Annotated in this window: 114 protein-coding genes and 2 tRNA genes (2 of these 116 only partly in view); 61 read left to right on the forward strand and 55 right to left on the reverse strand. The window is 58.7% G+C overall.

Going from position 1 to position 112,197, the window contains the following annotated elements:
• The 3 genes from GLP52_RS03945 to GLP52_RS03955 all read left to right on the forward strand — a co-directional run.
• Positions 1–452, forward strand: the 3' portion of a protein-coding gene (locus tag GLP52_RS03945) for an alanyl-tRNA editing protein (protein ID WP_237271606.1). The gene continues 268 nt to the left of window position 1, outside the view; only the last 452 of its 720 coding nucleotides appear in the window; its start codon lies beyond the left edge, outside the window; the stop codon is at positions 450–452.
• A gap of 82 nt (positions 453–534) precedes the next feature.
• A tRNA-Ser gene (locus GLP52_RS03950) sits at positions 535–624 on the forward strand.
• Positions 625–713: 89 nt separating this feature from the next.
• Positions 714–1,145, forward strand: coding sequence for a YqaA family protein (locus GLP52_RS03955; protein WP_237271607.1), 432 nt, complete (start codon positions 714–716; stop codon positions 1,143–1,145).
• An 86-nt stretch (positions 1,146–1,231) separates the two neighbouring features.
• Here the strand turns inward: GLP52_RS03955 and GLP52_RS03960 are convergent, their stop codons facing one another.
• Complete coding sequence (locus tag GLP52_RS03960) at positions 1,232–1,801, reverse strand: YcbK family protein (RefSeq protein ID WP_093732309.1); 570 nt, start codon at positions 1,799–1,801, stop codon at positions 1,232–1,234.
• 313 nt (positions 1,802–2,114) lie between these two features.
• Here GLP52_RS03960 and GLP52_RS03965 point away from each other — a divergent pair, with 313 nt between their 5' ends.
• From GLP52_RS03965 to GLP52_RS03980, 4 genes are read left to right on the forward strand one after another with little or no spacing between them, the layout of a single operon-like run.
• Positions 2,115–3,743 (forward strand): L,D-transpeptidase family protein, encoded by a 1,629-nt coding sequence (locus GLP52_RS03965; protein WP_237271608.1) that lies wholly within the window; start codon positions 2,115–2,117, stop codon positions 3,741–3,743.
• 27 nt (positions 3,744–3,770) lie between these two features.
• Entirely contained in the window at positions 3,771–4,868 is a 1,098-nt protein-coding gene (lpxD, locus tag GLP52_RS03970) for a UDP-3-O-(3-hydroxymyristoyl)glucosamine N-acyltransferase (protein WP_093732307.1), read from the forward strand.
• Between the two features lie 34 nt (positions 4,869–4,902).
• Positions 4,903–5,160 carry an acyl carrier protein gene (locus GLP52_RS03975; protein ID WP_093732306.1) on the forward strand — a complete coding sequence of 86 codons (258 nt, stop codon included), beginning with the start codon at positions 4,903–4,905 and terminating at the stop codon, positions 5,158–5,160.
• 3 nt (positions 5,161–5,163) lie between these two features.
• Complete coding sequence (locus GLP52_RS03980) at positions 5,164–6,372, forward strand: beta-ketoacyl-[acyl-carrier-protein] synthase family protein (protein WP_237271609.1); 1,209 nt, start codon at positions 5,164–5,166, stop codon at positions 6,370–6,372.
• Between the two features lie 96 nt (positions 6,373–6,468).
• On the opposite strand, the gene GLP52_RS03985 is transcribed toward GLP52_RS03980, so the two are convergent.
• Complete coding sequence (locus GLP52_RS03985) at positions 6,469–7,158, reverse strand: invasion associated locus B family protein (RefSeq protein ID WP_167354510.1); 690 nt, start codon at positions 7,156–7,158, stop codon at positions 6,469–6,471.
• A 469-nt stretch (positions 7,159–7,627) separates the two neighbouring features.
• Between GLP52_RS03985 and GLP52_RS03990 the strand changes: the two genes are divergently transcribed.
• Positions 7,628–9,178, forward strand: a complete 1,551-nt coding sequence (locus tag GLP52_RS03990) for a helicase HerA-like domain-containing protein (RefSeq protein WP_093732303.1) — start codon at positions 7,628–7,630, stop codon at positions 9,176–9,178.
• A 71-nt stretch (positions 9,179–9,249) separates the two neighbouring features.
• Here the strand turns inward: GLP52_RS03990 and GLP52_RS03995 are convergent, their stop codons facing one another.
• From GLP52_RS03995 to GLP52_RS04020, 6 genes are all read right to left on the reverse strand, one after another.
• Positions 9,250–10,554, reverse strand: a complete 1,305-nt coding sequence (locus tag GLP52_RS03995) for a branched-chain amino acid ABC transporter permease (RefSeq protein ID WP_237271610.1) — start codon at positions 10,552–10,554, stop codon at positions 9,250–9,252.
• Complete coding sequence (locus GLP52_RS04000; protein ID WP_093732301.1) at positions 10,551–11,561, reverse strand: branched-chain amino acid ABC transporter permease; 1,011 nt, start codon at positions 11,559–11,561, stop codon at positions 10,551–10,553. Before GLP52_RS04000 ends, GLP52_RS03995 begins: the two co-directional genes overlap by 4 nt.
• Entirely contained in the window at positions 11,561–12,007 is a 447-nt protein-coding gene (locus tag GLP52_RS04005) for a hypothetical protein (RefSeq protein WP_237271611.1), read from the reverse strand. Before GLP52_RS04005 ends, GLP52_RS04000 begins: the two co-directional genes overlap by 1 nt.
• Before the next feature lie 3 nt (positions 12,008–12,010).
• The gene (locus GLP52_RS04010) at positions 12,011–12,832 is read right to left on the reverse strand and encodes an ABC transporter ATP-binding protein (protein WP_093732300.1); all 822 of its coding nucleotides are present in this window, start codon (positions 12,830–12,832) and stop codon (positions 12,011–12,013) included.
• 133 nt (positions 12,833–12,965) lie between these two features.
• Positions 12,966–13,745 carry an ABC transporter ATP-binding protein gene (locus GLP52_RS04015; protein WP_237271612.1) on the reverse strand — a complete coding sequence of 260 codons (780 nt, stop codon included), beginning with the start codon at positions 13,743–13,745 and terminating at the stop codon, positions 12,966–12,968.
• A 90-nt stretch (positions 13,746–13,835) separates the two neighbouring features.
• The gene (locus GLP52_RS04020) at positions 13,836–15,026 is read right to left on the reverse strand and encodes an ABC transporter substrate-binding protein (protein WP_093732298.1); all 1,191 of its coding nucleotides are present in this window, start codon (positions 15,024–15,026) and stop codon (positions 13,836–13,838) included.
• Positions 15,027–15,183: 157 nt separating this feature from the next.
• On the opposite strand from GLP52_RS04020, the gene GLP52_RS04025 reads away from it, so the two are divergent.
• Positions 15,184–16,278, forward strand: a complete 1,095-nt coding sequence (locus GLP52_RS04025; protein ID WP_237271613.1) for a PQQ-dependent sugar dehydrogenase — start codon at positions 15,184–15,186, stop codon at positions 16,276–16,278.
• Here GLP52_RS04025 and GLP52_RS04030 read toward each other — a convergent pair.
• Positions 16,275–17,279 (reverse strand): GlxA family transcriptional regulator, encoded by a 1,005-nt coding sequence (locus GLP52_RS04030; protein ID WP_093732296.1) that lies wholly within the window; start codon positions 17,277–17,279, stop codon positions 16,275–16,277. The genes GLP52_RS04025 and GLP52_RS04030 overlap by 4 nt on opposite strands.
• A gap of 203 nt (positions 17,280–17,482) precedes the next feature.
• On the opposite strand from GLP52_RS04030, the gene GLP52_RS04035 reads away from it, so the two are divergent.
• Positions 17,483–18,853: a class II 3-deoxy-7-phosphoheptulonate synthase gene (locus GLP52_RS04035; RefSeq protein ID WP_237271614.1), complete on the forward strand. Its 1,371-nt coding sequence runs from the start codon at positions 17,483–17,485 to the stop codon at positions 18,851–18,853.
• 90 nt (positions 18,854–18,943) lie between these two features.
• Here the strand turns inward: GLP52_RS04035 and GLP52_RS04040 are convergent, their stop codons facing one another.
• Entirely contained in the window at positions 18,944–19,612 is a 669-nt protein-coding gene (locus GLP52_RS04040; RefSeq protein ID WP_237271615.1) for a PAS domain-containing protein, read from the reverse strand.
• Positions 19,613–19,874: 262 nt separating this feature from the next.
• Here GLP52_RS04040 and GLP52_RS04045 point away from each other — a divergent pair, with 262 nt between their 5' ends.
• The 10 genes from GLP52_RS04045 (at position 19,875) to phoB (ending at position 29,334) form a co-directional block, all read left to right on the forward strand.
• Positions 19,875–20,765 carry a YicC/YloC family endoribonuclease gene (locus GLP52_RS04045; RefSeq protein ID WP_093732365.1) on the forward strand — a complete coding sequence of 297 codons (891 nt, stop codon included), beginning with the start codon at positions 19,875–19,877 and terminating at the stop codon, positions 20,763–20,765.
• Positions 20,766–20,768: 3 nt separating this feature from the next.
• On the forward strand, positions 20,769–21,410 hold the full coding sequence (gene gmk, locus GLP52_RS04050) for a guanylate kinase (protein WP_237271616.1): 642 nt from the start codon (positions 20,769–20,771) through the stop codon (positions 21,408–21,410).
• Positions 21,407–21,928, forward strand: coding sequence for a gamma carbonic anhydrase family protein (locus tag GLP52_RS04055; RefSeq protein WP_093732293.1), 522 nt, complete (start codon positions 21,407–21,409; stop codon positions 21,926–21,928). The genes gmk and GLP52_RS04055 overlap by 4 nt, the downstream gene beginning before the upstream one ends.
• A 2-nt stretch (positions 21,929–21,930) precedes the next feature.
• On the forward strand, positions 21,931–22,974 hold the full coding sequence (locus GLP52_RS04060; RefSeq protein WP_093732292.1) for a sensor histidine kinase: 1,044 nt from the start codon (positions 21,931–21,933) through the stop codon (positions 22,972–22,974).
• 152 nt (positions 22,975–23,126) lie between these two features.
• Complete coding sequence (locus tag GLP52_RS04065; protein WP_237271617.1) at positions 23,127–24,167, forward strand: substrate-binding domain-containing protein; 1,041 nt, start codon at positions 23,127–23,129, stop codon at positions 24,165–24,167.
• A gap of 108 nt (positions 24,168–24,275) precedes the next feature.
• Positions 24,276–25,775 (forward strand): phosphate ABC transporter permease subunit PstC, encoded by a 1,500-nt coding sequence (gene pstC / locus GLP52_RS04070; protein ID WP_237271618.1) that lies wholly within the window; start codon positions 24,276–24,278, stop codon positions 25,773–25,775.
• Positions 25,772–27,112, forward strand: a complete 1,341-nt coding sequence (gene pstA / locus GLP52_RS04075) for a phosphate ABC transporter permease PstA (protein WP_237271619.1) — start codon at positions 25,772–25,774, stop codon at positions 27,110–27,112. The genes pstC and pstA overlap by 4 nt, the downstream gene beginning before the upstream one ends.
• Before the next feature lie 17 nt (positions 27,113–27,129).
• Positions 27,130–27,927, forward strand: a complete 798-nt coding sequence (gene pstB / locus GLP52_RS04080; protein ID WP_237271620.1) for a phosphate ABC transporter ATP-binding protein PstB — start codon at positions 27,130–27,132, stop codon at positions 27,925–27,927.
• A 5-nt stretch (positions 27,928–27,932) separates the two neighbouring features.
• Positions 27,933–28,640, forward strand: a complete 708-nt coding sequence (phoU, locus tag GLP52_RS04085) for a phosphate signaling complex protein PhoU (protein WP_093732287.1) — start codon at positions 27,933–27,935, stop codon at positions 28,638–28,640.
• A 4-nt stretch (positions 28,641–28,644) separates the two neighbouring features.
• A complete protein-coding gene (phoB, locus tag GLP52_RS04090; protein WP_093732286.1) occupies positions 28,645–29,334 on the forward strand; it encodes a phosphate regulon transcriptional regulator PhoB in 690 nt (229 codons plus the stop codon).
• A 5-nt stretch (positions 29,335–29,339) separates the two neighbouring features.
• Here phoB and GLP52_RS04095 read toward each other — a convergent pair whose 3' ends face one another.
• Positions 29,340–30,179, reverse strand: a complete 840-nt coding sequence (locus GLP52_RS04095) for a fumarylacetoacetate hydrolase family protein (protein WP_237271621.1) — start codon at positions 30,177–30,179, stop codon at positions 29,340–29,342.
• Between the two features lie 306 nt (positions 30,180–30,485).
• Here GLP52_RS04095 and GLP52_RS04100 point away from each other — a divergent pair, with 306 nt between their 5' ends.
• Together GLP52_RS04100 and aroQ are read left to right on the forward strand one after the other, a co-directional pair.
• Complete coding sequence (locus GLP52_RS04100) at positions 30,486–30,884, forward strand: rhodanese-like domain-containing protein (RefSeq protein ID WP_093732284.1); 399 nt, start codon at positions 30,486–30,488, stop codon at positions 30,882–30,884.
• 60 nt (positions 30,885–30,944) lie between these two features.
• Positions 30,945–31,382, forward strand: a complete 438-nt coding sequence (aroQ, locus tag GLP52_RS04105) for a type II 3-dehydroquinate dehydratase (protein WP_237271622.1) — start codon at positions 30,945–30,947, stop codon at positions 31,380–31,382.
• Positions 31,383–31,470: 88 nt separating this feature from the next.
• Here aroQ and tsf read toward each other — a convergent pair whose 3' ends face one another.
• The 5 genes from tsf to GLP52_RS04130 all read right to left on the reverse strand — a co-directional run bounded on the left by tsf (position 31,471) and on the right by GLP52_RS04130 (position 35,449).
• Positions 31,471–32,346: a translation elongation factor Ts gene (gene tsf / locus GLP52_RS04110; protein ID WP_093732282.1), complete on the reverse strand. Its 876-nt coding sequence runs from the start codon at positions 32,344–32,346 to the stop codon at positions 31,471–31,473.
• Positions 32,347–32,472: 126 nt separating this feature from the next.
• The gene (gene rpsB, locus GLP52_RS04115; RefSeq protein ID WP_093732281.1) at positions 32,473–33,342 is read right to left on the reverse strand and encodes a 30S ribosomal protein S2; all 870 of its coding nucleotides are present in this window, start codon (positions 33,340–33,342) and stop codon (positions 32,473–32,475) included.
• A gap of 188 nt (positions 33,343–33,530) precedes the next feature.
• Entirely contained in the window at positions 33,531–34,385 is an 855-nt protein-coding gene (locus GLP52_RS04120; protein WP_237271623.1) for a lysophospholipid acyltransferase family protein, read from the reverse strand.
• Positions 34,382–35,146, reverse strand: coding sequence for a GNAT family N-acetyltransferase (locus GLP52_RS04125; protein WP_237271624.1), 765 nt, complete (start codon positions 35,144–35,146; stop codon positions 34,382–34,384). The genes GLP52_RS04120 and GLP52_RS04125 overlap by 4 nt, the downstream gene beginning before the upstream one ends.
• 99 nt (positions 35,147–35,245) lie before the next feature.
• On the reverse strand, positions 35,246–35,449 hold the full coding sequence (locus GLP52_RS04130; protein WP_138923280.1) for a DUF3553 domain-containing protein: 204 nt from the start codon (positions 35,447–35,449) through the stop codon (positions 35,246–35,248).
• Positions 35,450–35,517: 68 nt separating this feature from the next.
• Between GLP52_RS04130 and GLP52_RS04135 the strand changes: the two genes are divergently transcribed.
• Complete coding sequence (locus GLP52_RS04135; RefSeq protein ID WP_237271625.1) at positions 35,518–36,120, forward strand: histidine phosphotransferase family protein; 603 nt, start codon at positions 35,518–35,520, stop codon at positions 36,118–36,120.
• On the opposite strand, the gene GLP52_RS04140 is transcribed toward GLP52_RS04135, so the two are convergent.
• The 8 genes from GLP52_RS04140 to GLP52_RS04175 form a co-directional block, all read right to left on the reverse strand.
• The gene (locus tag GLP52_RS04140) at positions 36,117–37,394 is read right to left on the reverse strand and encodes a glutamate-5-semialdehyde dehydrogenase (protein ID WP_237271626.1); all 1,278 of its coding nucleotides are present in this window, start codon (positions 37,392–37,394) and stop codon (positions 36,117–36,119) included. The genes GLP52_RS04135 and GLP52_RS04140 overlap by 4 nt on opposite strands.
• A 78-nt stretch (positions 37,395–37,472) precedes the next feature.
• Positions 37,473–38,582 (reverse strand): glutamate 5-kinase, encoded by a 1,110-nt coding sequence (gene proB, locus GLP52_RS04145; protein ID WP_237271627.1) that lies wholly within the window; start codon positions 38,580–38,582, stop codon positions 37,473–37,475.
• On the reverse strand, positions 38,570–39,607 hold the full coding sequence (gene obgE, locus GLP52_RS04150) for a GTPase ObgE (protein ID WP_093732274.1): 1,038 nt from the start codon (positions 39,605–39,607) through the stop codon (positions 38,570–38,572). Before obgE ends, proB begins: the two co-directional genes overlap by 13 nt.
• 27 nt (positions 39,608–39,634) lie before the next feature.
• The gene (locus GLP52_RS04155) at positions 39,635–40,171 is read right to left on the reverse strand and encodes a GNAT family N-acetyltransferase (RefSeq protein ID WP_093732273.1); all 537 of its coding nucleotides are present in this window, start codon (positions 40,169–40,171) and stop codon (positions 39,635–39,637) included.
• Positions 40,172–40,401: 230 nt separating this feature from the next.
• On the reverse strand, positions 40,402–40,671 hold the full coding sequence (rpmA, locus tag GLP52_RS04160) for a 50S ribosomal protein L27 (RefSeq protein WP_093732272.1): 270 nt from the start codon (positions 40,669–40,671) through the stop codon (positions 40,402–40,404).
• Between the two features lie 12 nt (positions 40,672–40,683).
• Positions 40,684–41,397, reverse strand: coding sequence for a 50S ribosomal protein L21 (locus tag GLP52_RS04165; protein WP_093732271.1), 714 nt, complete (start codon positions 41,395–41,397; stop codon positions 40,684–40,686).
• Between the two features lie 223 nt (positions 41,398–41,620).
• Positions 41,621–42,430: a hypothetical protein gene (locus GLP52_RS04170; RefSeq protein WP_237271628.1), complete on the reverse strand. Its 810-nt coding sequence runs from the start codon at positions 42,428–42,430 to the stop codon at positions 41,621–41,623.
• 2 nt (positions 42,431–42,432) lie between these two features.
• Positions 42,433–43,275, reverse strand: a complete 843-nt coding sequence (locus GLP52_RS04175; protein ID WP_093732269.1) for a DUF2059 domain-containing protein — start codon at positions 43,273–43,275, stop codon at positions 42,433–42,435.
• A 145-nt stretch (positions 43,276–43,420) separates the two neighbouring features.
• Between GLP52_RS04175 and GLP52_RS04180 the strand changes: the two genes are divergently transcribed.
• A tRNA-Ser gene (locus tag GLP52_RS04180) sits at positions 43,421–43,510 on the forward strand.
• A gap of 172 nt (positions 43,511–43,682) precedes the next feature.
• On the opposite strand, the gene GLP52_RS04185 is transcribed toward GLP52_RS04180, so the two are convergent.
• The 5 genes from GLP52_RS04185 to GLP52_RS04205 form a co-directional block, all read right to left on the reverse strand.
• Positions 43,683–44,462: an amino acid ABC transporter ATP-binding protein gene (locus GLP52_RS04185; protein WP_237271629.1), complete on the reverse strand. Its 780-nt coding sequence runs from the start codon at positions 44,460–44,462 to the stop codon at positions 43,683–43,685.
• Positions 44,459–45,133 (reverse strand): amino acid ABC transporter permease, encoded by a 675-nt coding sequence (locus tag GLP52_RS04190; RefSeq protein ID WP_093732267.1) that lies wholly within the window; start codon positions 45,131–45,133, stop codon positions 44,459–44,461. The genes GLP52_RS04185 and GLP52_RS04190 overlap by 4 nt, the downstream gene beginning before the upstream one ends.
• Positions 45,134–45,139: 6 nt before the next feature.
• Positions 45,140–45,892 (reverse strand): amino acid ABC transporter substrate-binding protein, encoded by a 753-nt coding sequence (locus tag GLP52_RS04195; protein ID WP_093732266.1) that lies wholly within the window; start codon positions 45,890–45,892, stop codon positions 45,140–45,142.
• A gap of 319 nt (positions 45,893–46,211) precedes the next feature.
• Positions 46,212–46,430 (reverse strand): DUF1127 domain-containing protein, encoded by a 219-nt coding sequence (locus GLP52_RS04200; RefSeq protein WP_093732265.1) that lies wholly within the window; start codon positions 46,428–46,430, stop codon positions 46,212–46,214.
• Positions 46,431–46,513: 83 nt separating this feature from the next.
• On the reverse strand, positions 46,514–46,681 hold the full coding sequence (locus tag GLP52_RS04205; protein ID WP_237271630.1) for an RSP_7527 family protein: 168 nt from the start codon (positions 46,679–46,681) through the stop codon (positions 46,514–46,516).
• Positions 46,682–47,058: 377 nt separating this feature from the next.
• Between GLP52_RS04205 and GLP52_RS04210 the strand changes: the two genes are divergently transcribed.
• Positions 47,059–47,385, forward strand: a complete 327-nt coding sequence (locus GLP52_RS04210) for a TfoX/Sxy family protein (protein ID WP_093732263.1) — start codon at positions 47,059–47,061, stop codon at positions 47,383–47,385.
• A 78-nt stretch (positions 47,386–47,463) separates the two neighbouring features.
• Positions 47,464–47,880, forward strand: a complete 417-nt coding sequence (locus GLP52_RS04215) for a DUF4112 domain-containing protein (RefSeq protein WP_093732262.1) — start codon at positions 47,464–47,466, stop codon at positions 47,878–47,880.
• Between the two features lie 74 nt (positions 47,881–47,954).
• On the opposite strand, the gene ndk is transcribed toward GLP52_RS04215, so the two are convergent.
• The gene (gene ndk, locus GLP52_RS04220; RefSeq protein WP_093732261.1) at positions 47,955–48,377 is read right to left on the reverse strand and encodes a nucleoside-diphosphate kinase; all 423 of its coding nucleotides are present in this window, start codon (positions 48,375–48,377) and stop codon (positions 47,955–47,957) included.
• 104 nt (positions 48,378–48,481) lie between these two features.
• Here ndk and GLP52_RS04225 point away from each other — a divergent pair, with 104 nt between their 5' ends.
• The 3 genes from GLP52_RS04225 to GLP52_RS04235 are packed head-to-tail and all read left to right on the forward strand — an operon-like array spanning position 48,482 to position 51,674.
• The gene (locus GLP52_RS04225; protein ID WP_237272641.1) at positions 48,482–50,344 is read left to right on the forward strand and encodes an ABC-F family ATP-binding cassette domain-containing protein; all 1,863 of its coding nucleotides are present in this window, start codon (positions 48,482–48,484) and stop codon (positions 50,342–50,344) included.
• A 58-nt stretch (positions 50,345–50,402) separates the two neighbouring features.
• Positions 50,403–51,038, forward strand: a complete 636-nt coding sequence (locus GLP52_RS04230; protein WP_237272642.1) for a MarC family protein — start codon at positions 50,403–50,405, stop codon at positions 51,036–51,038.
• Between the two features lie 51 nt (positions 51,039–51,089).
• Positions 51,090–51,674 (forward strand): retropepsin-like aspartic protease family protein, encoded by a 585-nt coding sequence (locus tag GLP52_RS04235; RefSeq protein WP_237271631.1) that lies wholly within the window; start codon positions 51,090–51,092, stop codon positions 51,672–51,674.
• 17 nt (positions 51,675–51,691) lie between these two features.
• Here GLP52_RS04235 and GLP52_RS04240 read toward each other — a convergent pair whose 3' ends face one another.
• Together GLP52_RS04240 and GLP52_RS04245 are read right to left on the reverse strand one after the other, a co-directional pair.
• A complete protein-coding gene (locus GLP52_RS04240; RefSeq protein ID WP_237271632.1) occupies positions 51,692–52,150 on the reverse strand; it encodes a DNA polymerase III subunit chi in 459 nt (152 codons plus the stop codon).
• A gap of 5 nt (positions 52,151–52,155) precedes the next feature.
• Positions 52,156–53,628, reverse strand: a complete 1,473-nt coding sequence (locus GLP52_RS04245; RefSeq protein WP_093732256.1) for a leucyl aminopeptidase — start codon at positions 53,626–53,628, stop codon at positions 52,156–52,158.
• Between the two features lie 137 nt (positions 53,629–53,765).
• Here GLP52_RS04245 and lptF point away from each other — a divergent pair, with 137 nt between their 5' ends.
• Genes lptF through rsmA form a run of 6 tightly spaced genes read left to right on the forward strand, consistent with a single transcriptional unit; the run spans position 53,766 to position 61,219 of the window.
• Positions 53,766–54,896, forward strand: a complete 1,131-nt coding sequence (lptF, locus tag GLP52_RS04250) for an LPS export ABC transporter permease LptF (RefSeq protein ID WP_093732255.1) — start codon at positions 53,766–53,768, stop codon at positions 54,894–54,896.
• Positions 54,893–55,990, forward strand: a complete 1,098-nt coding sequence (gene lptG, locus GLP52_RS04255) for an LPS export ABC transporter permease LptG (RefSeq protein ID WP_093732254.1) — start codon at positions 54,893–54,895, stop codon at positions 55,988–55,990. The genes lptF and lptG overlap by 4 nt, the downstream gene beginning before the upstream one ends.
• 1 nt (position 55,991) lies before the next feature.
• Complete coding sequence (locus GLP52_RS04260) at positions 55,992–58,130, forward strand: LPS-assembly protein LptD (RefSeq protein WP_237271634.1); 2,139 nt, start codon at positions 55,992–55,994, stop codon at positions 58,128–58,130.
• A gap of 5 nt (positions 58,131–58,135) precedes the next feature.
• On the forward strand, positions 58,136–59,353 hold the full coding sequence (locus GLP52_RS04265) for a peptidylprolyl isomerase (RefSeq protein ID WP_093732252.1): 1,218 nt from the start codon (positions 58,136–58,138) through the stop codon (positions 59,351–59,353).
• Positions 59,350–60,336: a 4-hydroxythreonine-4-phosphate dehydrogenase PdxA gene (gene pdxA, locus GLP52_RS04270; RefSeq protein WP_237271635.1), complete on the forward strand. Its 987-nt coding sequence runs from the start codon at positions 59,350–59,352 to the stop codon at positions 60,334–60,336. Before GLP52_RS04265 ends, pdxA begins: the two co-directional genes overlap by 4 nt.
• 40 nt (positions 60,337–60,376) lie before the next feature.
• Positions 60,377–61,219, forward strand: a complete 843-nt coding sequence (gene rsmA / locus GLP52_RS04275; RefSeq protein WP_093732250.1) for a 16S rRNA (adenine(1518)-N(6)/adenine(1519)-N(6))-dimethyltransferase RsmA — start codon at positions 60,377–60,379, stop codon at positions 61,217–61,219.
• A gap of 77 nt (positions 61,220–61,296) precedes the next feature.
• On the opposite strand, the gene GLP52_RS04280 is transcribed toward rsmA, so the two are convergent.
• The 3 genes from GLP52_RS04280 to prfA form a co-directional block, all read right to left on the reverse strand.
• Positions 61,297–61,962 carry a DUF4167 domain-containing protein gene (locus GLP52_RS04280; protein WP_237271636.1) on the reverse strand — a complete coding sequence of 222 codons (666 nt, stop codon included), beginning with the start codon at positions 61,960–61,962 and terminating at the stop codon, positions 61,297–61,299.
• Positions 61,963–62,178: 216 nt separating this feature from the next.
• Complete coding sequence (gene prmC / locus GLP52_RS04285; protein WP_093732248.1) at positions 62,179–63,021, reverse strand: peptide chain release factor N(5)-glutamine methyltransferase; 843 nt, start codon at positions 63,019–63,021, stop codon at positions 62,179–62,181.
• Positions 63,018–64,073 (reverse strand): peptide chain release factor 1, encoded by a 1,056-nt coding sequence (gene prfA / locus GLP52_RS04290; protein WP_237272643.1) that lies wholly within the window; start codon positions 64,071–64,073, stop codon positions 63,018–63,020. The genes prmC and prfA overlap by 4 nt, the downstream gene beginning before the upstream one ends.
• Before the next feature lie 62 nt (positions 64,074–64,135).
• On the opposite strand from prfA, the gene GLP52_RS04295 reads away from it, so the two are divergent.
• Positions 64,136–64,441, forward strand: a complete 306-nt coding sequence (locus GLP52_RS04295) for a hypothetical protein (RefSeq protein ID WP_237271637.1) — start codon at positions 64,136–64,138, stop codon at positions 64,439–64,441.
• Here the strand turns inward: GLP52_RS04295 and GLP52_RS04300 are convergent.
• The 3 genes from GLP52_RS04300 to GLP52_RS04310 all read right to left on the reverse strand — a co-directional run bounded on the left by GLP52_RS04300 (position 64,382) and on the right by GLP52_RS04310 (position 67,034).
• The gene (locus tag GLP52_RS04300; RefSeq protein ID WP_237271638.1) at positions 64,382–64,813 is read right to left on the reverse strand and encodes a DUF1499 domain-containing protein; all 432 of its coding nucleotides are present in this window, start codon (positions 64,811–64,813) and stop codon (positions 64,382–64,384) included. The two genes, GLP52_RS04295 and GLP52_RS04300, sit on opposite strands and share 60 nt — an antisense overlap.
• A 72-nt stretch (positions 64,814–64,885) precedes the next feature.
• Positions 64,886–65,863: an agmatinase gene (gene speB / locus GLP52_RS04305; RefSeq protein ID WP_237271639.1), complete on the reverse strand. Its 978-nt coding sequence runs from the start codon at positions 65,861–65,863 to the stop codon at positions 64,886–64,888.
• A gap of 1 nt (position 65,864) precedes the next feature.
• On the reverse strand, positions 65,865–67,034 hold the full coding sequence (locus GLP52_RS04310) for a M20 aminoacylase family protein (RefSeq protein ID WP_237271640.1): 1,170 nt from the start codon (positions 67,032–67,034) through the stop codon (positions 65,865–65,867).
• A gap of 62 nt (positions 67,035–67,096) precedes the next feature.
• Here GLP52_RS04310 and mazG point away from each other — a divergent pair, with 62 nt between their 5' ends.
• From mazG to GLP52_RS04335, 5 genes are all read left to right on the forward strand, one after another.
• Positions 67,097–67,921: a nucleoside triphosphate pyrophosphohydrolase gene (gene mazG / locus GLP52_RS04315; RefSeq protein ID WP_237273420.1), complete on the forward strand. Its 825-nt coding sequence runs from the start codon at positions 67,097–67,099 to the stop codon at positions 67,919–67,921.
• 72 nt (positions 67,922–67,993) lie between these two features.
• Positions 67,994–68,935, forward strand: coding sequence for a nucleoside hydrolase (locus GLP52_RS04320; RefSeq protein ID WP_237271642.1), 942 nt, complete (start codon positions 67,994–67,996; stop codon positions 68,933–68,935).
• The gene (locus tag GLP52_RS04325) at positions 68,932–69,381 is read left to right on the forward strand and encodes a GNAT family N-acetyltransferase (RefSeq protein ID WP_237271643.1); all 450 of its coding nucleotides are present in this window, start codon (positions 68,932–68,934) and stop codon (positions 69,379–69,381) included. Before GLP52_RS04320 ends, GLP52_RS04325 begins: the two co-directional genes overlap by 4 nt.
• Positions 69,382–69,423: 42 nt before the next feature.
• A complete protein-coding gene (locus tag GLP52_RS04330) occupies positions 69,424–70,836 on the forward strand; it encodes a protein adenylyltransferase SelO (RefSeq protein ID WP_093732240.1) in 1,413 nt (470 codons plus the stop codon).
• A 142-nt stretch (positions 70,837–70,978) separates the two neighbouring features.
• On the forward strand, positions 70,979–71,797 hold the full coding sequence (locus tag GLP52_RS04335; RefSeq protein WP_237271644.1) for a DUF533 domain-containing protein: 819 nt from the start codon (positions 70,979–70,981) through the stop codon (positions 71,795–71,797).
• Positions 71,798–71,846: 49 nt separating this feature from the next.
• On the opposite strand, the gene mfd is transcribed toward GLP52_RS04335, so the two are convergent.
• Together mfd and GLP52_RS04345 are read right to left on the reverse strand one after the other, a co-directional pair.
• On the reverse strand, positions 71,847–75,335 hold the full coding sequence (mfd, locus tag GLP52_RS04340) for a transcription-repair coupling factor (RefSeq protein WP_237273421.1): 3,489 nt from the start codon (positions 75,333–75,335) through the stop codon (positions 71,847–71,849).
• 31 nt (positions 75,336–75,366) lie between these two features.
• Entirely contained in the window at positions 75,367–75,894 is a 528-nt protein-coding gene (locus GLP52_RS04345) for a component of SufBCD complex (protein ID WP_093732237.1), read from the reverse strand.
• 152 nt (positions 75,895–76,046) lie between these two features.
• Here GLP52_RS04345 and hemB point away from each other — a divergent pair, with 152 nt between their 5' ends.
• Both hemB and GLP52_RS04355 read left to right on the forward strand, forming a co-directional pair.
• A complete protein-coding gene (gene hemB / locus GLP52_RS04350; protein ID WP_237271646.1) occupies positions 76,047–77,045 on the forward strand; it encodes a porphobilinogen synthase in 999 nt (332 codons plus the stop codon).
• Between the two features lie 143 nt (positions 77,046–77,188).
• A complete protein-coding gene (locus GLP52_RS04355; RefSeq protein WP_005853509.1) occupies positions 77,189–77,755 on the forward strand; it encodes a YSC84-related protein in 567 nt (188 codons plus the stop codon).
• A gap of 45 nt (positions 77,756–77,800) precedes the next feature.
• Here the strand turns inward: GLP52_RS04355 and GLP52_RS04360 are convergent, their stop codons facing one another.
• A complete protein-coding gene (locus GLP52_RS04360; RefSeq protein WP_272903345.1) occupies positions 77,801–78,724 on the reverse strand; it encodes an NAD(P)-dependent oxidoreductase in 924 nt (307 codons plus the stop codon).
• Between the two features lie 48 nt (positions 78,725–78,772).
• Between GLP52_RS04360 and GLP52_RS04365 the strand changes: the two genes are divergently transcribed.
• Positions 78,773–81,241, forward strand: coding sequence for a penicillin acylase family protein (locus GLP52_RS04365; protein ID WP_237271648.1), 2,469 nt, complete (start codon positions 78,773–78,775; stop codon positions 81,239–81,241).
• Positions 81,238–81,801: a pseudouridine synthase gene (locus tag GLP52_RS04370; protein WP_237271649.1), complete on the forward strand. Its 564-nt coding sequence runs from the start codon at positions 81,238–81,240 to the stop codon at positions 81,799–81,801. Before GLP52_RS04365 ends, GLP52_RS04370 begins: the two co-directional genes overlap by 4 nt.
• Positions 81,802–81,877: 76 nt before the next feature.
• On the opposite strand, the gene GLP52_RS04375 is transcribed toward GLP52_RS04370, so the two are convergent.
• From GLP52_RS04375 to trkA, 5 genes are all read right to left on the reverse strand, one after another.
• Complete coding sequence (locus GLP52_RS04375) at positions 81,878–82,279, reverse strand: DUF2177 family protein (RefSeq protein WP_093732231.1); 402 nt, start codon at positions 82,277–82,279, stop codon at positions 81,878–81,880.
• Positions 82,280–82,392: 113 nt separating this feature from the next.
• Positions 82,393–83,631 (reverse strand): GTPase HflX, encoded by a 1,239-nt coding sequence (hflX, locus tag GLP52_RS04380; protein WP_237273422.1) that lies wholly within the window; start codon positions 83,629–83,631, stop codon positions 82,393–82,395.
• Positions 83,632–83,687: 56 nt separating this feature from the next.
• Positions 83,688–83,927 carry an RNA chaperone Hfq gene (gene hfq / locus GLP52_RS04385; protein ID WP_005853497.1) on the reverse strand — a complete coding sequence of 80 codons (240 nt, stop codon included), beginning with the start codon at positions 83,925–83,927 and terminating at the stop codon, positions 83,688–83,690.
• A 140-nt stretch (positions 83,928–84,067) separates the two neighbouring features.
• The gene (locus tag GLP52_RS04390; protein ID WP_237273423.1) at positions 84,068–85,603 is read right to left on the reverse strand and encodes a TrkH family potassium uptake protein; all 1,536 of its coding nucleotides are present in this window, start codon (positions 85,601–85,603) and stop codon (positions 84,068–84,070) included.
• A 34-nt stretch (positions 85,604–85,637) separates the two neighbouring features.
• Positions 85,638–87,014, reverse strand: a complete 1,377-nt coding sequence (gene trkA, locus GLP52_RS04395) for a Trk system potassium transporter TrkA (RefSeq protein WP_237271652.1) — start codon at positions 87,012–87,014, stop codon at positions 85,638–85,640.
• Between the two features lie 152 nt (positions 87,015–87,166).
• Here trkA and GLP52_RS04400 point away from each other — a divergent pair, with 152 nt between their 5' ends.
• The gene (locus tag GLP52_RS04400; RefSeq protein WP_237271653.1) at positions 87,167–87,637 is read left to right on the forward strand and encodes a hypothetical protein; all 471 of its coding nucleotides are present in this window, start codon (positions 87,167–87,169) and stop codon (positions 87,635–87,637) included.
• Between the two features lie 10 nt (positions 87,638–87,647).
• On the opposite strand, the gene ntrX is transcribed toward GLP52_RS04400, so the two are convergent.
• From ntrX to dusB, 5 genes are all read right to left on the reverse strand, one after another.
• Positions 87,648–89,060 carry a nitrogen assimilation response regulator NtrX gene (gene ntrX / locus GLP52_RS04405; RefSeq protein ID WP_237271654.1) on the reverse strand — a complete coding sequence of 471 codons (1,413 nt, stop codon included), beginning with the start codon at positions 89,058–89,060 and terminating at the stop codon, positions 87,648–87,650.
• A complete protein-coding gene (locus tag GLP52_RS04410) occupies positions 89,053–91,275 on the reverse strand; it encodes a sensor histidine kinase NtrY-like (RefSeq protein ID WP_237272644.1) in 2,223 nt (740 codons plus the stop codon). Before GLP52_RS04410 ends, ntrX begins: the two co-directional genes overlap by 8 nt.
• A gap of 132 nt (positions 91,276–91,407) precedes the next feature.
• Positions 91,408–92,781, reverse strand: a complete 1,374-nt coding sequence (locus GLP52_RS04415) for a response regulator (protein WP_093732225.1) — start codon at positions 92,779–92,781, stop codon at positions 91,408–91,410.
• A gap of 3 nt (positions 92,782–92,784) precedes the next feature.
• Positions 92,785–93,876: a two-component system sensor histidine kinase NtrB gene (locus tag GLP52_RS04420; RefSeq protein ID WP_237271655.1), complete on the reverse strand. Its 1,092-nt coding sequence runs from the start codon at positions 93,874–93,876 to the stop codon at positions 92,785–92,787.
• Positions 93,876–94,862, reverse strand: coding sequence for a tRNA dihydrouridine synthase DusB (gene dusB / locus GLP52_RS04425; RefSeq protein WP_237271656.1), 987 nt, complete (start codon positions 94,860–94,862; stop codon positions 93,876–93,878). Before dusB ends, GLP52_RS04420 begins: the two co-directional genes overlap by 1 nt.
• Before the next feature lie 182 nt (positions 94,863–95,044).
• On the opposite strand from dusB, the gene GLP52_RS04430 reads away from it, so the two are divergent.
• The 4 genes from GLP52_RS04430 (at position 95,045) to GLP52_RS04445 (ending at position 98,483) form a co-directional block, all read left to right on the forward strand.
• A complete protein-coding gene (locus GLP52_RS04430; protein ID WP_237271657.1) occupies positions 95,045–96,187 on the forward strand; it encodes a bifunctional 2-C-methyl-D-erythritol 4-phosphate cytidylyltransferase/2-C-methyl-D-erythritol 2,4-cyclodiphosphate synthase in 1,143 nt (380 codons plus the stop codon).
• Positions 96,184–96,681, forward strand: coding sequence for a phosphatidylglycerophosphatase A family protein (locus GLP52_RS04435; protein ID WP_093732221.1), 498 nt, complete (start codon positions 96,184–96,186; stop codon positions 96,679–96,681). Before GLP52_RS04430 ends, GLP52_RS04435 begins: the two co-directional genes overlap by 4 nt.
• Positions 96,674–97,141 carry a CinA family protein gene (locus GLP52_RS04440; protein WP_272903346.1) on the forward strand — a complete coding sequence of 156 codons (468 nt, stop codon included), beginning with the start codon at positions 96,674–96,676 and terminating at the stop codon, positions 97,139–97,141. Before GLP52_RS04435 ends, GLP52_RS04440 begins: the two co-directional genes overlap by 8 nt.
• Before the next feature lie 160 nt (positions 97,142–97,301).
• Entirely contained in the window at positions 97,302–98,483 is a 1,182-nt protein-coding gene (locus tag GLP52_RS04445) for an ammonium transporter (RefSeq protein ID WP_237271658.1), read from the forward strand.
• 67 nt (positions 98,484–98,550) lie between these two features.
• Here GLP52_RS04445 and GLP52_RS04450 read toward each other — a convergent pair whose 3' ends face one another.
• A complete protein-coding gene (locus GLP52_RS04450) occupies positions 98,551–99,000 on the reverse strand; it encodes a type II toxin-antitoxin system RatA family toxin (RefSeq protein WP_237271659.1) in 450 nt (149 codons plus the stop codon).
• Between the two features lie 67 nt (positions 99,001–99,067).
• Here GLP52_RS04450 and hpt point away from each other — a divergent pair, with 67 nt between their 5' ends.
• Together hpt and GLP52_RS04460 are read left to right on the forward strand one after the other, a co-directional pair.
• The gene (hpt, locus tag GLP52_RS04455) at positions 99,068–99,604 is read left to right on the forward strand and encodes a hypoxanthine phosphoribosyltransferase (protein ID WP_237271660.1); all 537 of its coding nucleotides are present in this window, start codon (positions 99,068–99,070) and stop codon (positions 99,602–99,604) included.
• On the forward strand, positions 99,601–99,774 hold the full coding sequence (locus GLP52_RS04460) for a hypothetical protein (RefSeq protein ID WP_167354508.1): 174 nt from the start codon (positions 99,601–99,603) through the stop codon (positions 99,772–99,774). The genes hpt and GLP52_RS04460 overlap by 4 nt, the downstream gene beginning before the upstream one ends.
• 159 nt (positions 99,775–99,933) lie before the next feature.
• Here GLP52_RS04460 and lipA read toward each other — a convergent pair whose 3' ends face one another.
• Complete coding sequence (gene lipA / locus GLP52_RS04465) at positions 99,934–100,881, reverse strand: lipoyl synthase (RefSeq protein ID WP_093732216.1); 948 nt, start codon at positions 100,879–100,881, stop codon at positions 99,934–99,936.
• A gap of 115 nt (positions 100,882–100,996) precedes the next feature.
• On the reverse strand, positions 100,997–102,100 hold the full coding sequence (locus GLP52_RS04470) for a DUF6456 domain-containing protein (protein ID WP_237273424.1): 1,104 nt from the start codon (positions 102,098–102,100) through the stop codon (positions 100,997–100,999).
• Between the two features lie 243 nt (positions 102,101–102,343).
• Here GLP52_RS04470 and GLP52_RS04475 point away from each other — a divergent pair, with 243 nt between their 5' ends.
• A complete protein-coding gene (locus GLP52_RS04475) occupies positions 102,344–102,643 on the forward strand; it encodes a DUF6477 family protein (protein ID WP_093732214.1) in 300 nt (99 codons plus the stop codon).
• Between the two features lie 4 nt (positions 102,644–102,647).
• Here GLP52_RS04475 and GLP52_RS04480 read toward each other — a convergent pair whose 3' ends face one another.
• Positions 102,648–104,186, reverse strand: coding sequence for a trimethylamine methyltransferase family protein (locus tag GLP52_RS04480; protein ID WP_093732213.1), 1,539 nt, complete (start codon positions 104,184–104,186; stop codon positions 102,648–102,650).
• A gap of 198 nt (positions 104,187–104,384) precedes the next feature.
• On the opposite strand from GLP52_RS04480, the gene guaA reads away from it, so the two are divergent.
• From guaA to GLP52_RS04520, 8 genes are all read left to right on the forward strand, one after another.
• A complete protein-coding gene (gene guaA, locus GLP52_RS04485) occupies positions 104,385–105,947 on the forward strand; it encodes a glutamine-hydrolyzing GMP synthase (RefSeq protein WP_093732212.1) in 1,563 nt (520 codons plus the stop codon).
• Between the two features lie 103 nt (positions 105,948–106,050).
• The gene (locus GLP52_RS04490; RefSeq protein ID WP_237272646.1) at positions 106,051–106,884 is read left to right on the forward strand and encodes a DMT family transporter; all 834 of its coding nucleotides are present in this window, start codon (positions 106,051–106,053) and stop codon (positions 106,882–106,884) included.
• 144 nt (positions 106,885–107,028) lie between these two features.
• Positions 107,029–108,150 carry an OmpP1/FadL family transporter gene (locus tag GLP52_RS04495; protein WP_237271665.1) on the forward strand — a complete coding sequence of 374 codons (1,122 nt, stop codon included), beginning with the start codon at positions 107,029–107,031 and terminating at the stop codon, positions 108,148–108,150.
• Positions 108,151–108,284: 134 nt separating this feature from the next.
• Entirely contained in the window at positions 108,285–109,139 is an 855-nt protein-coding gene (locus tag GLP52_RS04500) for an ATPase (protein ID WP_237271666.1), read from the forward strand.
• Between the two features lie 81 nt (positions 109,140–109,220).
• Positions 109,221–110,153, forward strand: a complete 933-nt coding sequence (gene metA, locus GLP52_RS04505) for a homoserine O-acetyltransferase MetA (protein ID WP_237271667.1) — start codon at positions 109,221–109,223, stop codon at positions 110,151–110,153.
• Position 110,154: 1 nt separating this feature from the next.
• Entirely contained in the window at positions 110,155–111,123 is a 969-nt protein-coding gene (locus GLP52_RS04510; protein ID WP_237271668.1) for an alpha/beta fold hydrolase, read from the forward strand.
• Positions 111,124–111,175: 52 nt separating this feature from the next.
• Entirely contained in the window at positions 111,176–112,045 is an 870-nt protein-coding gene (ppk2, locus tag GLP52_RS04515; RefSeq protein ID WP_237271669.1) for a polyphosphate kinase 2, read from the forward strand.
• On the forward strand, positions 112,038–112,197 hold the 5' end (the start) of the coding sequence (locus tag GLP52_RS04520) for a TetR/AcrR family transcriptional regulator (RefSeq protein ID WP_237272647.1). Its footprint extends 458 nt past the window's final position; 160 of the gene's 618 nt are visible here — the first part of the coding sequence; it begins with the start codon at positions 112,038–112,040; the stop codon falls past the right edge of the window. The genes ppk2 and GLP52_RS04520 overlap by 8 nt, the downstream gene beginning before the upstream one ends.

Genomic DNA, 112,197 nt, shown 5'->3' on the forward strand with positions numbered 1-112,197 from the left:
TGGATTGGGACCGCCGTCACCGGCATATGCGCGTGCACAGCCTGTTGCATTTACTGTCTGTGGTGGTGCCGTTTCCCGTGGTCGGCGGGCAGATTTCGGCGACACACGGACGGATCGACTTTGATCTAGCCGATGCGCCAGAGGATCGCGACGCGATAGAAGACGCGCTGCTGTCTTATATTGGGCAAGATTTACCAATTACCGATCATTGGATTACCCAAGAAGAACTGCAAGCCGCTCCTGATCTGGTCAAGACATTGTCTGTCGCCCCACCGGCGACAGCGGCCGAGGTGCGGTTGGTGCAGATCGGCGAGGATGACGCCTGGATCGACCTTCAGCCCTGTGGCGGTACCCATGTCGCCAGAACCGGAGAGATTGGCGCGATACGCCTTGGTAAGATTGAGAAAAAGGGGCGCGACACCCGTCGAATATACGTCCATCTCGACAGCTGAGCGGCGCATTGAAATCTTGTTGAAATTCGCGCGTTTTACCCCTTGCACCCTGACAGCAGGTCACGCTAAACACCCCCTCAATGGACAGGTGGCCGAGTGGTCGAAGGCGCACGCCTGGAAAGTGTGTAGGCGGGAGACCGTCTCCAGGGTTCGAATCCCTGTCTGTCCGCCATACCCCTCTTACGATAAAATTCACCGCGATGACTTGCGGTTGCGGCCGCCCGATAGCGGCGTGGCATGCCGTTCGGGGCGGTGGTTCGGATGACCGGATACCTCAGCCTATTCACCGTCGCCTTTCTGGCTGCTACGATTCTTCCGATGCAATCCGAAGCGCTGCTTGTCGGTCTGATGCTACATGGTCAGCACGGGGTTCTTGTGTTGCTGGCTGTGGCAACGGTCGGCAATGTGCTGGGGGCGGTGGTAAATTGGGGGCTGGGCCATGCGGTGTTGCGGTTTCAGGGCAAACGCTGGTTCCCCGCATCGCCGTCGCAGATGGCACGCGCCGAGACATGGTACGCGCGCTATGGGCGCTGGTCGCTGCTGGTCAGCTGGTTCCCTGTTGTAGGGGATGCGCTGACCGTCACGGCAGGCGTGTTGAAAGAACCGCTTTGGTCCTTTGTGGCGATCGTCGGGATCGGCAAGGCGCTGCGCTATGGCGTGTTGGCCGGGGTCACGCTGGCGTGGATCGGCTGACCATCTGACGGTGTTCTATGGCGGGGTTTAAAAACGAAAAAAGCGCCCGAGGGCGCTTTGTTTCCGTGGTAAACTCAGAGGCGCGATTAACCGCCCCAGTTACGCACCTGACCGCAATCCATATGGACGAAGTTCGAGCCCGAGTAGCGACCGACACCGCCGCCGTTGCAGGCGATTGCCGCGCGGGCCATCTGGTTCACCGAACGGGATGCCAGGCGCAAATCAGCGGCCTGACCCCGCATGTGCAAGGAGTTCTTGGCTACACCGCCCGATCTGGAGCGCAGCATCGCGTTTGTTTGCGGGCTGCGATAGCCCGACAAAAGCATGTAAGGTTCGGATACGTCGAGAAGGTTGTGCGAGGCGGCCATGATATCAACGGTACGCAGGTCCATCGATTTGACACCATCGGTACGCCAGTCGCGCATAAAATAGTTCAATTCGGATACGGCATCTTTGATGTAGTTGCCTTCGATCCAGTAGATCATGTCGATGCGTTCGCCGGTACGACCGGAATACATCTTGATGCGACGAATATCGCCGGCCCCACGTAAAAATCCTGCTGCGTTTGCAAAGCTCGGTGCTGCTGCTACGGCTGTCGCTGCGAATGCGCCCAATACGGAGCGCCGGGTCATGCCCGAAGTGCTCTTACCAGTCATTGATTATGTGTCCCGTTTTCTGCCTTTGGTTCCATGATGTTACACGGAAATTTCCATCGTTCCCCAGATGCAACAATTTATGGCATAGCGCGATTCTTGAACCAAGTGCTGAATCGAAAAGGTTCCATCTCACAACAAATTTAGGCGAATTTTTGCGCAACGCTTAGGGAGGTGTTCATTTTTGCAACAGGGGCGATGCGGATAAGCATCAATTTACCCTTAGATTCCAGTTCACGGGCTTTGTTATTGGACAATATGCCGGGGTTCCATGCGTATCTAGGGAAACCAAAGCTCACCGATTTCGGGGGAATCAATGACTCGTATTTTAGCTATTCAATCGCGGAAATTTCGCCGCCTTACTGGTTTTCTCGGGGCGGCAGCGACAGCTTTGACGCTTCTTACCGCACCGCAACCCGTTTTTGCGCAGGTAACTGCGTTCAAACAAGCCGTCGCGGAAGCCGCAGCGCGGGACGAAGACATCGCTGCGTATTACCGGACCCACGGTTACGCGCCGATCTGGACCGAAGCAAACGACACACAGCGTGCACGTCGCGCTGCGTTGATGTCTGCCATCCGCGCCGCAGATCTGCATGGGTTGCCTGTCGCGCGCTACGACCCCCAAGGGTTGATGGAAACGCTAAAGGCTGCGCAAACTCCGCGTGATCGCGGTCTCGCCGAGGTAGAGATGACGCGCGTGTTCTTACAATACGCCCGCGACCTTCAAACCGGTGTACTGGTGCCGTCGCGTATCGACCCGTCCATCGTGCGCGAGGTGCCGTACCGCGACCGTCAAACCACTCTGACCGATTTCATTGCCGCAGATCCCACGCCGTTTCTGCGCAATCTGCGTCCGAACACGATGGAATATAACGCTCTGATGCGTGAAAAGCTACGGATGGAACAGCTGCTGAGCCAGGGCGGTTGGGGCCCTGCGGTGCCCGCGTCGTCATTGAAACCGGGCGCGCAAGGGGCGCAGGTGGTCGCGCTGCGTAACCGCTTGATGTCGATGGGGTACCTCAAGCGGTCGAACGTGATGACGTATGACGCAACCCTGCAAGACGCCGTTCTGAGCTTTCAGAAAGACCACGGTTTGAACGAAGACGGCGTGGCCGGTCCTAGCACCATGGCCGAGATCAACAAAACCGTCGAAACCCGTCTGCAGTCGGTCATCGTCGCGATGGAGCGCGAGCGCTGGCTGAACAAGGAACGCGGTGCACGTCACATTCTGGTTAACATTCCTGCGTTTACCGCCTCTGTGGTCGATAACGGATTGGTAACCTTCGAAACCCGTACCGTCGTCGGTGCAAATGAGTCCGACCGTCTGACTCCGGAATTTTCGGATGTGATGGAATATATCGTCATCAACCCCACATGGACGGTGCCACGGTCAATTGTGACCAAGGAATACCTGCCTTCGATGAAGCGGAATCCGAATGCTGCGGGCCATATTGATCTGATCGATGGCCGGGGCCGGATCGTCAGCCGAGGCTCGGTGAACTTTAGCCGCTATACCGAACGCACGTTCCCCTATGGCATGCGTCAAAAGCCCGGTCGGTCCAATGCACTTGGTCTGGTAAAGTTCATCTTCCCCAACAAATACAACATTTACCTGCACGACACGCCGTCCAAGAGCCTCTTCAGCCGCGATGTGCGCGCCTTTAGCCACGGCTGCGTGCGGCTCGCGGATCCGTTCGATTTTGCCTATACACTTCTGGCGGCGCAAACTGCTGATCCGGTCGGGTATTTCAAACGCCAGTTGGCCACAGGACGTGAAACCTTTGTGCATCTGGACAAAGAACTGCCCGTCCACCTCATCTATCGGACCGCCTTTACCACGCCACGGGGTCACACGCAGTATCGTGCCGACATCTATGGCCGCGACGGTCGCATTTGGGATGCGCTGAGCAAGGCGGGGGTGGCATTGGGCGCGGTTCAGGGTTAACTCGTCCCTGATAAGGGGAGACCGCATATGACTTATACCATCCAACAGATCGCCGACGCGCTTGGCTTGCCAGCGGTCGGCGATACGTCCATCTCGATTGCCAAATTGGCAGAGCCAGCCGACGCGGGTCCCGACGATCTGGCGCTCGCCATGAGCCCCAAATACGCGCAATCCCTGTCAGACGGCGCGGCGCGTGCTGCTATGCTCTGGCCCGATGCCGACTGGCAAGAGATGGGATTGAAGGCGGCGATCCTGCCTGACCGTCCGCGTTTTGCCATGTCGGGACTGACCCGCATGATGGACCCGGGGCAGGGCTTTGGGACGGGTATCCACCCCTCTGCCGTCATTGACCCGACAGCACAGCTGGCAGACGATGTATCTGTAGGGCCGCTGGCCATTGTGGCGGCAGGTGCGCAGATTGGCGCTGGCTCTGTCATCGGGCCGCAATGCTATATCGGAACAGACGCGGTTCTGGGCAAGAGCGCCTATCTGCGGGATCATGTCAGCATCGGTGCTCGGGTCCGCATCGGCGACGATTTCATCGCACAACCAGGCGCGCGCATTGGCGGCGACGGATTTTCCTTTGTGACAGCCGAACCCAGCACAGTTGAGCAGACCCGCAAGACACTTGGCGATCGCGGCGACACAAAAGCGCAACAATGGAACCGTATTCACACGCTTGGAAGTGTGACCATCGGGAATGACGTGGAATGTGGGATGAACTGCACGGTGGATAGCGGCACCATTCGCAACACCACGATTGGCGACGGCACCAAGCTCGATAACCTCGTGCATCTGGGCCACAACGTTGTGGTGGGCAAGAACTGTCTGCTTTGTGGTCAGGTTGGCATCGCGGGCTCGGTGACGATTGGCGATAATGTCGTGCTTGGCGGTCAGGTGGGTGTCAGCGACAACATCACCATCGGCGACGGTGTGATCGCGGGTGGCGGCACCAAGATCCTGTCGAACGCGCCAGCAGGCCGGTCCTTGCTGGGCTATCCCGCGACGGAAATGGGCAAGCAGATCGAAGGCTACAAGGCGCTGCGTCGCTTGCCGCGCTTGCTTCGCGATGTGGCCGCGTTAAAATCCCAGATGGGCAGCTCCAAAGACAGTGAAACAAGCTAGGGTCGTCCGCGGCCCGCTCTGATGGAGACTTAGGATGAACATCAAAGATCAGGTCATCAGCATCATCGCCGATCAAGCGTTTCTGACGCCCTCGGACGTGAGCATGAGCAGCACACTGGACAGTCTGGGCATCGACAGCATGGGCATCGTCGAAAGCATCTTTGCGATCGAAGAAACCTTTGATGTATCGGTCCCGTTCAACGCGAACCAGCCCGACGCCACGGGGTTTGATATCTCTAGCGTTGCGAGCATCGTCGCAGGGGTTGAACGGCTGCGCGCCGAGCAGGCCTGACGCGTGAAACGGGTCGTCATCACGGGCGCGGGCACGGTCAATCCGCTGGGGTTGAACGTGCCCGATACGCTTGCGGCCATGCGCAACGGGGTTTGTGGTATTGGGCCGCTTGCGTTTCGCGACGTGGAACGGCTGTCGATCCAGATCGGCGGGCAGGTGCACGGATTTGACGGTGAAAGCCAGCACAACCGCCAAAAAATTGCGCTCTATGACCGGTTCACCCAATTCACGCTGGCCGCGGCCTCCGAGGCGATTATCCAGTCGGGGCTTGTTTTCGAAGGCGAGCTTGCCGCAAAATCCGGCGTGGTGCTTGGTACGGCAGGCGGCGGGGTGAGCACGTGGGACGATAACTACCGCGCGGTTTATGCCGAGGGAAAGAACCGCGTGCATCCCTTTGTCGTGCCACGTCTGATGAACAACGCCGCAGCCAGCCACGTCAGCATGGAGCATCGCCTCAAGGGGCCGTCGTTCACCGTCTCTACCGCCTGCGCATCATCAAATCACGCAATGGCGCAGGCCTTTTCAATGATCCGCAGCGGTATGGCACCGGTCATGGTCACGGGGGGATCGGAATCCATGCTGTGTTTCGGCGGCGTCAAAGCGTGGGAAGGCCTGCGCGTGATGTCACGCGACGCCTGCCGCCCGTTTTCGGCCAATCGGAACGGGATGGTGCAGGGCGAAGGGGCCGGTATCTTTGTATTCGAGGACTACGACCACGCGCGTGCCCGAGGGGCAGAAATCCTGTGTGAGGTGTCAGGGTTTGCAATGACATCGGACGCGTCAGATATTGTGATGCCCTCCAAGGCAGGGGCCGCACGCGCCATCAAAGGCGCTCTGCAGGACGCGCGGATCAACCCTGACGAGGTAGGCTATATCAACGCGCACGGCACCGGTACGATGGCCAATGACAAGACTGAATGCGCAGCGGTAGCGGATGTCTTTGGGACCCACGCGGACAGGCTGATGATCAGCTCAACCAAGTCGATGCACGGCCATTTGATCGGTGGCACCGGCGCGGTAGAGCTTTTGGCCTGCATTATGGCGCTACGTGATGGGGTGATCGCCCCGACCATCGGCTACGAAGAACCCGACCCCGACTGTGCGCTGGACGTTGTGCCGAATATCGCACGGGATTCGCGTGTCACTGTCGCGCTGTCCAATGCTTTTGCCTTTGGCGGCATGAACGCGGTGTTGGCCCTGCGCGCAATCTGAACACGCGAGAATACCCAAACGTCGACGTATAAAAAAAGCCGCCTCGGTCAGAGGCGGCTGTTGTAACTCAGGGGGGCCAGATGACCACCCAAAGACTTACTTGTTTTCAACAATCGAGGATTTGTCGAAGCTGGCTGTGAACCCGTCAAGCGACAATGCCAGTTCAACCTTCTGGTCGGGGGCCAGCGCGGGCACAATCGTGATCACCGCTTCCTTGCCGCGCTTGAATGCAGCAACGTCGGCATCGGTCAGCCCCATGCGCACATAGCAGCCAACGGGGTTACAGAACGCGAAAGGATAACGGCGGGCTTTGCCCCCATCGACGGTCAGTGTCATTTGCGAGGGCAGGGCCGTTTCCAACGGTACAACAACCGTTGCACCTGCCGTTGCCTTGCCGCCGCTTGGCAGACGGAACAGCGAGAATTCGGCAACAGGTGCGCCCTGGCCATCATCCATCAGCTGGTACATCTGGCAGGGGTCGATCTCTTCTTCGGTCTTGATGCAGCGCATTTCCCACGCACCGATCACTTCTTTGGTGTAGGGCTTTCCAAGGGTCGGCTCACCGTCAGAGTCTTCACCAAGGCTGAGCTGCGATTGCACATCCGTGCTGCTGCCGGTGGTGGTGTTCTCTTCGGTCGCAGGGGCCGCTTCAGCAGTCGGTGCCGTTGTTTCCGGGGCGTCTGTTGCTGCGGGTGTTTCCGTGGCTGCAGTTTGTGCGTAACCGGAAACGGGCATAGTCAGAGCCATCGCCGCGCAAAGAGGGAGAAGTGTGATATACTTTTTCATGCTCGTTCCAAATCAGTTAAATTCGACGCCATCTACCATGCGCCAACGCTAATGTCAGGATGATAGCGGTGAAACGATCGTGATTTAAGGCAAAATTTCGCCTATTTCATCGGGGGTTAAGGCGGCAGGCGGCCCATTGGGGGGCGCAATAGAAAAAAGGGCGCAAAGCGCCCCTTTCCCTGTTCTTCGTTCTCCCCGTCGGACTTGGCCGACCTATTAAGGGCAGGTTACGAAAGCATTGATGAACCGTCAACATAAAATTTCACAATCGTTTCAGACCGGTAAACTTGGCCACAATGAAAAAAGGGCCGTACCCGAAGGCACGGCCAAGTCTGACAGGGAGGAAGTGTCGCCGATACGAAAAGGACATCACGATCGGCGACAAAATCACTATGGTGTGAAAAGGTTAAGTTTGTATGCTCACCCTGCACTTTGACTGAAGGCTATTGGCCTAAAAGGACTTAAATACGTGACAAATGATATTTTCATCGGCGGGGGTGGCGAAGCCTACGCGACCAAACAATTTCTCAACATCGGCTATGCCAACCGTCACGGTCTGATCGCGGGGGCGACGGGCACGGGCAAAACGGTCACGTTGCAAATTCTGGCCGAAGGCTTCTCTGCGGCTGGGGTGCCGGTCTTCTTGTCTGACGTAAAGGGCGATCTATCTGGCCTCGCGCAGGCCGGATCCGCCAGCCATAAGTTGCACACCCCCTTTACCGAGCGCGCGCAAACCATCGGCTTTGACGATTTCGACTACAGCGCTTTCCCTGTGACCTTCTGGGATATGTACGGCAAACAGGGCCATCCCGTCCGGACGACGATTTCGGAGATGGGCCCGTTGCTGCTGGCGCAGCTGTTGGACCTGACCGAGGCGCAAGAGGGCATTTTGAACATCGCCTTTCGTGTCGCCGACGAAGACGGATTGCCGCTTCTGGACCTGAAAGATTTGCAATCCCTGCTAGTCTGGATCGGCAAGAACGCGTCTACGCTGGCTCTGCGCTATGGCAATGTGTCTGCGGCGTCCGTGGGCGCGATCCAGCGGCGGCTCCTGGTCCTTGAAAACCAAGGGGCGGCTGACCTTTTTGGTGAACCTGCGCTAGCGCTAAGCGATCTGATGCGGACCGACACGGACGGGCGCGGCTTTATCAACATCCTCGCCGCTGACAAGCTGATGCAAGCCCCAAAACTTTATGCGACCTTTCTGCTGTGGCTGCTGTCCGAACTTTTCGAGGAACTGCCCGAGGTCGGCGATCCGGAGAAACCCAAACTTGTTTTCTTTTTTGACGAAGCACATTTGCTGTTTGATGACGCCCCCAAAGCGCTGGTAGATAAGGTGGAACAGGTGGCGCGTCTGATCCGCTCCAAAGGGGTGGGGGTGTATTTCATCACGCAAAACCCCGCCGATGTACCCGAAGATATCCTTGGCCAGTTGGGCAACCGTATCCAGCATGCCCTGCGCGCCTTTACCGCCCGAGACCGCAAAGACCTGCGTCTCGCCGCCCAAACCTACCGCGACAATCCGCGTTTCGAGACCGAAGAAGCGATCCGCGAGGTCGGCGTGGGCGAAGCCGTCACGTCGATGCTGCAGAAAAAGGGGATACCCGGTGTGGTCGAGCGGACCTTGATCCGTCCGCCGTCCTCGCAGCTAGGCCCCCTTGATCCTGCCACCCGCGCTGCCCTGATGGCGCAAAGCCCGATGGCTGGGAAATACGACACCCGCCTCGACCGCGCCTCGGCTTTCGAAATGTTGGCCAAACGGGCAGAGGATGCCGCGAAAGAAGCGGCACAGGCCGAAGAACAAGCGGAAGCCGAAGACACATCGCCAGCCCTGCGTGAATTCAACGCAGCGCGGCGTTATGCTGGCAAACGGGTGACACGATCCACGGCGAAACGCACGACCAAAAGCGATGACAGCTTCGGCGGTGCCATCGCGAGCGTGGTGATCAAAGAGCTTAAGGGCACAACCGGCCGCCGCATTGTGCGTGGTATTCTGGGCGGGTTGTTCAAAGGGCGCTGATGCCCCTTCCAAATGGACCTAAATCCTCGCCGAAGGCAGGCCTTATCCCACAGGGGACAAGGCCTATTCTTTTACTTCTCGGGGATCAATCCGCGCGGGCTGAACCTAAGGACCAGCAGCAGCACTGCGCCCATTGTCATCAACCGCATATGGGCGGCGGAGTCGATCAGATGGTCTTTTAGCCAATAGCCATCGGACATGCCCGCGGTCACCATCTGCATCAGCCACAGCCCCATGGGTTCTACCATCACCCAAAGATACCACATCAAAAAGCCCCCCAACACGGCCCCCAGATTATTGCCAGACCCGCCGACGATCACCATCACCCAGATCAGGAAGGTAAAGCGCAGCGGCTGATAGGATCCGGGCGTCAGCTGGCCATCCAGCGTGGTCATCATCGCCCCGGCGATGCCGCAGATGGCAGAGCCGAGGATGAACACCTGCAAATGCCGCGCGGTAACGTCCTTGCCCATGGCTTCGGCGGCAACTTCATTATCGCGGATCGCGCGCAGCATCCGTCCCCAAGGCGAATTCAGTGCCCGCTGGCTCAGCCACATGAGCACCAGCAGCACCACGGCGAACAGGCAGACGTACAAGAACTTGACCCAAAGCGTCGACGCTTCCACAGGGTTGAACCCGAAGCCAGCCGCTTGTGCCACAAAACCCGCGTCGTTTTGCAGGTCGATCTCATAGGGCACAGGGCGCGGGATGCCGATAACATTCTTGACGCCGCGCGACAGCCAGTCCTCGTTCTTGAGCACAGCGATGATGATTTCCGCGATGCCCAAGGTGGCAATCGCAAGGTAATCCGACCGCAGCCCAAGCGCGGTTTTTCCGATCAGCCAGGCAGCACCGGCGGCCAACAGCCCGCCAACCGGCCAGGCAAAGATCACCGGTAGGCCAAGCCCGCCAAGATAACCTGTGGTGGCGGGGCTCACGGCCTCTACCGCACTGACCGAAGGGTCGAGCAGAGCGCGAAAGATGAAAAAGCCGCCGACCAGAACCGCCAGCACGAGAAGCGTGCGGAGCCAGCCCTTGGCCATGCGCTTCATCACTTGAACCGCCAGCAGGATCGTCGCAGCCCCCGTCAGCAAGGCGGCGACAATGCCCCAGCCGCCCGCGGACCAAGCCCCTTCGGAGGGGGGCATACCAATCAGCACAGCGGCGAGACCACCCAGTGCCACAAACCCCATGATGCCCACGTTGAAAAGTCCTGCAAAGCCCCATTGCAGGTTTACCCCAAGCGCCATGATGCTTGAAATCAGCCCCATCGCAATGATCAGCAGCGCGGCGTTCCAGCTTTGGGTCACGCCGGTCAGTACGATCAGAACCGCGACGATGGCGAAAAGGCCGGTGTTTTTGACTGTCTCGTTCATACCGATTGCCCCTTGAATAGACCTGTGGGTTTGAACAGCAACACGATCAACAAGATCACGAAGCTGACGGCGAATTTATAGTCGGTGGACAGAAGCTGGACCAATCCGTCGGGGGCAAGCCCCTCGGGCGCGAGGTAGCCGAACACTTTCTTCCACGCATAGGTGATTGTTACCTCGGAAAACGCGATGACAAAACCGCCTGCGATTGCTCCGATGGGGCTGCCAAGCCCGCCCACGATGGCGGCGGCGAAAATCGGCAGCAACAGTTGGAAATAGGTGAAGGGTTTGAAGGACTTGTCCAACCCGTAAAGCACGCCCGCGGTGGTCGCGAGGCAGGCGACGATGATCCATGTGATCATGACCACCCGTTCAGGGTTGATGCCCGACAGCAGCGCCAGATCTTCGTTGTCGGAATAGGCGCGCATGGATTTGCCCGACCGCGTCTTGTTCAAGAACCAAAAAAGCGCGGCAACGACGATGACAGCCGTAACAACCGTCAGCCCTTGGGTGGTTTTGATCGCCAGCCCTTCTTCGAGACCGGTCATCTCTTTGAAGTCCCGCGCCGAGATGATGAAACGTTCCCCATCCAAAAAGCGTTGATCCTCTGCGCCGATGATGAAGCGGGTGATGCCATTGTAGACGAAAGTCACCCCCAGCGAGACGATGACGAAAATCACCGGCTTGGCCTTCTTTTCGCGGTAGAAGCTATAGACCAGCTTGTCGGTGCCAAGCAGCAGTCCGATGGTGATGATGATCGCGAATGGCAGGGCCAGCAGTGCGGTCGGTAAGACCCCCAGGCTCAGCCCCAGCGACTGGAAGCCCCACGTGATCAGTACCGCCGACATGGCCCCAAGCGCCATGGTGTCGCCATGGGCAAAGTTCGAGAACCGCAAGATGCCGTAAACCAGTGTCACCCCAAGCGCGCCAAGCGCCAGTTGCGACCCGTAAGCAATGCCCGGGACCAGCACATAGTTGGCCAAGGCGACAAAAGCGTTAAGTAAGTCCATTATTTGCATGTCCCTAGATAGCTGATGGCGATAGGCCCATCAGCGTAATGCACGGTGTAACGGGATGCCCCGTCGGCGGCGATGCTAAGCAGGTGGCGGGCGTCAAACCCACCGCCCGTCAGGGACAGCGCCTTATCCTGTTTCGTGCCAGTCAGCGTGACGGTTTCGGCGTCGCTGACCATTTGTGATTGAACCGCCAGCGCATCAGCAGATGCGCCGCCTGCGGTGCCGGTGACGTCGGGGGAGAACTCTGTCTCTGTACAGGGTTCGTTTTCGACGCACTCCCAGACAAAGCGGCAGCCGATGGCGATGGTTTGCTGAAACGGCTCTGGCGGTGTTGTTGAAACAGTGCCGGCCGCTGGGGCAGGCGGTGCCGCGTCGGTGCTTTCCTGTGCTAAGGCGGGTTCTGCAAAGGCTACAAGAGCCAGAGGAAGGGTCCATCGCATCGCTTAACCCCCCAGAAAAGATTTGCGAACTTCGGGATCTTCCAAAAGCTCTTTGCCTGTACCAGTAAAGGCGTTCGCCCCTTGCACCAGAACATATCCCTTATCCGCGATCTCGAGCGCCTGACGGGCGTTCTGTTCAACCATCAGGATCGGAATGCCGGTGCGGGCAACCTCGATGATACGGTCAAACAACTCGTCCATCACGATCGGCGAGACACCGGCGGTAGGTTCGTCCAGCATCAGAACTTTGGGCTGGGTCATCAGCGCGCGACCCACGGCCACCTGCTGACGTTGGCCGCCCGACAGCTCACCCGCTGGCTGATAGCGTTTTTCCTTGAGGATCGGGAACAGGTCATAGACTTGAGCCATCGTATCGCGGAAATCATCGCGGCGGATGAAGGCCCCCATCTCGAGGTTTTCTTCGACGGTCATCGAGGTGAAAATATTCGAGGTTTGCGGCACAAAGCCCATGCCCTTGGCCACACGGTCCTGCGGTGACAGCGCGGTGATGTCTTCGCCGTCCAGACGCACATGACCCTGTCGGACATCCAGCATGCCGAACACGGCTTTCATCGCGGTGGACTTGCCCGCGCCATTGGGACCGACGATAACCGCGATCTCGCCTTTTTCGACAGCGATTGTACAGCCGTGCAGAATATCTGGGCCCTTGCCATAGCCACCCGTCATCGTGTCACCGATCAAGAACGGCCCGCCCGGCGCGGGGTGGCTCTTGCCGCCGGTTTTGACAGGTTGCGCGGTGCCTTGGCCTTTGGGGTTCGCGATCGATAGGTCCTTGTTGCCCCGATCGCCATATGGGTTGCTCATGTCAGTTTCTTTCTTTCGGTATCAAGGCCGCCACAGGGGACCGTCGCGTCACAGGAATTTTTGCCTGTCCAAACCGCTGCTGTCTGCGGCAGGGCCAGTCCCGCGCAGAGGGGCGATGCAGCCCGCGGGCGTCTCATGCAGACACAGCCTTGTTCTTGAGCCCGGTGCCCAGATAGGCCTCGATCACTTGCTCGTTTGCTTTGATTTCGGGCAGGGTGCCTTGGGCCAGAACTTTGCCCTCGGCCATACAGATCACCGGATCACACAAGCGGCCAATAAAATCCATGTCGTGTTCGATGACGACGAAGGTATAGCCGCGTTCTTGGTTCAGGCGGATGATCGCGTCGCCGATGGTGTTCAGCAGCGTGCGGTTCACGCCGGCACCGACTTCGTCCAGAAACACGATTTTCGCGTCGACCATCATGGTCCGCCCCAGCTCTAGCAGCTTTTTCTGACCGCCCGAGATCTGCCCCGCCTTTTGCTCGGCCAGATGTTCGACCGTCAAAAACTCGAGCACCTCGTCCGCCTTGGCGCGCAGGGCGCGTTCCTGATCTGCGATGCGCTTGCGTCCGAACCATGTGTTCCACAGCGTTTCGCCGACCTGATCACCGGGTACCATCATCAGGTTCTCGCGGCAGCTCATGGATGAAAATTCATGGGCGATCTGGAAGGTCCGCAGCAACCCCTTGTGAAACAGCGTATGCGGGGGCAGGCCGGTGATATCCTCGCCGTCCATGGTTACACGGCCCGACGTGGGCTTAAGCACGCCGGCGATGACGTTGAACAGCGTGGTTTTTCCCGCACCGTTCGGGCCGATCAAGCCGGTGATCGTGCCTTTGCCAATGGTCAGATTGGCACCGTCCACGGCGTGAAACCCGCCGAAATGTTTATGGATGTCGTCTACGACGATCATTACTATGTCTCCCCGTGCAGAGCCCAAGCCCCGTTGCAAAAACAGCCCGGCTGCAGTGCAGCGGGCTGTTTTCTGTCATGTTATGCGATGTTAGCGGTATTGAACCGTCGTGATTTTGCCGCCTTCGATCTTGATCTGACGGTAGCTGCCAGCAGATTCGCCGGGTCCGATCAGCTCCACCGCAGTTGCGCCGTCATAATCGACTTCGCCACCGTCCTTGAGGATCTGAAGCGCTTTGCCCAGTTCGCCGGGATAGATCTTTTCGCCGGGGGCATTGGCCACAGACATGATCTGATCCTTATAGACTTGCGGATCTGTGGAGCCCGCGGCCTGCATCGCCAACATCAACAGCGCGGTTGCATCATAGCTTTCAGGAGCGAAAGGCGATGTCGTATCAAACGCACCGTCGACAAGCGCGGTGAATTTGTCAGCGCCGGGGCTGTCGGTGCCGGGGTGTTGGCCGGTCGAGCCGTCCAGCTCGGTGCCGAAGTTATTTTCAAGGTTCGCCGCGATCATCCCGTCGGGGAAGTGGAATGTGTCGAACGCACCGGAATCGATAGCTGCACGCACGAGGCCAGAGCCGCCCTGATCGACATAACCCGCCACAACAAGACGGTCGCCACCGGCAGAGGCCAGCGCGCCAACTTCAGCAGAGTAATCGGCCTTGCCATCTTCGTGGGCCGCCGAAATGGTGATCGTACCGCCAGCGGCTTCATAGGCCTGCTGGAATGCGTCCGCCAATCCCTTGCCGTAGTCATTGTTGGTATAGGTGACTGCGACCTGCTTGATGCCTTCTTCCATCAGCACGTCGGCCATGACTTCACCCTGACGGGCGTCCGAAGGCGCGGTGCGGAAGAACAGACCGTCGTCGTCCATCGATGTCAGGCCGGGGGACGTGGCGGAGGGCGAGATCATCACCATCCCGTTTGGCAAGGCCGCGTTTTGCAAGACCGCACCAGTCACGCCAGAGCAAGCCGCGCCCACAATGCCGTTGATCCCTTCGGAGATCAGACGTTCAGCGCTGGACACCGCAAGCGCGTTGTCCACGCAGCCCGTGTCAGCGCGCGAGGCCGAAACCGTGGCCCCATCCATCAGCATGCCGCTGTCGGTGACTTCTTTCATGGCAAGCTCGGCGCTTTCCGCCATGATACCGGTCAGCGATTCAATCGGGCCGGTGAAACCAAAGATCACGCCGAGCTTCACATCTTTGCTGTGTGCATCGGCATAGGCATTGGTGGCCAGCAATGCTGCAGCCGTTGTGGCCATAAGCATCTTTTTCATATTATTCTCCCTGTTGAACATCGTGTTCTGCAAAAAAACCTATGCGCCGATTTGAGAAAAGAAAAGCGTTATCCATAGGTAAACTGGCGCAAGACGATGTGGATCATAGCGCTGCATGCTCTAGCTTTACATCAACGGGGTGTATCAGGAGAAAGCCATGATCCGCAGGGTTGTGAAACGGGTGTTGGCGTTGTCGTTGGGCGCGGTGGTCTTTGGGGCGCCATACGTCTTTGCGCAAGAAATGACGATCGAACAGCGGGTATCAGGGCTGGATACGCCATGGGCGTTGGCGGTGCTCCCCCAAGGTGACGTGCTTATCACTGAACGCGATGGTCGATTGCTGCGCGCCCGTGAGGGTACCATCTATGAGGTCGCGGGCACGCCGCAGGTTGTGGATTCAGGGCAGGGTGGTTTGCTTGATATCACCCTCGCGCGCGACTTCGACACGACCCGGACCGTTTTCCTTACCTATGCCAAGGCGCTTGACGGCGGGGCCGGTACCGCGCTCGCCGCCGCTGAGCTCTCGCCAGATGGCAGTCGGTTGGAAAATTTGCGTGATCTGTTCAGCATGTCGCGGGGATCGTCCAAGGGGCAGCACTTTGGCAGCCGCGTCGTAGAAGCGCGTGACGGGACACTGTTTGTCACCATCGGCGAGCGCGGCGACCGACCGGCGGCGCAGGATCTGGGCCAGCACAACGGATCAGTCGTTCGCGTGAACCGCGACGGGAGCGTGCCGCAGGACAATCCCTTTATCGGGCGCGACGGCGTGCTGCCGGAAATCTGGTCCTACGGGCATCGCAACCCGCAAGGGGCGGGGCTTGACCCGAGCGGGAAGCTTTGGGTGTCAGAGCACGGTGCGCGCGGCGGAGACGAGGTTAACGCCGTGCGCAGGGGCGCGAATTATGGCTGGCCTGTGATTTCGTACGGGCGGCACTACTCCGGTGCGAAAATAGGCGAAGGCACTACGAAAGAAGGGATGGAACAGCCCGCATACTACTGGGACCCGTCCATCGCCCCTTCGGGGTTGCTGGTCTATTCTGGCAAGATGTTTCCGGACTGGCGCGGTGATATCTTGGTGGGGTCGCTCAAGTTCAACTACATCGCGCGCCTTAAGGGGGATCCGCTGCGTGAGGTCGCCCAGATCAAAACCCCCGAAACCGCCCGCGTGCGCGACATTGTCGAAGCACCGGACGGCGCGATTTGGTTCATCTCGGTCGGGAACGGCGCAGTCTACCGGATCGGCACAGATTAGGCGACCGGCCTGGCCGCATGTGATCCGCGTTCACGATAGGGTGTCGTATCATAATGTGCACGGTAGCACTTTGAGAAATGCGACGGGGATGCAAAGCCACAAGCCAGTGCGACATTGATCACGCTCATATCGGTTTGCATCAGCAGGTTGCGGGATTTTTGCAGACGTAGCTCCATGTAATAACGCTTGGGGCTGCGGCTTAGATACCGACGGAAGAGGCGCTCCAGCTGCCGCGTGGACATGCCTACATCACGCGCGAGCGACGAAGGGCTGATCGGCTCTTCGATATTGGCCTCCATCATCTGGATGACCTGCCCGAGTTTGGGGTGGCGCACGCCAATGCGCGTCGGCACGGACAGACGCTGCGTGTCTTGGTCGGTCCGAATGGAGCTATAGATCAATTGGTCAGCAACCGCATTCGCCAGATCCTCGCCCAGATCATCGGCAATCAGCTTGAGCATCAGATCGATCGACGACGTCCCACCGGCAGTTGTCATTCGGTTCCCGTCTACCACAAAGACGGACTTAGTCAGGATCACGTCCTCGAAATCCTCACTAAAGCTGTCCTGGTTTTCCCAGTGGATCGTGGCCTTTTTACCGTCCAGCAAACCGGCTTTGGCCAGCGTAAATGCGGCGGTACACAGACCACCGACCATCATGCCCTTGCGGGCTTCGCGGCGTAGCCAGCCCAATAGCTTCTTAGTGGTCGCTGCCTGCACGTTGATACCACTGCACACAACCAACGTATCTTCGCGGCGCAGTTCATCCAGACTGCCGTCCAGCGTGTATTCCGCCCCCGCCGAACAGCGCACGCGTCCGCCGTCTTCGCCGATTAGGCGCCAGTCATAGGCCGTGCGCCCGGACATACGGTTAGCGATCCGCAAGCATTCGACCGCCGAAGCAAAGCTCAGCAGTGTAAAATCTTCCAACAACACAAAGACAAACCGGCGTGTCTTTTCTGCGTCAGTGGGAAAGCGGTTGGCCAGACGGGTGTCAGTCATCACGCAGCCTTTCAGGTTTGGGCTATTTATGAGGGCAAAGTGGGCGATGCCCTCAAAAACCTGCCGAAAACTTGGCCATGACCGGCGGCGAAGGTCAATAGGTTGAATTTCGGTTCTGGTCACTTGAGCCTGATCTTTATATACCACACATTCACCTTCTTTGCGCCCGTCACTCTGGGCGCTGCGGACTTCGGAGAAAAATGATGACCGATTGGACAAAATCAAGCTGGCGCGACAAACCGCGGATCCAGATGCCCGACTATCCTGATCAGGACGCGCTGCGCGCGGTCGAGGCTGAATTGTCCCGTTATCCATTGTTGGTTTTCGCCGGCGAAGCGCGGCGGCTTAAAAAGCATCTGGCGGCTGCCGGTCGCGGCGAGGCGTTCTTGCTGCAGGGGGGCGATTGTGCCGAAAGCTTTGAGCAATTCAGCAGCGACATGATCCGCGACACCTTCAAGGTGATGTTGCAGATGGCGATTGTGCTGACGCATGGTGCGAAAGTGCCAGTGATCAAACTTGGCCGGATGGCAGGCCAATTTGCCAAGCCGCGTTCCGCAGCGACAGAGACCGTTGATGGCCTAGAGCTGCCAAGCTACCGTGGTGACATCATCAACGAGCTCGCCTTTACCCCAGAGGCGCGTATTCCGGACCCCAAAAAGATGCTGCGCGCCTACACGCAGGCTGCAGCGACATTGAACCTGATCCGTGCGTTCTCGACCGGTGGGTATGCGGACGTGCATCAGGTGCACGGCTGGACCCTGGGCTTTACCGAAAGCGAAAAAGCAGAGAAATACCGCGAGATTGCGAACCGCATTTCAGACACGCTTGATTTCATGGCGGCGGCTGGTGTCACGTCCGAGACGGCGCATACGCTGCAATCGGTGGAATATTATACCAGCCATGAATCGCTGCTGTTGGAATACGAAGAGGCGCTGTGCCGTCAGGACAGCCAGACCGGCAAATGGCTGGCGGGTTCCGGTCACATGATCTGGATCGGCGACCGCACCCGTCAACCCGACGGCGCGCATGTGGAATTTGCCCGCGGCGTGCAGAACCCCATCGGCCTGAAGTGCGGCCCGACCATGACCAGCGACGACCTCAAGCTGTTGATGCACAAGCTGAACCCTGAAAACGAAGAGGGCCGTCTGACCCTGATCGCGCGTTTCGGGGCCGGCAATGTCGGCGAACACCTGCCGCGTTTGATCAAAACCGTGCAGGAAGAGGGCGCGAATGTCGTCTGGACCTGCGACGCGATGCACGGCAACACGATTAAATCCTCGAGTGGCTATAAAACCCGTCCGTTTGATTCCGTGCTGCGTGAAGTGCGCGAGTTCTTTGCGGTTCATGCGGCCGAAGGCACAGTACCCGGTGGCGTGCATTTCGAGATGACGGGACAGGATGTGACCGAATGCACCGGCGGTGTACGCGCCGTGCAGGACGAAGACCTGTCAGATCGCTACCACACCGCCTGCGACCCGCGTTTGAATGCCAGTCAGTCGCTTGAACTTGCGTTCCTCGTTGCGGAGGAGCTTTCGGCACGCCGGTCCAGCCAGCAGGTTAAAGCGGTCGGTTAAGCACTGCAGACATTGAAAAAATTAAAGGCCGTGCAGAGCAGATGCGCGGCCTTTTTCATTGATCAGAAGGCTTGGCGGTCCTGATTGTTCCTAAACGTCAGACTTGACCAGCCTCAGATAAGACGGACGGGCGCGCGGGCCCTGCGTGGTGTAACCGACACCGGCGTTGGCAAACCCATCGGTGGCAGTCGCGCAGGTATCGCGGGTCAGATAGGCCCGTGGGGGGCGTGGGATCGCGGTGGTGGCCAGATCACCAATTTTATAGAAGCCCGGGTATGCGCTGGCATTTGACGTAGACTCCAGGCAACCAAGAATCCGGTCGATTTGACCCATGTCGCTGCGCAACGGCAGCACCAGCATCCGGGCATGAACAGTGGCGTCCTGACCGATGAGCGTCATTTCCCCGATTGCGGGCTGTGCGAGGATCTGATCAAGCCAATCACTGCACCGGCGTCTCTCGGACGGGGCGAACAGCGAAATCATTGGCATCCCGCGCAGGTCCATCGCCATAGCATCGCATAGATAGGATCCCGCAATGCGAAAGCGGGCGACCTCGGATCGTTTTCGCTCAAGCACAAAGGCACGATCCAGCAGGCTGGCAATTTCGGAGGGGTCGACCTGGGACCGGAACGGAACCGGCTGACCACGGCATAGCCCCTGCCAATAGGCCTGCACCTCGGACATTGCAGGGGAAAACGGCGGCATCCTGCGACGTGGTACGACTTGGGGGTGGTCGCCCAAAGGGGGAAGATGTGTCATGAAATAGCCTTTTTGCAATCGTCGCGGTCGAAGTGTCGGCAGTGCGGTGCCAGGAGAATTCCAAAGGGTTTAGTCAAATTAGCGGTGGTTTGTAGATAAAACAGTAAACTTGGTTAATAGACCATTAAGCTTCGCGCAGAATTAAAGCGTGCACATCAGCCTACCAAAACCCACCAGCGGACGGGGAATGGCTTTTTACTTGCCCCATTTGGTTCTTTCGCTTTTAAGGCGCGCAAAGATCGCAATCGACAAGGACCATGCCATGATACGTTCGATGACGGGTTTTGCTTCGGCAAGTGGGGCGTCCGGCCCGCATAGCTGGGGCTGGGAACTCCGGTCGGTCAACGGCAAGGGGCTTGATCTGCGACTGCGTGTGCCGGACTGGGTCGACGGGCTCGAGGCAGGTCTGCGCAAACAACTGACCACTGCCATCGCCCGTGGCAATGTCACCTGCAATCTGCGGATAACGCGCGAGGATGGCGGCGGCGCATTGACGGTGAACGCAGATCAGCTTGAAACCGTTTTAGACGCCCTGCACCAGATCGAAGCACGCGCGATGGACGCGGGTATCTCGCTGGCGCCGTCCAAAGCGACGGACATCGTAACCATGCGCGGCGTGCTGGAACAGGCGACGACGGTGGATGACGCGGCGGCCCTTTGTGCGACGCTGCTGGCCGAGTTCCCTGCGGTGGTTGAAGACTTCAACGCCATGCGCGCGCGTGAAGGGGCGGCCTTGGCGCGGGTGCTAGAGGCACAGTTGTCAGAGGTCGCGGATTTGACAGCACAAGCGGCAACACAGGCACAGACACGCAAGAAAGAGGTGTCACTGACGCTCCAGCGCAATCTTGCACGGGTGCTGGACAATGCTGAAGGCGTGGATGCCGACCGGCTGGCGCAGGAACTGGCGCTGATCGCGGTCAAATCCGATATCACCGAAGAGATCGACCGCCTGCACGCCCATGTGGATGCCGCCCGCGCCTTGCTTGCGCAGGACGGGGCCGTGGGGCGCAAGCTGGATTTCCTGATGCAGGAGTTCAACCGCGAGGCTAACACGCTGTGCGCCAAGGCACAAAACACCGCGCTGACCCAGATCGGGCTGGCATTGAAGGCGGTGATAGACCAGATGCGCGAACAAGTGCAGAATGTGGAGTAAGACATGAGCGACCGACGCGGCCTATTGATCATCCTCAGCTCGCCCTCGGGGGCGGGTAAATCGACGCTGGCACGCAAGCTGCGCGATTGGGATACCTCGCTTGAGTTTTCTGTTTCGGCTACAACCCGCGCCCCGCGTGTCGGCGAAGTAGATGGTAAGGATTACTTTTTTACTGCCGAGGATGATTTTCGCGCCATGGTGAACGACGGCGACATGCTGGAGCACGCGCGGGTCTTTAACAACTATTACGGTTCGCCCAAGGGACCGGTGCAAAAGGCGATCGATAGCGGTCGCGACGTTCTGTTTGACGTGGATTGGCAGGGCGCGCAGCAGATCAGCAACTCGGCGCTCAAACAGCATGTGCTGTCGATCTTTATCCTGCCGCCGTCGATCAAGGAGTTGCGCCGCCGTCTGGAAACCCGTGGTCAGGACGCCCCCGATACCATCGCCCTGCGGATGGAAAAAAGCTGGGACGAGATCAGCCATTGGGACGGCTATGACTATGTGCTGGTCAACGACGATCTGACGGTGACAGAGGCCAAGCTGAAGTCGATCATCACCGCCGAAAGATTGCGCCTTTCGCAGCAGCCGAAACTGGTCGATCATGTGCGCGCATTGCAATCAGAATTCGAGGACACGAAATGACGCTTTACGCTTTGGCCGACATCACCCCGCAGGTACACGCAGATGCATGGGTCGCCCCGGATGCGAATGTCATCGGGAATGTGACGCTTGAAGCAGGGGCCTCTGTCTGGTTCGGCTGCACGCTGCGCGGTGATAACGAGCTGATCCTCGTCGGCAAAGGCAGTAACGTGCAGGAGAACTGCGTCTTTCACACGGACCCGGGCTGCCCGCTGACCGTGGGGGAGAACTGCACGATCGGCCACAAGGTCATGCTGCACGGCTGTACCATCGGTGACAATTCGCTGGTCGGCATGGGGGCGACGATCCTGAACGGGGCCAAGATCGGCAGGAACTGCCTGATCGGGGCAGGGGCGTTGATCACCGAAAACAAGGTGATCCCCGACGGGTCGCTGGTGATGGGCGCGCCGGGCAAGGTCGTGCGCGATCTGGACGCGGCGGCGATTGCAGGGCTGACCGCCAGCGCGAAACACTACCAAGACAACGCGCGGCGCTTTGCCAACCAGCTTAAACCCGTCTGAGCATGGTGCTGCGCCCGCATCTGCCGGACTTGCTGGCGGCGCTGCCTTTACCAACGCTGGCCGTTGACCGTGCCGAACGTATCGTTGCGATGAACGCGCCCGCCGAGGCGCTGCTGGGACGGGGCGCGTTGGACCGTCACTTTATCAACGTCCTGCGTCAACCGGCAGTGGTGGACGCGGTCGAGCAATGCCAGCAGGACGACACCCCGCGCGAGGCGCAGTATCTGGCAAGCGACAATGGCAATGACACGACCTTTCGGGTGCATGTGCGCAAGGTGACGGGCATGAATTATGTCTTGCTCAGCTTTCAGGATATCACCCAAGTCACTAACGCCAGCCAGATGCGCCGCGATTTTGTCGCCAATGTCAGCCACGAGCTGCGTACACCGCTGACCGCGATGATGGGGTTTATCGAAACGCTGCGCGGCCCTGCACGAGACGATGCGCCCGCACGGGACAGGTTTTTGACCATCATGACCGGAGAAGCCGAGCGCATGAACCGGCTGGTGGGGGATCTGCTGTCGTTGTCACGGGTGGAATCAAACGAACGAGTGCGTCCGACAGACAAGGTTGATCTGCGCTATGTGCTGCAATCGACCATGCGCAATCTTAACCCCTTGGCCGTAGAGGCAGATGTGACGCTGGTGGCCACGATGGGGGACGATCCTCTGCCGCTGATGGGCGACACGGACCAGCTGTTGCAAGTGTTCACGAACCTTATTGAAAACGGCATTAAATACGGTGGGGTGGGGAAAGAGGTCGAAATCTTGGTAGAGACCACATTGCGTGACCCGTCGTTGCGAGGCCCCGCTGTAAGGATCACGGTCCGCGATCACGGGCCGGGGATCGACCCTGTCCACCTGCCGCGCCTGACCGAACGGTTCTACCGCGCCGACAGCCACCGCAGTCGCGCGCTTGGCGGGACGGGGCTGGGGCTGGCGATTGTAAAACATATCCTGAACCGGCACCGCGGACGGCTGAAAATTACCTCTGATCTGGGAGATGGGGCACGGTTTACGGTGATTCTACCCTTGGATGCGGCGTGAAATGTCACGTTTCGATCCAAAATAATTTACAATTTCCGCCAGCGTCATAAAACTGTAACATGGCTGTCACAAATGCTCAGTGTCGCTTGCCTATTGCTGCGGCAAGATCACCATGGGGGTGGTCAGACAATTCTAAGCTGACAGGAGACATCATGTCGCTCGTTAAACTCACCACTTCCGCGCTGGCCATTGCCGCCGTATCCGCAACCGCCGCTGCCGCGCGTGATCAGGTACAGGTTGCCGGTTCCTCCACTGTTCTGCCCTATGCATCCATCGTTGCCGAAGCCTTTGGCGAAAACTTCGATTTCCCGACACCTGTTGTTGAATCCGGTGGCTCCTCGGCGGGTCTGAAGCGTTTTTGTGAAGGTGTTGGCGAGAACACAATCGACGTGGCAAACGCCTCGCGCCAGATCAAAAGCTCCGAAGTTGAAGCCTGCGCCGCGAACGGTGTGACGGACATCATCGAAGTTCAGATCGGCTATGACGGCATCGTCTTTGCATCCGACATCAATGGCAACACATTCGAATTCACCCCCGAAGACTGGTACAAAGCCCTGTCCGCCGAAGTCGTTGTCGACGGCGAGATCGTGGCGAACCCCAACAAAATGTGGTCCGACGTGAACGCCAGCTTCCCCGAGCAGCCGATCCAGGCCTACATCCCCGGCACCAAGCACGGCACGCGCGAAGTTTTCGAAGACAAAGTGATCCTGGCAGGTTGTGAAGAAACCGGCGACTTCGAAGCGTTTAAGGCCGCGAATGGCGACGATAAGAAAGCCGCTGAAAAAGCATGTATCGCACTGCGCACCGATGGTGTGTCCGTGGACATCGACGGTGACTACACCGAAACGCTGGCGCGCATCGAAAGCAACAAAGACGGCATCGGCGTCTTCGGTCTGGCCTTCTACGAGAACAACACCGACAAGCTGACCGTCGCCAACATGGGCGGCATTGAGCCCACCGTTGAAACCATCTCGAGCGGCGACTACCCCGTATCCCGCCCGCTGTTCTTCTACGTCAAGAAAGCGCATATCGGCGTGATCCCAGGCCTTAAGGAATACGCTGAATTCTTCGTGGCGGACGAGATTGCCGGCCCCGACGGTCCTTTGGCTGAATACGGTCTGGTCTCCGACCCAGAACTGGCGAAAACACAGTCGGTTGTTGCTGAAGAAACTGTAATGGGCAGCGGTTCCTAAACCCTGCCTTGCGATCCGGAGGCGCTGCAAGGTGCCTCCGGATTTTTGCTGCCGACTGATACTTTCCAAACAATGATAGCCTGACACAGGCTGCGACCGGGGGCCACCATGCGCGATATTTTCAATGTGGGATCTACCACGCTCTTAGTTGCCGTTGTTTTGATATTAACAGTCCTTGCCTATGGTCTGGTGCGCAGCCGGGCCATGTCGTCCGTCTCGGGCGATGCGCGCAAGCTGCACTCCCTTCCGAATTACTACGGCTATAACGCCGCCATGCTCACCGCCATTCCAGCGCTGTTTGTGCTGGCGATCTGGATGCTGGTACAGCCGATGCTGATCCAGAATGCAGTGATCGACATGATTCCGCAAAGCGCCGTGAACGAAGGGTCTTCGGTCAACCTGGTCATGAGCGACGTGCGCCGCGTGGCCAACGGGCTGGACGCGGCCGTGCAATCGGGCGCGCTGGATGCGCAAAGCGCCCGTGATCTGGACGTGACCGGCACTGATGTGCGCGCGCTGCTGGCGGGCACGGGCGTGGCGCTTGGGTCTGACGTGACGCCAGAGGTGCTGGCCGCCGCGCAGCGCTACCGGTCAATGGAATACACCGGCCGCTGGCTGATGATCGCGGTGATCTGCGTGCTGGCGCTGGCCGGTCTGTTCATCGCGATGCGCACCGCACGGGCCGATTTTCGCGCGCGCAATACGGTGGAACGCTTTCTGCTGGGGTTGCTGGTCCTCGCTGCGTCGTTGGCGATCCTGACCACCGTGGGTATCGTTCTGTCGATGCTGTTCGAGACGCTGAACTTCTTCCGCCTACACCCGTGGCAGGATTTCTTTCTGGGCACCACATGGGCCCCGAACTTCCGCGGGGACAGTGACCTGTCGATCCTGCCGCTGCTCTGGGGGACGCTCTATATCTCGATCATCGCGCTGCTGGTGGCCGTGCCTATCGGCCTCTTCGCTGCGATCTACCTGTCGGAATACGCTAACAACAAAGTACGCGCCTTTGCCAAACCTTTGCTGGAAATCCTCGCGGGTATCCCGACAATCGTTTACGGTCTGTTTGCCCTGCTGACGGTAGGTCCGTTTCTGGTCAAAGTCTTTGGGCGTGGCGAGGACGGACTGCTGGGGGTCGACTGGATGAGCGGGGCCACATCTGTTCTGACGGCAGGGCTGGTCATGGGCATCATGCTGATCCCCTTCGTTTCTTCGCTGAGCGATGATATCATCAACGCTGTACCGCAATCCATGCGTGACGGCTCGTTTGGTCTGGGCGCGACCCATTCCGAGACGATCCGCCAGGTCGTGCTGCCTGCCGCACTGCCGGGGATCGTGGGGGCCGTGTTGCTCGCCGCAAGCCGTGCCATCGGCGAGACGATGATCGTTGTGCTGGGGGCAGGGGCTATCGCCCGCATCTCGGGCAATCCGCTGGAAGCGATGACCACCATCACCACCCGTATCGTCAGCCAGCTGACCGGGGATACCGACTTTGCCAGCCCTGAAACGCTGGTCGCCTTTGCCCTTGGTCTGACGCTGTTTGTGTTGACCTTGGGGCTGAACGTTCTAGCGCTTTTGATCGTGCGCAAATACCGGGAGCAGTACGAATGACCGATATGCCCAACCCCGCAAAGCCGCGCCAATCGCTGCTGAAACCAGATGCACGTACTGTAAAACGCAACCGCGCCGAAGCCCGGTTCAAAGCCTATGGCATCGCCGCCATTGCTGTTGGCCTGCTGATGCTAGCAATCTTGCTGACCACGATCATCGGCCGCGGTGCAGGTGCGTTTCAACAGACGTTCCTGACGCTGAATGTGCAACTGCTTGAGGCAAAGCTGGACAAGAACGGTAATCGCGACATCGAAGAGATCAAAAAGGTTTCGACCTTTGGCTATGCGCCACTGATGGCTGCCGCACTGGAGGCCAAGGTGGCCGAAGCCAGGATCACCACAGATTTGAAGCCTAAGGAGATGGGTGCGATCATCTCCAAGGATGCGGCGGCACAGCTGCGTGACTTTGTACTGGATAACCCCGAACTGATCGGGACTGCGGTGGAATTCGAATTCCTGACCAACAGCCGCGTCGATGGATACCTGAAGGGCCGTGTCACCCGCGAGAGCATCGCCAACGATAAAAGCATCAACACAGAGCAGCTTGATCTGGTGGACGCGCTGATTGCGGACGGGGCGCTGCACAAACGGTTTAACGTCGACTTTATCACTGGTTCTGACGCGTCGGACGCACGGCCAGAAGCCGCCGGCATGGGCGTTTCGATGATCGGATCGCTGTTCATGATGCTGGTCGTGCTGGCGCTGGCTCTGCCCATCGGGGTCGCCGCGTCGATCTACCTAGAGGAATTCGCGCCCAAGAACCTGCTGACAGACATCATCGAGGTGAATATCTCTAACCTTGCCGCGGTGCCGTCGATTGTCTTTGGTATTCTGGGTCTGGCGGTTTTCATCAACTATATGCACCTGCCGAATTCTGCCCCGCTGGTGGGCGGGCTGGTGCTAACGCTGATGACACTGCCGACGATCATCATCTCGACCCGCGCTTCGCTGAAATCTGTCCCGCCCAGCATCCGTGATGCGGCACTGGGGGTAGGGGCGTCGAAGATGCAATCGGTGTTCCACCACGTCCTGCCGCTTGCTGCTCCCGGCATCCTGACCGGCACGATCATCGGTTTGGCCCAGGCCCTTGGTGAAACGGCCCCATTGCTGTTGATCGGGATGGTGGGCTTCATCGCGTCGAACCCGCCTGACGGCATTGCATCGGGCCTGATGGACCCCAATTCTGCCATGCCGGCGCAAATCTACGAATGGGCGAAACGCGCTGATCCGGCTTTCTATGAACGTGCTTGGGGCGGTATCATCATCCTGCTGGTCTTTTTGATCACCATGAACGCCATCGCTGTCATGTTGCGGCGCAGGTTCGAGCGGCGCTGGTAGGAATGAGAGGCAAGGCAATGAAAGACAACGTAATTTCGGAGACGGACGTGACAACTCACAAAACAAAAATCGCCGCCCGCAACGTGCAGGTTTACTATGGTGACACCCACGCGATCAAAGACGTGTCGGTTGATATCCAAGACAAAACGGTCACTGCCTTTATCGGTCCGTCAGGCTGTGGCAAGTCGACTTTTCTGCGCTGTATCAATCGGATGAACGACACGATTGATATCTGCACTGTCAAAGGCGATATCTTGATTGATGGCGAAGATATCTATGACAGCGCGGTTGATCCGGTACAGTTGCGCGCCAAGGTCGGTATGGTCTTCCAAAAGCCTAACCCGTTCCCGAAATCGATCTATGACAACGTTGCTTATGGGCCCCGCATCCACGGTCTTGCCCGCAATAAGTCAGAACTGGACGATATCGTTGAGCGTGCGTTGAAACGCGGTGCCATCTGGAATGAGGTCAAAGACCGCCTTCATGCCCCGGGCACCGGCCTGTCGGGCGGTCAGCAACAACGTCTGTGTATCGCACGCGCCGTCGCGACCGAACCCGAAGTGCTGCTGATGGATGAACCCTGTTCCGCGTTGGATCCGATTGCGACCGCGCAAGTTGAAGAGTTGATCGACGAACTGCGTCAGGATTATTCGGTGGTGATCGTCACACACTCCATGCAGCAGGCCGCACGGGTGAGCCAGAAGACGGCGTTCTTCCACCTCGGCAATCTGGTTGAGTTCGGTGAGACCGACAAGATTTTCACATCGCCCGAGGACCCTCGGACGGAAAGCTATATCACTGGCCGGATTGGATAAGTATCATGCAAGAACAACACATTGCCTCTGCTTTTGACCGTGACCTGGAAAGCGTTCAAGCGCAGATCATGAAAATGGGCGGGATGGTTGAAGATGCCATTCGCCTTGCCGCACAATCGCTGGAAACCCGTGACGAAGAGCTGGCAGAACAGGTGCGCGGCGGGGACAAGGCCATTGACGCACTCGAAGAGCTGATCAATGAACGCGCCGCCCGTATTATCGCACTGCGTGCCCCGACGGCTGTTGATTTGCGTTTGATCCTCAGCGTCATCAAGATTAGCGCCAGCTTAGAACGTATTGGCGACTATGCGAAAAATATGGCCAAGCGAAATAGCGTGTTGGCGCAGCTTCCTGCTGTTGCCGACAGTACTGGTGCCATTCGTCGCATGTGTAAGACGGTTGAATCCATGCTCAAGGACGCGCTTGATTGCTATGTTCAGCGCGACGCAGAACTGGCTATGGATGTGATCGCGCGGGATGAAGATGTCGACCAGATGTATAATGCGCTGTTCCGCGAATTCCTGACCTTCATGATGGAAGACCCGCGCAATATCACATCATGCATGCATTTGCATTTCATTGCCAAGAACGTTGAACGGATGGGCGATCTTGTCACATCCATCGCGGAACAGGTTGTTTATCTGGTAACCGGTACCCATCCGGACGAGGATCGCCCCAAGGCGGACAATACCTCCACCAAGCTGAAGGGGTAGGGCCATGTCTGCCGCTCAACCTCAGATCTTGTTGGTAGAAGACGAACCCGCACAGCGCGAAATTCTGGCGTATAACCTTGAATCAGAAGGATTTGACGTACGGCGTGCCGAGAATGGCGAGGAAGCGATCTTGCTGGTTGCAGAGGCGCTGCCCGACCTGGTTATCCTTGATTGGATGATGCCGCTTCTAAGTGGGATAGAGGTCTGTCGTCAGCTTAAGACCCGCGAAGATACGCGCAATATCCCCGTGATCATGCTGTCGGCACGATCCGAAGAGGTGGACACCGTGCGCGGGCTTGAGACGGGCGCCGATGATTACGTGGTCAAACCCTATTCGATGCGCGAGCTGATGGCCCGCGTGCGCACACAGCTGCGCCGCGTGCGACCTGCGTCCTCCGGTGCGGCGCTCAGCTATGCCGACATTACGCTTGATCCAGAACGTCACCGTGTAAACCGTGCTGCGAACGAGCTAAAGCTGGGGCCAACAGAATACCGTTTGCTTGTGACGTTGCTTGAGCGGCCCGGCCGTGTCTTCAGCCGTGACCAGTTGCTAGATCACGTTTGGGGGCGCGATATCTATGTCGACACGCGCACCGTTGATGTTCACATCGCCCGTCTGCGCAAGGCGCTGACGTCCCACGGCGGCGATGATCCAATCCGCACGGTGCGCGGTGCAGGCTATGCGTTAGGGTAGGGCGCTTACCCATTGTATTTAATGACTTCTTGACGTTGATCGCCCAATCCTTCGATGCCAAGCTCGACCACATCGCCGGGTTTTAGGTAGACCGGCGGTTTGAACCCCATACCCACACCGGGCGGTGTGCCAGTGGCGATCACATCTCCGGGCCGTAAGGTCATGAAACGGCTGAGAAAAGAGATAATTTCGGCCACAGAAAACACCATTGTGCTGGTGTTGCCGGTTTGGCGGCGGGTACCGTTCACATCTAGCCACAGATCAAGGTTCTGAGGATCTGGAAGGTCGTCAGCGGTCACCAGATACGGGCCGATGGGGGCAAAACTGTCGCAGGACTTGCCCTTGACCCATTGGCCGCCGAATTCAGTCTGAAAGGCACGTTCCGACACGTCATTGAAGGTCGCGTAGCCCGCCACATAAGACAACGCATCCGCTTCTGATACATGCTGCGCCTTGGTGCCGATAATGACCGCAAGCTCGACTTCCCAATCGGTTTTTTCTGAATCCTTGGGAATGATGATCGGTTCATTGGCACCTGTCGCAGCACAGAGCTTGCTGAACAGGATGGGATGATCGGGTACAGCCATGCCAGCTTCGGCCGCGTGGTCTGAATAATTCAGACCGATACACAAAATGCGACGTATGTCATTGATAACCGGCGCAAAACGACCCGAGATCAGGGGCAGCGTCGCGATATCCAGGCTGCGCAGTTTATCGAGCGCTGCGGGTGCCACGCTTGAAAGTTCGATGTCAGGAAGGTGTTGCGATAAGTCACGCGCAGCACCATCTGCGTCGACGATCGCCGGTTTGATGCCATCGGCGGTTTCGATACGGCAAAGTTTCATTGTTTTATCCTTATTTATAAGGGCGTGAGAGGCAGGCGACGCTGGATTATCTGAATCCTATAATCAATATTATGTAAAATACTGGTGTTCTATGGTTGATGTAGTTTTGTAAGAATGGCTGTTTACCCGTTGAAACTAATATAAATTACCGGATCTTCATCCATTTTGTTCTCCGCAGTATCGGTTCAGTGTCCGCGCCGCTTCTCCCTTTACCCTGTTGTTCTGCGTGACATAATCCACATCAACAACGCTGATGCAACAGGACGCGATGCGGACTGGCGACAGCCCTAGAATGAAAGGATGAATATGACGCTCAAGATGTCTTCGGCGGATATGGTTGCTGCCGCCCGCGCGCGGATCCGCGAGATCGAAACGCCTGATCTGATCGGGATGCTGAATGACCCGGACGTCGTGGTCGTTGATCTGCGCGATATCCGTGAACGCCAGCGCAGCGGCTATATTCCCGGCAGCTTTCACGCGCCCCGTGGCATGATCGAATTCTGGGTCGATCCCGATAGTCCGTATTTCAAAGAGGTCTTCGGCGAGGATAAAACATTTGTGTTTCACTGTGCTTCTGGCTGGCGCTCGGCGATCACCACGGCGACGCTGCAAGACATGGGCTTTGACGCGGCGCATCTGCGTGAAGGTTTCTCAACGTGGGAAAAGCACGGTGGTCCGGTCGAATTCGCTGAAAAGAAAGACTAACTCCGCTAAAGCGCCTATGCTACGCCTCAGCGATCATACTGTAATAACAAGGTCACGACTATGACATCCATTCTGATCCTTAACGGTCCGAACCTGAACTTGCTTGGCACGCGCCAACCCGATGTTTATGGCAAAACCACCTTGGCGGACATCGAAACTATGTGCCGCGATAAAGCGAAATCGCTGGGGTTTGGTATCGCATTTGATCAGTCCAATCATGAAGGCGCGCTGATCGATCTGATCCACGCCGCCAAGGGTGAGCATGCTGCGATTATTTTAAATGCTGGTGCCTATACCCATACGTCGATTGCGCTGATGGACGCGATCGCTTCGGTAGAGCTTCCCGTGGTCGAGGTTCACCTGAGCAATATCCATGCGCGCGAGGAATTCCGTCATCGGTCTTACATCGCACCAGTGGCACTGGGGCAAATCTGCGGCTTCGGTGCCACAGGCTATCTGATGGCGCTCGACGCGCTGAGAGATCATTTGAAAGCTTAGTTGTCGCCCCTTAGTAACTGATTTTAAATGAAAAAGGGCGAAGATGCTGGTGCACCCTCGCCCTTTTTCGTGTTTGCTGTAAAGCTGTTTAGCCTTTGGCGGCTTTCGCGACTTCTGCTGCGAAATCTTCTTTGACGACTTCGATGCCTTCGCCAACTTCCAAACGGACGAAACCGGTGATGGTCGCGCCGGCTTCTTCTGCGGCCTTACCTACGGACAGGTCAGGGTTCACAACGAATGCTTGGTTCAGCAGTGTCACTTCAGACATGTATTTCTGCATACGACCGGTGATCATTTTTTCGATCACAGCTTCAGGCTTGCCGGACTCGCGTGCGATATCCATTTGAACCTGCTTTTCTTTTTCAACAACAGCTGGGTCCAGATCCGCTTCGGACAAGGACGCAGGGTTTACAGCAGCGATGTGCATCGCGATCTGTTTGCCCAGCTCTTCGTTGCCGCCGGTCATTGCGACCAGAACACCAATTTTGCCCATGCCAGGTGCCACTGCGTTGTGCACATAAGACACGACCTGTTCGCCTTCGATGGACTGCATGCGGCGTACCGACATGTTTTCGCCGATTTTCGCGATGGCGTCGGTGATGACGGTGGAAACAGGCTTGCCGCCCATATCAGCCGCGTTTAATGCGTCAATGTCGGAAACGCCGGTTGCGACGTCTGCGATACCGGAAACCATTTTCTGGAAGTCAGCATTTTTGCCAACGAAGTCGGTTTCGGAGTTTACTTCGACAGCAACGCCGCGACCGCCGTCAACCTTCACGGCAACGAGGCCTTCGGCTGCGGTACGACCGGATTTCTTGGCCGCTTTCGCCAGACCCTTGGTGCGCAGCCAGTCAACGGCGGCTTCCATGTCGCCGTTTGTTTCAGTCAACGCTTTTTTGGCGTCCATCATGCCGGCACCAGTTGTGTCGCGCAGTTCTTTGACCATGGATGCTGTAATTGCCATCGCTTTGGTTCTCCTTGAATTGGGATAAATTGAGGGGCAGGACGTCCTGCACCACTGTCTCAATCATGTCATGTTGGTATGACAGGCAGAGGGAAACATGCCCCCTGCCCGTCTATTTCGCGTCGCTTACGACTTGGCGTCGGCCAGCGTTTCCTTCTTGGATTCGATATCCAGAGGTGCGTCTTTGGCCATTGCGTCGTTCGATACGGTTTCTTCCGAAGCGTTACCAACTTCGACGCCACCGTCGATCAGGGCTTCTTCTTCGGGCGCTTCTTCCATCGCACCGATATCAACGCCTGCAGCACCCAGCTGAGCGGACATACCGTCCAGCGCGGCACGAGCGGCCAGATCGCAATACAGGTGGATCGCGCGTGCAGCATCGTCGTTGCCTGGGATGATATAGTCGATCCCGTCGGGCGAACAGTTGGTGTCGACAACAGCGATAACGGGGATGCCCAGTTTGTTCGCTTCGGCCACGGCCAGTGCTTCTTTTTTGACGTCGATGACGAAGATCAGGTCAGGACGACCGCCCATTTCACGGATACCACCAAGCGATGCTTCCAGTTTGAACTGGTCACGCTCCATGCCAAGACGCTCTTTCTTGGTCAGACCGCCAAAGCCACGCTCGGACTGTTCGTCGATGGACTTCAGGCGCTGGATGGATTTGGAAACAGTTTGCCAGTTTGTCAGCGTGCCGCCCAACCAACGGTGGTTCATGTAGTATTGTGCGCATTTCTCTGCGGCGTCGGCGATCGGCTGAGCAGCCTGACGCTTGGTACCAACGAAAAGAATGCTGCCGCCTTTGGCGACGGTATCACGGATAACTTGCAGAGCTTGATCCAGCATTGGAACAGTCTGTGTAAGGTCCATGATGTGGATGCCGTTACGCGCGCCGTAAATGAACGGACCCATACGTGGGTTCCAGCGCTGTGTTTGGTGACCAAAGTGTACGCCTGCTTCAAGCAGTTGGCGCATGGAGAACTCAGGAAGAGCCATGTCTTTATACCTTTCCGGTTTTGCCTCATCGGGGGTCTCGATCCCAGAATGGGACCAACCGGCGGACGTTTGAGGATTTCTCCCCCAAAGGCCCAACCCCGACTGCGGGTTTAAGTGACGCGCGTATAGTCCGGTTTTAACCGCTTCGCAAGGCTCAAGCCGCATATTCCGCGGATTAAACGTCTATCTCAGCGCAGTTCCGCGGTGTTTGGGGCTGCTATTTGATCCGAGGGATGCGCACTACGGACCTGTGTTTCGCACGCTTGGGCCAGCGTTTTGCGGTTGTCGAAATCGGCGACGGCCAGTGGCGTGTGGTAGATCGTGGTCACTTTCCCCTGCCGCGCGGACGCAAGCGTGCGCACCAGATGCCCGCCAAAGCTCATATCGCCCCACCAGCCATAGAACCGCGGATCGGCCCCAACTGGCGCAGTATAAAGCACGGTAACAGGCTGAACCCAGATCGCATCGCGCAGCTCTGGCGTAAAAAAGGATTGAAACAGCGTGGTTTTGAACGGCAAGACTTGTTTGCCATCAGTGCTGGTACCTTCGGGAAAGAACAGCAGCCGATGGTTATCAAGCAGCCGTCGCTGAAAAATCTCGGTCTGTTTGCGGGCATGTTTGGGGCTGCGTTCAATGAACAGCGTGCCGGTCGCCTTGGCCAGCCACCCGATGCCGGGCCAGCTGGCGACCTCAGACTTTGATACGAAATAAATCCGCTGTGCGGCGTTCAGGCTGAAGATATCGAGCCAGCTTGTGTGATTGGCGACAACCGCACCACGGTGGCGCATGGGCGTGCCCACGACTTCGCGGCGCAATCCCATGATCCAGAACGCAATGTAACAGACCGTTTGCGTGATATACGGTGTGACGGGGCGGCCTTGCCCGCACAAGGGTCGCTCAATCAGGCGGATGGCTAGCAGGACCAGCAGCCCTGTAAAGACCACGGTCGCCAGGACAAGGCCGCGGATCAACGCCAGCGCCCACCCCAGTGGCCCGATGTCGTCTAGTGCCGGGTGATCGGCGCTGTCCCAAGCCGCGCTCACGCGGGTTGCCCGCTGTAAATCTTGGCCTGCCGTTCGCTGAGCCGCGCGGTGTCGAGCATCAAAAGTACGTCCGTTGTATTAAAGTCATGATCGATAAAAGCCCCCTCGCCCACACAGCCGCCAAGCCTCAGATAGGCTTTGATCAGGCTGGGCATCTGTACCATCGCCTGTCGACGGTTCAGCGTATCCGCGGGGATCAGGTCCATCCTTTGCCGCGCTTTAGGCAAAGCCGTGACCCGCAGTTCGGGGGGCGCAAGATAGGCGTGGTGTAGCAGCGACAAAGGCTCTGCCAGAGCATCCGCTTGGGTCCCGTGAAAGCTTGCCACGCCGAACAGGATCTCGATCTGGTGCTGTGCCACATAAGATGCAAGCCCCGCCCAAAGCTGGTGCATAGCGATGCCGCCGCGATAGGATGGATGCAGACACGACCGCCCAAGCTCAAGGATTTCACGCCCAGAGGATTTCAGCGCGGTCAAATCATATTCGTTTTCGGAATAGAACCCGCCTGCCCGCGTCGCCATGCAGCGGCGGATCAGACGGTAGACACCAACCGTTTGCGCGGTTTTCCGGTCGATAAGCAGCAAATGATCGACAAAATCGTCGTATTGATCGACTTCAAGCCTGTTGTCATGATCAACCAAAGAGCCGCCCGCACCCAGTTCGGTGACAAAGACATCATAGCGCAGCCGCTGTGCCGCATGAAGCTCCGCTTGGGTGCGCGCCAGACGGACTTCGAACTCTGCCGCTTTTGCAATGGTCATGAGCTGGTTTCGTCTCCGGTCGCAATTATGCCGATAAATAGGCAGTTAGGGCCTGTCGCGCAATGCTTGCCCCGCGTCGCGGTGATTTTCGGCAAAAAATTAACGATTTGCTAACGAAGAGCCTTCATCAAAGACAGGGGTGAGCATCACCCGAAAGCTGTCGACCACGATCTTGCCTTCGCTCCGAAAGTTTACCGTGACCTTGCCGCCGATGTTGCTTTGCACCTGCCCCACACCCCAATCGGGATACGAAGGGTGGCGTACCAGCATTCCGGGTGTCAGTATCGCATTGAGGTCTTCCAAACGTGCGTCCTTTTGCTGTGCGGTGCGGCCGTTCAAAGCGCGGGCAAGTTGATGAGAGAGGTATTCCTATGGCTGAGACCGACACTGATTTCGCCGCGTTGATCGGCAGCCGGATCTGTCACGACTTGATATCGCCCGTGGGCGCGATCAACAATGGGCTTGAACTGCTTTTGATGTCAGGCCTGAACATGAGCCCCGAAATCGCGTTGATCGACGAAAGCGTGCGCAACGCCAGTGCGCGGTTGCGGTTCTTTCGCGTGGCCTTTGGCGGTGGCAATACGCAGCCTGTCGCGGCACAAGAGACCGCTGATATCCTAAGTGACCTTTATGCGCAGTCCAAGTGGGAGGTGATCTGGCCTCTGGGGGCAGCTCCCTCGCGCAGCGCCTTACGGATGGTATTTTTAGGGCTGCTCTGTCTGGAAACGGGGATGCCTTATGGCGGTCGGATCGTAATGAAGCACCGCACTACGGGGTGGGATATTACGGGGACCGCCGACCGTCTGAATATTAACGCAGCACTATGGGGTGTGTTGGCAGGGCAACCGCTGGCAGAGCGACTGCTGCCTGCTCAAGTTCAGTTCGGCTTGTTGCCCGCCATCGTGAAAGACAGCGGGCAACAGTTAACGTCTATCGTGACCGAGACCACAATCACGCTCAGTATCAAGGGTTAGCTGCGCACCGCACCATCGCCGCGCACGAGATACTTGAAGCTCGTCAACTGCTCTGCGCCCACAGGACCACGTGCATGCATCTTGCCCGTGGCGATGCCAATCTCTGCCCCCATGCCAAACTCGCCCCCATCCGCGAATTGCGTGGATACGTTGTGCATCAGGATCGCTGAATCGAGCCGCGTCATAAATTTGGTCGCGGCGGCATCGTCTTCGGTGATGATACAGTCAGTGTGGTTCGATCCGTAAGTCCGGATATGGGTGATCGCGTCGTCAATGCTGCCCACGGTCTTGGCCGCGATGATCATATCAAGATATTCGTGACCCCAATCGTCGGGCGTCGCTGGCACGGTGCCTTCAATCTGAGATAGCTCCCCGTCTGCACGAACTTCAACGCCGGCATCCAATAATGCCTTGATCACGCCCTTGCCCATGGTCCGCGCGACTTTTTCATGGATCAACAAGCATTCAGCCGATCCACAAATGCCGGTGCGACGGGTTTTGGCGTTCAACACGACCTTCAAGACTTTTTCAGGGTCAGCATTTTCATCGATATAGATGTGCACGATCCCTTCGAGGTGGGCAAAGACCGGGACACGGGCTTCGCGCTGTACCAAGCCAACCAGACCCTTGCCGCCGCGCGGTACAATCACGTCAATCGTGTCGGTCATGGTCAACATCTCACTGACTGCCGCACGGTCGCGTGTAGGCACCAGCTGGATCGAATCCGCTGGCAGGCCAGCTGCTTCGAGCCCGACTTTCAGCGCTGCGTGGATCGCGCGGGAGGAATGAAAGCTTTCGGACCCGCCCCGCAGGATCACGGCATTGCCGGCCTTTAGGCAAAGCGCACCAGCGTCGGCTGTTACGTTGGGGCGTGATTCATAAATCACCCCGATGACGCCCAATGGCGTGCGCACGCGCTGGATGTTCAGGCCGGTGGGCCGGTCCCATTCGGTCAGCACCTGCCCGACGGGATCATCCTGGGCTGCGATACTGCGCAGGCTGTCGGCAATCGCGCTGATCCGTGCGTCGTCCAGCAGCAGCCGATCCATCATTGCGTCGGAAAGCCCCTTGTCGCGGCCGAATTCGAGATCTTTGGCGTTGGCCGCCAGAATATCGGCGCTGCTCGCGATCAACGCATCAGCGGCTTTTTCCAGCGCGGTCTGCTTTTGGTCGGCACTGGCAAAGCCCAACGTCGCGGCGGCAGCTTTGGCGCGCGCGCCGATATCTGCCATCAACGCGGGAATGTCGTCTGTCTGTGTCATATCCAAGGTCATACCCTAATTACTGCTTTTTATGATTTCGAGTTACCTACTACCTAAAGCCTTCGGCGAGGATTTTAAACCATTTGGACGTTAGGAAAGCGCAAGATCATCCCGATGGATCAACGCAGCACGCCCCGGCGCGCCCAATATCTCTTCGATTTCAGAAGATTGCCGCCCTTTAATCAACATTGCTTCAGCCGATGTATAGCGCGTTAGCCCGTGCCCGATGGGACGCCCGTCAGGGTCCAGAAGCGCCACGGAGTCGCCCCGCCCGAACGGGCCGGCGACAGCGGTCACCCCCGCTGGCAAAAGCGATTTGCCTTTGGACATGGCGGCGACAGCACCTGCATCCAATGTGACACTACCGCGGGGCTTGATCGCTGTAATCCATTGTTTGCGCGCTGTTTGCGGGTCAGATTGCGCGGTGAACCAAGTCGCATTCGCCCCATTTTCCAGCGCCAGCAAGGGCCGCAAGGGGGACCCTTCGGATATCGCCATGGCGCAGCCTGCAGTCGTGGCGGTTTTTGCGGCCATCAGCTTTGTTTTCATACCGCCTTTGGACAGGCCGGAGCCCGCGTCGCCCGCCTGCGCTTCGATTTCTGGGGTGATGGAACTGATGACATCATAGCGGACGGCGTCGGGGTCGTCGTTGGGGTTGGCCGAATAAAAGCCATCCACATCGGAAAGCAGAATCAAACGGTCTGCGGCGACGGTCACGGCAATTTGGGCCGCGAGTCGGTCATTGTCGCCAAAGCGGATTTCGTCCGTTGCGACAGTGTCATTCTCATTGACGATCGGCACCGCACCCATGGACAACAGCTGCTCCATCGTGGCGCGGCTGTTGAGATACCGCCGACGGTCCGCGCTATCTTCGAGGGTGACAAGCACCTGTGCGGCGGTAATCCCGTAGGGCTCCAGGGCTTCTTCGTAAGCGCGGGCCAGCCGGATCTGCCCGACAGCCGCCGCCGCCTGTGATTGTTCAAGCGCGAGCGTGGTGGCAGGCAGCCCAAGCACGCCACGCCCCAAAGCGATCGAGCCCGAAGACACAAGTACCACGTCCTTGCCCTGCCCTTTAAGCCACGCGACGTCCTGTGCCAAACTTTGTAGCCAGCCAGAGCGCAGCTGGCCGGTCGCGCGATCTACCAAAAGCGCAGAGCCGATTTTTACAACAATACGATTGCCGTCGCTTAAGGCTGCCAAGGTGCCTCTTCTTCGTCTTCAATGCGGAACCGCAGCCGGTCATCGTCAATCTGACCACGCAGGGCACGCAGGACCTCGGTGACCCCTTCGCGGGCGACGCCGGACATCATCATAACCTCGCCTCCGCAGGCTTTTTCTAATTCTTCACGGGTGGTTACGCGATCATCCTCATCCAGTGCATCAATCTTGTTCAGCACTGTGATACGGGGTTTATCCGCCAGCTCGCCGCCATATGCTTCGAGTTCATTAATGATGGTCCGGTAGTCTTCGGCAACGGTTTCAGAGGTGCCATCGATCAGGTGCAACAGCACCGCGCAGCGTTCGACATGGCCTAAGAACAGATCACCCAGACCCCGCCCTTCGGATGCGCCCTCGATCAAGCCGGGAATATCGGCAACGACGAATTCAGTATTATCCACCCCGACAACGCCCAAGTTTGGGTGCAGCGTGGTAAAGGGATAATCCGCGATCTTTGGCCGTGCGTTGGACGTGGCGGCAAGAAATGTCGACTTGCCCGCGTTCGGCAGACCCAATAGTCCCACATCCGCGATCAGCTTGAGCCGCAGCCAAACGGTACGTTCAACGCCCTCCTGACCGGGGTTCGCACGACGAGGTGCTTGGTTTGTAGCTGATTTGAAGTGCAGGTTACCCCAGCCGCCGTTCCCACCGCGCGCAAGTTCGACCCGTTGGCCAAGCTCTGTCATGTCCACCAGTACGGTTTCCTGATCCTCGTCGAGGATCTCGGTCCCTACGGGCACGCGGAGGATAATATCGTCCCCATCTTTGCCGGTGCGCTGTTTGCCCATACCGGGCTGGCCGTTTTTGGCAAAGAAGTGTTGCTGGTAGCGAAAGTCGATCAGCGTGTTCAGCCCATCGACGGCTTCGGCCCAGACAGAGCCACCGGACCCGCCGTCGCCACCATCAGGGCCACCGTATTCGATGTATTTTTCGCGCCGGAAAGACACGCAACCGCCCCCGCCTCCGCCAGAGCGGATGTAGACTTTGCACAGGTCAAGAAACTTCATCTAAAAGGCCTTTCGGGGCACGTGTGGTCATAGTTTGCAGCTATACGTCCAGGTAGGTACGCAGGTCTCGCGGGCCAGACAATAGGTTTCAGCATTGCCAAGATAGCGGAAACCTGCATTTGTCAACACTTTGGCAGATGCAGGGTTGTCGCGAAACACCGAGGCAAACATATTTTTGTTGTGCAGCGGGTTGGCTTGTACCAGCGCCTGCACGGCTTCAGAGGCTAGATGCGTATTCCAGAACGCAGGGGCCACCCAATATCCAACTTCCGATTGGTCTCGGTCCATTCGGATCAGGGAAATGACGCCCATTACCTCGGAACCACCGGTTTTTAGTCCGTCCATCACCCAAACATCTTCGGTTCTCGGCGTGCTGGTCGCGCGTGTTACATAGCTTTCGATCACCCCCGGCGGCAGCGGGTGCGGAATAGAGGCGGTGCGCATCGCAACCCGTGGATCGCTGGCGTAATGTTCAATCATGCCACGATCCGAAAGACGCACAGGGCGCAGGTCGAACCGTTCAGTTGCAATCACTTGCTGTTGCGACATTGTTAAATCTTCCATCGCTCTGTTCCTCCTCCGAACGGCACGAACGAGACAGGGGCCACCGTCAGCGCGGCCAGTGTCCATCTCAAATATCGTCTCTCCCAACGGTGTCCGAACACCGTCCCTTGCAGCCTTGATGTATCAGTCAATCAAGGTGCATTCCCCTATTTTCCGACACAGGACGACGGAAAGGAAAAGGGACCGGCGTTTCCGCCGATCCCTAATTTTTTAGACCTTTTGGGTGCGGCTTATTCTGCGGCTTCTGCCACTGGCAGGACCGAAATAAACGTCCGGTTCTTCAGTCCCTTGTGAAACTGAACCTTGCCGTCGACGACAGCAAAGATCGTGTGATCCTTGCCCATGCCAACGCCTTGAGCCGGCCAGTACTTTGTACCGCGCTGACGCACCAGGATGTTGCCGGGAATGACAGCTTCGCCGCCATATTTCTTCACGCCAAGACGACGACCTGCTGAGTCGCGGCCGTTACGGGATGAGCCGCCTGCTTTTTTATGTGCCATTGGTGTCTCTCCTTAGCCTTTTGCGAGTTCTTTGGCCTGTGCGATCCAGTCTTCACGACCGACGCGACCTTTGAACGACAGTTTCTCTTCGATAGCTTCGACGTCAGCGTCTGTCCAAGCAGCGATCTGTGCGAAGGTTGTGATGCCTTCACCGTTCAGCTTGCCAACGATGACCGGACCAACGCCCGAGATCTTGCTTAGATCGTCGGAACCTTCAGCTGCAGGGGCAGCTTTGGCCTTCTTCGCCTTGGCAGGCTTAGCCGATTTTTCTTCGGCTTGATTGTTCTTCACGCGCTTGGCCATTTCGGCCTGATCACTTTTGTTCAGCGCATAACGCTCTTCCATAGCAGTCACGGCAGCGGCGCTCACGGAACCGGTGCCGATTGCCGCTTTGACGTCGGACTTATCCGCGCCAGATGACAGGATCTCGCCGATTTTAACCAGCGTCAATTTTTGACGGTGGCCTTTGGTGCGCTTGGAGGAGTGCTTCCGGCGACGCTTGACGAAGTGAATAACTTTCTCGCCCTTGATCTGGTCGACGACTTCGGCTTGTACGCCGGCGCCTGTAACCAAAGGTGCGCCCAGCTTGGGAGAATCGCCACCCAGCATGAGAACTTCGTTGAATTGGACTGTTTCGCCCGCGTCAGCAGCCAAACGTTCTACCCGAAGCATATCGCCGGATTGAACTTTGTACTGCTTGCCGCCTGTCTTGATGACCGCAAACATGCGTCTTCCTTTACTGTTTCCGCATCCTGTGGTCCCCATTCGGGAGTTCGTCGGGCCTTGGCCCACCTCGGACAGCGCATCCCATTTCAGGATGTTCATGAAATAACAAAGGCACCCGAAACGGGCACCCTTAGGTTGAGGATTGCCGTATGATGCACCGCCCCCCTGATGTCAAGTGCCACAGGGCCGTGACGGGGATATATCGGCGCGGCGTCTTAGGACGCTATAGGTCTTCGGCGACCATGTTCAGCGCCACGGCACGCCCAAGGGCATAGGACACGTCCTCGTAGGCTGCTCCGAACCCGTCAAACAAGGCGCTGTTCAGGCTGCGCCCAGCATCGGTTTTCGAAAATGCGATGTAGCGTTCAAGAGCGTCATCCTCCAACGGAGAATAGGCCAAAGCCAGGTAGCTGTACAGCCAGCTGCGGGTGTCTTCGCTAACCGCGTCATGCTGCTGCGTGACGTCTGCTAACATCTCGGCCTCCGTCATTTGCAGGGCGTTACCGTCGGACATACCACGCATGAATTGAAAGTTGGAGTTCATCGCCGCAGCGACATTCCGTTCAACCATGTCGCCGCTGTCGATCAGTGCAGTGATCTGCGCAAGGCGGGCGTCAGCGGTCCCGTCCAGAACAGAAAACTGCGCGCGCGCAGCTTCTTCGATTTCTGGGTCGGTGATTGCAGCCCGCGCTTCGTTTTCCAGGGCGATGATCTGCGCGCCTGTACCTTGCGCGAAAAAGCGGATGACATCTTCGCGCTCTTGTCCCATCAAAGCAATTTGCAGCGCCGTGCGAACGGTTTCGACAATCCGTTCCGGGCTATAGATTGCGCGCACCTGAAGCTCCCAGCCCGGTCCGCCTTGCCCTCCCAGCATGTCACGGTCCAATTGTTCAGCGTTCTCTAGTCCCTCGCGCTGCAAAATTTCAGCCAGCTCGCCAAGGCGCAGCACATCCACCAACACCGTGGTTCGGGCATCTGCCCAAACCGGGAGCGCCAGCAGCCACAGGCCGACCGCAATAATAAACGTCCGCATGATTACAAGTCCTGACTGGGTTGCATATTGCCCAGCCGTTGCGCGACCTGTTCGTACCGGTTCGCCATGATTTCAAACTGCACAGCATTCATCAACGCATAAACTTTCTGCATCTGTGGGTCTTCAAGGGCTTTTGCATAGGCCAGCACCTCTTCATCCGAAAATGCCTGATAGGTATAGGCCGCCCCCGCCAACGCATTCTCTTTGATAGAGGCACGCATCTCGGGTTCCTGCGCGCGCATCGCTTCGCGCAGGTCGGGCTCTTCCATCTGTAGGTCGATAACCCCCGCGCCGGCGGCTGCCATCAGGAATCTGACCTGCACTTCTTGGAGTGCCCTTATGGAGCTTTCCTCCACATCGCTGGCACCATTCAGGCGGGACAATAATTCAACACGCGGAGAATTAATCCCGCGCAACCCATTCAGAATCGCATCGCCCGCTTCGGACTTCGCAGCATCATCTTCCTCCATATGAGAGGCGTTTTCAGCCGCGACCAACCGCTTCCCCAGATCGGTAGCATAGAAGTCGGACGCGTGGTCCAGTGCCTCATCGCTCAAGGCCTGGGCAAGTATGCCGGCCCCCATATCAAGCATCAAATCCGTCTCAAAAACCTCGCGTACCAATCGTGACCATTCAGAGCCAAAGGCATCCGCATCAATACCCAGCATCTGTGGCGCGGAATCAGCCGACAGCCGGATGCTTTCAAGCGCGACGTCAAACCCGGTAACTTCCAGAAATGCATCGACCCTTTCCCTATCGGCAGCCCGCGCCATCGGTGCAGCCACGGCGATCATGACCGCTAATCCAAAACATAAAGTTAACGGTAAACGGGTCAGTTGGCGCATGGTGGCATTCCTTTCAGGTTATTCACCCAAGACCTTAGGCAAAATCGGTTTGTCAGCAATGAAATTCCCCGTGTCCGCGAAAACTGGCCGAGCCCCCCTTGCCACCCCGTAAAATCCATCCTAAACGGACGCACCACACCGATGCGGAGAGGTGCCGGAGTGGTCGAACGGGGCGGTCTCGAAAACCGTTGAGCCTTCACGGGTTCCCAGGGTTCGAATCCCTGTCTCTCCGCCATTCACCTATACGCGCAAGGTCCCGCAGTCGGCCCATGCCGGCAGACCAGTTTCTGTGGTTGATGAGCAGTGCACCAAACATTCACCTCGGACCGGCAGATGCAAAGCGTAGCTCTAACTGCGTCGGACTTTGCCTAGCAATCGTGGCTTATCATTTGCTTTAAGATGAACCTTCAGGACACGCGGCGCAGGAACGATTGGGTGCGCGGGTCTTTGGGCGCATCAAGCAGTTCTGCCGGTGGGCCCTGTTCGACAATCCGCCCCTCGTCCATAAAGACGATCCGATCCGCAATCTCGCGCGCGAACTGGATTTCGTGGGTCACGATCAGCATGGTCTGTCGCTTCTCGGCCACCCGGCGCATCAGGTCCAGCACCTCGCCGACCCACTCCGGATCCAGCGCCGAGGTCGGTTCGTCAAACAGCATCAGATCCGCATCCAGCGCCATCGCGCGGCCGATGCCCACCCGTTGCTGCTGGCCCCCCGACAGCGCTGCGGGATAGCTATCGGCTTTCTCGAACAGACCGGTTTCGCGCAGCGTTGCATCGGCACGGGCGTTGGCCTCGGCCTTGCTATAGCCCTGAACGGTCTTCAGCGCCTGAGTGATATTCTCGCGCGCGGTCTTGTTGGCAAACAGCGCGTAGTTCTGGAACACGAACGACGTCCGCCGCCGCAGCGCTAGAATATCGGCGCGTTTCGCCGTCGCTGTATCGACAGACATATCGCCAATGCGGATCACGCCCGCGTCTGGCGCATCAAGAAAGTTTAGGCAGCGCAGCAAGGTGGATTTACCCGTGCCCGACGGGCCGATGATCACCACCCGTTCGCCTTGGGCGATATCAAGCGAGATGTCTTTCAACACGGCAGTGGTGCCAAAGGACTTGGTCAAACCGGATATGGTGATCCCGTCGCCCCTCGCCCTGCCCGTCTCTGGAATGGTCTCTGTCTTGTTCATCGCGCATGTGCCTTGTTCAGATAGACCTCTAGGTGACGCTGCGCGAAGGCCAACGTCTCTACCATGACCCAATAGATCGCGGCGACGACCAGAAAGGCTTCGAAGTAGAGGAAGCTTCCAGCGGCTTCTTTCTGGGTCGCGCCCATCAGTTCGGTCACGCCAAGAGTAAACGCCAGCGAGGTGCCTTTGATCATGTCGATAAAGTAGTTCACAAGCGTCGGCGCGGCGACCCGCGAGGCTTGTGGCAGGATAATCTGGCGCATCATCTGGCCTTGGGTCATGCCCACGGCCTGCGCGGCCTCCCACTGGCTGCGGTCCACACCCAGAATGGCAGCGCGGATGCTTTCGGCCATATAGGCCGAGAAATGCAGTGTCAGCCCCATGATCGTCGCGGTGACGCCATCAATATTCCCCAGAAAGCCCAGGACTTGCGGCAAGCCGTAGTAGAACAGAAACAACTGCACCAACAACGGCGTGCCGCGAAAAAAGCTGATGAACAGCCGCACAAAGACGTCGAGGACCGGAATCCGGAACACCCGCTCTACCGCGAGAGCAGATGCAAGCACCAATGCGCAGACCATGCCCACAAACGCCATGAAAAGCGTCAGCGGGACATAGCCCAGCAACACGGGCAGCAAGCCCAGCATGTAGTCGAAATCCAGTCCTCGCATCTTGGCTTACTCGGCTGTCGTGATGTCAGAGCCGAACCACTTTTCCGAAATCTCGGTCAGGGTGCCGTCCTCTTTCAGCTTGGTGATTGCCACGTCGAACCGGTCGCGCAGAGCTTTGCCTTCGTCATCGTTGCGGAACGGCAGGGCATTCCGGATTTCGCTAAAGGGTTTACCAGCCAGCGCCAGCGGCAGCGGGCTTTCGGCAATCAGCTGGCCGGACGAAACGCGGTCCATAACAAAGGCATCCACCCGACCAAGCGCCGTATCTTGGGCGATGTTGCTTTCATAGGTGCGAATGTCGATCTCGCCCGCATTTGGCAGTTCGTTCAACAACTCCTCAAAGTTAGAGCCGAGGTTGACCGCAACGGTTTTCCCGCTCAGGTCTTCAACGCTACCGATGGTGTCTTCGTTGCCGGCCTTAACCACGACTTGCGCCCCGTCAAAGACGTAGGGTTGCGAAAAGGCGAACCTTGCCTCGCGCTCGGGGGTGATGGTGATCTGGTTTGCGATCGTGTCGATGCGGCCGGATTCCAGCGCGCCGATCAGGCCGGAAAAGGACATAGTGACGAAATTGACTTCGTCGCCGGTTTCCTTGGCGACGGCGTTAATGAAATCGACCTCGAACCCCTGTAGCACGTCGAGCTTTACAAAGGTGAAAGGAAAGTACCCGCCCGACATACCGACATTCAGCGTCTCTGCCTGAGCAGCACTGACGCCGGTAGCAAGGGCGATTGCGGTGAGTGTGGCGTGTTTGATCATGATATTCTCCGTTACGTCTAAGGGGGAGGTAACATGACGCAGCTGCGCTTCAATGGCGCAGCGCCAACCAAGTACCGAGTCGTATCATTCAATGACGGCAAAGAATATAATTCTGGCAATAGCTTTGATCGCAAAACCCTGTTTTGAGGTCGCAGCGGGGAACGGAGTTTTCGGGGGCGATAGTAAGTTAAACGACTGCAGGTATGGGAATCACCGACACCCAAAATCACCTCGTAAGCACTTGATCAGACAAAATAAAACCGCCGCGAAGTGGGAGGACTTCGCGGCGGGGAAATTCTTGCGGCTTGAGACGTACGGTTTAGCGCAGTGCAACCGCTTGCGAAGCAATATGGCGGATTTCGCCACGTGCAACACCGATATCTGCCAGATCTCGGTCATTCATCGCCGACAATTCGCGGAAGGTCTGGCGTTTGGCGCGTTGATCAGCGCTGTAGGCGCGGAATGCGTTCAACGACATGCGCAGCTTGGGCATCAGACCCGCAACGGGCGCGGCGGTATATGTGGATGTATAGCTCATTTCTTATTCTCTCTTTCACGTCTATGCGGCGGCCTATCCACCGCATTCGGTTTGGTATGTTCCGTCAGCAAAGCGCTGGCGGTTTAAGCTGCTGCCGTGCCGCGGGGTGCGGTGCGGAACAGGCCGGTAAACTTGCGCGATGCTTTGGCGACTGCGGCAGAGAGATAGGCACTACGCAATGCATTGGCTTCAGCAAGCAGGCGGTCGACTTCGACCGGTGTGGCGGTTTTGTATGTAGCTTCGGTTTTCATTTTCCAGCTTTCCATTTCAGGGCCTCAATGCCCGTGATCGTCATATGTGGGCGGTGCAGCAAAGGTGCAAACCATAGTCGATATGCGAAAAACGCATGGCTTAAATGGCACAGTTTTACCCCATAACGGCCCATATCCGGCCTTTGTATCGGCAGTTTTGACCTTCACCCTGAACAATAGGGCCGCCCGAACGTTGGTAGCCCCTGAAACGGAGAGACCAACACAAACCGGAGAAGACACATGACCAGGCAACCGAACCAGCCGCAGCAATCCGTCCCACCCATGCCCGCGCAGGAAAAACCTCAGCCGGTGATATTTACGGATTATGCCAGCATCTGAAAGTGACAGAGCGCAGACGACGGTATAGGTAGTCAGGCATGACTGACCCTGTTTCCTCGATCCGTAATCTTGGCCCCGCGTTCGAGCAAAGCTGCGCCAAGGCGGGCATTCATTCTGCCGAAGCCTTGCGCGATCTTGGTGCCGATGCCGCCTACGCGCGTTTGCTGCAAAATGGGCAACGTCCGCACTTCATCGGGTATTATGTCTTGGTCATGGGGCTGCAAGGCCGCCCATGGAATGATTGCAAAGGTGAAGAAAAGAAGGCGCTGCGCGTCAAATTCGACGCGATCAAGGCCCGCGCGCACGATCCGGTCCAGTCAGAGTTCGAGCGTATGATGAACCTCATCGGTGTCCGAGAAGCGTGAGCTTGATCTCTTAGTCGGAACGTCCCCGCCCTCAACGGCGTTATACTGCAGAGTACCCCCAACAGGACACCCTGCCCCATGCCCCATTCCCCTGATGTTCAGCACGATCTTGATCGCCTGCGCGGTCTTGCTCGCACGATGGACAGCGCGTTGCGCGTCCCATTGTTTGGCATCCGTTTGGGTTGGGACAGTATCCTTGGCCTGATCCCCGGCGTGGGCGATGTTCTGGCGCTGGCACCAGCGGGCTATATCGTCAAAGAGGCGCATCGCATGGGCGCAAGCAGATCGGTCTTGGCACGCATGGGCGCGAACGTCGGCATCGACCTTGCGATCGGCGCGATCCCATTGATCGGTGATATCTTTGACATCGGCTGGAAAGCAAACACGCGAAACGTCGATCTTTTGCACCGTCACCTAGATGAAACGGCCCCAATGAAAACGGTTAGCCCTGCTGACGGCGAACTGTCATCCCATCACCCGACCCTTAAAGGCTAATGCCAATCACGCCGCATAGAAAAAGGGGCCGCAGTTTCCTGCGACCCCTTTCATCTGTCTAAACCCGTTAAGGCTTAGCCAACCAGTTCCAGACCGGAGAAGAAATACGCGATTTCGACTGCGGCTGTTTCAGGAGCGTCGGACCCGTGAACGGAGTTTTCGCCAACGGATTCAGCGAATTCTGCGCGGATGGTGCCAGCTGCGGCGTCGGCTGGGTTGGTTGCGCCCATAACTTCGCGGTTTTTCGCGATCGCGCCTTCGCCTTCAAGAACCTGAACGATAACCGGCTCGGATGCCATGAATTCGCACAGTTCGTCATAGAAAGGACGCTCGGCGTGTACAGCATAGAAGACGCCCGCTTGTGCCTTTGTCATGTGAATACGCTTTTGTGCGACGATGCGCAGGCCGGCTTCTTCGAATTTGGCGTTGATTTTGCCGGTCAGGTTGCGGCGTGTTGCGTCTGGTTTGATGATCGAGAATGTGCGCTCAAGGGCCATGATAGCTCTCCTAGGTGGGGTTGATTTGGCCGCTCCCTAGCATGGGTCATCCCCCGTGAAAAGCCGCGATTGACGCGGGGCCAGACATGGTCCACACCGCGTCCATGTTAAGCATTTCAGAAATCAACTATTCCGTCGAAGGCCGTCCCTTGTTTGAGGAAGCCAGTGCGGTCATCCCCGAAGGCCACAAAGTGGGCCTCGTCGGGCAAAACGGTGCGGGTAAAACCACGCTTTTCAAAATCATTCGCGGAGAGCTGTCGCTTGACGCAGGCGACATCAGCCTGCCATCGCGCGCCAAGATCGGGGGCATCGCCCAAGAGGTGCCGTCGTCTGACGTGTCGCTGATTGAAACGGTGCTGGCCGCCGATGTGGAACGCGCCGCGCTGATGCACGAGGCAGAGACGACGGAAGACCCCGCGCGTATCGCCGAGGTGCAGACCCGTCTTGCCGATATCGACGCCTGGTCCGCCGAAGGCCGTGCTGCCGCGATCCTCAAGGGCCTCGGCTTTGATGATCATGACCAGCAGCAACCCTGTTCTGCCTATTCGGGCGGCTGGCGGATGCGTGTGGCATTGGCGGGGGTTCTGTTTGCACAGCCCGATTTGCTGCTGTTGGACGAACCGACCAACTACCTCGACCTTGAAGGCGCGTTGTGGCTGGAAAACTACCTGTCGAAATACCCGCATACGGTGATCATCATCAGCCACGACCGTGGTCTGCTGAACCGCGCCGTTGGTGGCATCCTGCACCTCGAAGACCGTAAGCTCACGTATTATCAAGGTAATTACGATCAATTCGCTAAAATGCGGGCCGAAAAGCGTGCGCAGCTGACCGCGCAGGCGAAAAAACAGCAAGCGCATAAGGCACATATGCAGGCGTTCGTTGACCGCTTTAAGGCCAAGGCGTCCAAGGCCAAACAGGCCCAATCGCGGATGAAGGCCATCGAAAAGATGGTGACGATCACGCCACCGGAAGAAGCCGCGCGCAAGGTCTTTACCTTCCCGCAACCCGACGAGCTGTCGCCACCGATCATCAGCATCGAAGGCGGATCGACCGGCTATACCGAGGGCCAGCCCGTGCTGTCGCGCCTGAATCTGCGGATCGACCAAGACGACCGCATCGCATTGTTGGGTAAAAATGGTCAGGGTAAATCGACGCTGTCCAAGCTGCTGTCCAACCGTCTGGTGTTGTTCGAGGGCAAGGCGATCAACTCGAGCAAGCTGCGGATCGGTTTCTTTGCGCAGCACCAAGTGGATGAACTGGTCGTTCACGAAACGCCGCTTCAGCACATGATCAGCGCGCGCCCCGGTGTGATGCAATCAAAGCTGCGCGCACAGCTAGCGGGGTTTGGTCTGGGGCCGGATCAGGCCGATACCGAAGTCGGTCGCCTATCGGGTGGGCAAAAGGCGCGACTGTCGCTGCTGCTCGCCACACTGGATGCGCCGCATCTGCTGATCCTCGATGAGCCGACCAACCACCTTGATATCGAATCGCGCGAAGCGCTGGTCGAGGCACTGACGCGCTATTCTGGCGCTGTGATCCTTGTCAGCCACGACATGCACCTTTTGTCGATGGTGGCAGACCGTTTGTGGCTGGTGTCGAACGGCACCGTTCAGCCCTATGAGGATGACCTCGAAGCGTACCGCAAGATGCTGCTGACCGTGGAAAAGCCCGTCAGCAAGAATGCCAAACCGGTCAAGGAAGTGCCGAAACCGAAACGCGCCAACCGCGAAGACATCCTTGCCCTGCGCTCGGAAGTGCGGACCGCCGAGGCGCGGGTGACCAAGATCAACGACATGCGGGATAAACTGGCTAAAAAGCTCGCGGACCCTGCCCTTTACGAAAAGGAAAAAGTCGGCGAACTTGAGGTTTGGAACAAGAAATACGCCGAAGTCATGGCCGCCCTTGAACGGGCAGAGGCGATCTGGATGGGCGCATTGGAAAAGCTGGAAACCGCGTCTGCCTGAGGACACGGGGCCAGCGCTAAAGGCATGAGGACGGGGCTGGCCCCGGTGGCAGTTTATGATGGCACTTGATCTGGCGTTCATGATCACGGCGTTCGCGACCATAATCGTGATCATCGACCCCTTTGCGATTGGCCCTATGTTTTTGGCCCTTACCCCTGGTATGACCCCGCGCCAGCGCAGGCTGATCGCGTGGCGGTCGGTTATCATTGCCGGCCTGATCTTGCTGGTCTTTGCCGCATTTGGCGAGGCCGTGCTGGGGTTCATCGGGATCTCCATGCCCGCTTTTCGGGTGGCGGGGGGCGTGCTGCTTTTCCTGACCGCCCTTGATATGTTGTTCGATCGCCGGACCAAACGCCGCGAAGGCCATGCCGAAGCGGATGATGACCACGACGATCCGTCGGTGTTCCCGTTGGCCATTCCCTTGATCGCCGGCCCCGGCGCTATCGCGTCGGTGATCTTGCTGACGGGCGAGAAGCCGGGCCTCGAAGGGTTGGTGACCGTGGTTGCCATTACCTTTGCCGTATTGCTCATCATGGGCATCACCATGCAGGCCAGCGGCTATCTTGAAAACGCCTTGGGCAAGGTCGGGATCAACGTGATCACGCGACTTTTGGGAATGCTACTGGCCGCCCTTTCGGTGCAATTCGTTCTGGATGGCCTGAGCGCCTTTGGTTTCGGTCCCGGGCCGGGCTGACATTCGCACGCCCTGCCCCCATATTCTTGGAAGACTGCCAAAGGATATATGATGCCGGATATCGACATAGGACGTTTGATCTACCTGATTTTGCTTGTGGCGATGGTCGCGGGCTGGTTCTTTATGCAAAGCCGTCAGGGGGTGAATAAAACGCTCCAGCAGGTCGCCGTCTGGGCTATGATTTTCATCGGCGTTGCAGCGGGATACGGGCTTTGGGGCGATATCAGCCGCAGCGGTGATATCCCGCGCCAAAGCTATCAGGCGGGAACCGGCAGCGTCACCCTGCCGCGCGCGCGCGACGGTCATTACTATCTTACCGCCACCATCAATGGCACGCCGCTGCGCTTTGTTGTGGATACGGGCGCGACCGATATGGTGCTCACCCGCAAGGATGCCAAGACCGCGGGGCTAAAGCCGGATGATCTGAAGTATCTGGGTCGCGCCAGCACCGCCAATGGCGAGGTGCGCACCGCTTATGTCAGGTTGGCCGAGGTTGAGCTGGGCGGCGTGCGCGACACCAATGTGCCTGCAGTCGTCAATGGGGGCGAGATGCGGCAATCACTGCTGGGGATGGGCTATCTGCAACGCTGGGGCCGGATCGAGATTACCAATGGAGAGCTTATTCTGACGCGGTAGATGCGCGCGTAACACCCTCAGGTCTCTGCCTTTTTCTCCCATCGACCCGACTCCTCGGACCAGTATTGCGCCGATGCACCCGCAGCCTTCAGAGCCTTCCACTGGTCGCGGGCCACGTTCAACGCGTGCTCGTCTAACCCGTCGAACAGGATGCACACGCGGTCCAGCGCGGCAACTTCTTCGGCGGTTACGGGCGCACCGTGGATCGAAAACACGCAGGTTGCACGGTTGGGCGCAGCGTTTTGGGTGGTCAAAAGCACCGGCTGATCCGCATCATGAGGACCGCCCGCCAAACCATGCGGTAAAAACCCATCATCCGGACCCCGCCACAGGGCAACGTCCAACTGTTCCAGAAGATTTTGATCGGTGCCACGTACCGCCACGCGCCAACCAGCGCCTTGGGCCTTGCCCAAGAGCATGGTCAGCGTTTCGACCAGGGGTCGCTCGGTCAGATGGTAAAAATACGCGGCACCCATGAGGTTTACTCTGTCTCGTAGAGGTTTGAAATCAAACGGTTCAACGAGGCAACGCCCCAGCCGGTCGCCCCCACGGGTGCGAGCGCTGTTTCAGACTTAACCGAAGCCACGCCGGCAATATCAAGGTGAATCCAGGGCGTACCGTCTTTGATAAACCGTTGCAGGAATTGCGCCGCTGTGATTGACCCTGCGGGACGACCGCCGATGTTTTTCATATCAGCGATGCGGCTTTTCAGCAGCTTGTCATAGCCCGCGCCCATGGGCATGCGCCATGCGCCTTCGCCCTCGGTTTTTGCTGCCTTGAGGAAGGCGTTGCACAGCGCGTCGTCGTTCGAGAAGACGCCCGCATTGTCGTGGCCCAAGCCGATAATGATCGCGCCGGTCAACGTGGCCAAGTCGATCACGCCCGCCGGATTGAACCGTTCCTGCGCGTACCACAGCACGTCGCACAGCACCAAACGCCCCTCGGCGTCGGTGTTGATGACCTCGACCGTGTCACCCTTCATTGTTTTGATGACGTCACCGGGGCGGGTTGCCGTGCTCGAAGGCATGTTCTCTACAATTCCGACGAGACCGACGACATTTGCCTTAGCCTTGCGCAACGCGAGGCTGCGCATCACGCCGGACACGACGCCCGCGCCGCCCATATCCATTGTCATGTCCTCCATGCCTGCGCCGGGTTTCAGGCTGATCCCGCCGGTGTCAAACACCACGCCCTTGCCGACTAGTGCCAGCGGGGCCGCGTCTTTCTCGCCGCCGTTCCATTTCATCACCACAACGTAGGACGGGCTGGCCGACCCCTGCCCGACGCTGAGCAAGGTACGCATGCCTAGTTCTTCGAGCTTGGCGTCGTCCAGCACTTCGACCTCGAGGCCAAGGGATTCCATCTCGGCCAGACGGTCGGCGAATTCAGTGGTGGTCAGGATATTCGCGGGTTCGTTGGTTAGGTCGCGGGTCATAAAAGCGCCATCGGCGATGGCCAGCAGCGGCGCTGCGGCAGCCTCGACCTCTTCGGGCTTGGAGTTCATGATCGTGACCTGCCCCGTGCGCGGCTTGCCGTTGCTTTTGCGATCTTCAAACGTGTAATCACGCATCGCCAGACCAAAACACAACTCTGCCGTTTTGCGCAGGCCACCGGTCAGGACCAGCAGATCAGCGGTGCCACGGCGCTTGGCCAGCGACGCACCCGCGGCCCGCAGCGCTTCTTGGTCGGCATTGTTCTCAAGCTGCACAACATCCACGGCCTCTGCCGCCATGCCGGTCGGAAACCCTAGGCTGACGGCATCGCCCGCTGACAATTTCGTGAAGCTATCACTGGCAACGAGCCGCTCCAGCGCGCCTTTGGTAAGCTTGTTGATGCGTCGCGCCGAGGGGTTCAGCTTGCCATCCGCGCCCACAATCACAGCCACACGGCCCGTGTGGCCTGCGATCTGGTCAATATCGGTTTCGGTAAATGTCATTGGCGTCAGTGCGGTCATCATGAACCCCTTTTGTCTGAATTTCGCTTAGACGTATCCTGCGTGCGCCGGTAAGGCCAGATAGCAGTTTTCGCGGGCGGAAATTTCCTTTAACGTTGGGCGAAAGTTAACCCGCGTTGATATCTAAGGGATGCAGATTGGCCAAGTTCGACCGCTATATGTTGTCCCAGTTCCTGATCCTGTTTAGCTTTTTTGCGCTGGTTCTGGTCGCGATTTTTTGGATCAACCGTGCTGTGGTGCTGTTTGACCGACTGATCGGCGACGGCCAGACCGCGCTGGTGTTTCTGGAATTCACTGTGTTGGGACTGCCCAAGCTGATCACCACAGTGCTGCCAATCGCGACCTTTGCGGGGTCGGTTTATGTGATCAACCGCATGACCAGCGAATCCGAGCTGACCGTATTGCAGGCAACGGGCACCAGCCCTTGGCGTCTGGCACGGCCGGTGTTCGTCTATGGGCTGTGCGTTGCGTTGATGATGTCGGTGTTGACCCATTTGCTTTTGCCCCTGTCGAATGCCCAGTTATCAGAACGCGAGGCCGAGATTTCGCAGAATGTGACGGCGCGGCTGCTCACCGAAGGGACATTCCTGCACCCCACGTCAAAGGTGACGTTCTACACCCGCGTGATCGATGCGGATGGGGTTTTGCGTGATGTGTTTTTATCTGACCGTCGCAACCCCGACGAGGGCGTGATCTATACCGCATCCGAAGCTTATCTGATCCGCAACGGCGACGGCACGACCTTGATCATGGTTGACGGCATGGCGCAGCGGCTTGAAGTGGCGGGCACGCGTCTGTCGACCGCCAAGTTCCGCGATTTCTCGTTTGATGTTTCGGCCTTGGTCAGCAGCAAAAACGCGAAAAGCACGTCCATCGACGCGATGACCACAGCACAGCTGTTCGCGGACTGGGACCAGCTTGAGAACGCCACGAAATCCACATCGGGCGAGATCGCAGAAGAGCTGACCGCGCGCTTTGCCTCTGCCGCTTTTTGCATAATTGCTGCACTGATTGGCTATGCGACACTGGTGCTCGGGGGCTTTTCCCGGTTCGGGGTCTGGCGCGAAATCGTGATCGCCTTTGGCCTGTTGATCGCGATTGACGGGCTGCGTGGCACTTTGGTCGAAACGGTGCGCGAGAACGCGGATCGCTGGCCATTGTTGTTCCTCCCCAGCCTGATCGGGGCCGTAATCGTCATCGGGATGATCTGGCAAACGGCGCACCCCGGGTGGACCAAACGGATGGGCAGAAAAAGGGGCGTCGCATGATCCTGCATCTCTATTTCGCCCGCCGTTTTATCATGGGCTTCGTGCTGATCTCGGCGGTGCTGTTTTCCTTGCTGGTCCTTGTCGACATGGTTGAACAGGCGCGGAAATTTAGCAGCTATGACATCGGCTGGCCTCGGCTTTTCGGCATGACCTTGCTGAACACACCCGAGACGATGAACCTGATCCTGCCTTTGATCATGATCCTTGCCACGGTGGTGCTGTTTTTGTCGTTGGCGCGGTCGTCTGAACTGGTTGTGACCCGTGCCGCGGGCAGATCGGCTCTTAGCGCGTTGCAGGCACCGATTTGGGTGGCCTTCATTATCGGCGTTATGGCCGTGGGCATGTTGAACCCGATCGTTGCAGCAACCGCGAAAAAATACGGCCAGATGACGGACAGTATCCGCGCGGGCGGGACCTCTGTTTTGTCGGTCAGCGCCGAAGGGCTGTGGCTGCGGCAAGGCAGCGACGATGGGCAAACCGTGATCCGAGCTTGGCGATCAAACAAAGATGCCTCGGTGCTTTATGACGTAACTTTCCTGACCTACGCACCAGATGGTGGCCCGAAGCGCCGGATCGAAGCGGGCAGCGCAGCACTCGAGGACGGTATCTGGATATTGGCGGATGCAAAGTCATGGCCGCTGCAGGTGGGTGTGAACGCTGAAGGCGCGGCAGAGACGTTTGAGACGCTTACCCTGCCCTCGACCCTGACACTGGATCGCATCCGTGACAGCATTACCGACCCCGGCGCGGTGTCGATCTATGATCTGCCCGACTATATCGAACAGCTTGAACTCGCTGGATTCAGCCCGCGCCGCCACAAGGTCTGGCTACAGACCGAACTGGCGCGGCCGTTCTTCCTGGTGGCGATGGTTCTAGTTGCGAGCGCTTTCACCATGCGCCATACGAGGTTTGGTGGCACGGGCGTTGCCGTGTTGGCGTCTGTCTTGTTGGGGTTCGGGTTGTATTTTATTCGCAGCTTTGCACAAATTCTGGGAGAGAACGGGCAGATCCCGGTTCTTCTTGCCGCATGGGCTCCGCCCGTCGCGTCGATCCTCTTGGCGCTTGGTCTTCTTTTACACGCAGAGGATGGCTGACATGCGCCGTTTGCTCCTGACCCTTCTTGTGGCGCTTGGATTGCCTGCCGCTGCGCAAGACAGCGACCGTCCCGCTGTGTTGGTAGCCGATGACCTTTTTATCACCCGTGACCGCGAACTGGTCGCCCAAGGCAACGTAGAGGCGTTTCAGGGCACCACCCGTATTCGGGCGTCCGCCATCCGCTATAACGACCAAACCGGTGCGCTGGTGATTGAAGGGCCGATCGTGCTGAACGATGGGGACGGTACGGTCATTCTTGCTGATGCCGCCGAGCTGGATCAGGGGCTGCAAAACGGGTTGCTGCGCGGCGCGCGCATGGTGTTGAACCAGCAGGTGCAAATGGCCGCCGTGCAGATCGACCGTGTTGAAGGGCGCTATAGCCAACTGTATAAAACTGCCGTCACTTCGTGCAAAACCTGTAATGACGGCGAATTGCCCCTGTGGCAGATACGCGCCCGCCGCGTGGTGCATGACACCGTGGCACAACAATTGTATTTCGACGATGCGACCTTTCACATCCGGTCCGTTCCAGTCTTTTATCTACCGCGCCTGCGCCTGCCCGATCCCACACTAGACCGCGCGAACGGCTTTCTCGCGCCGTCAGTCCGTACGACGTCGCTTTTGGGTACGGGGCTGAAGCTGCCGTATTTCATCACGCTTGGGCAAAGCCGCGACCTGACGTTGACCCCGTATCTTTCGTCGTCGACCCGCACCCTCGAATTTCGCTATCGCCAAGCGTTCACCAATGGCGAGATCCAGTTTGACGGTGCCTACACGCGGGATGACCAGCAACCCGGCGACACCCGTGGCTACCTTTTTGGCGAAGGCCGCTTTGATCTGGAGCGGGACTATCAGCTCAGCTTTACCATAGAGGCCGTGAGCGACAGTTCGTATTTCACCGAATACGGTTATGCGGATGATGACCGTCTGCGCAGCGATCTGACGCTGTCCCGCGCACGGCGCGACAGTTTTGTGCGCACCAGCCTTTACAACTTCGAAACCCTGCGCCCCGGCGAACTGAACAGCACGCTGCCGACCGTCGTGATCGACGGCGAATTCGAACGGCGCTTTTTCCCTAAGGCGTGGGGTGGCGAGCTGCGGTTCGGGCTTGAGGCGCATAGTCATTGGCGCTCTTCGGACGAGGATACCGACGTGAATGGCGATGGAGTGGTGGATGGTCGCGATGTATCGAGGATCAACGGATCGCTCAAATATCTGCGTCGCTTCACCCACCGGTCCGGTTTTGTCACGGATGCGCAGGTTGGTACGACGTTCAATTTCTTCGACATCACCCAAGACGATACCTTTGCGCAGAACCACAGCGATATCGCGCCTTTCGCAGCGGTCGGACTAAGCTACCCGATGGCACGCCGCGAGGCAGGCGGTGCCTCGCAGGTGCTGACGCCTGTGGTGCAACTGGGATGGACCGATGGCGGCAGGCTCGACATTCCGAACGAAGAAAGCACGCGCGTCGAGTTCGATCAGGGCAATATCCTGTCATTGTCGCGCTTTCCGCGCCCCGACCGGCGTGAACGGGGCACCACCGCAGCGGTGGCCGTCAACTGGTCGCGCTTTGACCCCAATGGCTGGGATACCTATGTGGCTGTTGGTCAGGTGTTTCGCAGCGTAATCGATCCTGAATTTACCGATACGTCCGGTTTGTCTGGGGCGCGCTCTGATGTTTTGCTGGCGGGGCAAATCAGGAACAATGCAGGGCTTTCGCTGACCGCGCGCACGCTGGTGGATGCCGACTTCGACATCTCAAAGGCAGAGCTGCGCGGGGGCTGGAATTTTGGCAAAACCACCGTCGCAGGGACTTATGTCTGGCTTGAAGCTGACCCAGCTGAAGCCCGGACCGAGGCAATTTCAGAAGTGTCGCTGGACGGCAGTTATGACATCAACCAGCAATGGTCCGCCAGCGCCGACGTTCGCTATGACGTGCAGAACAGTACCGCAGCGACGGCAGGACTTGGCCTGACCTACAATAATGAATGCGTGAGCGTCGACCTTTCGGTGCGCCGCCGCTATACCTCCTCAACAAGTGTTGAGCCCTCTACCGATATCGGGTTTAACGTCGGCCTGCGGGGCTTCTCGGCCTCCAACGGAACAGAAAGATATGAGCGATCATGTGGGAAATAAGTAAGATGAACCTGAACCGTCTGACACGAAGCATCGCCGTCCTTGGGCTTGGTCTGGTGACCAGCGCCCCCGTTTCGGCGCAGAACCTCTTTGCGCCCGTGGCCAAGGTGAATGAATCCATTGTGACTGAATTCGAGGTGCAGCAACGCCGGCGCTTTCTTGAAGTTTTGAACGCCCCTGGTGCGACCCGCGATGGGGCGCTGAATTCGCTTATCGACGAACGCCTGCGCAACGAAGCGGTGGCTGAGGCGGGGATCGAACTGACCCCGCAGGGCATCGCGGACAGCCTGTCCGAATTTGCGTCGCGCGCGGATCTGAGCACCGAAGAATTTACCCAAGCGCTAGGTCAATCCGGTATCTCGCCTGAAACATTTCGCGATTTCGTCGTGAATTCCATCGGGTGGCGCGAACTGGTGCGTGCCCGCTATGCCAGCCGGGTGCAAATCACTGATGCGGAAATCGACCGCGCTTTGGGCGAAAGCAATGGCAGCGGCGTGCGCGTTCTTGTGTCCGAGATTATCATACCCGCCCCACCGCAACAGGCGGCACGGGTAAATACACTGGCCGAACAGATTTCCCAGTCCAAATCTGCGGCTGAATTTTCGAACTACGCCAGCCGCTATTCCGCGACCGCTTCGCGGGGTCGTGGCGGACATCTACCGTGGCAGAACCTGACTGACCTGCCCCCGAGCCTGCAACCGCTGATCCTCAGCCTTGCGCCGGGCGAAGTCACCGATCCTTTGCCAATCCCGAACGCCGTGGCGCTGTTTCAGCTGCGCGACATCGAGGAAACGAACGTCACTGCACCGACCTATTCGGCGATCGAATATGCGACCTACTACATCCCCGGCGGACGGACCGAGGCAGCACTGGCACAGGCCGCAAGCATCCGTGGCCGGATCGACCGATGCGATGATCTATACGGTATTGCCAAAGGCCAGCCCGCCGAAGTGCTGGAACGTGTCACCCAAGCCCCCGCAGAAATCCCGCAAGACGTGGCGATTGAACTGTCAAAGCTGGACCCCGGCGAAGTTTCAACGACACTGACCCGTGCCAATGGTCAAACGCTGATGCTGCTGATGATGTGTGGCCGTACCGCTGCTGCCAATGCATCTGCCTCGCGCGAGGATGTGACAAACGCGCTGCGTCAGGAACGGCTGACCGGCTATGCGGAACAGCTGCTCGAACAACTGCGGGCCGACGCGCGCATCGTTCGCAAATGACCCAAGCCAAAACGGGCTTGGCCGACAAGCCGGTTGTGATCTCTTGCGGCGAACCCTCTGGCATCGGGCCAGAGGTCGCCGCACGGGCTTGGGCGATGCTGTCAGGCGAAGTGCCGCTTGCCTGGATTGGTGATCCGCGCCACCTGCCCCGTGATATCCCCCATTGCATCATCGATAGCCCGTCTGACGCGCGAGAGGCAGGCGACACCGCCCTACCCGTGCTGCGCCACGACTTTGCCGGTGACGCGGTCGCAGGACACCCGGACCCCGCCAATGCGCAGGGCGTGATCGATGTGATCGCACGCGGCGTTGATCTGGTGCGCAGCGGTGCGGCCTGTGCCTTGACCACGGCCCCGATCCACAAGAAAGCGCTGAAAGACGGTGCGGCTTTCGCCTATCCGGGCCATACGGAATACCTTGCTGCGCTGGCCGGTGGCGTGGACGTCGTGATGATGCTGGCCTCGGATCAGCTGCGGGTCGTGCCGGCAACAATCCACATTGCATTGGATCAGGTCCCAAATGTCCTGACACCTGCCCATCTGCGCCGCGTGATAGAGATTACATCGGCGGGGCTGATGTCCCAATTCGGGATCAAAACTCCCAAAATCGCCATCGCGGGATTGAACCCCCACGCTGGCGAAGGTGGCACGATGGGCCGTCAGGAAGCCGACTGGATGAACACGCTCGTTACGCAGATGCAGGGCGAAGGCTTTGACCTCAGCGGACCGCACCCTGCTGATACGATGTTCCATGCTGCCGCGCGGGCACGATATGACGCGGCGATTGCCATGTACCACGATCAAGCGCTGATCCCGATCAAGACGCTGGATTTCGACCGCGGCGTCAACGTGACGCTCGGCCTGCCGTTCATTCGAACCTCGCCTGATCATGGCACTGCGTTTGACATCGCGGGTCAGGGTATTGCCAATCCTACCAGCATGGTTGAAGCGCTGCGTATGGCCTACCGTATGGCGCAATCGTGAGCGTCCGCCCCCCGTCTTTCCCCGTTTCACAGGCCCCCAGATGAGCACAATCGACAACCTTCCGCCCCTGCGCGATGTGATTAACACCCATGACCTCAAGGCACGCAAATCCTTGGGGCAGAACTTTTTGCTCGACCTCAATCTGACGGCCAAGATCGCGCGGCAAGCGGGCGATATGACTGAATGTGATGTGCTTGAAATCGGGCCAGGTCCCGGTGGGTTGACGCGTGGGTTGCTGTCCGAAGGCGCGCGCCGCGTTCTTGCGATCGAAAAGGACAAACGCTGCTTGCCTGCGCTCGCTGAAATTTCGGACGCTTATCCTGATCGGTTGATGGTCATCGAAGGCGACGCGCTCGAGATTGACCCGTTGGCGCATCTGACGCCACCGATCCGCATTGCTGCGAACCTGCCGTATAACGTGGGCACCGAACTGTTGGTCCGTTGGTTGACCCCGCAGGAATGGCCGCCGTTCTGGCAAAGCCTTACTCTTATGTTCCAGCGCGAGGTGGCTGAACGTATCGTGGCCAAACCCGGCTCCAAGGCCTATGGCCGTCTGGCTCTGCTGGCACAGTGGCGGGCCGATGCAAGGATTGTGCTGAACCTGCCGCCCGAGGCCTTCACCCCTCCGCCCAAAGTATCCTCTGCGGTGGTGCATCTCACGGCCCTGCCTGAACCGCGGTTTCCCGCCGATCCTGCCGTGTTGAACCGGATCGTAGCCGCGGCGTTTAACCAGCGGCGCAAGATGCTACGTTCGGCGCTAAAGGGTGCCGCACCGGATATCGAGGACCGTTTACTGGCCGCGGGTCTAAAGCCGACCGAACGGGCGGAACAGGTGCCACTGGAAGGGTTCTGTGCGCTGGCCCGCGAGATCGCCAAGACCTGACCGCTGCAGCCCGACCAATAGCTTCAAAACGCAAAAGGCCCCGCAATCGCGGGGCCTTTTCTACATTGTCAAAGCGCTTATTCTGCCGCTTCGGGCTGGTCGCCGTTGTTGTCCTTGGCGGACTCGTCAGCCTCTGCCTTCGGGGCAGGCTTGCGACGCGGCGCACGGCGTGGCTTGGGCTTGTTTTCGGGTGTCTCGACAAGGTTGTCTTCGGGTGCATCGCCATCTTGCTGGCCGTCGCTGTCCGACTTGGGCGCGTTGTCGTTCGGGTGACTACGGGGGCGGCGGCGCTTGGGCGCATCTGCGTTACCGTTGTTGCCCTGCTGTTGGCTGTCTGGCTTATCGCCTGTGTCGGCATCTGCAGCAGGCTGGTCAGCGTTATTCTGCCCGCCTTGCGCCGCTTCGCGTTCCTGACGTTCTACCCGCTCGCGGTCACGCTCTGCCTGACGTTCACGGTTTTCACGTTCTTGCTGATCACGGCGCTGGTCGATCTCGCGCTGTGCCTCGGACAACATCCGCAGGTAGTGTTCGGCATGCTGCTGAAAGTTCTCTGCCGCCACGCGGTCATTGCTGAGATGGGCATCACGCGCCAGCTGGTTGTATTTCTCGATAATCTGCTGCGGCGTGCCGCGTACCTTGCCTTCGGGGCCGGAACTGTCGAAAACGCGGTTAACGACGTTGCCACCCTGCGGCTGACGGTTGCGAGTATTCTTGGACCGGGACCGTGATCTGGAAGATTTCATGTAATCAGTTCAGCCTTGTTATGCTGGGCTTCGGAATAAGCTGCCGGACGCAGATGCGTCCCTGAAAGGCTAGCTTTACGCTCTGTTGGGCTTAACGCCGCGCGGGACCGCCAAAAAAGCATCCACCGCTGCAACACCCTTGAATAAGCACGGCTATGGTCTTGGAGCAAGCAGAAATTACCGAAAAACATAGCCAAACGCCAAGTTTTAGCAGCTTTATGCTGGTGTATCGGCCCAAACGACCCGGTCACGTCCGCCCAGATCAGGCAAGATCCGCACCCGGCCCCATCCGGCGGCTTCAAAAATTGCCTTAACGTCAGGGCCTTGCTGCCAGCCGAACTCTGCCAGAACACGACCCGTCGGGGTCAAAAAGCCCTGCGCCTGCGCGGCAATAATTCGGTACACGCTCAGCCCGTCCTGTCCGTCGGTCAGCGCCATCTCGGGCTCGTGCAGCCGCACTTCAGGAGAGACATCGTTCATCTCGCTTTTCGCCAGATAGGGAGGATTCGACACGATCAGATCAAACCGCCCTTCGGCCGCGCTAAACCAATTGGACTGCCGGATTTCGGCTCGCGCCTGAACGCCATGCAGCACCGCATTGGCGCTGGCTTGCAAGCAGGCAGCTTCGGACAGATCAAGCCCCACGCCGCACGCTTCAGGTTGTTCAGCCAGCAACGTCACAAGGATGCAGCCCGACCCCGTTCCAAGATCTAGCACCCGCTCAAAGGGCTCGGACAGCGCCAGTTCTATCAGGGATTCGGTTTCGGGGCGCGGGTCCAGCACATCCCGGCTGACCTTGAAGTCACGCCCGTAGAACGCCCGCTGCCCGACCAGATGCGACACCGGCACACGCACCGCCCGCAAGGAAACCAGTTTTTCGAACCGCTCTGCAATATCGGGGGCGATCTCTTCGGGCGCGATCAGGGTGACGCGCGCCGCATCGACAGAAGCCGCGTGTGCCAACAGGATGCGCGCATCCCGCGCCGGATCGGGCACGCCCGCAGCCCGCAAACGCGCTGTGGCGGCCACCATCGCTTGCGCTGCAGTGGGCGCGCTCACTGACCCATCTCGGCCAGCAGCTGCGCTTGCGCGTCAGCTGTCAGCGCCGAAATGATCTCGTCCAGATCGCCTTGCATCACGGCCTCTAGGCGGTAGAGCGTCAGGTTGATACGGTGATCGGTCATGCGTCCTTGGGGGAAGTTATAGGTCCTGATCCGTTCCGAGCGATCCCCCGAGCCCACTTGCGCGGCACGGTTGGCCGAACGCTCACCATCGACCCGCTGGCGTTCCATGTCATATAGTCGCGCCTTGAGCACCTGCATCGCGATCTCGCGGTTCCGGTGCTGTGATTTCTCGGAGGACGTGACAACCAGCCCTGTCGGCAAGTGGGTAATCCGAACGGCAGAATCGGTCGTGTTGACGTGCTGCCCGCCCGCGCCAGAGCTGCGCATTGTATCGATCCGCAAGTCATTGGCACCAATGTGGATATCGACGTCTTCGGCCTCTGGCAGCACAGCGACGGTCGCAGCAGAGGTATGAATGCGCCCGCCACTCTCGGTCGATGGCACCCGCTGCACCCGATGCACGCCGGATTCGTACTTGAGCCGCGCAAAGACGTTTTCGCCCTTGATATGGGCCACGACCTCTTTCACACCACCAAGTTCGGTAAACTGCTGTTCGATCAGTTCGACTTTCCAGCCCTGCGCTTCGGCATACCGTTGGTACATGCGCAGCAAGTCAGCTGCGAATAACGCCGCCTCGTCGCCACCTGTCCCGGGGCGAATTTCAAGCATCGCGGGCTTTTTGTCAGCTTCGTCGCGCGGCAGCAGGGCCACTTGCAAATCAGCCTCCGCCTGCGGCAAGGCGGCTTTCAGGCGCGGCAGCTCTTCCTCGGCCAGCTCCGCCATCTCGGGGTCTTTCAGCATGGCGCGTGCGTCGTCCATGTCTTGCAGCAACTGGCGATAGGCGTCGATCTGTTCCACCACAGGCCGCAGATCGGCGTATTCCTTGGCCAGCTTGGCAAAATCCGCCCCGTCAGAGCCAGCAGACATCGACGCCTCCAGAAACTGGAAACGTTGGGTGATTTGGGCGAGGCGGTCCATGGGGATCATACTGCTGGATGTCGCCGATAGAGTGGCTATGGTCAAGAGGCAGCCTGTGCTATGATTTACCTATGAAACGCATTTCACTGGTCTTTAGCCTGATCTGCCTTGCCCCGCCCCTTGCGGCGGAACCCTCATCCCCGGCCCGCAAACCGGTTGAATGCTATTGCACGGACCGCGAGGGGCAACGGGGCGAACTGGGGCAAACCATCTGCCTTGATGTGAACGGCCGCCGGTTTGCCGCGGAGTGCCAGATGTCGCTGAATGTGCCGATGTGGCGCGACATTGGCACATCCTGTCCGGGTCTTGCGCTGCGATCAGACCCCGATCTGGGCCAGAACCTTTCGCAGCCGCTTGCGGTTCACACCCAGATCTGAGCGGCCAAACCGCAAGCGCCCAGACACGATGGCTCGGGAATGGCCCGTACCCTCGACCTGCGTGACAGCCGCGCTGGTGTAATCGGGAAAGCCCCAAAAACCCGACCGCGTGACATACAGCACCTGATCAATGCCAGCCTCCAAACGCTCTGTGCGGGGGAGCTCTAGCATGGCGGTGTCAAAGTTTTGTAGGAACGCAGAGCCGTCATTGTCCAGATGCCGCACTGCCATAAAACCACCCTCTGACGGATAGTCGCCGGGGGCCTTGTCGACCGCGCCAAGTTCCCAGCGAGAGGCCGGCGCAGGAGCCAGACGTATATAGGCCTGTAGCCCCACGAAAATCGCCAAAACGACCCAGAAAAACATCATCATAATCTTCACCTTCATTTTGCCGATTAAACTCCCCGCGGAGCGTCCCGCCAACGCAGAACGCTCTGCCAGTCGCTATTTTCCGGCCTTGGCTTGCCGCATGTTCCATCCCAACAGACATAAGATTTCAGTCGCCACATGGGCACCAGCAATCGCTGTCGCGCCGGTTGTGTCGAACGGCGGAGATACCTCGACAATATCACCGCCCACAATGTTGATGCCGGCCAGATCCCGCATTATGATCGCCGCCTGCGCGGTCGTGAGCCCGCCCCAAACCGGTGTGCCTGTGCCCGGTGCAAAAGCCGGATCAAGCGCATCAATATCGAATGTAAGATAACAAGGACGGTCGCCAAGTACTTGTTTTATCTTAGCAACTGCGGCCTGTGGCCCTTTTTCATGCACCTCGCGCGCGTCGATCGTAGTGACCCCCAGCGTGTCCGGATTGGTCGTCCTGATACCTACCTGAACCGAGGTTTTGGGATCAACAATACCCGATTTCACGGCTTTGTAGAACATCGTGCCGTGGTCGATCCGGTCCATATCGTCATCGGGCCACGTATCTGAATGCGCATCGAACTGTAACAGACTGATAGGGCCGTATTTTTCGGCATAGGCCTTGAGGATCGGAAAGCTGATGTAGTGATCCCCGCCAAGGGTGACACTTGCCGCACCTGCGTCTAGTATCCCTTTGATATGGCTGGTTAACGCCCCGGGGAACTGGCTGGTATGGCCATAGTCGAATGCCAGGTCACCGTAATCTGCGATTGCAAACTCGCTCAGCACGTCGAAATCCCAACCATAAGGCGGGTCATAGGGCTGCAAAGACGACGCCTCGCGGATCGCGCGCGGGCCCAAGCGCGTGCCGGGTCGGTTGGTCACGGCCTGATCGAACGGCACGCCGGTCACAGCAATGTCCACGCCGCGCAGGTCTTTGGTATAGCGCCGCCGTAAAAAAGACGTCGCGCCGCCAAAGGCATTCTCGAAGCTGGGGCCTTTGAGTTCGTCACGCGTAAATGCTTGATCCACTTGGTTCTTTGCGTCTTCCAAACCCATGTTACTTGGCTCCTAGTGGTTGGGCCCGCTCGACGATGCGGGCAAAGAAGGATGCACCCACGGGCGCAATTTCATCATCGAAATTATAGGCCGCATGATGCAGCCCTGCCGTATCGCCCTGTCCGATGAACAGATAGGCACCGGGGCGTTTTTCAAGCATGTAGCTGAAATCTTCTGCCCCCATCTCGCGGCCATTGTCTGCGATGACGTGATCCTCACCCGCAATTTCGGACGCGACCGCAGCGGCAAATCCCGCCTCTTCGGGGGTGTTCACCGTCGCGGGATAGCCCTTTTCATATTCAAGTGTTGCGCTGACATCATAGCTGGCGGCTTGGCCGGCGACAATTTGCTCCATCCGGCGGATCACCATGGCCTGCACGTCTTTGTCAAAGCTGCGCACCGTGCCGTTGATATAGGCAGTTTCGGGGATCACGTTATCTGTGGTGCCCGTGTGGATCTGCGTGACCGAGACGACAAGGTCATCCTGCGCATAGTGGTTGCGGCTGACGATGGTTTGCAACGCCGTTGCAATGCCACAGGCGGCAACGACCGGATCGCGGGTCAGATGCGGTGTGGCACCATGTCCGCCCATGCCTGTGATGTGGATGTGAAATTCATCGACCGCCGCCATCATCGCGCCGGGGGACGTATAAAAGCCGCCCTTGTCAAATCCAGGCGCATTGTGAAGCGCATAGACCTGACCGATGTTGAACCGGTCCAGAATGCCTTCCTCGACCATCACCTCGGCCCCGCCGCCGGTTTCTTCGGCGGGTTGAAAAATCAGCGCCACGCGGCCCGCGAAATTGCGCGTTTCCGCCAGATATTTCGCCGCGCCTAGCAGCATCGTTGTATGCCCGTCGTGCCCGCAGGCGTGCATATTGCCTGCGTGGGTGCTGGCATAGTCCAGCCCGGTTTCCTCGGGGATCGGCAGCGCGTCCATATCGGCACGCAATCCGATGGTCGGCCCGTCAGCTTGCCCATTGATGATGGCGACGATGCCAGTTGTCGCAAACCCCTCGTGCAGCTCGTCTACACCAAATTCACGCAGGCGGTCGGCCACGAAAGCCGCTGTTTTAAAGCAGTCATTCCCCAGCTCGGGGATCGTGTGCAGATATCTGCGCCACTCTGTCATCTGGGGGGCATAATCCGCGATACGGTTGACGACGGGCATTACTGGACTCCTGTGGGGATCTTGGTCAGGTTGCATCTGACATCAGACACATGGGGGCTGCAATGGCCGAGACAAGAAATGATGCGTTGATCCACGATCAGGAGGCCGGGATCGAACGCTTGCTGGAAATCATGCGCCGCCTACGTGATCCCCAAACCGGATGCCCGTGGGATATCGAACAGGATTTTGACAGCATCGCCCCCTATACCATTGAAGAAGCATATGAAGTTGCCGATGCTATTGAACGGCGCGACTGGCCCGAGCTTGAGGGAGAGTTGGGCGATCTGCTGCTCCAGACCGTCTATCACACGGCCATGGGCGAAGAAGACGGGCGTTTCAGCTTTCAGTCGGTGGTGCGCAATATCTCGGACAAGATGGTCGCGCGACACCCGCATGTTTTCGGCGATGAAAGCCGCGATAAATCAGCCGAACAACAGACCGCCGACTGGGAGAAGATCAAAGCGGCAGAACGTGCTGGCAAGGCCCAAGGGGGGACGCTTGATGGCGTGGCCGTGGGGCTTCCGGCGTTGCTGCGCGCCTACAAGCTGCAAAAACGTGCGGCCCGCGTGGGGTTTGACTGGCCGCAGGTCGAAGATGTGATCGCCAAGATCACCGAAGAAGCGACCGAACTGGTCGAGGCGCGCGATACCCTGACCCAAGCCGAGGTGACCGAGGAATACGGTGATCTGATGTTCGTCATGGCCAATCTGGGGCGTCATCTGGGGGTAGAGCCCGAAGCTGCCCTGCGCGCTGCCAACGCCAAATTCATTCGTCGCTTCAACGGTGTAGAGGCACGGTTGGCCGCACAGGGAAAAACGCCGTCTGACAGTGATCTGGCTGAAATGGATGCGCTGTGGGATGATGTGAAACGGGCGGAACGCAGCTAGGTCCGCCCGTGCCTGCTGGACAAGTCGCGGCACTTGCGGCAAGGCTCTGGCACAACCAAGACAGGAGAGCCCATGACACCGCGCAAGATAATTATCGATACGGACCCCGGTCAGGATGATGCCGTCGCGATCCTTGTTGCTCTGGCAAGCCCGGAAGAGATCGATATTCTGGGCATCACCTGTGTCGCGGGGAACGTGCCTCTGGACCTCACCTCCCGAAATGCGCGGATTGTTTGTGAATTGGCCGGCAAGCGCGCCGTAAAGATATTTGCTGGCTGCGACCGTCCCTTGGGTCGTGATCTGGTCACGGCAGAGCATGTGCACGGCAAAACCGGATTGGACGGCCCCGACCTGCCGGAGCCTACGATGTCGTTGGCCGAGGGGCACGCGGTTGATTTCATCATCGATACCCTGCGCGAGAACGCACCGGGTACGGTCACGCTCTGCCCCCTAGGGCCGCTGACCAATATCGCGACCGCGCTGCAGAAAGCTCCCGATATCGCCGACCGCATTGCCAAGATCGTGCTGATGGGCGGCGGCTATTTCGAAGGCGGAAACATCACGCCTACGGCTGAATTCAACATTTACGTCGACCCGCAAGCTGCTGACATTGTGTTTAAATCAGGCGCGCCTATTATTGTGATGCCGCTTGATGTGACCCATAAAGCGCTGGTGACCAAGGCCCGCAACGATGCCTTCCGCGCGATTGGCTCCCCTGTGGGCATCGCCGTTGCCGAAATGACCGACTTTTTCGAACGTTTCGATAAAGAGAAATACGGCTCTGACGGGGCTCCGCTGCACGACCCTTGCGTAACCGCTTATCTGATCAATCCCGATCTGTTCAGTGGCCGCCACATCAACGTCGAGATCGAGACACACTCAGAGCTGACCATGGGCATGACCGTGGCCGATTGGTGGGGGGTGACAGACCGCGCCCCCAATGCGACTTTTATGAATGATCTGGATGCCGACGGTTTCTTTGCGCTGCTAACAGAACGGTTGGCTCGTCTATGAGCGCGTCATTCACCCTCGCCAAGCCCGAACATCTGGACCGGCTGGTCGCCCTTGTGGCCAGCTTTCATGCTGAGACCGGGATCGAGCAGACGGATGACGACCGCCACAACGGTCTGGCACCGCTGCTGGAAGGCACGCCTTACGGTGTTGCCTATCTGATTGGCCCGGCGCGTGCTCCCATCGGCTATATCATCATCACCTTCGGATGGTCGGTCGAATTTGGCGGTCTGGACGCGATCATCGACGAAATCTATGTGCGGCCCGGTGTGCGTGGGCGCGGTATCGCCACCGAAGCGTTGCTGGCCGTACCGAACGCACTGGCGGGCGGTGGTCTGCGTGCAATCCACCTTGAGGTAGAGCGCGGCAACGAGATCGCGCAAAAGCTGTACCACCGTGCGGGCTTTCGCCCTCGTGAAAACTATATGTTCATGTCGCGCAAATTCTGACGCGGGCTGGCACAAAGGGCGCGTGGACCCTATATCTGCCTTATGACATTAACAGCCCCCTTCGATAACAGCTATGCGGCGTTGCCCGATGGCTTTTTCACACGCACCACGCCAACCCCTGTGGCCGACCCCAAACTGCTGGCGTTCAATGCGCCTTTGGCCAAAACGCTGGGGATCACCCACGGGTCACATGACGATCTGGCCTTTATCTTTGGCGGGAACGAACTGCCCGAGGGTGCCGATCCGTTGGCGCAGCGATATGCGGGGCATCAGTTTGGCAACTATAATCCGCAGCTCGGCGATGGCCGCGCGATTCTGCTGGGTGAAGTGCTGGATGCAAATGGCCAGCGTCGCGACATCCAGCTCAAGGGATCGGGCCGCACGGCGTATTCGCGTGGTGGCGACGGGCGTGCTTGGCTGGGGCCAGTGCTGCGCGAATATGTGGTGTCAGAGGCAATGCACGCCCTTGGCATCCCAACAACCCGTGCCTTGGCAGCGGTGCAAAGCGGCGAAGACGTGTTTCGCGAAACTGCCCTGCCCGGTGCCGTGCTGACCCGCGTCGCCGCAAGCCATTTGCGCGTGGGGACGTTTCAGGTGTTTGCCCATCGGGGCGAGACCGAGAACCTGCGCCGTTTGACCGATTACGCCATCCAGCGTCACTATCCGCAAGCCGTTGGTCCTTTGGGATTGTTGCGTGCCGTTTGTGCTGCCCAAGCCGATCTGATCGCGGCATGGATGTCCGTGGGCTTTATCCACGGCGTAATGAACACCGACAATTGCGCCATCTCGGGCGAAACAATTGATTATGGCCCCTGTGCCTTTATGGACGCATTCCACCCCAATCGCGTGTTCAGCTCTATCGACCGTCAGGGGCGCTATGCCTATGCCAACCAGCCGCAGATCGTCGTGTGGAATATGGCGCAGCTGGCAACGTCGCTGTTGCAGCAGCTTGACGATCCTGAATCCGGCGTCGCCGAGGCGACAGAGATCGTGCACGCCATGCCCGCGTTGATTGAAGAGGCCTGGCTCAAACGCTTTGCCGCCAAGATCGGGATCACAACCCCCAAAGCCGAGGATACCGCTTTGGTTGACGCGCTGCTGTCACTTATGCAAACGGATGGTGCTGATTTCACCAACGCGTTTCGGGCTCTGTCGGGGGAAAATGCCGCTGATCAGTTCACCGACCGCGCGGCCTTTGCCAATTGGCATGATGCATGGCAAGAACGTAATGCATCCGAACCCGACCCCATAGCAATCATGCAGGCCGCCAACCCTGCCGTGATCCCGCGCAACCACCGGATAGAGGCGATGATCAACGCCGCCGTCGCCGGCGATATGGATCCGTTTCACCGCCTGATGGCCGCCCTTGCCCGCCCGTATCAAGAAACTGACCCTGAACTGCACAGCGCCCCCACAGCGCAGGAAATCGTCCCCGCGACCTTCTGCGGCACGTAATACAGCGGAGACACGGCGCAGGTCGCCCGTTCCCAACACATCAGGCCAATTTTCAGGCGGGAACCCCCGCGATCTTTCAGTTGTTTTGCTCGGCAAACTGCAACAGACTTGCAGTCGATCAGACCCAGAAGGATTACCGACAATGAGCTTGATGAAAACATTGGCCAAAGTGGCAATCGGCGTGGCTGTGGCCAAAGGGGCCAACGCCATGATGAATAAGAACAAATCCACCTCCGGCCGTGCTAGCAGTGGCGGCGGCTTGGGCGGTCTGCTTGGCGGGTTGACAGGTGGCAGCACCGCGTCGCGCAGCAGCGGCGGCGGCTTGCAAGATATGCTTGGCGGGCTGATGGGCGGTTCTTCGGGGGCCAGCGGCGGCGGTTTAGGCGGATTGTTGAACCAGCTGGGTGGCAGCCGTGGCGCAAGCTCCTCTGGCGGGCTGGGAGGTCTGTTGGGCGGATTGGCCGGCGCTGCCGGTGCCGGCGGGCTCTTGGGTGGATTGGGAGAGAAGACCCAATCTGCGCCCGAACGCCCCGAGGCTGACTTTGGTGCCGTTTTAAACTCCCAATTCGACAGTAACCCCACGCCTGAAATCACCCCCTCGCGCGATCAAGAGTCGACCGCGGCCCTAATGATCGCCGCGATGATCCAAGCGGCAAAATCAGATGGTGTCTTTGACGACAATGAACGCGAAAAGCTGCTGAACCATCTGGACGAAGCTGACGCCGACGAGGCCGCCTTCGTACAGGCTCAGATGGCGGCACCAGTGGACGTGGATGCGTTGGTTGCCCAAACGCCAGAGGGTATGGGGCCGCAGATCTACGCGATGTCTCTGCTGGCCATCGATCTGGATACGCAGGAAGAGGCGCGGTATTTGCACAAACTGGCCAGCGCTTATGGCATGCAAGCTGCTGAAGTGAACGAGATCCATGAAAAGATGGGTGTACCGTCGCTTTATACCTGACGCGATCCGGTTTTACGCAACAACCATGAAAGCCTGACCCCGCAACGGGTCAGGCTTTTGCTTTTTTGGTCTGCTTTTCCTTGGCGATCACGTGCTCTGCAAGATCACGGGCGATGGCAAAAGCCCCTTTGATCTTGTCGGCATCGGTCTTCCAGTCCCGTTTGACAACGATCTTGTTCTCTTTGACTTTCGCCAGGCCACGTTGGTCATGAATGAAGCTGACCAACCCTTCGGGCGAGGCGAATTTATCGTTGTGGAACTGGATCGTGACGCCCTTGGGGCCCCCGTCGAGCTTGGCAATTCCCGCACGTTTGCACATCGCCTTGATCCGGATCACCAGCATCAGCGTGTTCACCTCGCGTGGGAGCTTGCCAAAGCGGTCGATCAGCTCGGCGGCAAAGCCTTCAAGCTCGACCTTGGTGGTCAGCTCGGACAAGCGACGATAAAGCCCAAGACGCACATCCAGATCGGGCACATAGTCCTCGGGGATCAGCACCGGTACGCCCAGATTGATCTGCGGCGCCCATTGGCCGTCGTCGTCGATCATGCCTTCTAGCTCACCCGACTTGATCTTGGCAATCGCGTCTTCCAGCATGGATTGGTAAAGCTCAAAGCCCACATCGCGCATCTGGCCGGATTGCTCTTCGCCCAGCAGGTTGCCGGCCCCGCGGATATCCAGATCCTGTGACGCCAACGTAAAGCCTGCCCCAAGCGTGTCGAGGCTGCCCAACACCCGCAGTCGTTTTTCGGCAGTGGTGGTCAGCTTGGCGCGGGGTTTGGTTGTCAAATAGGCATAGGCGCGGGTTTTGGATCGGCCCACCCTGCCCCTGATCTGATACAGCTGCGCCAGTCCGAACATATCGGCACGGTGCACGATCATCGTGTTGGCCGTCGGAATATCAAGACCGGATTCCACGATCGTGGTCGCCAGTAAGATGTCATATTTACCGTCGTAGAATGCGTTCATCCGGTCGTCCAGCTCTCCGGCGGCCATCTGGCCATGGGCGACAAGATAGGTCAGCTCGGGCAGTTGGTCCTTCAAAAACGCCTCGATCTCTGGAAGATCGGTAATGCGTGGCACCACATAGAAGGATTGCCCGCCGCGGTAATGCTCGCGTAGCAGCGCTTCGCGTAAGGTTACGGCGTCAAATTCACTGACATAGGTGCGGATCGCCAAACGGTCGACGGGCGGCGTGCCGATGATCGACAGGTCGCGCACGCCCGTAAGGCTCAGCTGCAAGGTCCGAGGGATCGGCGTTGCGGTCAGTGTCAGCACGTGAATATCCGTGCGCATCGCCTTCAGGCGCTCTTTGTGGCCCACGCCAAAGTGTTGCTCTTCGTCGATGATCAGCAGGCCAAGGTTCTTGAACTTGACGCTTTTCGCCAGCAACGCATGCGTGCCAACGACCACATCGACCGTGCCACGGGTGATGCCATCGCGCGTGGCGTTCGCCTCTTTTGCGCTGACAAAGCGGGACAGCTGGCGGACTTCAAGCGGGAAACCACGAAAGCGTTCGGCGAAGGATTTATAGTGCTGGCGTGCCAACAGGGTTGTGGGCGCAACAATGGCCACCTGTAGCCCCGACATCGCCGCTACAAAGGCCGCGCGCATTGCCACTTCGGTTTTGCCGAATCCCACGTCGCCGCAGATCAACCGATCCATTGGATTGCCGCTGGTCAGGTCGTCCAACACGTCCGAGATCGCGCTAAGCTGATCGTCGGTTTCGGCATAGGGAAAGCGTGCAGAAAACGCATCCCACATGCCTGGCGGCGGGTCCATGACAGGCGCTTTGCGTAGCGCTCGTTCGGCGGCTATGCGGATCAGCTTGTCCGCCATCTCGCGGATGCGTTCCTTGAGCTTAGCCTTTTTGGATTGCCATGCGCCGCCGCCAAGCTTGTCGAGCAACCCTTCGTCGTGCCCATAGCGCGACAGCAGCTCAATGTTTTCGACCGGCAGATACAGTTTAGAGTTTTCGGCGTATTCCAGCAGCAGACATTCGTGGGCGGCACCCGCAGCGGTCACGACCTCCATCCCCAGATACCGACCCACGCCGTGATCCACATGCACGACCAGATCACCGGGGCTTAGGGATTGAGTTTCAGTCAAGAAGTTGTCGGCACGGCGTTTGCGCTTGGCAGAGCGGATCAAGCGATCGCCAAGAATATCCTGCTCAGAGATAACGGTCAGCTTTGACGTGCTGCTGCCGCTTTCCCAAGGGGCCTCGAACCCGTGTTCCAACGCCCAAACCGCCAGATGCAACCCGCGTTTTCCAATCCGCGTGCCGTTCTTGATGGCGATGGTCTCCCCCATGCCTTCATCTTCGATCAGGCCGGTCAGCCGTTCACGGGCACCATCGGAATAGCTGGCCATGACCACGGGGCCGTCTTGAAGTTTCTCTTTAAGATGCGTTGCCAAGGCCCCGAAAAGGCTAACAGTTTTCTGTTGTCGTTCAGGTGCAAAGTTACGTCCTAGACGTCCGCCAGCGTCCAATACATTCGGTCCCGTAGGCTGTGGCAGCGGCTTGAAGCTGATCACGCGCTTGCCGATTAACGCCGTTTCCCATGCGGTATCGGTCAGGTACAGACCTTCGGGCGGCGCGGGCTTATACACGCTGTCCATCTTTGACCGGTTCGCCATGGCCAGCCTGCGGGTTTCATACTGGTCGGCGATGCTGTCCCACCGTGACAAGCGCTGCGCCGTGAGCTGGTCGTCCAGCGTAATCGTGGCCTGCGGGACGTAATCAAACAGCGTCTCAAGAGTCTCGTGAAAGAACGACATCCAGTGTTCCGCACCCTGATGCTTGCGGCCTGCACTGATCGCCTCGTACAGCGGATCATCGGTGCCCGCGACCCCGAATTCGATCCGGTAATTTTGGCGAAAACGGGTGATCGCGCTTTCGTCCAGAATAACCTCGCTGACGGGGGCCAGTTCGATCAGTTCCAGCTTTTCGGTGGTGCGCTGCGTGGCAGGATCAAAGCGCCGCGCGCCGTCCAGCGTGTCGCCAAACAGATCAAGCCGCACGGGGCCAAGGTCCCCGGGTGGGAAAATGTCGATGATGCCACCGCGGATCGCGTAATCCCCCGGTTCGGTCACCGTCGGGCTTTGCACAAACCCCATGCGTACCAGAAACCCCCGCAATGCGGATTCGTCGATACGGTCACCCACCCGGGCGGAAAACGCGGCATTTCGCAGCACATCGCGTGCCGGCACCCGTTGCGTCGCGGCGTTCAGAGAGGTGAGCAGAATGAATTGGTCCGGCATCCCATGCACCAGCCCTGCCAACGTCGCCATGCGCTGCGCCGAAATATCGGCATTGGGCGACACACGATCATAGGGCAAACAATCCCAGCTCGGAAACACAACTACCGGCACATCCGGCGCGAAAAAGCGCAACGCGGCCTGCATCGCTGCCATATGCTTGTCATCGCGTGCAATATGCAACACAGGCGAGCCACTTTTGCCCAGTTCGTTCAGCACTGCCTGCGCATCAAAGCCTTCGGGGACGCCGGAAAGCGTGATTTGGGATTTTTGTGACATCAGCAGTTACCTGTATCCGATCGCGTGTTTTTCAACCGCCAAACGGACCCGTATAAAGGTTTTGATACATCCCCCACATCGATGTGACGAAAATAGAGAACATTCCGATGATCTGGGTGTAAAGACGGTGACGGTTTAGGCGTTTGATCAGCCGTTCGCCGGTGCCGGAATCTTCGCGGATTTGCTGCGCAGTCGACACGCTCAGAAGGGCAACCAACGACAGCGGAAACGCCAATAGCAGTACGGCTTGGGCGAATTCAAAGTCGTAGAATATCGCCAGAGTAAACAGCATCGTCATAAAAAAGCAGTTAAAGCCGATAATCCAGATGCCTGACACTTGGGTGATATACAGAATACGGTTCACATTGATGCGGGCCAGATCCTCGAGGTCAGCGAGCGCCTGTTCGCCATTGCGCCGCGCTCGCAACACCAGATCAAAGGGCACGCCCAACACCCAATGACTGGCCGACGACCAGACCACAGCTACGGCAATCCAGTACCACAGATTAGAGAAAGATCGCATGTCGATGACTTCGAAGATTGTCTGATAGAGGGTCAAGGTGCGCTCGTCTTTTGAGTGAAATCATTGCGTTCAGACGTGCTGCCCTACAATCCAATGTCAGTCATAACGACGGTCAGGCGAAATTCCTAGCCTTGAGCCGTGCAAAAATACATGGCAAGCCTTGCGCCAAAGCATCCGAGGTATTTTACATGAGACCCCAACAAGCCCCCTTTCCCGCCACCCGCCTGCGCCGTACCCGCCAATCCGAAGGTGTGCGCGCCTTGGTGCGCGAAAATACGCTGTCTTTGGGGGATTTGATCTGGCCGGTCTTTGTGCGCAGCGGTGACGGTGTGGAAGAGCCCGTGCCCTCTATGCCCGGTGTCTATCGTCGTAGCGTCGACAAGCTGGTCGAGGCCGCTCGCGAGGCCGCGGATCTTGGGATCGGGGCCATGTGCATCTTTCCCTACACCGGGATCGAGGACCGAACAGAAGACTGTGCCGGCGCGTGGGACCCGCAAAACAATGCCAACCGCGCCATTCGTGCGATCCGCAAGGCTGTGCCCGATATGGTCATCATGACGGATGTGGCGCTGGATACCTATAATATCAACGGCCACGATGGCTTTGTCGAAGACGGGATCATCGTGAACGATCGTACGGTCGAAGCGCTGGTCAAGATGTCGCTGGCACAGGCGGATGCGGGCGCGGATATCATCGGACCATCGGATATGATGGACGGGCGTATCGCCGCGATCCGCGCCGGCCTTGAAGCCGCCAGCCATTCGGATGTGATGATCATGAGCTACGCCGCGAAATACGCCTCGGCGTTCTACGGCCCGTTCCGCGATGCCGTTGGTGCATCCGGCGCACTGACCGGCGATAAAAAGACCTATCAGATGGACTACGCTAACAGCAACGAAGCGTTGCGCCTGATCGAACGCGACCTGCGCGAGGGGGCCGATATGGTCATGGTCAAACCCGGCATGCCCTACCTTGATATCTGCCACCGCGTAAAATCCAGTTTCGGCGCCCCGACTTTTGCCTATCAGGTGTCGGGCGAATACAGCATGGTCAAGGCCGCTGCGCAGAATGGCTGGATCGACGAAGAACGCGTGATGATGGAAAGCCTGATGGGCTTTAAGCGTGCGGGATGTGACGGGGTGTTGACCTATTTCGCCCCTGCAGTGGCGCAGCTGATGAACGGTTAATTCTGCGTTTGCGCGGGTAAATCACGTCAAACGTGGCAGATCATCGCCGATTTAGGCCCTAAATTCGTGACACCTGCGTGTTTTGCGCATATGATCGCAACGAAACCGGATGAACCGGTATTGATAATTACAGGCAGAACACTATGACAAACAACACTTTCTCGCGCCGGGCTTTTGCCTTGGGTGCGATTGCAAGCGCGGGTGCCGTTGCGGCATGTGGCAACGGTGTCGGCAGCCGTGGCAGCGGGATGATCGACGCCCGCGTCGATGCGACGCTCAATGCGATGTACCGCAGCTTTCCCAACACGCGGCAGTTGGCTGAAAAATCCAACGGTATGCTGATCATGCCGCTGGTGACCGAGGCCGGACTTGGCTTTGGCGGTGCCTATGGCCGTGGTGCGCTGCGGGTGAATAATGTGACCGTGGATTATTACTCGGTCACCAAGGCGACGGGCGGCTTGCAGATCGGGGCGCAGCAATATGCGCATGTGCTGTTCTTCATGACCGAAGCCGCGCTGAGCGATTTCCGCCGCTCCCCCGGTTGGGCTGCGGGTGCCGATCTGGAATATGTCATCTCGGATCGTGGCGAAAGCGTCGAAGCGGATACCACAACCGTGCTTGCCCCTGTGCTGGCCGCCGTCTTTGGCCGCGCCGGTCTGCGCATCGGTGCGACGCTGGAAGGCACGAAATATTCGCGCATCATTCCTTAAGCAAAACGCCCGATCCGCACCACCGCGGATCGGGCAGCTTTGGGCCTAGCCCAAGGCGTTCAGACGTTTGAACAGCGCGGACGTATCCCAACGTCCGCCCCCCATTTTCTGCACATCCTTATAGAATTGATCGACCAGCGCCGTGACAGGCAGGCTCGCGTCGATCTCGTTGCCGGTGTCCAGACAAATCCCCAGATCCTTGCGCATCCAGTCCACGGCAAACCCGTGGTCGAACTTATCATCCAGCATCGTCTCGTAGCGGTTGGCCATCTGCCAGCTGCCAGCGGCACCTTGGCTGATGACCTCAACCACATCGCGCCCGTCCAACCCGGCCTTATGGGCGAAATGGAGCGCTTCGCTCAGGCCCTGGACCAGACCAGCGATGGCGATCTGGTTGCACATCTTGGTCATTTGGCCGGCACCGCTGCCGCCCAGGCGACGGCAGATTTTGGCGTAGACCTCCATCACGGGCAACGCCCTTTCAAACGCGCTGGTGTCGCCACCGCACATGATTGACAATTGGCCATTCTCGGCCCCCGCTTGACCCCCCGAAATTGGCGCATCGACAAAGCTGATCTGGCCCTTAGCGGCAGCAGCATATAATTCGCGCGTGACAGCTGCCGATACGGTGGTGTGATCCACAAAGATCGTGCCCTCGTCCATGCCCGCAAAGGCGCCATCGTCGCCTCGGCAAACCGACCGCAGATCATCATCATTACCCACGCAGGAGAACACGATTTCCGCCCCCTTGGCAGCGGCTTTCGGCGTTTCTGCCATCTTGCCACCGTGTGTCTCTGCCCAAGCGCGGGCCTTTTGCGTAGTGCGGTTATAGACGGTCACGTCATGTCCCGCTTTTTGCAGATGTGCGGCCATCGGCCCCCCCATCACACCCAGTCCCAAAAATGCGAGCTTTGTCATCGTCTTTTCCTTGCCATTCAGTTGCGCTATTGCCTGTGGGGAACCTATCATCCCGCGCACATTGGTCAATTGCGTCCGGATATTACCCAGGAGCGTGACATGGCAGTGGTTTTTCGGTGGCTGATGCGAATTGCAACGCTGTTGGTGGTGATCGCGGTGATTGGTGTTGGCGGGGCCTACTGGCTCGCCTCGCGGTCGCTGCCCGAATATGATGATACGGTTAAGGTGGCCCACCTCAGCGCCGAGGTAGAGATCGTGCGCGACAATGCCAATGTGCCGCATATCTTCGGTGAGAATGACCGCGATGTGTTCTACGGGCTGGGTTTCGCCCATGCGCAAGACCGTCTGTGGCAGATGATCACCATGCGCCGCACGGTTCAGGGGCGCCTTTCAGAGGTGTTTGGCACCGCCACCGTGCGCATAGACCGTCTGCTGCGCCGATTTGATCTTTATACTTTGTCGGTGCAGTCGCTTCAGGCGCTCGACCCCAAGACCCGTGCGGCGCTAGACGCATATGCTGAAGGTGTGAATGCGCGTCTGGACCAGATCAACAAAGAAGCCTTAGGCCGTGGTGCCCCTGAAATGCTGCTGTTCGATGCCCCCGTTGCCCCTTGGCGTGCGGCGGATTCCGTCGCATTGGTCAAGCTGATGGCGCTACAGCTGTCGGGCCATCTGGATGCCGAGGTGAAACGTGCGCGCACGTCGCTTGCCCTGCCAGATCAAGATCGGCTGGCCGACATCCTACCCGACGCGCCGGGCAGCGGCATCGCAGCCTTGCCTGAATATGCCCAACTGGCACCGGGCCTACCGCAATTCGCCGCCAATATCCCGCTTGATCCGTCACCCCTGTCACCGTTCAAAACCTTTGACCTTGCGGGCGCATCAAACGCATGGGCCGCAGCGCGGGATCGTTCTGCCTCGGGGGGGACGCTGATCGCCAATGACCCGCATCTGGGCTTTACCGCACCGACCATCTGGTACCTCGCACGGCTTGAACTGCAATCGGGCGGTGTCATCGGCGGTACCATTCCCGGCATCCCCGTGGTGCTGACAGGCCGCAGCAGTGCGCTTGGCTGGGGTATCACATCGTCCTATGCCGACGATCAGGACGTCTATATCGAAGAGCTGAACCCCGACAACTCAGAGGAATACCGCACCCCCGACGGGTTCAAAAGGTTCAGCAAGCGCGCATCAATCATCACCGTCAAAGACGCCGACCCCATCACGCTGACCCTGCGCTGGACGGACAACGGGCCGGTGCTGCCGGGCAGCCACTATAACCTGGCGGCAATCACGCCACCCGGCCATGTCGCTGCGCTAAACTGGACCGCGCTTGATCCCGCCGATACTTCTATCGCCGCCGCGATGCAGCTGATGGAGGCAAAGACCGTCGAGGAAGGGATCGCATCCGGCGAGGCCTATATCGCACCGTCGCAGAACCTGACGCTGGTGGATGTGAACACGATAGCGATGAAAACCATCGGCGCGCTGCCTGCCCGTGACGCAGCCCACCAAAGCCAAGGGCGGATGCCCACGCCCGGGTGGATCGCTGCCAACCGCTGGCAAGGTCGCTTGCCCTATAGCGCGAATCCCGAATTCCTCTCGCCGCGCGGCGGGATACTCGGCAATACGAACAACAAAACCGTCGACCGGCCTTTTCCCAACCACGTGTCCTTCCTTTGGGGCGATACCCAACGTATCCAGCGTTGGCGTAGCCTGATGCAGCGCCGGCAGGTCCACACGCGTGACAGCTTTATCGAAGCGCAGCTTGATACGGTCAGCTTTACGGCCCGCTCGTTGCTTCCGTTGATCGGTGCCGAACTTTGGTTCACGGGCGAAACCGCGCCCGACGGCACGCCTGAACGTCAACGCCAGCGGGCGCTTACCCTGCTGGCAGGCTGGTCAGGAGAGATGAGCGAACACCTGCCCGAACCGCTGATCTATGCGGCTTGGGTGCGCGCGCTGCAAGAACGCCTGATCCAGGACGAACTGGGCGCATTGGCACAGGAATATGACCACGTCGATCCGCTGTTCATCGAACGTGTTTTCCGTGATGTGGACGGTGCGGCCGCATGGTGCGACGTGCTACAATCCGCCCCGAAAGAGACCTGCCCCGATATGGCGCGTCTCGCGCTGGACGACGCGTTGGTCTGGATCAATGAAACTTGGGGCAGCCAGCTTGAATCCCTGCGGTGGGGCGACGCGCATCAGGCAACCCACGACCACCAGACCCTGGGCGAAGTGCCCGTGCTGCGCTATTTCGTGAATATCCGTCAGTCGACCTCAGGCGGCGACAACACGCTGCTGCGGGGCCGCACACGGGGCACGGGGCCTGATCCTTTTGCCAACGTCCACGGCGCAGGGTTCCGCGGAGTCTATGACTTTGCCGACCCGGATTCATCGGTGTTTGTCACCTCGACGGGGCAGTCGGGGCACTTCCTGTCAGACTACTATGACGATCTGGCACAGCTCTGGCGGCGCGGCGAATACATCCCCATGTCGCTCGACGAGGATCTTGCCCGCGCTGCCCCCGTTGGCATCACCAAGCTGATACCGGAGACCCCATGAACCGCGTTATCCTCTTTAACAAACCTTTCGGCGTACTGTCTCAATTCACCGATAAAGGCACCGAAGGATCGCCGCGTCCGACCTTGTCTGCCTATATTGACGAAAAAGGGTTCTATCCTGCTGGCCGGCTCGATCGTGACAGCGAAGGGCTCATGGTCTTGACCGACAGCGGCCCGCTTCAGGCCCGCATTTCGCATCCGAAATACAAACTGGCCAAAACCTATTGGGTTCAGGTCGAAGGCACGCCGGATGAACAGGCCCTTAGCGCTCTGCGCAGTGGTGTGATGCTCAAAGACGGCAAAACCGCTCCCGCCAAGGCGCGGCTGATCGACCCGCCCGACCCCCTGTGGAATCGCGAACCGCCCGTACGTTTTCGTAAATCCGTGCCCGACGCATGGCTCGAGATTACCATCACCGAAGGCCGCAACCGCCAGGTTCGCCGCATGACAGCGCATGTAGGGCTACCGACGCTCCGCCTCATCCGTGCGCGTGTCGGAGACTGGGAACTGCACAAGCTTCAACCCGGCGCTTGGCGCTTTTCATCCGAGCTTGGCCGCTAAGTCCAAATGGCCCAAAATCCCGGGGGACGGCCAAAGGCCGGGGGGCTGGCCCCCTCTTGACCTTTGCGCAGATACGTCAGGAAAACACCCGCGTGACCCAGACGCCCAACGTGGCAGAGGTCCCGGTCAGCACCACCCCCCACGAGAAATCCGTCGCCACCATCTGCGGTGTCCAGTCTTTCAACGTCGCGAGGTTGGTGAACTCATAGGTGCCATACCCCAAGGCCCCGATCAGCGCCGCATTGCAAAAGACCCACAGCAAGGATTTATCCTGCGCAATCGCGGGCCAACTGACGAAGTACAGCAGCACAGCAATATAGAAGGCGTAGAAGACAAAGGCAGGCAGCAGCCGGAACTGGTCCAGCAGCAAGGGGCCGATATCACGGCTGAAAACCGGTTTGATCAAATAGCTGAGGCCCAGAAAATCGAGCCCCAGAAAGATCGCGAATGTCAGTACATAAAGAATAATCAAAGTCATCGGGGGCTCCGGGAAAAATCAACGCTCCCTAATCATATGCAGCAGCGCCCGGAAAATGCGACTTTTCCGAGCGGTTTTTATCTCCTTTTGTATGGTCCCGAGACCCGCCGGCCTTACAGCCGCTGGTATTGCGCTTCTTGCTGCGCGGACCAGCGTACGATCAGATTGAACCCGTCTTCGGTCTGGGTTTCCTCGATCACGACGTCCTGTTCGAACAGCCACGCACGCTTTTTGCCATCGGAAAAGGCCAAAGTCAGCTCGGCCTCGCGCACAGCCCCCTGAAGCGCTTCGGCGATGACTGCTTGCAGCTCGTCCAGCCCCTCGCCTGTGATGGCAGAGATGGCAAGGACACCGTCATCGCGTTGCGCACGGGCACGTACGGCGTCGGCGCGGTCGTCATCAAGCTGGTCCAGCTTGTTCCAGACTTCAAAACTGCGCGTATCTTTGGGCACGCCCAATGACGTCAGAATATCCCGCACGTTCTGGGCCTGGCTCTCGCTTTCGGCGTGGGAAATGTCGCGCACGTGGCAGATGATATCCGCGGCAAGCACCTCTTCCAGCGTCGCGCGGAAGGCCGCGACCAGTTCGGTCGGCAGGTCAGAGATAAAGCCCACGGTATCGCTGAGGATAATCTCTGGCCCATCGGGCAACACAAGGCTGCGCATTGTTGGGTCCAGCGTGGCAAAAAGCATATCCTTGGCCATTACCTCGGCGCCGGTCATACGATTGAAAAGCGTCGATTTACCGGCGTTGGTATAGCCGACAAGCGCGACAATCGGGAACGGCACCTTTGCCCGCGCAGCGCGGTGCAGGGCGCGGGTTTTGACGACCTTGTCCAGCTGCCGGCGCAAGCGCACAAGCTGTTCGTCAATGGCACGACGGTCCGATTCAATCTGGGTTTCACCGGGCCCGCCGACAAAGCCCAAACCACCACGTTGACGTTCAAGGTGGGTCCAGGCGCGGACCAACCGCGTTCGCTGATAGTTCAATGCTGCCATCTCGACCTGCAAGACACCCTCGCGGGTCGCCGCACGGTCGCTGAAAATCTCGAGGATGAGACCGGTGCGATCCAGCAGTTTGACGTTCCACGCCTTTTCAAGGTTGCGCTGCTGCACAGGTGTGACGGGTCCGTCGACCAGAACAAGGTCAACTTCAGCCTCTTCAAAGACGGTCTTGAGCTCTTGGATTTTACCGGAGCCGAACAGCATGCCCGCGCTCACGGTGCGCAGGGGCACGATATTCGACCCTTCGACATCCAGATGCGGCAATGCATGCGCCAGTGCGACGGCTTCGGCCAAGGCGGGCTCTGCAACGCGGCGGTCATTGTCTGACTTGATGTCAGGGTGAATCACCCAAGCCCGAGTACGCTTCGGGCCTGCGGTGTCATCAATTTGGAATGGAGGTCGGCTCAATTAGCGTCTTCACCCTCGTATAGTGAGATTGGCGTGCTAGGCATGATCGTAGAAATCGCGTGTTTATAAACAAGCTGCGATTGGCCATCGCGGCGTAGCAGAACACAGAAATTGTCAAACCACGTGATAACACCTTGAAGCTTCACGCCGTTAATCAGGAAAATCGTTACCGGCACCTTTGTCTTACGCACATGGTTCAGGAATGCGTCTTGCAGGTTTTGTCGGTCAGCCGCCATTGTTGGTCTCGCTCTTGTTCTTGCTGTTATTCTTGCTGGCAACCGCGGATCGGTCCCCCGTTCGAAAGACTATGAAGACCTGTGAAGGGACTTTCCACCCCAAAATGTCAGAACTGTTGCGCCCAAAGCTACCTTGCGTGTCATGTGCGCCACAAAGCAGGGGTTAGCAGTGCAATAATAGCCAAGGTTTCGAGACGCCCAAGCACCATTGCCGCGCATAGGATGATTTTGGCCCCGTCGCCGAGCTGAATCAGCATGATTGGCGCATCGGCGGCGAATTCCATTAACGGGCCTGTGGTGGAAAGCGTCGCCACCGACATGACCAGCGCGTCGGCAAAAGGCGCACCCACAAAGGTCAGGAGCAAGGTCACTGCCGCGAGCGACAAGGCGAAGAGCATAAAGAAGATCCAAGCGATAAACGCCCCGTTGCTTTGCAGCCGCCGCCCCACCTGTCCGGCTCCGGAAACAGAGTGCGGATGGACCAAGCGCTCCATTTCGCGCACACCGTTGCGATAAAGCGCAAAGACCCGCAGCAGTTTGACCCCACCCGCGGTGGTCGCCACCCCGCCCCCGATCAGCGCCAACCCCATCAGGATCAGCCCCGGCGTTTCGAGCCCCGACCAGCTTTGGGCCTCGGCCCAGGATGCGCTGACGAATCCGGTGGTCGTCAGGAACGAGGTTACCGTGAACATCGCACCCCAGAACGCGCTACCGGTTTCAAGCGCTTCGGCACTTGCGTCTACATCGAACGCCCCCAGGAAATGCCGCACGAAAAGAAGCGCAGGGACGCCAAGGATCAACGCCAGGCCGATGCGAAATTCGGGGTCGGTGAAAAGACCGCCTTGGGTTGCCGTCACCGTGTCCTTTGAAAAGGTCAGCCGCGACAGCGCGAACAGCATAAACAGCATCATCATTGCTTCGGACCCAAAGCCGACACCGGTGTCATGGGTGCCGCCCAAGGGCGATATGCCCGAGGTCGCAAGCACCGACATCGCGTGGCACAGCGCCACCAACGACCGGTCGCCATTGGCCAGCAGCAGCACCCACAGCATTAACGTCAAAGCGCAATATGTGGGCGTCAACGCGCCAGCCGCCCGCAGCAGCCGTTGGCGCGGATTGATCTGGCCCATATTGCTGCGCCGCTCGTCCGGGTTCCCCGGTTCGGCCTGCGAAGTGACCTCGAACCCGCCGAGGTGCAAAGGAGCCAAAATCGCCGAGGCCGCGATCCACATCAGCAGCCCGCCCATCCATGCGACCTGCGCGCGCCACAGATGAAGCGTGTCGCTGATCCGGCCCGGATCGTCGAACAGGGTCGCGCCAGTCGTAGTGATAGAACTGACCATATCGAAATAGGCGTGCAGGAAGCGCGTGGTCGGCAGGGCCTCAAGAAACGGGATCGCCAGCAGCGCGGGCAAAAAGACAAAGCTGGAAAACAGCGACATCAACGGCCCCAAGGCCCCGTGCCGCGCGCGCCGTCCGCCATGGGCGACCGCGATCAGGGTAAAGATAATCACCCCCAGCAGCCCCGAATAGAAAAATGCCCGCGACGCCAGGTGGTCCTGCGTGGACAGGGCAAAGATCGCCGGGAAGATCGTTGAGGCGCTGAACACGCCAAAGATCAGCAGGAACAGCGGCAGCTCGAGGATCTCGCGGCGGATATAGGATTTGCGTCTCACGTGCGGCGCTCCGGTGATATGGGCGCAGGTGCCATCAGAAAAAGTCGATCGAGACCTGCATCAGCTGTTCGACCTGCGGCACGTCTTTTGCCAGACAGAACACAGCGATGACATCGCCTTCTTCAATGCGGGTCGTGCCTAGCGGGCGCATCACTTCGTCGCCCTTGCGGACCATGCCCATCAGCGCGCCTTCGGGAAAATCAATGTCAGAGACGCGTTTGCCCGCAATCGGAGAGGTTGACAGCACCTCGGCTTCGATCACCTCTGCCTCGGCGTCGCCGATGGAATAGACCGACCGCACCCGCCCGTGACGGATGTGCCGCAGGATAGAGCTGACGGTGGTCGAGCGGGGGTTGATATAGGCGTCGATGCCCAAAGGCTCCATCAGCGGGACCAGCGTGGGGTCGTTGATCAGCGCGATGACATAGGGGCAGCCTTCGGATTTGGCCCGCACACAAGCCAGCATGTTGGTTTTATCATCATCGGTGATCGCCATCATCGCATCGGCGCGGCCAATGCCCGCTTCGGCCAGCAGGGATGCGTCCAGCCCGTCACCGTTGAGCACGATCGTCCGCTCCAACGCCTCGGCGGCGCGTTCCGCGATGCGGCGGTTCTTCTCGATCATCTTGGTGCGCACCCGCTTGCCGCGCGCCTCGAGGTTCTGCGCCACGGCCAGCCCGACATTCCCCCCGCCCACAAGCACGACACGTTCAAGCTTGCTGGTGGTCTTGCCAAAAATCTCGAGCGTGCGGGGGATGTCATCGCGGTGGCAAAAGACATAGCAGGCATCGCCGACAAACAGCTGGTCCTTTGATTCAGGCGCAAACAGCGTGCCGTCCCGGCGCACCCCGACCACAACCGCGCGCAGCGTGGAAAACAGGTCGGTCAATTGGCGCAGCGGCGTGTTCACGACCGGACAGTCCTCGTCGATCTGGATGCCGAGCAATTGCGCCATACCGTCCATGAAGGTTTCAGTGTCAAAGGCCGCCGGCGCCGAAAGCCGCTGCAGTGCCGCATTGGCGACCTCTTTTTCAGGCGAGATCACAACATCGATCGGCATGTGGTCGCGGCGGTAAAGATCCGAATAGATCGCCGTCAGATAGGATTGGCTGCGCAGGCGTGCGATCTTGCGGTTGATGCCAAAGACCGAATGCGCCACCTGACAGGTGACCATATTGACCTCGTCCGAATGTGTCGCAGCGATGATCATCTCGGCGTCGCGTGCCCCCGCACGGTCCAACACGTCGGGATAGCTTGCAAACCCCGCGATCCCTTGCACGTCCAGCGTATCCGTCGCACGGCGCACCAGATCGGCGTTGCTGTCAACGATCGTGACGTCGTTGCGTTCGCCCGAAAGATGGCGGGCGATCTGCCACCCGACCTGCCCTGCGCCGCAAATGATCACTTTCATAAATGGGGTTCCTTTGGCGTAAAGCCTTGCCTTGCGTCACCAGCTGGGCGTGCCCGCGTGACCCGTGATATGCCAGTGATTTGAATGACAGATGGCTATGCAAGGGTCAATTCAAATGTCAGAGTTGCGCCATAGTGTGAAGGAGTCAACTGATGCGCAAAGCGGCAGTTATCATATGGGGTGGCGTGGCACTGGCGGCCTGCGCACCGCTTAATACCTACTATAAACCTGGTGCCTCTGTCGCGATGGTTGAACGGCAGACAACGCAATGCCAGGTCGATGCGCTGGCGAAGGTGCCGGTGGCCCTACAGACCCTACGCACACCGCCGCGTTTTATCCCGCCGCGCCAGATTTGCCGGTCCGACGGGCGCTGCTATACCCGCGCGGGATATTTTGAACCGGGTCAGACCTATACGGTGGACCCAGGTGCCGATCTGCGCAAACGGGTCGAAACACAGTGCATGGCAGACGCGGGCTTTGCGCCGGTGTCGATCCCGCAGTGTCCCGCAGGCATCGCCAAATCCGCGCCAGTAGGGCGCACCACCGCCCTGCCCGCGCTGAACGCCAAGTCTTGCGTGATCCGCAATGGCGATGGCAGCTTCCAGATCGTGACCCAAGGCTAGGCCACGGGGGTCAGCCTTCGCTGGCCCCGTCATCATCCACATGCGCCACCCGCGTGCCGGACTTGGCAGAGGTCACCACCCCGAGGCTCTTGAGCTTGCGGTGCAGGGCAGACCGTTCCATTCCAACGAAATTCGCCGTGCGGCTGATGTTCCCGCCGAAACGATTGATCTGGGTGAGCAGATATTCACGTTCAAATGCTTCGCGGGCTTCACGCAGCGGCAAAGTGGCCAAGGCCCCTGACAAGACGACACGCCCTTCGTCGTCGGTGGTCTCTTCTTCGCCCGGCAGTTCGCGCGCCTCAATCGGGCCAGTCCCATCGCCAAGGATGAGCACGCGTTCCACAAGGTTCTTGAGTTGGCGCACGTTACCGGGCCAGACCATCGTCTGCAAAAGCGCTTCTGCATCACCAGAAAATTCACGCAGCGGCAGACCTTGCGAGGTGTTGAAATCGGCAATAAAATGGCGGGCCAAGACCGGAATATCATCGCGACGGTCTTCCAGTGACGGGACCGAGATCGGCACGACGTTCAGCCGGTGAAAGAGCTCTTGACGGAATGTGTCTTCCTTGATTGCGGCATCCAAGTCTTTGCTTGTGCTGGATATAACGCGTAGATCAACGCGGACCTTGTCGTTGCCGCCGACGCGTGTGAACTGCTGATCCACCAGAACCCGCAGGATTTTCGATTGCGTCCCAAGCGGTAGATCGGCGACCTCGTCAAAGAAGATCACACCGCCATGCGCCTGTTCAAGCAGCCCAGGTTCGACGCCGCGTTCGGGGGTTTCTCGACCAAACAACACTTCTTCCATCCGGTCCGGCGCAACGCTGGCGCAATTGACCGTCACAAACGGTGCCGAAGCGCGGTTGGAATTGGCGTGGATATAGCGCGCGGCGATTTCCTTGCCCGCGCCCGCAGGCCCGCGCAACATGACGCGGCCGTTGGATTTGGTAACTTTATCAAGCTGCCCCATGAGGGTCTTAAATGAGGTCGAGCTGCCGATCATATCGGTGCTCACCACCTCGCGCCGCTTGAGGCTCTGGTTTTCGCGGCGCAAGCGAGAGGTCTCCATCGCGCGGCGGATCACCACCATCAGCTGATCAATATTAAAGGGTTTTTCGATGAAGTCATAGGCACCCTGCTTGATCGCCGCGACCGCGATTTCGATATTCCCATGCCCGGAGATGATGACAACAGGCACATCCGGATTGTCCCGTTTTACTGTTTTCAGAATGTCGATCCCGTCCATCCGGCTGTCTTTCAGCCAGATATCAAGGATCATCAGCGCAGGCGGTTCGGCATTGATGGCCGCGATCGCGTCGTCCGAATTGCCCGCCAGTCGCGTGACAAAACCTTCGTCCTCCAGAATGTCGGAAATCAACTCGCGGATGTCGCGCTCGTCGTCAACGATCAGAATGTCACTCATTATGGGTCTCCAGTTCTGGGGTTCCGGTGGGGGCAGCAAGGGGGAGCGTGATGACCGCCATTGCGCCGAAATGTGTTTCGCCCGCAAAGACCGGTGCGTTTTCCAACGATAATGTCCCGCCGTGTTCTTCAATGATCTTTTTCACGATGGACAAGCCAAGACCAGTCCCTTCGGAGCGGGTGGTGACATATGGCTCGAACAGTCGTGCGCGGTCTTCCGGCAATCCGATGCCATTGTCCGCTATGGTAATCTGTAGCGCTGTTTGGCTGGTGGTCAACTGCACCTTGATACGGGGTTCAATCTCTGCGTCAGGATTGTTTTCGTGTCGGCTTTCAATGGCTTCGCCCGCGTTCTTAATCAAATTTGTTAAGGCTTGCGACAGCATTGTCTGATCAATGCGCGCCATGACGTCCTGCGTCGGCAGATTGGCGCTGATGGTGACGTCTGGCTGGCCTGACTGCTGTAGCACGACCGCATCCCGCAGCACCTGAACCACGTTTTGCACCGATGTCTCGGGTTCTGGCATGCGCGCAAATTTCGAGAATTCGTCGACAATGCGCCGCAGATCGCCGGTCTGTCGGATGATCACACCAGTGAGTTGCTCGAGGCTTGCCGCATCATCAGGTAGCTTGGGGCCGAACTTGCGCTGGATCCGCTCTGCGCTCAACTGGATCGGGGTCAGCGGGTTCTTGATCTCGTGTGCAATCCTGCGCGCGACATCGCCCCAAGCCGCCATACGTTGCGCGCTGACCAGATCGGTCACGTCGTCAAAGGCCACAACATAGCCCTCGAGCCGGCCGTCCTCGCTACGGCGGGTGGCGACACGCACCAGCAGGTTTTCCATCTGCCCTTGGCGCGAGACTTTGATCTCGCCCTGCGCCACCTCGTTCTTGCCAGTCACCACAGTGTTGAACAACGTCGCGAATTCTGGGACTGCGACCGAAAGCGCGAACGATTGCTGGTCCTCGCTCCAGTCCAGCAGCCGCGCGGCGGACCGATTCACAAAGGCGACCCGCCCTTCAGGGTCCAGACCTACAACGCCCGAGGTGACCGAGCTGAGCACTGAATCAAACAAGCGGCGCCGGCGTTCAATCTGGCGCGTGTTGTCGAGCAAGGTTTCACGCTGGCCTTTAAGCTGCTTCGTCATCTGGTTGAAATAGCGCCCCAGCATCGCGATCTCGTCATCGCCGTCTTCTTCACGTACCTGCACCTCAAGATCACCGGCACCAACCTGCTGTGCCGCCCCCGTCAAACGGCCAACGGGGCCCGAAAGACGTTCCGCGAACCAAAGCCCCAGCCAGATCGACGCCAGAATAAGGATCACCGCAAACCCTACGTAAAGCAGCCCGAATTCGAACAGCAGCTTGCCGCGTTCGTTTTCAAGCTGTTGATACAGCCGCACGGTTTCCTTGGTGTCATCAAGCAGTGACAGGATTTTGCCATCCACGTCGCGGCTGACGTAGAGGTAGCGATCGATGAAGGCCTCCATCAAAACCAGAGCGCGGAATTCATTGTTGGCCCAGTCCTCGATCACCAGCGGTGCACCGTCCAGCGCCTGCGCCGCGCGGATCTGTTCGGGGGTCGGTTGTTCGAAATCAAACAGATAGGACCGGTCGCCGCGCGCGCGGATCTCGCCGGTGCCGTCGATCATATAGGCCTCGCGCAGACCCCGCTGGATCAGGCGCTGCCCATCCGCCAAAAGCTGTGTATCGGGCACATCAACACCCTGATTGCGGGCCTGATCGATCGCACGGGCAAGTGCTATCGCATCCTCCCGCAGATCATCGCTTTGTTCGTTTTCATAGGCTTCGGCGGCAGCAAGAGAGTTCCCCACCACAGACCGCACCCGATCCGAGAACCACCCCTCAAGCCCGACATTGATCGTCAGCCCCGCAAAAACCGCGACGCTGACCGTCGGGATCAACGCCATCAACGCGAACACGCCGGTCAGCCGAAGGTGTAGCCGCGATCCTGCGGATTTCGCCCGACGTGCCGCGATTAACCGCGCGACCTCGCTCAGAACAAGTGCGGCGACCAGCAGGATATAGACCAGATCAATCAGCAGAATGATGCGCAAGCTTGGCGTATTGCCGCCCTGTTCGAGGGGCCCGAGCACCAGATAGGTGACAAGCGCAAGCACCGGCCCCAGAACCACAAGCCCCAGGGTCGCCAGATTACGCACGCGCCTGATCCGGCGCAGGCGCTCAAGCCGCATAAGATAATAGCTGCGTGACCGGGTAAGCACCCGCTATCCTCACCGATGATGTGATGCACGAATGCATCAACCGCCCATTTATGTGATCCTGATCCAGCCTTGAGGCTAGATGGCCACGGTTATGTGGCGCTTTTACATCATTTTTCGACCGCGTGTCACCTCAATATCGAGATCGGTGATCTTTTTTCTCAATGTATTACGGTTGATTCCCAACAAGTCGGCACATTTCGCCTGGTTACCCGCGGTTGCGGCCAGTGCAATCTCGATCAAGGGCGCTTCGATTTCGCGCAAAATGCGGGCGTAAAGACCGGGGGGCGGCAGCATTGAACCATGCTGATCGAAATATCGTTGCAAATGCCGCTCTACGGACGCCCCGAGCTTTTCGGTATTGGCCTGCGCGCGCAGGGGTTCGGGATCGGGCTGGGCCCCCAGAACTTGCTCTGCCTCGGATTGGGTGATCTCTGGCGCACGACTTGTCAGGGCCAGTTGGCGCATCGCGTGTTCCAGCTGTCGCACGTTACCGGGCCATTGATAGTTAGCAAAGACTTTTGCCGCCCCTTCAGACAGGGCACGTGGCGCGGAATTGCCGGTTTCAGACCGTTCAAGAAAATGCGCTGCAAGCAAGGCAATGTCATCTACCCGGTCGCGCAGCGCAGGGACATGCAGCGTTGCGCCCGAAAGACGGTAGTACAGGTCGCGGCGCAGCGTACCCGCTTTCATCGCGGCGGCCATGTCGGACTGGCTGGTCGCAAGAAAACGCGGCGCATGTTCACCGGGAGAATCCATCATCCGCGCGATACGCGCCTGAAGTTCCTCCGGGAAATCGCCGATCTCGTCGATCAACAGCGTGCCGCCGCGCACCCGTGCCAGCGCGCGCATCGGGCCCTCGATGTCTTGCAAGTCGGCCGAGGTCACGGTGACAAACGGCAGGTTCCGCCGGTCGGAAAAATCGTGGATAGCCTTGCCGATCAGCGACTTGCCGGTGCCGGATTCACCCCAGATCAGGACCGGTAGATCGGTGTTCATCACCCGCGCCACCACGCGGTACAGCGCTTGCATTACTGGCGTGCGCCCCACCAGCGGCAGATCATCGCGGTCCCCATCGGTGTCAGAGCTTGTCTGCGCCGGACGCCGCGTCGGACCACTGCGTTCAAGCGCGCGAGCCGTACGTTTCATCAGGTCAGGCAGATCGAAAGGCTTGGGGAGATAGTCGTAGGCCTCGGCCTCTGCTGCCTTGATCGCGGTCATGATCGTGTTCTGCGCCGAGATCACGATCACAGGCAGGCCGGGACGGTCCTGTGCAATCTTTGGCAGCATCTCGAGCCCGTTGCCGTCAGGCATCACCACATCCGAGATGACCACATCGCCTTTGCCTTCACCCACCCAACGCATCAGGGTCGTCAGGCTGGATGTCGCGTGCACCTTGCAGCCTGCGCGGGTCAGTGCCTGTGTCAGAACGGTGCGAATTGTGCGGTCGTCGTCAGCAACCAGAACTGTGCCATCCATCTGTTATCTCTCCTGTTCGGAAGCTGTATTTTCAATTTGGGTCTTGTCGGCCCGCGGCAGCGAAATGCGGAACACGGTTTTGCCGGGAACCGAATCTACCGTGATCCAGCCGCCGTGGTCGGAAATGATCTTGCTCACCAGCGCCAACCCCAGACCGGTGCCGTTCTCGCGCCCCGACACAAAGGGTTCAAAGACATCGGCGCGGATCGCTTCGGGCAGGCCGGGGCCGTCATCAATCACCTCGATCTGCAGCGGCAGCGACTGTGCCGTCCCGTCAGAGCGCCGCAGGCGGAAGGAATGTTCGTAATAGCTGTGCAGCCGGATCGTGCCGCCCGATGGGCCCGCCGCCTCTGACGCGTTCTTGATCAGGTTCAGCACGACCTGCAACAGCTGGTCCTTGTCGCCCAAGGCCGGCGGCAGCGAGGGGTCATAATCCTCGATGATCTTCATGCGCGCGCCAAATCCCAACAACGCGGAACGGCGCGCACGATCAAGCGCGTCATGCAGGTTCACCGCCTTGCGCTCCGGCGGCATGAGGTTACCGAATTGTTCGACCTGTTCCAGCAGCTTCACGATTCGGCGCGATTCCGCGACGATCAGATCGGTCAGCTCCAGATCCTCGGTGCTCAGGTTCATGCTGAGCAATTGCGCGGCACCCGTGATCCCTGCCAGCGGGTTCTTGATCTCATGGGCCAGCATTTCGGCCATGCCGATGGCGGATTTGGCGGCGGATTTGACTGAATTATTCTGCGTCATCCGACCGGCCATCTCGCGCGGGGTGATCATCAGGATCATCTGCCCGGCGGCATCGATCAGCGGCGCAAAATGCAGCGCACATTGCACCGGCGGACGCTGACCGCTGCCGACATCCACATCATTCACGAACAAGGGCGTGCCATTGTCGCGGGCGCGGGTGAACGCCTCTTCTAACGGAGCATCGACGGCAATCATGTCCCACACCGGCACACCGCGCACGGATTTGGCAGAGGCGTTCAAAAACCCTTCGGCTTCGGAGTTCAGCTCGGCGATCGTGTCATCGGTGTCGATCAAAATGGCGGGCACGGGCAGCGATGCAAAGACGGCATCCAGCGACATCAGGCGGCCTCCAACTGGTGGTCCGGCAAGCAGGCGGACGGAATAAGACGGTGCACGTCAGCGGGGCTGGATGCGGTCAACATGGCACGGCGCAGATCGGCGGGCGTGTTGCTGGTATCCATGTACCAACCCAGATGTTTGCGGGCGACGCGTAGGCCGATCACCTCGCCATAGAACCGGATGATCGCCTCGTAGTGGTCCGCCACCATGCGCGCGAATTCGGCTCCCTGCGGGATAACCGGTGCGGGCGCGCCGAACAGATCATGGGCCACTTGAGCCAGCAGCCACGGTTTGCCTTGGGCACCGCGCCCGATCATGACACCGTCGGAACCCGACTGCGCCAACGCCTGCCGCGCGGCATCGGTGCTGATGATATCGCCATTGGCGATCACAGGAATGGAGACCGTCTGTTTGACGCCCGCAATGGCAGCCCAATCGGCGGCACCCTTATAGAACTGGCAGCGCGTGCGCCCGTGGATGGTGATCATGGTGATCCCCGCTTCTTCGGCCCGCGCAGCGATCTGCGGCGCGTTAAGCATATCGTCGTCCCACCCCAGCCGCGTCTTGAGCGTGACGGGCACCTTGACGGCATTCACGACCGCTTCGATCAGGCGCAGCGCGTGGTCGGGCGTTTTCATCAGCGCAGAGCCGGAAAAGCCTTGCGTCACTTTCTTGGCGGGGCAGCCCATATTGATGTCGATCACCCGCGCACCCTGCCCTTCGACCATGCGCGCGGCTTCGGCCATTGGCGCGGCTTCGCGGCCCGCCAGTTGCACGGCAGTGCCTTCTACGCCCAGACCCAGTTCGGCCTTTTCCAGCGTACCGGGGCGGGCATTGATCATATCGACGCTGGCGACCATCTCGGACACCACCAGCCCTGCGCCGAAGGACGCGACCAGATTGCGGAACGGTAAATCGGTGATCCCCGCCATCGGGGCCAGCAGAACCGGCGGGTCGAGTTTGAAAGGCAGATCCGAGAGATCCAAACGCTTAATCCTTGTGCAGTTGCCTTTGGTGTACCGAGCCAAGGGTGGGAACTCAATCAAACCAGCAGCTCTGGCCGGTGAAAAACTGACCCATTGCCTAAAATTTAATCACATGGTGCAGCCGATTGCGCCGGCAGCTTTCCCTGCTTAGAACGGGGCGAGTTTATCTAAGGGAGTGGACGATGACGCCGACACCGAAAATCGCCGCTCTCATCGTGGCTGCCGGACGGGGCACACGTGCGGGTGGCGCAGTGCCAAAGCAGTGGCAGCCGCTTTGCGGGAAACGTGTGATCGACCACACGCTGGCCGCATTCCAACGGCATCCCAAGATCGAGCGGATCATCATCGTTCTGAGCGCCGGTGACATGGCTGAGGCCGAAGGGTTTAACGCACAAGGCTGCCTTGTGGCCGAAGGGGGCGCGGATCGCGCAGCATCAGTCCGCAATGGGCTGGCGTTGCTGGGCGATGCCGATCTGGTGCTGATCCACGATGCCGCCCGCCCCTGTGTCACGCCGCAGATTATCGACGGCGTGATCGACGCGCTGGCCACGGATGCCGCGGCCGCCCCCGGTCTGCCTGTCACTGACGCGCTTTGGGTTGCCGAAGACGGTGCCGTTGCAGGCACGCAGGACCGCACGGCGCTTTATGCCGCGCAAACCCCCCAAGGCTTCGACGCTGCCACAATCCGCGCCGCTCATGCCGCGTTCAAAGGTGTCGCCGCCGATGATGTCGAAGTCGCACGCGCCGCGGGTGTTGCGGTTGCCATCACCCTTGGCAGCGTGGATAACCTGAAAATCACGGTGCCGGGTGATTTGTCCCGCGCCGCCCGTATATTGGAGTCTTCGATGGATATTCGCACCGGCAACGGGTTCGACGTACACGCCTTTGGTCCGGGGGATCATGTGACCCTTTGCGGAGTCGATATCCCGCATGATCAAGGGCTTGTGGGACACTCGGACGCTGATGTTGGCATGCATACTGTCACCGATGCGATCTATGGTGCGCTGGCTATGGGGGACATCGGCCAGCACTTCCCCCCGTCTGACCCGCAATGGAAAGGCGCGCAAAGCCATATCTTTCTGCGTCATGCCGCCGATCTGGCGCGCAGCGAAGGGTTCACCCTGACCCATGTCGATTGCACGCTGATCTGCGAATACCCCAAAGTGGGGCCTCATGCCGCAGAGATGCGCCGCGTGATGGCCGATATACTGTCGCTTGAAGAAAACCGCGTTTCGGTCAAGGCAACCACTTCCGAACGTTTGGGATTTACCGGCCGCGGCGAAGGCATCGCCTGCATGGCCACAGCAACATTGGTGAAACTATGACTTTGGCAAAGCTGATCGCGACCGTTCTGGGGGTTGGCTATATCCGCCCCGCGTCAGGCACTTGGGGCTCGCTTGTGGCGCTGCCTTGGGCGTGGCTGCTGCATGTGATCGGCGGGCTGCCATTGCTGATTGCGGGCGTGATCCTCACATTTGCAGCAGGCTGGTGGGCCACTGCGCAGATGACCGCAGGCAGCACCGACCATGACCCGTCCGAGATCGTGATCGACGAGGTTGCGGGCCAATGGGTCGCGCTGCTGCCGCTCAGCTATGCCAGTTGGACGATGGATATGAACATCCTTGTGATGTGGCCCGGCTGGATCGCGGCTTTTGCCCTGTTCCGTCTGTTCGACATCTGGAAACCGCTGATCATCGGCTGGGCCGACCGGCGCGGAGATGCGCTTGGCGTGATGCTGGATGATATCTTTGCAGGCATCTTCGCTCTGCTCGGGGTGATTGCACTGGCCGTGCTCTATCACGTGTATCTCTTTGCCTGATCTGCATGCCCTTCTGGATCGTGCGCGCGCGCGCGAGGTCATGATCGCCTGTGCAGAAAGCTGCACCGGCGGCATGGTCGCTGCCGCGCTGACCGAATTGCCCGGATCATCGGCGATCTTTGACCGCGGCTTTGTCACCTATACCAATGTCGCCAAGATCGACTTGCTCGGTGTCAGCGCCGCGACGCTGGACGTCCACGGCGCGGTATCCGAGCAAGTCGCGTTAGAGATGGCGCGCGGTGCGCTCGCACGATCCGCGGCTCAGATTGCCGTGTCGATCACCGGCATCGCAGGCCCCGGTGGGTCAGAGCATAAGCCCGAAGGCCGTGTCTGTTTCGGGCTCGCCACGCCGTCGGGTATCACCACCCAAACGCAAGAGTTCGGCGCATTGGGGCGCGATAAAGTCCGTCTCGCTGCCCGAGATTTCGCCTTGGGGCTGATTATTGAGGCGATTGCATAACGCCCGCATAACAGGCGGCATGGCTAAATTACTGCCTATATTTTCGGCGAATGTAGAAACGCCCGTTTAATCACCGGCTTTGCCCGCTTTTTAACTTTTTTCCGACGCGCACATCCGTTTCACCCGTTTGCAACCTAAAACCTTTCGGGAGGAAACCAAGATGAACGCAGCTGATACGGCATGGATCATGACGGCCACGGCCTTGGTCCTGTTCATGACATTACCGGGGCTGGCCCTGTTCTATGGCGGGCTCGTGCGCAGCCGCAACGTGCTGAGCGTGTTTATGCATTGCTACGGCGTCGCCTGTCTGATGAGCGTGCTGTGGTTTTTCGCCGGATACTCCATCGCGTTTGGACCGGATACCTCGGGTATCTGGGGCGGTTTGGGCAAGATCGGCCTGTCGGGCGTTACCGCAGAAAGCCTGTCAGGCACCCTGCCCGAGATCCTGTTCTTCGCCTTCCAGATGACCTTTGCGATCATCACACCAGCGCTGATCGTCGGTGCTTATGTTGAACGTATCGGCTTTGGCTTTGTGATGCTGTTTTCAGGCCTGTGGATGCTGCTGTGCTATGCGCCGGTGGTGCACTGGATTTGGGGCGGTGGCTTTCTTGCGGATGGCGGTATCTTTGGCGAGGTCGGCGTGCGCGATTTTGCAGGTGGCATCGTCGTGCATGAAACAGCCGGTCTTGCCGCGTTGATCCTTGCCGTGTTCCTCGGCCCACGTTTGAACCACAACACGCCGCCTCATAATCCCGGCCTTGTGATGATAGGTGCGGCGATGCTGTGGGTCGGCTGGTTCGGCTTTAATGGTGGCTCGCAACTGGCGGCTGACGGCGGGGCCGCGATGGCAATCACCGTGACCCACATATCTGCCGCGACGGCGTCGCTGACGTGGGCACTGTGGGAGCGGATCAAGTTCGGCAAAGCGTCCCTGGTGGGCATCGTCACGGGCACCATTGCGGGCCTCGCTTCAATCACGCCGGCATCCGGATTCGTCGGCCCGTGGGCAGCCCTGCTGATCGGCGCTGTCGCTGGTATCCTGTGTCAAGAAGCCGTCGTGCTGATCCGCAACAAGGTCAAAATCGACGACACGCTCGATGTATTCGCTGTGCACGGTGTCGGTGGTATCTTTGGCACCATCATGATCGCTGCGCTTGGTGCGGGCACGTGGACCGCACAGCTGGGATCGCTGGCAATTGTTGGGGTCTATACCACGGTGGTGACGGTCGTGCTGGTGCTGGTCTGCAAGGCAATCACGCCACTGCGTGTCAGCAAAGAGGTCGAGGTCAACGGGCTCGATCTGTCGGTTCATGGTGAACGGGCCTATGATCTAAGCAGCTGACCCAAATCGAACAAACACACGCAAAGGCCCCTTCTTGGGGCCTTTGTCGTTTTAAACGGCGCTATGCCTACGCGCCATATAGCACAGCTGCGCGTTTCTCGAATGCGCGCACCACCCGCTGCATCGCCTCGTTAAATACGACACCGATGATCTTTTGCAAAATCGCATTCTTGAATTCAAAATCGACAAAAAAATGTATCTTGCATCTGCTGTCGCCAATGTCCTCGAACCCCCAGTTCGACTTCATATACTTGAACGGGCCGTCCAGATATTCGGTGTCGATCTTTTTGGCGTCTGGCCACAGGACAACGCGGCTGGTGAACCGTTCACGAAACACCTTGAAACTGATGACAAGATCGGCGTCCATCACCTCGTGATCGCCCTTGTCCTCACGGCTTTTGATCCGCGCGGCGGCGGTCCAGGGTAAAAATTCGGGGTATGACGCCACATCGGCCACCAGATCATACATCTGTTGGGCGGTATACGGCAGCTCGCGGGTCTCTGAATGGGTAGGCATTGATTTCCATCTGTCATGAAGTTAGCCCTTATGAAATCTTAACTCCTCCTTTTTCAAGGTAAAACCCATGACAACGCGACCATATGTCATCGATGAGATGATCTCGGCCAAGGCAATTGCCGCGCGGATCGAAACCCTGTGCCGTGAAATTCAGACCGAATTCGAAGGCACTGAAAAGCTGACAGTTGTCGGTTTGCTGCGCGGGTCCTTCGTATTCATCGCTGATCTTGTGCGTGAACTAAACCTGCCCATCGAAGTCGATTTCCTAGAAGCGTCCAGCTATGGCGATGGTATGGAAAGCACGCGGGAAGTCCGCATTCTCAAGGACTTGCGCGGCGCAATCGAAGGCCGTGACGTATTGGTCGTCGAAGATATCGTCGATACGGGCCACACCCTACACCACGTGCGCAACCTGCTGATGTCGCGTGAACCTGCGCGGCTAAAAACCATCGCATTGCTCGACAAACCCAGCCGCCGCGAGGTGGACATGAAGGCCGACTGGATCGGCTTTGAAATTCCCGATGAATTTGTCGTGGGGTATGGCATCGATTTCGCACAGCGCGACCGCAACCAGCCGTTTATCGGCAAGGTCCGCTTTACATGAACATCGCATGGCTGATGCGCATGAGACGTTGGGTGCAAAATCCGCCCTCGGCCAGTCGCGTTAAGTTTGTCTTTGCGGTCGTACTGGCCGGCGCGTTGATCTTTGGCGCAGAATATTTTGGCTACTGGCCTGAATGGGCCACAACCGAACGCATCAAGAAACCCTTCTGATTCTTCCAAATGGCAAAAAATCCCGGGGAGTTTGAGGGGCAGTGCCCCTCATTATCGGGAGTGAGTTTGAGGGGCAGTGCCCCTCATTATCGGGAATGAGCTTGAGGAGCAGCGCCCCTCACTATGGTTTTTGAGATTGAGGGGCAGCGCCCCTTATCTTCAACCCAGCTTCGCCAACCGCGCCGCCTGCAAGCGCGCAAAGTCGTCGCCCGCGTGATAGCTGGACCGAGTTAACGGCGTCGCAGATACCATCAAGAATCCCTTGCCGTAGGCCGATTTTTCATAGGCGGCGAATTCATCAGGGTGCACAAACCGGTCCACTGCGTGGTGCTTTGGCGTCGGCTGCAAATACTGCCCAATGGTCAGAAAATCGATATCTGCCGCGCGCATGTCCTCCATAACCTGCATCACGGACTGACGGTTTTCGCCCAAGCCCACCATGATGCCAGATTTGGTGAACATGGTCGGATCAAGCTCTTTCACCCGTTGCAACAGGCGCAGCGAATGGAAGTACCGCGCACCGGGGCGGACTTCGGGGTACAGCCCGGGGACCGTTTCCAGATTGTGGTTAAACACGTCCGGCCGCGCCTCGACCACGGTTTCAAGCACCTTTGGATCACAGCGGATGAAATCCGGTGTGAGAATCTCGATTGTGGTGCCCGGCGACCGTTTGCGCACGGCGCGGATGGTTTGTGCGAAATGCTCTGCCCCGCCGTCTTCGATATCGTCGCGGTCGACGCTGGTGATGACCACATGGTTCAGCCCCAATTTAGACACCGCATCGGCGACGCGCCCGGGCTCGAAGATATCAAGAGCTTCTGGCGGGCGCCCCGTGGCGATGTTGCAGAAGGTGCAGGCGCGGGTGCAGACCTCGCCCATGATCATCATGGTGGCGTGGCCTTGCGACCAGCATTCGCCGACATTCGGGCAGCCCGCTTCTTCGCAAACCGTGACCAGTTTGTTCTCGCGCATGATCTTGGCGGTATCTGCATACCCCTTCCCACCCGGTGCCTTTACCCGAATCCAAGACGGCTTTTTCGGCTGTGGATTATCGGGGCGTCGGGCCTTTTCAGGGTGGCGCTGCTCGGGGATTTTCAGGTCTCGCATGATCAGGCTCCGTTGGGAATACGCCCCTTATGTAGTCGCTTCGCGCGGCGCATGAAAGAGGGAGTTCTCATCCGCAGGACAGCCTTGCGTGTCGCCACGATTTCAAGCCCATTGGTCAGCCGATCATAGCACTGCCCGGTCCAAGCGTTTCGACATAATGTTTGCGCAACCGCATAAGCGCAATGCGCAGCACAATTTTGCCAGATCGCGCAGACCAGCCAAGACGTTTTTCCGCGGTCTCCAATCCCTCAAGGTAACAGCAGCACCGCAGCACAATGTCCGACAGTCCCGGCCCCAGATCTGCAAGCGCTGATCCGACGCGTGCCCGGGCCGCAGAGGGCGCACTGCCTTCAAACGAGACACTGTCCCCCTGCCCGCCCGGTGCCAGAAACCGGTCCCAATTCTGGGTCACGGCCTCGCCCATTTGCGCCAGCTCAAAATCTTCACGCAGGCGTTCGCCTGCCTGTACCAGATTATCTGACAGGAACGGCGCGCCGTGAGCATCACGACGGCGGGCCAAAGCAGCCAAGGGGCTCTCCGCAAGCGTATAGCGCAACCGCCGCGCGGTCTTTTGGAGGGCGCCCGCAGGGGGTGGCGTCGCGGCGAAAGAAGTCTGATCCTCGCAAAACTCGGTCCCGAGTGCCTCTGGCGTCGCCTTCGCCAGCATATCCTCTAGCGCGTTCCGTCCCGCAGCGGTGATATGATAGCGCAAGATGCGCCCTTCGCCATCGGTGGCGATCCAGCCGTTCAACGCCATCGCTTGTGCTACGCAGCGATCCACGACTGCCGTGCGCGTCTGCGCGCCCTCAGGCCCGTTGCGCACCACGACGCCTTTGTCCATTTCGGCAGCGACAGCAAGCAGGGCACCCGTTTCACGCAAACGGCGCAAGATCCGCTGTGCTTCGCTGGTCAGGGTTTCGTCATCGGGCATCATCGGTTGTGCACTGTTGTTCATCGCAACGGGCTCCTGCATGGGGTGGGTTTTACAGCGGCTGACCTGCCCCAGAACATCCAGAGCATCATCCACCAGCGGATCGTCGCGCCGCGTTTCCAGCCGACGGATCTGGCGCAAAATTGTCGAGGCATGGCATTCCGCAGATCGCGCTAACGCCCGAATAGGGTGCCCCATCTCTATATGAGACAGGTAATGCCGCGCGGCGTCGGGCACCCATCCCGGCAATTCGGTCCCGTCTGGTCGTGTATTCAGTATTTGCGTCATGCACTGTCCTTTCCAAAAGCAGCGTGGATATCCACAGATTTATCCACAGTAGCAAAAGGTTAATTGGTTATGGATTTGTTAATATATGTGGTCCAACCCCATAATTGTTTCCAAATGGTAAACACTCGTAACCACGTCGCACGGCGAGTGGTCCCGCTGCGCAACACGCGTGGTTTGGGTGGAATCCTTAGTGCGTTAGGCCGCGTCTATTCGGGGCTTCAGGTCATTCAAGGATATGAATTCATGCAAGATATTATGACGCGGCTTGGCAACATCCACCGCCCTGCCATTCTTGTTCGTGCTGCTAATATTGGCAAAGACGGGTATCGGCGCGGGCCACTCTTGCGTCGTATTTTGGGGCGCACCGCCCTACCTCGCAGCGCCGTCGCGCTGTTGCAACTGATCGAGATCGAAGCAGACCTGAACACCAGACGTAAAAAGACGGACGCAGGTTATAACCTGGTCCGTCATATCGAAGTCATGATCGCGATTGTCGCTGAAGCAGAGCTTTTGCGCGCCACCCCGCGCAGCGCGCCTGATTGACCGCCTACATAAAGCTGTCGGGTTCGGCTGCCTTGCGGTTAGCGACAAAGGCATCCAGCGCCGCGCGGGTATCAGGGTCCATTTCGGGCTGCACATAGTCGCCCAACAGCTTTTCAACCCGCGCCGCCGCCAGTGCTTGCGTATCGCGCGCGCCTTCGTCCGACCATGTCTCGAACGGCTTGTAGTCCAGCAGGTCGGATTTCCAGAACGCTTCCTTAAAGTTGGCTTGGGTATGGGCGCAGCCCAGATAATGCCCACCGGGACCAACTTCGCGGATCGCGTCCATTGCTTGCGCATTTTCATCAATCTGCACGCCGCGCGCCAGATGGTGCAAAGCGCCCAATTGATCCGCATCCATTACAAACTTCTCGAACGACGCAACCAGTCCGCCTTCCAGCCAGCCGCAGGCGTGCAGCATAAAGTTCACTCCCGATAGCAGCCCCATGTTCAGGCTGTTGGCTGTTTCGTACGCGGCTTGCGCATCGGGCAGCTTTGATCCGCAGAACGACCCCGAAGACCGGAACGGCAGGTTCATCCGCCGCGCCAGTTGCCCCGCACCATAGGTGATATGCGCGGCCTCCGGTGTGCCAAAGGTTGGCGCGCCCGAATTCATGTCGATCGAGGTTACAAACGCCCCAAAGATCACCGGTGCGCCTTTGCGGATCAGTTGGCTATAGGCGATGCCGGCCATGACCTCTGCCAGAACCTGGGTCAACGTCCCCGCGACGGAAACCGGCGCCATCGCACCGCCAACAATAAAGGGCGAAATGATCGAGGCCTGATTGTTTTCGGCGAAAACCTTCAGCGCCCCCATCATCACGTCATCAAAGGTCAGGGGCGAATTGATGTTGACCAGCGATGTCATGACCGTGTTCTGGTCGACAAAATCGGCCCCGAACAGGATCTTGCACATATCCACCGAATCCTGTGCGCGGCTGGGTTCAGTCACCGACCCCATGAACGGCTTATCACTCAGCGTCATATGCGCGTGCAACATATCCAGATGGCGCTTGTTCACGGGCACATCCGTCGGTTCGCAAACTGTGCCGCCAGAATGGTGCAGCCATTTGGACATATAGCCCAGCTTCACGAATTTATTGAAATCATCCATCGTTGCATAGCGACGGCCACCGGCCGTATCGCGCACAAACGGCGGGCCATAGACCGGTGCCAGCACCAGATTGCGCCCGCCGATCTCGACGTTACGGGCGGGATTGCGGGCATGTTGGGTAAATTGCGACGGGGCGGTCTTGCACAGTTCGCGCGCCAGCCCACGTGGAATACGCACACGGTCGCCGGTCACCTCGGCCCCGGCCGCGCGCCACAGCGCCAAGGCCTCTGGGTTGTCAGGAAAGTTTACGCCGATTTCTTCCAATACTGTATCGGCATTATATTCGATGACCTCCAGCGCTTCTTCGGTTAGCACCTCATAGTTGGGGATGTTGCGTTCGATGTACTTTGCTGTCTCGAACGACACAGCCGACCGCGCTGCCCGCCGTGCTGCACCGCCACCACCGCGCCCGCGTCTTGCTGATTCCGCCATGAGGTATTCCTTTTCGCCAAAACTGAGGTCTAGCTACCCCATTCGCGCAGCGGCCTTTACGCGGATTACGGCCTTAAAGGTCAAAAACCGACATCGTGATCCGCCGCCCGTTCATTTTGCTAAATAAACTCCGGGGGTCTGGGGGCTGGCCCCCACTCCACTCTTGCCACGAAGGCCATCCGCCCATAATCAGACTGCATGACAGATATCTCCCATGACCGCCTTCTCATCATCGACTTCGGCAGCCAGGTCACCCAGCTGATCGCCCGCCGTTTGCGTGAACTTAATGTGTTCTGCGAAATCCACCCGTTCAACACGGTGGATGATGCCTTTCTCAAGGATTTTGCGCCCAAGGCGGTGATCCTGTCGGGGGGGCCGTCCTCGGTCTTCGCCGAAGGTGCGCCGATGCCACCGCAATCGGTGTTCGAGCTTGGCGTGCCGATCCTTGGCATCTGCTATGGCCAACAGGTCATGATGCATTGCCTGGGCGGCAAGGTTGAACGCGGTCACGGTACTGCTGAATTCGGCCGCGCCTTTGTGACACCATCCGAGGCTCGTCTTGAGCTACTCGAAGGCTGGTTCCTCACCGAAAAAGAACAAGTCTGGATGAGCCACGGCGACCACGTCAGTGCCATCGCCCCCGGATTCGAAGTCTATGGCACCTCACCGCATGCGCCCTTCGCGGTGACCGGTGATGTATCGCGCAATTTCTACGCTGTGCAGTTCCACCCCGAAGTCCACCACACCCCCAACGGCGCACGCCTGTACGAAAACTTTGTCCGTCTCGCGGGCTTCAAGGGCGACTGGACAATGAGCGCCTATCGCGATGAAGCCATCGCGGCGATCCGCGAGCAGGTTGGCGATCAAAAGGTCATCTGTGGTTTGTCCGGCGGAGTCGATTCCTCTGTCGCTGCCGTGCTGATCCACGAAGCCATCGGCGACCAGCTGACATGCGTGTTTGTGGACCACGGCCTGCTGCGCAAGGGCGAAGCCGAAGAAGTCGTAACCATGTTCCGCGACAACTATAATATGCCGCTGATCCACGCGGAAGAGCAGGAGCTTTTCCTTGGCCAGCTTGACGGCGTCTCGGACCCGGAAACCAAGCGCAAGATCATCGGCAAGCTGTTCATCGACGTGTTCCAGAAGCATGCCAAAGACGTCGGCGATGCGACCTTCCTGGCGCAGGGTACACTTTACCCCGATGTTATTGAATCGGTGTCTTTCTCGGGCGGTCCTTCCGTCACGATCAAGTCGCACCACAATGTCGGCGGTTTGCCCGAAAAGATGGGGCTGAAGCTGGTCGAACCTTTGCGCGAACTCTTTAAGGACGAGGTGCGCGAGCTCGGCCGCGAGCTGGGGCTGCCGCCGTCGTTTATCGGGCGTCACCCCTTCCCTGGACCCGGCCTCGCGATCCGCTGCCCGGGCGAAATCACCCGCGAAAAGCTGGACATCCTGCGCGAAGCCGATGCGGTCTATATCGACCAAATCCGCAAACACGGGCTTTATGATGATATCTGGCAGGCCTTCGTGGCAATTCTGCCCGTGCGCACCGTCGGTGTCATGGGCGATGGCCGGACTTATGATTTTGCCTGTGCACTGCGCGCGGTGACATCCGTCGACGGGATGACTGCGGATTACTATCCGTTCACCCATGAATTCCTGGGCGAGACAGCGACGCGGATCATCAACGAGATCCCCGGTATCAACCGTGTGACCTACGATATCACGTCGAAACCTCCCGGGACCATTGAATGGGAATGATCTGAATGGCTGTGATCGGCCGCATGACGAAGATGCCTCCGGCGGGGATTTTTTTCCATTTGGAAAATAGACCGTGACGCCCACGCTAAGGGCAGCTTTGTGGATGATGGGGTCGATCACGTCGTTTTCTGCGATGGCCGTCGCCGGGCGCGAGCTTGGCGGCCACCTCGATACCTTCGAGATCATGATGTATCGGTCACTGGTCGGGGTGATCACTGTCGTCACGCTGGCCAGTTTGTATGGCACATGGGGGCAGATCAACCGGCGGAACTTCGGGATACAGATCGGGCGCAATCTGGCGCATTTTACCGGACAAAACCTGTGGTTTTATGCAGTCACGGTGATCCCGCTGGCGCAGGTGTTCGCGCTTGAATTCACGTCTCCGCTTTGGGTGATCGTGCTGTCACCCTTTATCCTTGGCGAACGGCTGACCAAAGTGCGCGCCTTGGCAGCGGTGCTTGGATTTGTGGGCATCCTATGTGTCGCGCGCCCCACGATCGCTGGTCTGAACGCGGGGGTAATTACCGCCGCCTCATCGGCGATCTTCTTTGCGCTGACGATCATGCTGACCAAACGTCTGACGCGCAGCCAGACGATCACCTGCATCCTGTTCTATCTAACGGTAACGCAGCTGGTCTTTGGGGTAGTCATGGCTGGTTATGATGGGGAAATTGCGGTGCCGGATACCGCGCAGATGCCATTGCTGTTGTTGATCGGGATTGCGGGGCTTTTGGCGCATTTCTGTTTGACCAACGCGCTTTCCATTGCGCCCGCGACGGTGGTCGTACCAATTGATTTCATCCGCCTGCCTTTGATTGCCGTAATCGGGATGCTGGTTTACGCCGAGGCCTTGGATATCTGGGTCTTCATCGGTGGCGCGATAATCTTTGCAGGCAATTATTTGAACCTTTGGGTCGAAGCACGACGCGTTGCGTAACGAAACTGCAACAGTTTTGCGACAGCCCCGCTGGCTTCCCCTTGGTCAAGAATTGACAGATTGACGCACCCTGCCGTTCAGTTGCTCTATAACTTGTAGCCGCGACCCCGTGGCTGCATCGCTTCTGGGGAGGAGTATTCTAAGATGACGTATCGAGTAATCGCAATGGCAGCCCTGTTGGGCAGCGCGTCCACGGTGCATGCGGGTGGATTGGATCGTTCCGGTCAAGACATCGGCATTCTGTTCGAAGATGGCAACCGTTTCGAATTCAGCTTTGGCCGCGTGTCGCCTTCTATTGACGGCACCGACGTGCGTGGCGGTGGCGACACAGGCAATATTGCCCAGGATTTCAATGTCATTGGCGGCGGTCTCAAGTATCAGTATTCCGACCAGCTGTCCTTTGCTGTTGTCGTTGATGAACCATTCGGGTCCGACGTTTTGTACCCCGCAGCACCAAGTTCCCCTTCATACGGTGGAACACAAGCTACAGTCGATAGCTTCGCTATTACCGCTCTGGCGCGGTATAAGTTCAACGATTCCTTCAGTATGCATGGCGGCCTGCGCTATCAGGAAATCGATGCGACCGTTGCGCTTCAAGGGGCGGGATACGGGCGACTAAGTGGGTATCGTGCGGACTTTGATACTGACGGTGCAGTTGGATATGTAATCGGTGCGGCATTTGAAAAGCCGGACATCGCAATGCGCGTCGCGCTTACCTACAACTCGAAAATCACTCATGATTTGATGACAAGGGAAACGATTGGCGGGAACCCTATCAATCCTGCCGGCACGTCAAACACCGAAGTTGAAACACCTGAAAGCCTCAACCTCGAATTCCAAACCGGGGTGGCAGCAGATACCTTGGTATTTGGCTCAATCCGCTACGCTCGTTACTCTGATACAATTGTATCTCCCGATGTTTTCAACGCTCAGACAAATGGGCTTAGTTTGACGAATATCGAAGATTCCACCGACTATGAAATTGGCGTCGGTCGTCGCTTCAATGACCAATGGTCTGGTTCGATCGCACTTGGATACCAGCGTGCGAACGGTGATGATCAAGTCTCTCCGCTCGCGCCGACGGATGGTGCGCGTTATGTGTCCTTGGGTGCAAAATATCAGGCGACAAGCCAGTTCGACGTGAGCTTGGGGGTACGCTACACCGAACTCGGCGACGCGCGGGCAACCACACAGAATACGCCACAAGCAAACTTCGAAGACAACTCTGCAGTATCTGTAGGGGTTAAGTTCGGTTACAACTTCTAAGCCCTACAACACCGAACCCGATATCAGCCCGCCGCCGCAATGTGGCGGGCTTTTTCGTGGGAATGCGGTCACTGGCGTCTTGTGTCTGGCTGCGGTACTCATTGCGAAACAAGACATTCCAAGGATGACGACCGATGCTTTACCCCTCTGCCGATGCGTGGCGTGCTGCGCCGCATAAACATGTGCTGGTCTTTGGCATGTCGGGTCTGGGCAAGACGCATATGGCCCATTTGTTGCGGCAGTCGGGCGATTGGTTCCACTATTCCATCGATTACCGGATTGGCACCCGCTACTTGGGCGAAACCATCGCAGATAACGCCAAGGCCGAGGCGATGAAGGTGCCTTTCCTGCGCGATCTGTTGCTGAGCGATAGTATCTATATCGGGTCCAATATTACCTTTGATAACCTGTCGCCTGTCGCCACCTGGCTGGGAAAACCCGGTGATCCGGCCAAGGGCGGGTTGCCCATGACGGAATATGCGTCGCGGCAAGAGGCGTTCAAACAGGCAGAGATCGCGGCGCTGCGTGACACTGGTTACTTCGCCCGCCGCGGCGAGATGCTATATGGATACCCGCATTTCATCTGTGACACCGGCGGGTCGATCTGCGAATGGGTGGACCCCGACGACGACAATGATCCGCTGATGCAAACGCTTTCGGCGGAATGTCTGCCGGTCTGGATCAAGGGCGACGATGCCCACACCCAAGAGCTGATCCGCCGTTTTGATAAAGCGCCCAAACCGATGGCCTACCAGCCCGAATTCCTGCTGCGTGTCTGGCAGGAATATCTAAATGAAAACAACTGTCAAGAGGACGATGTTGATCCGGATGCCTTTATTCGCTGGACCTACGCCCAAGCCTTGGCTCACCGACAGCCCCGCTACGAGGCGATGTCGCGTTGGGGCGTAACGGTGACTGCGGATCAGGTGGCCCAGCTCAGGTCCGAGGATGACTTCGTCGATCTGATCGCGGGGACGTTAGGCGCGTGACCCTTGGCGCCCTTTGTGCGGGCGCTTATCTAAATGCAGCGCAGAGAATTCAAGCAATGACCCAAGACGTGGAATACTGACATGCCGATTAAACTGCCTTCAGACCTGCCTGCCTATGACGTGCTAACGCGCGAGGGTGTCATGGTGCTGGACGAGGAAATGGCGGCGCGTCAGGATATCCGTCCGCTGCGTATTGCCTTGCTCAATCTCATGCCCAAGAAAATCCAGACCGAGAACCAGTTCGCACGGCTGATCGGGGCGACACCGCTGCAAATCGAATTCAGCTTGATCCGCATGTCGGATCATCAGTCACGCAATACCGCCGCCGACCACCTTGAAAGCTTCTACCGGCCCTTCGAAGAGGTCACCGATGAAAAATTCGACGGTCTGGTCATCACCGGCGCGCCGATCGAACATCTTGATTTCAACGATGTCACCTATTGGGAAGAGCTCACCCGCGTCTTTGATTGGACGCAGACCAATGTCCATTCGACCTTTGGCGTCTGCTGGGGCGGCATGGCGATGATCAATTATTTCCACGGCATCAAGAAACACCTGCTGGAAGATAAAGCGTTCGGGTGCTTCCGGCACAGCAACCTTGAGCCGTCGTCACCCTACCTGCGGGGATTTTCGGACGATCTGGTGGTGCCCGTCAGCCGCTGGACTGAAATGCGCGCAGCAGAGGTCGACGCGGTGCCAAGCCTGACAACCTTACTGGGCAGCAAGGAGGTCGGCCCCTGTCTCGTTGAAGATGCCGGCCACCGCGCGCTGTATATCTTTAATCATCTCGAATATGACCGCGACACCTTGAAGGACGAATATGACCGGGACGTCGCCCAAGGCACGCCGATCAACGTTCCGTGTAATTACTATCCCGACGACGATCCCACACAGGTGCCGCTGAATCGTTGGCGCAGCCACGCGCATCTGCTCTACGGCAATTGGATAAACGAGATCTACCAGACGACCCACTATGACCTGAACGACATCGGTCGTGGTTCATTTGGGACGTAGCATGCTGTTTAGTCTGACGATTATTGCGGTTGTGCTGGGGCTGGTCATCTTGGTGCAATGGCGGGCCACCACGCGCGAGGCCGCAGCCGACGCTGCCTATCCCCCGATTGGCGAGTTGATCGATATAGATGGCGTCAGGGTCCATGCCAAGGTGCAAGGCAGTGGGCCGGATCTGGTATTGATCCACGGGGCCTCTGGGAACATGCGGGATTTCACCTTTGATATGGTGGACCAGCTTGCCGACCGCTACCGCGTTATCCTGTTCGACCGTCCGGGGCTCGGTTGGACCGACAACCTGCCCCAACATGCGGGCGCATGGAATGCCACCGCAGCGACGCCGCACGAACAGGCCACACTGTTGCAAAAGGCAGCGGACCGCCTTGGGGTGAGCAATCCGATCGTCTTGGGCCACAGTTATGGCGGGGCGGTTGCGCTGGCATGGGGGCTCTTGCGTCCCGATGAAACGGCGGCGCTGGTGCTCGCCTCGGGCGTGTCAGAGCCGTGGGAGGGTGATCTTGGCTGGCAGTACAAGCTGACAGGGTCTGCCTTTGGGGCAGGCATCGTGATCCCGTTGGTCACCGCCTTTCTGCCCCAAGGGTTCATCCGCGCCAGCGTCAACGCTATCTTTGCACCACAAGATACGCCCGACGGTTACAACGATCATATCGGCACAGGTCTGGCCCTTCGCCGAACCTCCATGCGTGCCAACGCACAGCAGGTAAACACCTTGCTGCCCGAGATCAAAAAGATGGTCGCACAATATGCCACGCTGACCATGCCGATAGAACTGGTCCACGGGACAGCAGACACCATCGTCCCGCTAGAGGTACACGCCGCCATTGCGACCCCGCAACTGCCCGATGCAATACTGACCACCCTGCCCGGGATCGGCCATATGCCGCAACATGTCTCTCAACCCGAGGTTGTCGCGGCCATCGACCGCGCGGCGACACGTGCGGGTTTGCGCTAGGGCGCAGAACGCTCCATAAGTTAGGGTGAACAGGATTTTTGAGGAGGCCCCCATGGACCTGCCCTTTGACGGTGCGATCAGCGCCTATTTCGAAAACGACGCCCCCGCGCCGATCAACAAAGCGATCAAGCGTGCCGATAAGGATGACATCCTCAGCAACAGCTACCCCCATTGCGAACGTCTGGGACGCAAGCAGTATGACCGCGAAATGGACCGCGTTCAGATCGAACTGGTCAAACTGCAAGCATGGGCCCGCGACACCGGCACGCGCATCGCAATGATATTCGAGGGGCGCGACGCGGCAGGCAAAGGCGGCACCATTGCGCGGTTCCGTCATAATCTGAACCAACGCGCAGCTCATGTAGTTGCCTTGCCGAAACCCACCGAAACCGAAGCCGGACAGTGGTATTTTCAGCGCTATATCAAGCACTTGCCGACGGCTGGCGACATGGTGTTTTTCGACCGTAGTTGGTACAATCGCGGCGTTGTCGAACCGGTGTTCGGGTTTTGCACCGACGCCGAACGAGAGGCGTTTTTCGAACAGGTCGTGCCGCTTGAAAAGATGCTGGTGGACGACGGGCTTCATCTGTTCAAATTCTGGCTGAACGTTGGCCGCGGGGAACAGCTGCGCCGGATGCTTGCGCGCGAACACGACCCGTTGAAACAGTGGAAGCTCAGTCTGATCGATGTCAAAGGCTTGGCAAAATGGGATGAATACAGTGCCGCGATCAAAGAGACCTTGCAGCGCACCCATACAGCCCGCACACCTTGGACCGTGATCCGCTCTGACGATAAACGTCGCGCGCGGCTGGCCGCCATTCGTACCGTGCTGCATGCCTTTGACTACGCCGATAAAGACCCAAAGGCGATTGGGACCATTGACGACCAAATTTGCGGTGCCCCCGATATCTGGGATGCCTAAACGCGGCTATCACCACGGCAACCTCCGACAGGCGCTCATCGACGGCGCGCTAAAGCTGATCGAGGATCGCGGCCCCACAGGGTTCACGCTGTCGGAGGCCGCAAAGCAGGCGGGCGTGACCCCTGCCGCCGTCTATCGTCACTTCGAAGGCC

This window comes from Sulfitobacter sp. M22 (assembly GCF_021736025.1).
In the GTDB taxonomy this organism is placed as follows: Bacteria; Pseudomonadota; Alphaproteobacteria; order Rhodobacterales; family Rhodobacteraceae; genus Sulfitobacter; species Sulfitobacter litoralis.

What these genes read in the sequence shown, in the direction of transcription:
- GLP52_RS04320 (WP_237271642.1), top strand. Translation starts at nt 67,994, where the DNA reads ATGACACCGCGCAAGATAATTATCGATACGGACCCCGGTCAGGATGAT.
- GLP52_RS03985 (WP_167354510.1), bottom strand. Translation starts at nt 7,158, where the DNA reads ATGAAAAAGTATATCACACTTCTCCCTCTTTGCGCGGCGATGGCTCTG.
- mfd (WP_237273421.1), bottom strand. Translation starts at nt 75,335, where the DNA reads ATGTCACAAAAATCCCAAATCACGCTTTCCGGCGTCCCCGAAGGCTTT.
- GLP52_RS04500 (WP_237271666.1), top strand. Translation starts at nt 108,285, where the DNA reads ATGCTTTACCCCTCTGCCGATGCGTGGCGTGCTGCGCCGCATAAACAT.
- GLP52_RS04000 (WP_093732301.1), bottom strand. Translation starts at nt 11,561, where the DNA reads ATGGACTTACTTAACGCTTTTGTCGCCTTGGCCAACTATGTGCTGGTC.
- GLP52_RS04445 (WP_237271658.1), top strand. Translation starts at nt 97,302, where the DNA reads ATGAACGCAGCTGATACGGCATGGATCATGACGGCCACGGCCTTGGTC.
- GLP52_RS04185 (WP_237271629.1), bottom strand. Translation starts at nt 44,462, where the DNA reads ATGAACAAGACAGAGACCATTCCAGAGACGGGCAGGGCGAGGGGCGAC.
- GLP52_RS04240 (WP_237271632.1), bottom strand. Translation starts at nt 52,150, where the DNA reads ATGGGTGCCGCGTATTTTTACCATCTGACCGAGCGACCCCTGGTCGAA.
- GLP52_RS04140 (WP_237271626.1), bottom strand. Translation starts at nt 37,394, where the DNA reads ATGACCTTGGATATGACACAGACAGACGACATTCCCGCGTTGATGGCA.
- pstC (WP_237271618.1), top strand. Translation starts at nt 24,276, where the DNA reads ATGCGCGATATTTTCAATGTGGGATCTACCACGCTCTTAGTTGCCGTT.
- GLP52_RS04460 (WP_167354508.1), top strand. Translation starts at nt 99,601, where the DNA reads ATGAACATCGCATGGCTGATGCGCATGAGACGTTGGGTGCAAAATCCG.
- obgE (WP_093732274.1), bottom strand. Translation starts at nt 39,607, where the DNA reads ATGAAGTTTCTTGACCTGTGCAAAGTCTACATCCGCTCTGGCGGAGGC.
- GLP52_RS04210 (WP_093732263.1), top strand. Translation starts at nt 47,059, where the DNA reads ATGACTGACCCTGTTTCCTCGATCCGTAATCTTGGCCCCGCGTTCGAG.
- trkA (WP_237271652.1), bottom strand. Translation starts at nt 87,014, where the DNA reads ATGAAAGTGATCATTTGCGGCGCAGGGCAGGTCGGGTGGCAGATCGCC.
- metA (WP_237271667.1), top strand. Translation starts at nt 109,221, where the DNA reads ATGCCGATTAAACTGCCTTCAGACCTGCCTGCCTATGACGTGCTAACG.
- GLP52_RS04035 (WP_237271614.1), top strand. Translation starts at nt 17,483, where the DNA reads ATGACCGATTGGACAAAATCAAGCTGGCGCGACAAACCGCGGATCCAG.
- GLP52_RS04470 (WP_237273424.1), bottom strand. Translation starts at nt 102,100, where the DNA reads ATGACGCAAATACTGAATACACGACCAGACGGGACCGAATTGCCGGGA.
- lpxD (WP_093732307.1), top strand. Translation starts at nt 3,771, where the DNA reads ATGACTTATACCATCCAACAGATCGCCGACGCGCTTGGCTTGCCAGCG.
- GLP52_RS04200 (WP_093732265.1), bottom strand. Translation starts at nt 46,430, where the DNA reads ATGAGCTATACATCCACATATACCGCCGCGCCCGTTGCGGGTCTGATG.
- GLP52_RS04495 (WP_237271665.1), top strand. Translation starts at nt 107,029, where the DNA reads ATGACGTATCGAGTAATCGCAATGGCAGCCCTGTTGGGCAGCGCGTCC.
- rpsB (WP_093732281.1), bottom strand. Translation starts at nt 33,342, where the DNA reads ATGGCTCTTCCTGAGTTCTCCATGCGCCAACTGCTTGAAGCAGGCGTA.
- ppk2 (WP_237271669.1), top strand. Translation starts at nt 111,176, where the DNA reads ATGGACCTGCCCTTTGACGGTGCGATCAGCGCCTATTTCGAAAACGAC.
- GLP52_RS04125 (WP_237271624.1), bottom strand. Translation starts at nt 35,146, where the DNA reads ATGACCATTGCAAAAGCGGCAGAGTTCGAAGTCCGTCTGGCGCGCACC.
- ndk (WP_093732261.1), bottom strand. Translation starts at nt 48,377, where the DNA reads ATGGCCCTTGAGCGCACATTCTCGATCATCAAACCAGACGCAACACGC.
- ntrX (WP_237271654.1), bottom strand. Translation starts at nt 89,060, where the DNA reads ATGAGTGACATTCTGATCGTTGACGACGAGCGCGACATCCGCGAGTTG.
- gmk (WP_237271616.1), top strand. Translation starts at nt 20,769, where the DNA reads ATGAGCGACCGACGCGGCCTATTGATCATCCTCAGCTCGCCCTCGGGG.
- GLP52_RS04490 (WP_237272646.1), top strand. Translation starts at nt 106,051, where the DNA reads ATGATGGGGTCGATCACGTCGTTTTCTGCGATGGCCGTCGCCGGGCGC.
- GLP52_RS04300 (WP_237271638.1), bottom strand. Translation starts at nt 64,813, where the DNA reads ATGATGATGTTTTTCTGGGTCGTTTTGGCGATTTTCGTGGGGCTACAG.
- GLP52_RS04475 (WP_093732214.1), top strand. Translation starts at nt 102,344, where the DNA reads ATGCAAGATATTATGACGCGGCTTGGCAACATCCACCGCCCTGCCATT.
- pstA (WP_237271619.1), top strand. Translation starts at nt 25,772, where the DNA reads ATGACCGATATGCCCAACCCCGCAAAGCCGCGCCAATCGCTGCTGAAA.
- pdxA (WP_237271635.1), top strand. Translation starts at nt 59,350, where the DNA reads ATGACCCAAGCCAAAACGGGCTTGGCCGACAAGCCGGTTGTGATCTCT.
- GLP52_RS04260 (WP_237271634.1), top strand. Translation starts at nt 55,992, where the DNA reads ATGCGCCGTTTGCTCCTGACCCTTCTTGTGGCGCTTGGATTGCCTGCC.
- GLP52_RS04420 (WP_237271655.1), bottom strand. Translation starts at nt 93,876, where the DNA reads ATGTCGCTGGATGCCGTCTTTGCATCGCTGCCCGTGCCCGCCATTTTG.
- hpt (WP_237271660.1), top strand. Translation starts at nt 99,068, where the DNA reads ATGACAACGCGACCATATGTCATCGATGAGATGATCTCGGCCAAGGCA.
- GLP52_RS04410 (WP_237272644.1), bottom strand. Translation starts at nt 91,275, where the DNA reads ATGCGGCTTGAGCGCCTGCGCCGGATCAGGCGCGTGCGTAATCTGGCG.
- GLP52_RS04360 (WP_272903345.1), bottom strand. Translation starts at nt 78,724, where the DNA reads ATGATAGGTTCCCCACAGGCAATAGCGCAACTGAATGGCAAGGAAAAG.
- GLP52_RS04040 (WP_237271615.1), bottom strand. Translation starts at nt 19,612, where the DNA reads ATGACACATCTTCCCCCTTTGGGCGACCACCCCCAAGTCGTACCACGT.
- GLP52_RS04430 (WP_237271657.1), top strand. Translation starts at nt 95,045, where the DNA reads ATGACGCCGACACCGAAAATCGCCGCTCTCATCGTGGCTGCCGGACGG.
- GLP52_RS04170 (WP_237271628.1), bottom strand. Translation starts at nt 42,430, where the DNA reads ATGCGGACGTTTATTATTGCGGTCGGCCTGTGGCTGCTGGCGCTCCCG.
- GLP52_RS04205 (WP_237271630.1), bottom strand. Translation starts at nt 46,681, where the DNA reads ATGAAAACCGAAGCTACATACAAAACCGCCACACCGGTCGAAGTCGAC.
- GLP52_RS04195 (WP_093732266.1), bottom strand. Translation starts at nt 45,892, where the DNA reads ATGATCAAACACGCCACACTCACCGCAATCGCCCTTGCTACCGGCGTC.
- tsf (WP_093732282.1), bottom strand. Translation starts at nt 32,346, where the DNA reads ATGGCAATTACAGCATCCATGGTCAAAGAACTGCGCGACACAACTGGT.
- mazG (WP_237273420.1), top strand. Translation starts at nt 67,097, where the DNA reads ATGGCCGAGACAAGAAATGATGCGTTGATCCACGATCAGGAGGCCGGG.
- GLP52_RS03965 (WP_237271608.1), top strand. Translation starts at nt 2,115, where the DNA reads ATGACTCGTATTTTAGCTATTCAATCGCGGAAATTTCGCCGCCTTACT.
- GLP52_RS04335 (WP_237271644.1), top strand. Translation starts at nt 70,979, where the DNA reads ATGAGCTTGATGAAAACATTGGCCAAAGTGGCAATCGGCGTGGCTGTG.
- GLP52_RS04370 (WP_237271649.1), top strand. Translation starts at nt 81,238, where the DNA reads ATGAACCGCGTTATCCTCTTTAACAAACCTTTCGGCGTACTGTCTCAA.
- hfq (WP_005853497.1), bottom strand. Translation starts at nt 83,927, where the DNA reads ATGGCGGCTGACCGACAAAACCTGCAAGACGCATTCCTGAACCATGTG.
- rsmA (WP_093732250.1), top strand. Translation starts at nt 60,377, where the DNA reads ATGAGCACAATCGACAACCTTCCGCCCCTGCGCGATGTGATTAACACC.
- rpmA (WP_093732272.1), bottom strand. Translation starts at nt 40,671, where the DNA reads ATGGCACATAAAAAAGCAGGCGGCTCATCCCGTAACGGCCGCGACTCA.
- GLP52_RS03975 (WP_093732306.1), top strand. Translation starts at nt 4,903, where the DNA reads ATGAACATCAAAGATCAGGTCATCAGCATCATCGCCGATCAAGCGTTT.
- GLP52_RS04280 (WP_237271636.1), bottom strand. Translation starts at nt 61,962, where the DNA reads ATGAAATCTTCCAGATCACGGTCCCGGTCCAAGAATACTCGCAACCGT.
- pstB (WP_237271620.1), top strand. Translation starts at nt 27,130, where the DNA reads ATGAAAGACAACGTAATTTCGGAGACGGACGTGACAACTCACAAAACA.
- GLP52_RS04045 (WP_093732365.1), top strand. Translation starts at nt 19,875, where the DNA reads ATGATACGTTCGATGACGGGTTTTGCTTCGGCAAGTGGGGCGTCCGGC.
- GLP52_RS04375 (WP_093732231.1), bottom strand. Translation starts at nt 82,279, where the DNA reads ATGACTTTGATTATTCTTTATGTACTGACATTCGCGATCTTTCTGGGG.
- GLP52_RS04005 (WP_237271611.1), bottom strand. Translation starts at nt 12,007, where the DNA reads ATGCGATGGACCCTTCCTCTGGCTCTTGTAGCCTTTGCAGAACCCGCC.
- lipA (WP_093732216.1), bottom strand. Translation starts at nt 100,881, where the DNA reads ATGCGAGACCTGAAAATCCCCGAGCAGCGCCACCCTGAAAAGGCCCGA.
- prfA (WP_237272643.1), bottom strand. Translation starts at nt 64,073, where the DNA reads ATGATCCCCATGGACCGCCTCGCCCAAATCACCCAACGTTTCCAGTTT.
- GLP52_RS04355 (WP_005853509.1), top strand. Translation starts at nt 77,189, where the DNA reads ATGACAAACAACACTTTCTCGCGCCGGGCTTTTGCCTTGGGTGCGATT.
- GLP52_RS04510 (WP_237271668.1), top strand. Translation starts at nt 110,155, where the DNA reads ATGCTGTTTAGTCTGACGATTATTGCGGTTGTGCTGGGGCTGGTCATC.
- lptG (WP_093732254.1), top strand. Translation starts at nt 54,893, where the DNA reads ATGATCCTGCATCTCTATTTCGCCCGCCGTTTTATCATGGGCTTCGTG.
- hemB (WP_237271646.1), top strand. Translation starts at nt 76,047, where the DNA reads ATGAGACCCCAACAAGCCCCCTTTCCCGCCACCCGCCTGCGCCGTACC.
- aroQ (WP_237271622.1), top strand. Translation starts at nt 30,945, where the DNA reads ATGACATCCATTCTGATCCTTAACGGTCCGAACCTGAACTTGCTTGGC.
- GLP52_RS04230 (WP_237272642.1), top strand. Translation starts at nt 50,403, where the DNA reads ATGGCACTTGATCTGGCGTTCATGATCACGGCGTTCGCGACCATAATC.
- GLP52_RS04165 (WP_093732271.1), bottom strand. Translation starts at nt 41,397, where the DNA reads ATGTTTGCGGTCATCAAGACAGGCGGCAAGCAGTACAAAGTTCAATCC.
- guaA (WP_093732212.1), top strand. Translation starts at nt 104,385, where the DNA reads ATGACAGATATCTCCCATGACCGCCTTCTCATCATCGACTTCGGCAGC.
- GLP52_RS04225 (WP_237272641.1), top strand. Translation starts at nt 48,482, where the DNA reads ATGTTAAGCATTTCAGAAATCAACTATTCCGTCGAAGGCCGTCCCTTG.
- GLP52_RS04175 (WP_093732269.1), bottom strand. Translation starts at nt 43,275, where the DNA reads ATGCGCCAACTGACCCGTTTACCGTTAACTTTATGTTTTGGATTAGCG.
- GLP52_RS03955 (WP_237271607.1), top strand. Translation starts at nt 714, where the DNA reads ATGACCGGATACCTCAGCCTATTCACCGTCGCCTTTCTGGCTGCTACG.
- GLP52_RS04215 (WP_093732262.1), top strand. Translation starts at nt 47,464, where the DNA reads ATGCCCCATTCCCCTGATGTTCAGCACGATCTTGATCGCCTGCGCGGT.
- GLP52_RS03960 (WP_093732309.1), bottom strand. Translation starts at nt 1,801, where the DNA reads ATGACTGGTAAGAGCACTTCGGGCATGACCCGGCGCTCCGTATTGGGC.
- speB (WP_237271639.1), bottom strand. Translation starts at nt 65,863, where the DNA reads ATGGGTTTGGAAGACGCAAAGAACCAAGTGGATCAAGCATTTACGCGT.
- phoB (WP_093732286.1), top strand. Translation starts at nt 28,645, where the DNA reads ATGTCTGCCGCTCAACCTCAGATCTTGTTGGTAGAAGACGAACCCGCA.
- GLP52_RS04235 (WP_237271631.1), top strand. Translation starts at nt 51,090, where the DNA reads ATGCCGGATATCGACATAGGACGTTTGATCTACCTGATTTTGCTTGTG.
- GLP52_RS04100 (WP_093732284.1), top strand. Translation starts at nt 30,486, where the DNA reads ATGACGCTCAAGATGTCTTCGGCGGATATGGTTGCTGCCGCCCGCGCG.
- GLP52_RS04055 (WP_093732293.1), top strand. Translation starts at nt 21,407, where the DNA reads ATGACGCTTTACGCTTTGGCCGACATCACCCCGCAGGTACACGCAGAT.
- GLP52_RS04025 (WP_237271613.1), top strand. Translation starts at nt 15,184, where the DNA reads ATGATCCGCAGGGTTGTGAAACGGGTGTTGGCGTTGTCGTTGGGCGCG.
- GLP52_RS04365 (WP_237271648.1), top strand. Translation starts at nt 78,773, where the DNA reads ATGGCAGTGGTTTTTCGGTGGCTGATGCGAATTGCAACGCTGTTGGTG.
- GLP52_RS04435 (WP_093732221.1), top strand. Translation starts at nt 96,184, where the DNA reads ATGACTTTGGCAAAGCTGATCGCGACCGTTCTGGGGGTTGGCTATATC.
- phoU (WP_093732287.1), top strand. Translation starts at nt 27,933, where the DNA reads ATGCAAGAACAACACATTGCCTCTGCTTTTGACCGTGACCTGGAAAGC.
- GLP52_RS04325 (WP_237271643.1), top strand. Translation starts at nt 68,932, where the DNA reads ATGAGCGCGTCATTCACCCTCGCCAAGCCCGAACATCTGGACCGGCTG.
- GLP52_RS04030 (WP_093732296.1), bottom strand. Translation starts at nt 17,279, where the DNA reads ATGACTGACACCCGTCTGGCCAACCGCTTTCCCACTGACGCAGAAAAG.
- GLP52_RS03995 (WP_237271610.1), bottom strand. Translation starts at nt 10,554, where the DNA reads ATGAACGAGACAGTCAAAAACACCGGCCTTTTCGCCATCGTCGCGGTT.
- GLP52_RS04400 (WP_237271653.1), top strand. Translation starts at nt 87,167, where the DNA reads ATGCGCAAAGCGGCAGTTATCATATGGGGTGGCGTGGCACTGGCGGCC.
- GLP52_RS04190 (WP_093732267.1), bottom strand. Translation starts at nt 45,133, where the DNA reads ATGCGAGGACTGGATTTCGACTACATGCTGGGCTTGCTGCCCGTGTTG.
- GLP52_RS04450 (WP_237271659.1), bottom strand. Translation starts at nt 99,000, where the DNA reads ATGCCTACCCATTCAGAGACCCGCGAGCTGCCGTATACCGCCCAACAG.
- GLP52_RS04020 (WP_093732298.1), bottom strand. Translation starts at nt 15,026, where the DNA reads ATGAAAAAGATGCTTATGGCCACAACGGCTGCAGCATTGCTGGCCACC.
- GLP52_RS04480 (WP_093732213.1), bottom strand. Translation starts at nt 104,186, where the DNA reads ATGGCGGAATCAGCAAGACGCGGGCGCGGTGGTGGCGGTGCAGCACGG.
- GLP52_RS04245 (WP_093732256.1), bottom strand. Translation starts at nt 53,628, where the DNA reads ATGACCGCACTGACGCCAATGACATTTACCGAAACCGATATTGACCAG.
- GLP52_RS04155 (WP_093732273.1), bottom strand. Translation starts at nt 40,171, where the DNA reads ATGGAAGATTTAACAATGTCGCAACAGCAAGTGATTGCAACTGAACGG.
- GLP52_RS04330 (WP_093732240.1), top strand. Translation starts at nt 69,424, where the DNA reads ATGACATTAACAGCCCCCTTCGATAACAGCTATGCGGCGTTGCCCGAT.
- GLP52_RS04015 (WP_237271612.1), bottom strand. Translation starts at nt 13,745, where the DNA reads ATGATCGTCGTAGACGACATCCATAAACATTTCGGCGGGTTTCACGCC.
- GLP52_RS04010 (WP_093732300.1), bottom strand. Translation starts at nt 12,832, where the DNA reads ATGAGCAACCCATATGGCGATCGGGGCAACAAGGACCTATCGATCGCG.
- GLP52_RS04095 (WP_237271621.1), bottom strand. Translation starts at nt 30,179, where the DNA reads ATGAAACTTTGCCGTATCGAAACCGCCGATGGCATCAAACCGGCGATC.
- GLP52_RS04065 (WP_237271617.1), top strand. Translation starts at nt 23,127, where the DNA reads ATGTCGCTCGTTAAACTCACCACTTCCGCGCTGGCCATTGCCGCCGTA.
- GLP52_RS04415 (WP_093732225.1), bottom strand. Translation starts at nt 92,781, where the DNA reads ATGGATGGCACAGTTCTGGTTGCTGACGACGACCGCACAATTCGCACC.
- GLP52_RS04265 (WP_093732252.1), top strand. Translation starts at nt 58,136, where the DNA reads ATGAACCTGAACCGTCTGACACGAAGCATCGCCGTCCTTGGGCTTGGT.
- GLP52_RS04060 (WP_093732292.1), top strand. Translation starts at nt 21,931, where the DNA reads ATGGTGCTGCGCCCGCATCTGCCGGACTTGCTGGCGGCGCTGCCTTTA.
- GLP52_RS04135 (WP_237271625.1), top strand. Translation starts at nt 35,518, where the DNA reads ATGGCTGAGACCGACACTGATTTCGCCGCGTTGATCGGCAGCCGGATC.
- GLP52_RS04295 (WP_237271637.1), top strand. Translation starts at nt 64,136, where the DNA reads ATGAAACGCATTTCACTGGTCTTTAGCCTGATCTGCCTTGCCCCGCCC.
- GLP52_RS04310 (WP_237271640.1), bottom strand. Translation starts at nt 67,034, where the DNA reads ATGCCCGTCGTCAACCGTATCGCGGATTATGCCCCCCAGATGACAGAG.